Source organism: Streptomyces sp. CNZ301 (assembly GCF_004217425.1).
Map to the genome: position 1 here is coordinate 170,790 of NZ_SHLG01000001.1, position 115,343 is coordinate 286,132.

Annotated in this window: 85 protein-coding genes, 3 rRNA genes, 5 pseudogenes and 2 riboswitches (2 of these 95 cut by a window edge); of the genes and pseudogenes, 33 read left to right on the top strand and 60 right to left on the bottom strand. The window is 70.8% G+C overall.

Going from position 1 to position 115,343, the window contains the following annotated elements:
• Positions 1-426, bottom strand: the start of a protein-coding gene (locus tag EV375_RS00805; RefSeq protein WP_486588208.1) for an amino acid permease family protein. Its footprint begins 1,101 nt before the window's first position; only the first 426 of its 1,527 coding nucleotides appear in the window; the start codon lies at positions 424-426; its stop codon lies off the left edge, out of view.
• 92 nt (positions 427-518) lie between these two features.
• Positions 519-1,502, bottom strand: a complete 984-nt coding sequence (locus EV375_RS00810; RefSeq protein WP_486588209.1) for a hypothetical protein — start codon at positions 1,500-1,502, stop codon at positions 519-521.
• Between the two features lie 749 nt (positions 1,503-2,251).
• Here EV375_RS00810 and EV375_RS00815 point away from each other — a divergent pair.
• From EV375_RS00815 to EV375_RS00830, 4 genes are all read left to right on the top strand, one after another.
• Positions 2,252-3,850 carry an alkaline phosphatase D family protein gene (locus tag EV375_RS00815; RefSeq protein ID WP_130297714.1) on the top strand — a complete coding sequence of 533 codons (1,599 nt, stop codon included), beginning with the start codon at positions 2,252-2,254 and terminating at the stop codon, positions 3,848-3,850.
• Positions 3,851-3,928: 78 nt separating this feature from the next.
• Positions 3,929-4,531 (top strand): DUF1990 domain-containing protein, encoded by a 603-nt coding sequence (locus EV375_RS00820; protein ID WP_486588210.1) that lies wholly within the window; start codon positions 3,929-3,931, stop codon positions 4,529-4,531.
• Positions 4,532-4,587: 56 nt separating this feature from the next.
• Positions 4,588-6,054, top strand: a complete 1,467-nt coding sequence (locus EV375_RS00825) for a GNAT family N-acetyltransferase (RefSeq protein WP_486588211.1) — start codon at positions 4,588-4,590, stop codon at positions 6,052-6,054.
• Between the two features lie 144 nt (positions 6,055-6,198).
• A complete protein-coding gene (locus EV375_RS00830; protein WP_130297715.1) occupies positions 6,199-7,902 on the top strand; it encodes a DUF885 domain-containing protein in 1,704 nt (567 codons plus the stop codon).
• 632 nt (positions 7,903-8,534) lie between these two features.
• Here EV375_RS00830 and EV375_RS00835 read toward each other — a convergent pair.
• The 8 genes and pseudogenes from EV375_RS00835 to EV375_RS00870 all read right to left on the bottom strand — a co-directional run bounded on the left by EV375_RS00835 (position 8,535) and on the right by EV375_RS00870 (position 18,437).
• A complete protein-coding gene (locus tag EV375_RS00835; RefSeq protein WP_130297716.1) occupies positions 8,535-9,089 on the bottom strand; it encodes a DinB family protein in 555 nt (184 codons plus the stop codon).
• 68 nt (positions 9,090-9,157) lie between these two features.
• Positions 9,158-9,304 (bottom strand): annotated as a pseudogene (locus EV375_RS00840) (site-specific integrase); the annotation flags it as partial.
• A 38-nt stretch (positions 9,305-9,342) separates the two neighbouring features.
• On the bottom strand, positions 9,343-10,164 hold the full coding sequence (locus EV375_RS00845; RefSeq protein WP_130297717.1) for an SDR family oxidoreductase: 822 nt from the start codon (positions 10,162-10,164) through the stop codon (positions 9,343-9,345).
• A gap of 71 nt (positions 10,165-10,235) precedes the next feature.
• The gene (locus EV375_RS00850; protein WP_130297718.1) at positions 10,236-13,358 is read right to left on the bottom strand and encodes an AAA family ATPase; all 3,123 of its coding nucleotides are present in this window, start codon (positions 13,356-13,358) and stop codon (positions 10,236-10,238) included.
• Positions 13,355-14,590, bottom strand: a complete 1,236-nt coding sequence (locus EV375_RS00855; RefSeq protein WP_130297719.1) for an exonuclease SbcCD subunit D — start codon at positions 14,588-14,590, stop codon at positions 13,355-13,357. The genes EV375_RS00850 and EV375_RS00855 overlap by 4 nt, the downstream gene beginning before the upstream one ends.
• 309 nt (positions 14,591-14,899) lie before the next feature.
• Entirely contained in the window at positions 14,900-15,706 is an 807-nt protein-coding gene (locus EV375_RS00860) for an SDR family oxidoreductase (RefSeq protein WP_130297720.1), read from the bottom strand.
• Between the two features lie 390 nt (positions 15,707-16,096).
• On the bottom strand, positions 16,097-17,626 hold the full coding sequence (locus tag EV375_RS00865; protein WP_130297721.1) for an MFS transporter: 1,530 nt from the start codon (positions 17,624-17,626) through the stop codon (positions 16,097-16,099).
• Positions 17,627-17,810: 184 nt separating this feature from the next.
• Positions 17,811-18,437, bottom strand: a complete 627-nt coding sequence (locus EV375_RS00870; RefSeq protein WP_130297722.1) for a YigZ family protein — start codon at positions 18,435-18,437, stop codon at positions 17,811-17,813.
• A 95-nt stretch (positions 18,438-18,532) separates the two neighbouring features.
• Between EV375_RS00870 and EV375_RS00875 the strand changes: the two genes are divergently transcribed.
• Complete coding sequence (locus tag EV375_RS00875; RefSeq protein WP_130297723.1) at positions 18,533-18,940, top strand: CoA-binding protein; 408 nt, start codon at positions 18,533-18,535, stop codon at positions 18,938-18,940.
• 34 nt (positions 18,941-18,974) lie between these two features.
• Positions 18,975-19,466, top strand: a complete 492-nt coding sequence (locus EV375_RS00880; protein WP_130297724.1) for a GNAT family N-acetyltransferase — start codon at positions 18,975-18,977, stop codon at positions 19,464-19,466.
• 43 nt (positions 19,467-19,509) lie between these two features.
• Here EV375_RS00880 and EV375_RS00885 read toward each other — a convergent pair whose 3' ends face one another.
• On the bottom strand, positions 19,510-20,061 hold the full coding sequence (locus tag EV375_RS00885) for a YbaK/EbsC family protein (protein WP_130297725.1): 552 nt from the start codon (positions 20,059-20,061) through the stop codon (positions 19,510-19,512).
• 41 nt (positions 20,062-20,102) lie between these two features.
• Positions 20,103-20,675: an XRE family transcriptional regulator gene (locus tag EV375_RS00890; RefSeq protein WP_130297726.1), complete on the bottom strand. Its 573-nt coding sequence runs from the start codon at positions 20,673-20,675 to the stop codon at positions 20,103-20,105.
• A gap of 102 nt (positions 20,676-20,777) precedes the next feature.
• Between EV375_RS00890 and EV375_RS00895 the strand changes: the two genes are divergently transcribed.
• Positions 20,778-21,647 (top strand): DMT family transporter, encoded by an 870-nt coding sequence (locus EV375_RS00895; protein WP_130297727.1) that lies wholly within the window; start codon positions 20,778-20,780, stop codon positions 21,645-21,647.
• A gap of 47 nt (positions 21,648-21,694) precedes the next feature.
• Here the strand turns inward: EV375_RS00895 and EV375_RS00900 are convergent, their stop codons facing one another.
• The gene (locus EV375_RS00900) at positions 21,695-22,426 is read right to left on the bottom strand and encodes an acyltransferase (RefSeq protein WP_130297728.1); all 732 of its coding nucleotides are present in this window, start codon (positions 22,424-22,426) and stop codon (positions 21,695-21,697) included.
• Positions 22,427-22,551: 125 nt separating this feature from the next.
• Here EV375_RS00900 and EV375_RS00905 point away from each other — a divergent pair, with 125 nt between their 5' ends.
• Complete coding sequence (locus EV375_RS00905; protein WP_130297729.1) at positions 22,552-23,094, top strand: gamma carbonic anhydrase family protein; 543 nt, start codon at positions 22,552-22,554, stop codon at positions 23,092-23,094.
• A 10-nt stretch (positions 23,095-23,104) separates the two neighbouring features.
• Here the strand turns inward: EV375_RS00905 and EV375_RS00910 are convergent, their stop codons facing one another.
• The 5 genes from EV375_RS00910 to EV375_RS28995 form a co-directional block, all read right to left on the bottom strand.
• On the bottom strand, positions 23,105-23,794 hold the full coding sequence (locus EV375_RS00910; protein WP_130297730.1) for a DedA family protein: 690 nt from the start codon (positions 23,792-23,794) through the stop codon (positions 23,105-23,107).
• Positions 23,795-23,990: 196 nt separating this feature from the next.
• Complete coding sequence (locus EV375_RS00915) at positions 23,991-24,449, bottom strand: DUF4442 domain-containing protein (RefSeq protein WP_130297731.1); 459 nt, start codon at positions 24,447-24,449, stop codon at positions 23,991-23,993.
• A 70-nt stretch (positions 24,450-24,519) separates the two neighbouring features.
• Positions 24,520-25,368 carry a fused MFS/spermidine synthase gene (locus EV375_RS00920; protein WP_130297732.1) on the bottom strand — a complete coding sequence of 283 codons (849 nt, stop codon included), beginning with the start codon at positions 25,366-25,368 and terminating at the stop codon, positions 24,520-24,522.
• A gap of 94 nt (positions 25,369-25,462) precedes the next feature.
• Positions 25,463-26,638, bottom strand: coding sequence for an elongation factor Tu (tuf, locus tag EV375_RS00925; protein WP_130297733.1), 1,176 nt, complete (start codon positions 26,636-26,638; stop codon positions 25,463-25,465).
• Between the two features lie 105 nt (positions 26,639-26,743).
• Positions 26,744-26,911: a hypothetical protein gene (locus tag EV375_RS28995; RefSeq protein ID WP_165434662.1), complete on the bottom strand. Its 168-nt coding sequence runs from the start codon at positions 26,909-26,911 to the stop codon at positions 26,744-26,746.
• A gap of 221 nt (positions 26,912-27,132) precedes the next feature.
• Here EV375_RS28995 and EV375_RS00930 point away from each other — a divergent pair, with 221 nt between their 5' ends.
• The 6 genes from EV375_RS00930 to EV375_RS00955 all read left to right on the top strand — a co-directional run bounded on the left by EV375_RS00930 (position 27,133) and on the right by EV375_RS00955 (position 36,572).
• The gene (locus tag EV375_RS00930; RefSeq protein WP_130297734.1) at positions 27,133-27,888 is read left to right on the top strand and encodes a TVP38/TMEM64 family protein; all 756 of its coding nucleotides are present in this window, start codon (positions 27,133-27,135) and stop codon (positions 27,886-27,888) included.
• Positions 27,889-27,976: 88 nt separating this feature from the next.
• Positions 27,977-28,864, top strand: coding sequence for an undecaprenyl-diphosphate phosphatase (locus tag EV375_RS00935; protein ID WP_130297735.1), 888 nt, complete (start codon positions 27,977-27,979; stop codon positions 28,862-28,864).
• A gap of 159 nt (positions 28,865-29,023) precedes the next feature.
• Positions 29,024-30,019 carry a DMT family transporter gene (locus EV375_RS00940; protein ID WP_130297736.1) on the top strand — a complete coding sequence of 332 codons (996 nt, stop codon included), beginning with the start codon at positions 29,024-29,026 and terminating at the stop codon, positions 30,017-30,019.
• A gap of 1,441 nt (positions 30,020-31,460) precedes the next feature.
• Positions 31,461-33,542: a bifunctional polysaccharide deacetylase/glycosyltransferase family 2 protein gene (locus tag EV375_RS00945; RefSeq protein ID WP_486588212.1), complete on the top strand. Its 2,082-nt coding sequence runs from the start codon at positions 31,461-31,463 to the stop codon at positions 33,540-33,542.
• Positions 33,543-33,588: 46 nt separating this feature from the next.
• Entirely contained in the window at positions 33,589-35,043 is a 1,455-nt protein-coding gene (locus EV375_RS00950; protein ID WP_130297737.1) for an LCP family protein, read from the top strand.
• Positions 35,044-35,147: 104 nt separating this feature from the next.
• A complete protein-coding gene (locus EV375_RS00955; RefSeq protein WP_130297738.1) occupies positions 35,148-36,572 on the top strand; it encodes a hypothetical protein in 1,425 nt (474 codons plus the stop codon).
• Positions 36,573-36,626: 54 nt separating this feature from the next.
• Here EV375_RS00955 and EV375_RS00960 read toward each other — a convergent pair whose 3' ends face one another.
• Together EV375_RS00960 and EV375_RS00965 are read right to left on the bottom strand one after the other, a co-directional pair.
• Positions 36,627-38,372 carry an IlvD/Edd family dehydratase gene (locus EV375_RS00960; RefSeq protein ID WP_130297739.1) on the bottom strand — a complete coding sequence of 582 codons (1,746 nt, stop codon included), beginning with the start codon at positions 38,370-38,372 and terminating at the stop codon, positions 36,627-36,629.
• 76 nt (positions 38,373-38,448) lie between these two features.
• Complete coding sequence (locus tag EV375_RS00965) at positions 38,449-40,842, bottom strand: GH92 family glycosyl hydrolase (protein ID WP_486588213.1); 2,394 nt, start codon at positions 40,840-40,842, stop codon at positions 38,449-38,451.
• Positions 40,843-41,018: 176 nt separating this feature from the next.
• Here EV375_RS00965 and lnt point away from each other — a divergent pair, with 176 nt between their 5' ends.
• Positions 41,019-42,623, top strand: a complete 1,605-nt coding sequence (gene lnt / locus EV375_RS00970; protein WP_130297741.1) for an apolipoprotein N-acyltransferase — start codon at positions 41,019-41,021, stop codon at positions 42,621-42,623.
• Here the strand turns inward: lnt and EV375_RS00975 are convergent.
• Positions 42,595-43,815 (bottom strand): annotated as a pseudogene (locus EV375_RS00975) (FAD-dependent monooxygenase). The gene lnt and the pseudogene EV375_RS00975 overlap by 29 nt on opposite strands.
• A gap of 110 nt (positions 43,816-43,925) precedes the next feature.
• Between EV375_RS00975 and EV375_RS00980 the strand changes: the two are divergent.
• Positions 43,926-44,552: a TetR family transcriptional regulator gene (locus EV375_RS00980; protein ID WP_130297742.1), complete on the top strand. Its 627-nt coding sequence runs from the start codon at positions 43,926-43,928 to the stop codon at positions 44,550-44,552.
• A 93-nt stretch (positions 44,553-44,645) separates the two neighbouring features.
• On the opposite strand, the gene EV375_RS00985 is transcribed toward EV375_RS00980, so the two are convergent.
• From EV375_RS00985 to EV375_RS01020, 7 genes are all read right to left on the bottom strand, one after another.
• Positions 44,646-45,119 (bottom strand): hypothetical protein, encoded by a 474-nt coding sequence (locus EV375_RS00985; protein WP_130297743.1) that lies wholly within the window; start codon positions 45,117-45,119, stop codon positions 44,646-44,648.
• Positions 45,120-45,199: 80 nt separating this feature from the next.
• Positions 45,200-45,886: a uracil-DNA glycosylase gene (locus EV375_RS00990; protein ID WP_130301514.1), complete on the bottom strand. Its 687-nt coding sequence runs from the start codon at positions 45,884-45,886 to the stop codon at positions 45,200-45,202.
• 237 nt (positions 45,887-46,123) lie between these two features.
• The gene (locus EV375_RS01000) at positions 46,124-47,716 is read right to left on the bottom strand and encodes an ABC transporter substrate-binding protein (protein WP_130297745.1); all 1,593 of its coding nucleotides are present in this window, start codon (positions 47,714-47,716) and stop codon (positions 46,124-46,126) included.
• A 315-nt stretch (positions 47,717-48,031) separates the two neighbouring features.
• A complete protein-coding gene (locus EV375_RS01005) occupies positions 48,032-48,802 on the bottom strand; it encodes an SDR family oxidoreductase (RefSeq protein ID WP_130297746.1) in 771 nt (256 codons plus the stop codon).
• Positions 48,803-48,819: 17 nt separating this feature from the next.
• Positions 48,820-49,581, bottom strand: a complete 762-nt coding sequence (fabG, locus tag EV375_RS01010) for a 3-oxoacyl-ACP reductase FabG (RefSeq protein ID WP_130297747.1) — start codon at positions 49,579-49,581, stop codon at positions 48,820-48,822.
• Positions 49,582-49,689: 108 nt separating this feature from the next.
• A complete protein-coding gene (locus EV375_RS01015) occupies positions 49,690-50,106 on the bottom strand; it encodes a DUF3037 domain-containing protein (RefSeq protein ID WP_130297748.1) in 417 nt (138 codons plus the stop codon).
• Complete coding sequence (locus tag EV375_RS01020) at positions 50,103-50,972, bottom strand: HipA family kinase (RefSeq protein WP_130297749.1); 870 nt, start codon at positions 50,970-50,972, stop codon at positions 50,103-50,105. The genes EV375_RS01015 and EV375_RS01020 overlap by 4 nt, the downstream gene beginning before the upstream one ends.
• A gap of 83 nt (positions 50,973-51,055) precedes the next feature.
• Between EV375_RS01020 and EV375_RS01025 the strand changes: the two genes are divergently transcribed.
• Positions 51,056-53,206, top strand: coding sequence for a S9 family peptidase (locus EV375_RS01025; protein WP_486588214.1), 2,151 nt, complete (start codon positions 51,056-51,058; stop codon positions 53,204-53,206).
• Between the two features lie 80 nt (positions 53,207-53,286).
• The gene (locus EV375_RS01030; RefSeq protein WP_130297750.1) at positions 53,287-53,739 is read left to right on the top strand and encodes a Rieske (2Fe-2S) protein; all 453 of its coding nucleotides are present in this window, start codon (positions 53,287-53,289) and stop codon (positions 53,737-53,739) included.
• A gap of 184 nt (positions 53,740-53,923) precedes the next feature.
• Here the strand turns inward: EV375_RS01030 and EV375_RS01035 are convergent, their stop codons facing one another.
• On the bottom strand, positions 53,924-55,255 hold the full coding sequence (locus EV375_RS01035; RefSeq protein ID WP_130297751.1) for an aminotransferase class I/II-fold pyridoxal phosphate-dependent enzyme: 1,332 nt from the start codon (positions 55,253-55,255) through the stop codon (positions 53,924-53,926).
• Between the two features lie 47 nt (positions 55,256-55,302).
• On the opposite strand from EV375_RS01035, the gene EV375_RS01040 reads away from it, so the two are divergent.
• Positions 55,303-55,986, top strand: a complete 684-nt coding sequence (locus tag EV375_RS01040; RefSeq protein ID WP_130297752.1) for a pyridoxamine 5'-phosphate oxidase family protein — start codon at positions 55,303-55,305, stop codon at positions 55,984-55,986.
• 46 nt (positions 55,987-56,032) lie between these two features.
• Here EV375_RS01040 and EV375_RS01045 read toward each other — a convergent pair whose 3' ends face one another.
• Together EV375_RS01045 and EV375_RS01050 are read right to left on the bottom strand one after the other, a co-directional pair.
• Positions 56,033-57,055 (bottom strand): EamA family transporter, encoded by a 1,023-nt coding sequence (locus tag EV375_RS01045; RefSeq protein ID WP_130297753.1) that lies wholly within the window; start codon positions 57,053-57,055, stop codon positions 56,033-56,035.
• Between the two features lie 12 nt (positions 57,056-57,067).
• Positions 57,068-57,667, bottom strand: coding sequence for a hypothetical protein (locus tag EV375_RS01050; protein WP_486588215.1), 600 nt, complete (start codon positions 57,665-57,667; stop codon positions 57,068-57,070).
• A gap of 212 nt (positions 57,668-57,879) precedes the next feature.
• Here EV375_RS01050 and EV375_RS29310 point away from each other — a divergent pair, with 212 nt between their 5' ends.
• The gene (locus EV375_RS29310) at positions 57,880-58,563 is read left to right on the top strand and encodes a DUF4232 domain-containing protein (RefSeq protein WP_486588216.1); all 684 of its coding nucleotides are present in this window, start codon (positions 57,880-57,882) and stop codon (positions 58,561-58,563) included.
• Positions 58,564-58,612: 49 nt separating this feature from the next.
• Here the strand turns inward: EV375_RS29310 and EV375_RS01060 are convergent, their stop codons facing one another.
• The gene (locus EV375_RS01060; RefSeq protein ID WP_130297754.1) at positions 58,613-59,230 is read right to left on the bottom strand and encodes a PadR family transcriptional regulator; all 618 of its coding nucleotides are present in this window, start codon (positions 59,228-59,230) and stop codon (positions 58,613-58,615) included.
• A gap of 182 nt (positions 59,231-59,412) precedes the next feature.
• Between EV375_RS01060 and EV375_RS01065 the strand changes: the two genes are divergently transcribed.
• A complete protein-coding gene (locus EV375_RS01065) occupies positions 59,413-60,252 on the top strand; it encodes a PhzF family phenazine biosynthesis protein (RefSeq protein WP_130297755.1) in 840 nt (279 codons plus the stop codon).
• Between the two features lie 25 nt (positions 60,253-60,277).
• Here the strand turns inward: EV375_RS01065 and EV375_RS01070 are convergent, their stop codons facing one another.
• Entirely contained in the window at positions 60,278-61,117 is an 840-nt protein-coding gene (locus EV375_RS01070; RefSeq protein WP_130297756.1) for a CPBP family intramembrane glutamic endopeptidase, read from the bottom strand.
• A 131-nt stretch (positions 61,118-61,248) separates the two neighbouring features.
• A complete protein-coding gene (locus EV375_RS01075; protein ID WP_130297757.1) occupies positions 61,249-62,745 on the bottom strand; it encodes a glutamate-cysteine ligase family protein in 1,497 nt (498 codons plus the stop codon).
• Positions 62,746-63,243: 498 nt separating this feature from the next.
• Here EV375_RS01075 and EV375_RS01080 point away from each other — a divergent pair, with 498 nt between their 5' ends.
• Positions 63,244-63,846 carry a hypothetical protein gene (locus tag EV375_RS01080; RefSeq protein WP_130301518.1) on the top strand — a complete coding sequence of 201 codons (603 nt, stop codon included), beginning with the start codon at positions 63,244-63,246 and terminating at the stop codon, positions 63,844-63,846.
• Between the two features lie 276 nt (positions 63,847-64,122).
• Complete coding sequence (locus EV375_RS01085; protein WP_055488894.1) at positions 64,123-64,329, top strand: DUF5999 family protein; 207 nt, start codon at positions 64,123-64,125, stop codon at positions 64,327-64,329.
• Between the two features lie 100 nt (positions 64,330-64,429).
• On the opposite strand, the gene gcvP is transcribed toward EV375_RS01085, so the two are convergent.
• Positions 64,430-67,318, bottom strand: a complete 2,889-nt coding sequence (gene gcvP / locus EV375_RS01090) for an aminomethyl-transferring glycine dehydrogenase (protein ID WP_130297758.1) — start codon at positions 67,316-67,318, stop codon at positions 64,430-64,432.
• Between the two features lie 60 nt (positions 67,319-67,378).
• Positions 67,379-67,505, bottom strand: a riboswitch (glycine riboswitch).
• Positions 67,506-67,601, bottom strand: a riboswitch (glycine riboswitch).
• 253 nt (positions 67,602-67,854) lie between these two features.
• Here gcvP and EV375_RS29490 point away from each other — a divergent pair.
• Positions 67,855-68,004: pseudogene (locus EV375_RS29490) on the top strand (PRC-barrel domain-containing protein); the annotation flags it as partial.
• Between the two features lie 143 nt (positions 68,005-68,147).
• Here the strand turns inward: EV375_RS29490 and EV375_RS01100 are convergent.
• From EV375_RS01100 to EV375_RS01160, 14 genes and pseudogenes are all read right to left on the bottom strand, one after another.
• Complete coding sequence (locus EV375_RS01100; RefSeq protein ID WP_130297759.1) at positions 68,148-69,704, bottom strand: DNA polymerase IV; 1,557 nt, start codon at positions 69,702-69,704, stop codon at positions 68,148-68,150.
• Positions 69,705-69,738: 34 nt separating this feature from the next.
• A complete protein-coding gene (locus tag EV375_RS01105; protein ID WP_130297760.1) occupies positions 69,739-70,350 on the bottom strand; it encodes a MerR family transcriptional regulator in 612 nt (203 codons plus the stop codon).
• Between the two features lie 184 nt (positions 70,351-70,534).
• Positions 70,535-71,008 (bottom strand): bifunctional nuclease family protein, encoded by a 474-nt coding sequence (locus tag EV375_RS01110; protein WP_028437364.1) that lies wholly within the window; start codon positions 71,006-71,008, stop codon positions 70,535-70,537.
• Positions 71,009-71,075: 67 nt separating this feature from the next.
• Positions 71,076-71,846 carry a transcriptional regulator FtsR gene (gene ftsR / locus EV375_RS01115; protein ID WP_130297761.1) on the bottom strand — a complete coding sequence of 257 codons (771 nt, stop codon included), beginning with the start codon at positions 71,844-71,846 and terminating at the stop codon, positions 71,076-71,078.
• Between the two features lie 15 nt (positions 71,847-71,861).
• A complete protein-coding gene (locus EV375_RS29495; RefSeq protein WP_486588681.1) occupies positions 71,862-72,308 on the bottom strand; it encodes an FHA domain-containing protein in 447 nt (148 codons plus the stop codon).
• A gap of 21 nt (positions 72,309-72,329) precedes the next feature.
• Positions 72,330-72,677 (bottom strand): annotated as a pseudogene (locus tag EV375_RS29500) (zinc ribbon domain-containing protein); the annotation flags it as partial.
• Between the two features lie 151 nt (positions 72,678-72,828).
• Complete coding sequence (locus EV375_RS29505) at positions 72,829-73,917, bottom strand: DUF881 domain-containing protein (protein WP_486588217.1); 1,089 nt, start codon at positions 73,915-73,917, stop codon at positions 72,829-72,831.
• 5 nt (positions 73,918-73,922) lie between these two features.
• Positions 73,923-74,255: a small basic family protein gene (locus tag EV375_RS01130; RefSeq protein WP_028437366.1), complete on the bottom strand. Its 333-nt coding sequence runs from the start codon at positions 74,253-74,255 to the stop codon at positions 73,923-73,925.
• On the bottom strand, positions 74,255-75,151 hold the full coding sequence (locus EV375_RS01135; protein WP_165434663.1) for a DUF881 domain-containing protein: 897 nt from the start codon (positions 75,149-75,151) through the stop codon (positions 74,255-74,257). The genes EV375_RS01130 and EV375_RS01135 overlap by 1 nt, the downstream gene beginning before the upstream one ends.
• 58 nt (positions 75,152-75,209) lie before the next feature.
• A complete protein-coding gene (locus tag EV375_RS01140; RefSeq protein WP_130297764.1) occupies positions 75,210-77,705 on the bottom strand; it encodes a mannose-1-phosphate guanyltransferase in 2,496 nt (831 codons plus the stop codon).
• Positions 77,706-77,813: 108 nt separating this feature from the next.
• Positions 77,814-78,422: a cardiolipin synthase ClsA gene (gene clsA / locus EV375_RS01145; protein WP_130297765.1), complete on the bottom strand. Its 609-nt coding sequence runs from the start codon at positions 78,420-78,422 to the stop codon at positions 77,814-77,816.
• Between the two features lie 147 nt (positions 78,423-78,569).
• Positions 78,570-78,686: ribosomal RNA gene (gene rrf / locus EV375_RS01150) — 5S ribosomal RNA — on the bottom strand.
• Positions 78,687-78,808: 122 nt separating this feature from the next.
• Positions 78,809-81,935: ribosomal RNA gene (locus tag EV375_RS01155) — 23S ribosomal RNA — on the bottom strand.
• Between the two features lie 383 nt (positions 81,936-82,318).
• Positions 82,319-83,848 (bottom strand): 16S ribosomal RNA (locus EV375_RS01160).
• The 16S, 23S and 5S rRNA genes sit together here, the layout of an rRNA operon.
• Before the next feature lie 491 nt (positions 83,849-84,339).
• Here EV375_RS01160 and EV375_RS01165 point away from each other — a divergent pair.
• Together EV375_RS01165 and ptsP are read left to right on the top strand one after the other, a co-directional pair.
• Positions 84,340-84,789: a PTS glucose transporter subunit IIA gene (locus tag EV375_RS01165; protein WP_130297766.1), complete on the top strand. Its 450-nt coding sequence runs from the start codon at positions 84,340-84,342 to the stop codon at positions 84,787-84,789.
• A gap of 79 nt (positions 84,790-84,868) precedes the next feature.
• Positions 84,869-86,539: a phosphoenolpyruvate--protein phosphotransferase gene (gene ptsP, locus EV375_RS01170; RefSeq protein ID WP_130297767.1), complete on the top strand. Its 1,671-nt coding sequence runs from the start codon at positions 84,869-84,871 to the stop codon at positions 86,537-86,539.
• 130 nt (positions 86,540-86,669) lie between these two features.
• On the opposite strand, the gene EV375_RS01175 is transcribed toward ptsP, so the two are convergent.
• Complete coding sequence (locus EV375_RS01175) at positions 86,670-87,632, bottom strand: hypothetical protein (RefSeq protein WP_130297768.1); 963 nt, start codon at positions 87,630-87,632, stop codon at positions 86,670-86,672.
• Between the two features lie 81 nt (positions 87,633-87,713).
• Entirely contained in the window at positions 87,714-89,738 is a 2,025-nt protein-coding gene (locus EV375_RS01180; RefSeq protein WP_130297769.1) for an acetoacetate--CoA ligase, read from the bottom strand.
• Between the two features lie 290 nt (positions 89,739-90,028).
• Between EV375_RS01180 and EV375_RS01185 the strand changes: the two genes are divergently transcribed.
• Positions 90,029-92,287, top strand: coding sequence for a TIM-barrel domain-containing protein (locus tag EV375_RS01185; protein WP_130297770.1), 2,259 nt, complete (start codon positions 90,029-90,031; stop codon positions 92,285-92,287).
• A 13-nt stretch (positions 92,288-92,300) separates the two neighbouring features.
• Positions 92,301-93,152 (top strand): M15 family metallopeptidase, encoded by an 852-nt coding sequence (locus EV375_RS01190; protein WP_165434664.1) that lies wholly within the window; start codon positions 92,301-92,303, stop codon positions 93,150-93,152.
• A 222-nt stretch (positions 93,153-93,374) separates the two neighbouring features.
• Here EV375_RS01190 and EV375_RS01195 read toward each other — a convergent pair whose 3' ends face one another.
• Positions 93,375-94,835 carry an aldehyde dehydrogenase family protein gene (locus EV375_RS01195; protein ID WP_130297772.1) on the bottom strand — a complete coding sequence of 487 codons (1,461 nt, stop codon included), beginning with the start codon at positions 94,833-94,835 and terminating at the stop codon, positions 93,375-93,377.
• 730 nt (positions 94,836-95,565) lie between these two features.
• Here EV375_RS01195 and EV375_RS01200 point away from each other — a divergent pair.
• Positions 95,566-96,300 (top strand): MIP/aquaporin family protein, encoded by a 735-nt coding sequence (locus EV375_RS01200; protein WP_130297773.1) that lies wholly within the window; start codon positions 95,566-95,568, stop codon positions 96,298-96,300.
• A 59-nt stretch (positions 96,301-96,359) separates the two neighbouring features.
• Entirely contained in the window at positions 96,360-97,868 is a 1,509-nt protein-coding gene (gene glpK / locus EV375_RS01205; protein ID WP_130297774.1) for a glycerol kinase GlpK, read from the top strand.
• A gap of 83 nt (positions 97,869-97,951) precedes the next feature.
• Here glpK and EV375_RS01210 read toward each other — a convergent pair whose 3' ends face one another.
• The 4 genes and pseudogenes from EV375_RS01210 to EV375_RS01225 form a co-directional block, all read right to left on the bottom strand.
• A complete protein-coding gene (locus EV375_RS01210; RefSeq protein ID WP_130297775.1) occupies positions 97,952-98,581 on the bottom strand; it encodes a GTP-binding protein in 630 nt (209 codons plus the stop codon).
• Positions 98,562-99,041 (bottom strand): DUF742 domain-containing protein, encoded by a 480-nt coding sequence (locus EV375_RS01215; protein ID WP_130297776.1) that lies wholly within the window; start codon positions 99,039-99,041, stop codon positions 98,562-98,564. Before EV375_RS01215 ends, EV375_RS01210 begins: the two co-directional genes overlap by 20 nt.
• A gap of 23 nt (positions 99,042-99,064) precedes the next feature.
• Positions 99,065-99,499 (bottom strand): annotated as a pseudogene (locus tag EV375_RS01220) (roadblock/LC7 domain-containing protein); the annotation flags it as partial.
• 4 nt (positions 99,500-99,503) lie between these two features.
• Positions 99,504-102,215 (bottom strand): nitrate- and nitrite sensing domain-containing protein, encoded by a 2,712-nt coding sequence (locus tag EV375_RS01225; RefSeq protein ID WP_130297778.1) that lies wholly within the window; start codon positions 102,213-102,215, stop codon positions 99,504-99,506.
• A gap of 237 nt (positions 102,216-102,452) precedes the next feature.
• Between EV375_RS01225 and EV375_RS01230 the strand changes: the two genes are divergently transcribed.
• Positions 102,453-102,824, top strand: a complete 372-nt coding sequence (locus tag EV375_RS01230) for a hypothetical protein (protein WP_130297779.1) — start codon at positions 102,453-102,455, stop codon at positions 102,822-102,824.
• Between the two features lie 134 nt (positions 102,825-102,958).
• Here EV375_RS01230 and EV375_RS01235 read toward each other — a convergent pair whose 3' ends face one another.
• The 4 genes from EV375_RS01235 to EV375_RS01250 form a co-directional block, all read right to left on the bottom strand.
• Positions 102,959-107,737 carry a hypothetical protein gene (locus EV375_RS01235; protein ID WP_130297780.1) on the bottom strand — a complete coding sequence of 1,593 codons (4,779 nt, stop codon included), beginning with the start codon at positions 107,735-107,737 and terminating at the stop codon, positions 102,959-102,961.
• A 170-nt stretch (positions 107,738-107,907) separates the two neighbouring features.
• Positions 107,908-108,873 (bottom strand): hypothetical protein, encoded by a 966-nt coding sequence (locus tag EV375_RS01240; protein WP_130297781.1) that lies wholly within the window; start codon positions 108,871-108,873, stop codon positions 107,908-107,910.
• A 239-nt stretch (positions 108,874-109,112) separates the two neighbouring features.
• Positions 109,113-110,642 (bottom strand): hypothetical protein, encoded by a 1,530-nt coding sequence (locus tag EV375_RS01245; RefSeq protein ID WP_130297782.1) that lies wholly within the window; start codon positions 110,640-110,642, stop codon positions 109,113-109,115.
• Between the two features lie 319 nt (positions 110,643-110,961).
• Positions 110,962-112,422 (bottom strand): HEAT repeat domain-containing protein, encoded by a 1,461-nt coding sequence (locus tag EV375_RS01250; RefSeq protein WP_130301520.1) that lies wholly within the window; start codon positions 112,420-112,422, stop codon positions 110,962-110,964.
• Between the two features lie 316 nt (positions 112,423-112,738).
• Between EV375_RS01250 and EV375_RS01255 the strand changes: the two genes are divergently transcribed.
• Both EV375_RS01255 and EV375_RS01260 read left to right on the top strand, forming a co-directional pair.
• Entirely contained in the window at positions 112,739-114,223 is a 1,485-nt protein-coding gene (locus tag EV375_RS01255; RefSeq protein WP_130297783.1) for a SpoIIE family protein phosphatase, read from the top strand.
• Positions 114,224-114,471: 248 nt separating this feature from the next.
• On the top strand, positions 114,472-115,343 hold the 5' portion of the coding sequence (locus EV375_RS01260; RefSeq protein ID WP_207227960.1) for a glycoside hydrolase family 15 protein. 1,348 nt of this gene lie beyond the right edge of the window; 872 of the gene's 2,220 nt are visible here — the first part of the coding sequence; its start codon is at positions 114,472-114,474; its stop codon lies beyond the right edge, outside the window.

Below are 115,343 nucleotides of genomic sequence, written 5' to 3' on the forward strand. Positions count from 1 at the left end.
GTTGAGGAGCGCACCGGTGAACATGGCCGCGCCGTAGTCGATTCCCGCGAGGGTCCCGAGCAGTCCGAGGAGGTTCAGCCAGCCGGTGCACCAGCCCCACCGGCGGCCGCCGAGCTGGTCGGCCATGTAGTACAGGGCACCGGAGGTGGGGTATGCGCTGGTGACCTCTGCCAGTCCGGCACCGACGAACATCACCATCAGACCGACCAGCAGCCAGCCCCACACCATCACCGCCGGCCCGCCGGTTATCAGGCCGAACCCGTAGAGCGTCATGCATCCGGACAGGACGGACACGACGGAGAAACTGATGGCGAAGTTGCCGAACGGGCCCATGCGCCGGATCAGTACGGGCTGGTATCCCAGATCGCGCAGCTTGGCGTCGTCGTCGATCCGGTCGTCACGGCGATGCCTGACCGTGGGTAGCAACGGAACCTCCTGGTGGTGCGGGGGAGTGGTGGCTGAGCAGCGGGGGGCGGCGGGGTGAAAGAGGGACGGACGGCGTGCGGTCGGGAACCGGATCAGCGGTCCGCGGCGAAGGACTCTTCGCGTGCCCGGCAGTACTCCGCCCTGGCGGCTTCGGGACGTTCGGGATCCTCCGCGACCTGAAGCCAGGGCTGCTGGGTGAAGTACGGGCCCAGGGCGGCGAAGACGCGCGCAGCGTCCGCCGCGCGGTTGCCCGCCCACAGCGCGTGCGCCAGGTGATTGAGATCCAGCACGGACTGGCTGGTGGGGTCCGTATGGTCGAACCAGCCGTGCAGGGCGGTGCCGGCATCGAGAGCGACAGGATCGTGGGCCCACTGCTGCCGCAGCAGCGGGTCGGCCCGGCCTTCGGCGACCTGGCGCCGGTACTGCTCGACGTAGGCGTAGAGCGGGAGCGCCAGCAGCGCGGAGCCGGCGGGGGCCCAGGAGGAGACCCAGCGGACGAAGTCCACGGCGGAGGCACGCGACGAGAAGCCTCCGCTTCCCCCGGACCGCGCGTGCAGGAAGTGCAGCATGCGGTGGTGGGCCTCGCGGTTGTATCTGTCGCGTTCGTAGACGCGGTAGAGCAGCCCCCACGGGCCCGGCGGCAGCATGGGCTCCGCGGCGCGTTCGCGGTGCTCACCCCGCTCCTGGCGCTCGTCCAGGCGGGCCAGCGCCAGCAGGCACACCCACGGCACGGGGTCGCCGGGCAGCAACTCGGCGGCCGTGTGGCACTCCTGGCGGGCGGTCTTCTCCAACTCGCCCGCGCTGTGGTGGTTTTCGCGACGGGCGCGGACGGCGCGCTCGACGGCCACCCTCGCCAGCATGGTGCGCGCGTCGGCACTGTGGGGGTCCTCGCGGAGCCAGGCCTCCACCACCTGGGACCCCGCCGCCACGACACCCAGCACCTGCGAACGGGCCGTCCGCAGCCCCCATGAGGTGCCCGTACGGTCGAGGAGCGCGCGCATCGCCATCCAGCGGCCCGCCCTCAACTCCTCGAGTGCGCTGCGCAGTTCGTTGTCGAAGCCTGCCGGGCTGTACACGGGGCGGATCCCGCGGCTCTGCCCTCCGGTGGTCCGCCGCATCAGCTCCGCTCCGTTACCACCCGGCGCGGCTGCGAACGGCGCGGCAGGCTGGGAGGGGGCAGGGGCGGGTGGTGCGGCATCACGGCAGTTCCTCAACGACAGGGGCAGGGAACGCAGCAGCCCGTGCCGGCCACTTGGCAGGCGAGCAGGGACGCGTTGCCGCGTGTCCCGTATTCATCACCGAACCTAACTCCTCCGAGGTCACAGGGCGGCATCGGGGAATGTGACGGTCCTGCGCCGAAAGTCCGCCAGCGGGTGGGGCTTTCGGCATCCGTACCGCTTTCCGGGTCCCTTCCCCGTCGCTTCCCGGCGCCCCTACGCGCTGCTCCCCCACCCGCGGTCCCGTCCTTTCCACTTCGAGCAGCCGCGCGTTGCAGGGAACCGGGCCTTCAGGGAACAGCGAGCACAGTCATGGGCGCGTGCGCGCGGAAGCGCACCGACGCTCCAGGTCAGGACGCATGGAGAGAGCTTGGGGGCAGCCGGGACGGCCGTCAAGCCTCCGGCTGCGATACACACATGAACGCCGCAAGGCACGCAGAGGACAACGGAACCCTTTCTGCCGTCGCGGCGTCGATGTTCACTGAGTCCAGTGTTCACCGCTGCGCTCTGCGAGGTGTCGCGTGCGCCGCCCGTGAGGCGGTGGTACGTATCGCCCGTTCGGTCCGTACAGGCCTGCTCCGTCCATCCGCGATCCAGGAGGCTCGTCCATGGCGCACGAGGACCCCATCTCCCGCAAGACCGGCGGCACGGCACCGGGACGCCGCGCCATGCTGCGCGGCTCGATCGCGGCATCCGCCGCTCTCTCCCTGCCCGCGCTGTCGGGGGCCGCCCCGTCGCAGGCGCTCAGCGGGCGTCCCGAGGCCAAGTGGGGTGTGCAGACGGGGGATGTGACGGCCTCTTCGGGCCTGGTGTGGGTGCGGGCGGACCGCCGTGCCCGGATGCTCGTCGAGACGTCGGCGACGGAGTCCTTCCGTCGCGCGCGCCGCTGGGAGGGCCCCGTCGTGGGGCCCGGGACCGACTTCACCGGCGTCACGCCGGTGCGGGGACTCCCCGCCGGTGAGCAGGTCTTCTACCGCGTCACCCTCTCGGACCCGGACGATCCGCGCCGCACCGGAGAGCCGGTCCGCGGCACCTTCCGCACCGCGCCGGACCGGCGCCGCCAGGGCGTGCGCTTCCTGTGGTCGGGGGACCTGGCGGGACAGGGCTGGGGCATCAATCCCGACCGGGGCGGCTATACGATCTTCGAGGAGATGCGCCGTCTGGACCCCGACTTCTTCCTCAACAGCGGCGACACCATCTACGCCGACGGGCCCATCGTGGAGAGGGTCGAACTGCCGGACGGCGGAGTGTGGCGCAACGTCACCACCGAGGAGAAGTCGAAGGTCGCCGAGACCCTCGCGGAGTTCCGCGGCAACTTCCGCTACAACCTTCTGGACGAGAACCTCCGCCGGTTCCAGGCGCAGGTGCCCTCCGTCGTCCAATGGGACGACCACGAGGTGCTCAACAACTGGTATCCGGGCGAGATCCTCGACGACGACCGCTACCAGGTGAAGGACGTCGACACGCTCGCCGCCAGGTCCCTGCGGGCGTTCGGCGAATACCACCCGCTCAGCACGCTCCCGGCGAAGGACCGGAACGGACGCGTCTACCGTGTCGTCCACCACGGACCGATGCTGGACGTCTTCGTCCTCGACATGCGCACCTACCGCAACGCCAACTCCCCCGGCACGCAGAAGCAGGACCCCCAAGGCATCCTGGGCGAAGCCCAGTTGACGTGGCTGAAGAAGGCGCTGTCGCGCTCGCGGGCAGTGTGGAAGGTCATCGCCGCGGACATGCCGCTCGGTCTCGCCGTGCCCGACGGAAAGACCGACTTCGAGGGTGTCGCACAGACCGACCCCGGCAAGCCCCTCGGCCGGGAGCTCCAGATCGCCGAGCTGCTGCGCCACATCAAGCGTGACCGCATCACCGGAACGGTGTGGTTCACCACCGACGTCCACTACACCTGTGCGCAGCACTACGACCCGTCGCGGGCGGCCTTCAAGGACTTCGAACCCTTCTGGGAGTTCGTCTCGGGGCCGCTCAACGCGGGCGGATTCCCCGCCCTGAAACTCGACGGCACCTTCGGGCCCTCGCAGCCCTTCATCAAGGCGCCTCAGAAGGCCAACACGCCGCCCACCGAAGGCGGTCAGCACTTCGGGCAGGTCGACATCGACGGCGGCAGCGGTGAGTTGACCGTCCGGCTGCGGGAGCAGGGAGGCGAGGTCCTCTTCACGAAGGTGCTGCAGCCGGGCCGGACCGGCCAGTGAGCGGCGGGCCGGGTGGCAGCCGGCCGGTGCGCGGCGGACGGTGCGTACCGGACCGCTGCGCTGGGAGCCGGTGACAGCGTGACCCACCGTCCGGAGCCACTGGGCTATCCCGGCGTGGGGGCCACGGGAAAGAGTCCCGCGCACTGGCCGGAAGGCTTCCGCACGCTGCGGGTCAGCAGCACGGTGGGCCGCGGCGACGCCGGATTCGCCGTCGCCGCGGACGCGGTGATGACCTGGCGGCTGCACCGGGTGGCCGGTGTGCGCTTCGACACCGGCGCGACCCGTGCAGCTGAGGGCGTGAAGGTCGTGGTGGGCCTGGGTGCCGGGCCGCTGCGGCTCCACGCGCCGTGCCGGGTGGTGTGGACAGTGGAGGAGGGGCGGCGCACCGGGTGGGCGTACGGGACGCTCCCCGGTCATCCGGTGCGCGGCGAAGAAGCGTTCGTCGTCGTCCAGGACGAGGACGGCACCGTCCGACTGGAGGTGCTCGCATTCAGCCTGCCCGCCTCCTGGTTCACGGTGGCCGCGGGCCCGCTGCTGCCCGTCTTCCAGAGGTGGTACGCGCGCAGATGCGGGCGTGTCCTGCGCAGGCTCGTACGCGAGGAGACGGGCACCGGCGGTTCCGGTCCCGGCCCTCGCACAGGCGGGGGCGAAAGCGGCATCGACCGGACAGAACATCCTTAACTCATCGGTCACAAGGCGTTCTTGATCAGGCAATGCCGGTGCGTGAGAGTGATGCCATGACTGACATGTCACAGAACGAGCAGCGATCCCGGCAGGACCTCCGCGGCCTCTTCGCAGGCCTCGGGAAGCGCCGTCCGCTGCTTCGCCGACACCGCCCGCAGTCACCGCCGGGAGACGCCACGAGCGCCGCCGCGGCAGGAGTGAAGTCCCAGCCGACCGGGGCGACTTCGCTGTGGCGGATGCGCACCACGGTTCCGGACGAGCCGGGGAAGCTCGCGCAGCTGTGCGGGGCCTTCGCCCGGCAGGGGGTGGACATCGTCTCGTTGCAGACCTTTCCCCTCGGCCTGCGGCCCGGGGAGACCCCAGCCCTCGGTCCGGGGCACGGGGAGACCGCGCCCCCTCCACCCGGCGCACCGTGCGGGGAGACGATGCCCGGCCAGGTGCGTGGGAACGCCGGCGATGGCACCGAGCCCGGGGGCGAGCAGGCCCTGGACGAATTCGTACTGCGCGCTCCCGAGGAGCTGGAGGCGGGCGACCTCACACGGATCGTGAACGGGGCAGGCGGAAGCAGCACCTGGGTCGAGCGCGCCGATTCGCACGACCTCGTCGACACTCCCACCCGCGTGCTGCGCCTGGCCGCCCGCACCGCCCTCGACACGGCCGAACTACCCCTCGCCCTACGTCAGTTGCTGGGCAGGTGCACCGTACGGTACGTGCCGTCGGTATCGCCCTTCTCCGGCGTACCGTCCTCGCTGGAGGTGCCACCGGAGGGAACGTACGAGGAGACCGTGCTGCGGCTGCCCGACCCGGCCGGCGGCGTCCTTGTCGTCGAGCGTCCCCAGCTTCCCTTCACGCCGGCCGAGTTCGCGCGTGCCGCCGCGCTCGTGGAGCTCGATCGCGTGCTGGGCGCCGGCACCCGGGTCCCGCGCACCCAGGACACCCTGACTCTGCCCGAGGGCCTGCCGGTCACCGTCGGGCGCGCGGACACAGCGGACCTGGACGCGGCCGTGAAGATGCACGAGCGGTGCTCGAGGGCGACGCTCGCCCAGCGCTACCACGGTCCGGTCAACGAGGCCGACCGCTATCTGCGCCACCTCCTCTCCCCGCACTTCGGGCGGACGCTGGCCGCTCGGACGGCGTCCGGGAAGCTTGTCGCGCTCGGCCATCTGCTCTGGGACGGCGACGAGGCCGAAGTCGCCCTGATCGTGGAGGACGACTGGCAGCACAGGGGCATCGGTACCGAACTGCTGCGCCGTCTGGCCCGGTTGGCCCTCGATGCGGGGACCTCCGAGATCTACGCCGTCACCCAGGCGTCGAACACGGCGATGGCCGCCGCGATGCGCAAGCTCGCACGGCCCCTCGACCACCAGGTCGAGGACCGGACGCTCGTCATCACCGCACACCTCGCAGGTGACGGTTCCGCCCTCGCGGGCAGCGCTTCAGCTTCCGCACCGACGTCCCACTCCTCAGCACGTGCCGTGGTGCCCGCCGGGGCCCCTTCCGCTCACGAGGGACGCCGCTGAGCGGCCGGGGGCAGCGCGGGCGGACGCATCACGGGCGGTGCCGCCGCCCCGCGACCGCGGCGGGCCGGTGACCCGGCCGAAGCCTCGCGGCCCCCGGCACAGCGGAGGATGACGCCGGGGGCCTGCGCATACCAGGATGGGCACATGTCCGATCCCATGAACCCCACCCCCCTGCCGCGACAGGTCGCCGACGCCTACGTCGACGCTCTCGTGGAACTCGACCCGATCACCGGTACGTACCTCGGAGTGCCGGAGAGCCACAGCCGCTTCCCCGACTTCTCCCCCGCAGGCCAGGAGGGCCTCGCCGAGCTGAGCCGCACAACGCTGCGCCGTCTCGCGGAAGCCGAGCAGCAGCCCGGTGCCGACAGCGACGCGGAACGGCGCTGCGCCCGGCTGCTGCGGGAGCGGCTGACGGCGGAACTCGCCGTGCACGACGCGCAGGAAGGTCTACGGGCCGTCAGCAACCTTCACTCCCCCGTCCACTCGGTGCGTTCGATCTTCACCGTCATGCCGTCCGAGACGCTGGCCGACTGGACGGCCGTCGCCCAGCGGCTGCGTGCCGTGCCCGAAGCCCTCGAGGGCTACCGGGAATCTCTCGAAGCAGGCCTGGCCAAGGGGCTTCACGCGGGGCCCCGCCAGGTGTCGACCGTCATCGGGCAGCTGGACGAGTGGGTCGGCGAAGATGAGGGCGGCGACGGCCCGGGCTGGTTCTCCGCGTTCGCGGCGGAAGGCCCCGACGCGTTGCACGAGGTTCTCGCGTCGGCCGCCGACGACGCCACCGGCGCGGTCAGGGAGCTTCGCGACTGGCTCCGCGAGGTGTACGAGCCGGGCGTCGCCGGGTCGCCCGAGACGGTCGGCCGCGAGAGGTACGCCCGCTGGGCGCGCTACTGGAACGGCGCGGACCTCGACCTGGATGAGGCGTACGCCTACGGCTGGTCCGAATTCCATCGTCTGCTCGGCGAGATGCGCACCGAGGCGGAGAAGATCCTCCCCGGTGCGGCCACTCCGTGGGAGGCTTTGCGTCATCTCGACACCGAGGGTGAGGCCGTCGAGGGCGTCGACGAGGTGCGCGAGTGGCTTCAGGGGCTCATGGACGAGGCCATCGAGAAGCTCGACGGCACGCACTTCGAACTGGCCGAGCGCGTCAAGCGCGTGGAGTCCCGCATCGCTCCCCCCGGCGGCGCGGCGGCACCGTACTACACCCAGCCGTCGCTGGACTTCTCCCGCCCGGGCCGCACCTGGCTGCCCACCATGGGTGAAACCCGCTTTCCCGTCTACGACCTGGTCTCCACCTGGTACCACGAGGGCGTGCCCGGCCACCATCTGCAGCTGGCGCAGTGGGCGCACGTCGCCGATCAGCTCTCCCGCTATCAGACGACGGTCGGGATGGTCAGCGCCAACGCCGAGGGCTGGGCGCTGTACGCGGAGCGGCTCATGGACGAGCTGGGCTTCCTCACCAACGCCGAGCAGCGGCTGGGGTACCTGGACGCGCAGATGATGCGTGCGACGCGCGTCATCGTCGACATCGGCATGCACCTTCAGCTGCGCATCCCGGACGACTCGCCGTTCCGTCCCGGCGAGCAGTGGACGCCGGAACTCGCGCAGGAGTTCTTCGGGATGCACAGCGGCCGTCCCGCGGACTTCGTGGAGAGCGAGATGGTGCGCTACCTGGGAATGCCCGGACAGGCGATCGGCTACAAGCTCGGCGAGCGCGCGTGGCTGACGGGACGTGAGGCGGCGCGCAAGGCGCACGGGGACGAGTTCGACCCGAAGCAGTGGCACATGGCTGCCCTCTCGCAGGGCTCACTGGGTCTCGACGATCTGGTGGCGGAGCTGTCTGCGCTCTGACGTCCCAGCAGGAGCGTCACGCCGCGGCGGACGAACGGGGCGTGTGCGTCCGGCTGTTGAGGCCGGACGCACACGCCCGCGGCGCCGCGGCGATCTCGGCGTTCCGGCACCGCGGCACCTCGAAGCCAACCGGCTCCACCGGGCGGCGGGCTCCCCACAGCGGAGGTCCGGGCGAATCGCCTGAGCCGTGAACTGCCCGCCAGGCCCCTTCCGGCCCTCCCCTGGTCCGCCGAGGGCGAGCGTGGCGGCACACTCGTCGACGCGACGACTTGGCGACAAATCGCCCCGTCGACTGGTCGGTTCATTGACCGTTGGTCTCCGGCTTTCGGGGACCTCAAACAGGTGGACCTGAACAAGGCGCTCATGCACCGGCCGGACCGCGGAGAGCCGGCTGCGCGCGGACGGCTTCGACGTCCGTGACGAGGACGCGGCCCGTCGCTCGCCGTTCGTGCGGCACCACATCAACATGCTGAGCCGCTACTCCTTCCGGCTGCCCGATCTGCCCGGCGGTATGAGGCCCCTGCGTGACCCGGACGCGGCCGATGAGCAGACCGGGAGGAAGGAGACAGCTGACGGCCCCGGCCGCTGTCCGGCGGCACACGGCCGCCGGACAAGGTCGCACACCGCCGAAATCAGACGCCTTCGCGCAGGTACAGGTCGCGCAGCAGGCCGATCTCGCCGCCGTGATGTGTGACCTCTTTCAGAGCGTGCAGCGCGAGCTTCAGATAGGTCTCATCGGCCCAACCGCCGGGGCCCATGCCTATCGGCGCCAACAGGCGCTTGTCGCCGAGGGCAGCGATACGGGAGGTGAAGTGCTCCCAGTCCTCGGCGAGCGTCTGGACGCCCTCTTTCGCGGTGCCCGGCCACTCGTGGCGGTCGCCGAACTCGGGGACGTCCTCGAAGAAGTGGATCACATAACCGCGCAGGCAAAGGCTGCCTATGTGCCAGATGCGCCAGGCGATCGTCGTGAAGGGGTCCGGTGCCTCCGGGCTCGATTCCGGAAACAGCGTGGCGACGCGGAAGACGCCGTCGTCGCCGGGGCGGATGCTGATGCAGTCGCTCACCGGCTCCCAGAGGTACTCGGCGTCGGTCAGGTCCTTCACACGCTCGAACAGCCGGGATCGCACGTTTTCGAAGATCGCGAGAATGTCCCGCGTGACGGGTTCGGGCACGACCATGTCAGCCATGTCAACTCCAGGGCTCGGTGGTTTCGGGTCGGTCGGGGTGATCAGGATCGACGGGTCGGCCGGCTCGGTTACGTACCGCTGTCTCGGCGTGTGCCGCCGGGTGCGAGCGGGCTGGTGAGTTCGGCGATGGCGTCCGGTGACGGCTTGACGTAGCGGCGCAGGTTCTCCGGCTTGCGGTGCCGGGACTCGACCATCAGCATCAGAAGCGACGCGCCAGCGCTCGAACCGGCCCCGTTCCCGGGCGAGCCTTTGCTCAACGCGCAAAGCCATTCTCGGAGTTGATGACCTCGCCGGTGATCCACGCCGACTCGTCGGTGGTCAGCCAGGAGACGAGGCGGGCCGGATCGTCGGGCACGGCCCACCGGCCGCCCGGGAAGAGCGCCGCCACAGCGGCGTGTTCCTCGCCACTGAGGTAACCGGTGTCGACGGGACCGGGGTTGACCGCGTTGATGGTGATGCGGGGTGCCAGCGCGGTCGCGAGAGTGCGCACGGAGGAGGCAAGTGCGCCCTTCGCGAGGCTGTAGCAGATCTCGTCGGGCATGCCGCCGCGCACGTCCTGGCCGGAGGTCATCACCACGATCCGGGCGGCGGGGGCGTCGTCCGGGCGTGGCAGGCGCGCGAAGGCCTGGATCAGCAGGATCACCGAGCGCGTGTTCACCGCCCAGTGCGCGTCGAGCATCTCTGCGTCGACGGCCTCGAGAGGCCCGTCGCCGCCGCTGAGCGCGTGGTTGGCCACGAGGATGTCGAGCCCGTCGCCGCCGAGTGCCTCCGCCGCCTCGCCGACCAGGCGGGCCGGGGCGTCCGGTGCGGTGAGGTCGCCGGGGCCGTGTGCCACTCTCGCGCCGGGCGCGGCGACTTCACGCACGGCGTCGGCCAAGGCGTCGGGGCCTTCGGTGTCGCTGCCCCAGGGCTGAGCGGCGTCGTGCGGCCGGTGGTGGTGCATGTAGACGCTCGCGCCGTAGGCCGCCAGGCGGAGGGCGACGGCGTGACCGATACCGGTACGGCGGCTGGCTCCGGTGACGAGTGCCGTGCATCCGCGAAGGGGCAGGGGGTCGCGGCGAGGTGAGGGAGTCATGACGTACAGCCTGGTGGCCCTCGGCGCACACGTCAGGTGGATTTCCCGCGCCGTCGGAGGCGCTGCTTCCCTCAGGTGCGGGCCGGTGCCGACCGGTGGTGCAGCGCCGAGCCGTGCCGGGACTTGGTGACCTCCAACTGGACGGGAACGCGTTGACGCAGGTCGGCGACGTGACTGACGATGCCGACGCATCTGTCGCGCTCCCGCAGGGAATCGAGGACGTCGAGGATTTCGTCGAGGGTCTGCTCGTCGAGGCTGCCGAATCCCTCGTCGATGAAGAGCGTCTCCAGTCTTGTGCCGCCGGCTTCGTCGGTGACGACGTCGGCGAGGCCGAGGGCCAGGGCGAGGGAGGCGGAGAACGTCTCGCCGCCGGAGAGGGTCGCCGTGTCACGTTCGACCCCGGTCCAGGCGTCGATGACGTGCAGACCGAGGCCGGAGCGTGCCCGCCCGCCGGCACGGGCGTCGGAGTGGACGAGGGTGTAGCGGCCCGCGGACATGCGGGAGAGGCGGGCGCTCGCTGCCGCGGCCACCTGCTCGAGGCGAGCGGCCAGCACATAGGACTCCAGGCGCATGCGGTGCTCGTTCTCGGCCGAGGTGCCGGCCGCAAGACCCGCGAGCCGGGCCACCCGTTCGTGGGTCTCACGCAGCGGCGCGAGCCGCCTTGCGCTGTCGGCCGCCTGCTGCGTGAGCCTGTCGAGTTCGGCACAGCGGGTGCGGGCGGCGTCCTCGGCGGCCGAGGCCGCGCGCAGCCGGAGGGTGGCCTCGTGCGTGGCGTGCTGCGCGGCGTCGGGCTCGGCGGGCGGTAGAGCGGCCGCCGCGATCAGGTCCGGGTCTCTCAGCTCGGTGCCGACCGTGGCTTCGGTTGCCCGCCACTCCTCCAAACGCTCTGCCAGTATCCGCTGTTCCTCGTCTCCGAGGACCGCGGCGCCGGCTGCCTCCGCGCTGCCGAAGCCCGCGCGGTCCGCCGCGGCGGCCAGCTGAGCGGCGGTCTCCTCCAGGTGTCTGAGGCTCTCCTGTGCCCTGCGTGCGGCGTCGGCGGCCTCCTCGAGCAGGGCGGTGCGGCGCTGGAGCAACGCCGCGCGTTCGGAGACGCTTGGGGCATCGCCGCGGGCCTTCTCCAACTGGCCTGTCAGCGCCGTCAGTTCACGCTGGAGGGCGTCCCGGTGCGACGTACGGGCGGCGACGCGGCGCTCGGCGTCCCGCTGCTGGGCGAGACGTTGGGAATGTTCCCGTTCGGCCCGTGCGAGGGCCTCCCGAGCGCCGTGCGCGTCGGACGCCTCTTCGTGCGCGCGTCCGTGTGCCTCCGTCAACTCCTCTACTTCGGCGCTGAGTTCGCCGGTGTCCGCTCCCTGCGACCCGGCGGCGGCCGCGGCCAGCGCTTCCCGCAGGCGGCGCGCCGCGACGTCCGCCTCCTCCCGGACGGCTTCGGCACCGCGGTAGGCGGCGAGCGCTGCGTCCTCGGCGGCCTGGCCGACGGCTCCGGCTCCGGGGCGCGCCGGGTCGGGGTGCGCCGTCGCTCCGCAGACGGTGCAGGGCTCGCCGTCGCGCAACTGGGCGGCGAGTTCGGCGGCGATGCCGCGCAGCCGCTGGTCCTTCAGCCGCAGCCACTCCTCGTGGGCCCGGGCCGCCGACTCGCGCGCTCCCAGGAGCCGTTGCCGGGCTTCCTTCTCCTGCTGCGTGAGGTCGTCGCGTCGCCGGGCCGCGTCGAGGCGCTGCTTCGCCGGCTCCAGCCGCCCCCCGAGCTGTTCGGCGCGCGTGGCGGCTTCCTGCGCGTGATCGACGCGCCGCTGGTGCGCCTGGCGCTCGCTCTCCCAACGGGAGAGCCATTCCGTGGCCTCCCGCAAGGTCTCTTCGTCGGCGTGTGATTCGCGTTCGAGATCGGCGAGTTCGGTCTCGATGGCCGTGCGTCGTTCCTCGGCGCGCCGTGCCGCCTCCAGCGATCCCAGCTCCTGACGGTACTCCCCGGCCAGGCTGGCCAGTTCGGGAGCAGGTGCGTCGGCAAGCTCGGCGGGGAGCCGTGCGCGGCGCTGCGTCTGCTCGGCCAGCGCCGTCCCGTGGGCGGCGACGGCCGAATCGTGGAGCGCCACGACGGGGGCGACGGCGCCGGCGGACCGGGCACGCTCCAGGCGCTGCCGGGTCTCCTCGCGCTCGGCCGCGCGCTCCTCGAGCTCGCGGGCACGCTCCTGGGCGACGCTGTACTGCCTCTGCCGACGGGCGAGTTCACGCGTCTCGGCCAGCTGCGACATCGCCTCGCGGTGTGCCGATTCGGCAGTGCCGGAGGCGATGACCGCGATGTCCAGCCTTTCGCGGGCGCTCGTACGGGCAAGGGCGGCCCATTCCAGAACGGCGGCTGTCAGCCCCGGGGCGCCCGCGGTGAGGGCTTCGTCTCCGCCGGCGGCGTCACGCGGCGCGGACTCACGGTTCGTGGACTCGCGTGCACGCTGGCCGGGAAGCCCGCCGCCCGCCTCTTCCCCGCCCGCGTACCGGCCACCGGGGACCGCCTGGTCCGGGTCGCCGCTGCCGAGTGCCTGCCGCATGCGGTGGAGGAGACCGAGCAGCGTCTCGTCCCCGGCGCGCACCTCGTCCTGGGCGGTGCGCCGCATGCGGGCCAGCTGCTCCTCGGCGGCGGCGAACCGGCCGGTGTCGAAGAGCCGGCCGAGCAGCTTGGCACGGTCCTCCGCGCTCGCCCGCAGGAAGCGCGCGAAGTCGCCCTGCGGGAGCAGCACGACCTGGCAGAACTGTTCGCGGCTCATACCGGTGAGCTGGGCGATCTCTTCACCGATCTCCTGGTGCGAGCGGCTCAGCCCCCTCCACTCTCCGGTGCCCGCGTCGTGTTCACGCAGCCAGGACTGGGCTCGCTCCCGTGTGCTGCCGGTGCCCCGGCGTTTGGGGCGGCTCTGTTCGGGTCGGCGGGTGATCTCCAGGCGGCGCCCGCCGACTGTGAGGTCGAGCACGACCTCGGTCGGCGTGCCGGGGGCGGCATGGTCGCTGCGGAGCGTGCCGCCGGGCTGCTGGCGGGCGCCGGGGACGGTGCCGTAGAGGGCGAAGCACACGGCGTCCAGCACGGAGGTCTTGCCCGCGCCCGTCGGGCCGTGGAGGAGGAAGAGCCCGGCGGCGGACAGCTCGTCGAAGTCGACCTGCTGAGTACCGCCGAAGGGCCCGAAGGCCGTGACCGTGAGCCGGTGCAGTCTCATCCGCGGGCCTCCGCCCGCTGCGGGGTGCCTTCCGCTCCGCCCGGGCCGCATGCCGCCGGCGTCCGGCCGGCGGCTTCCTCCGCCGTGGTCTCCGCACGGGCGGCTTCCAGGGCCTCGCCGAGCATCCTGCGCTCACGGCTGTCGGCGGTCCGGCCCGTACGGACGTGTCCCACGAAGTCTTCGGCGATCTCCTGGTCACTGCGGCCCTTCAGCCGCCGTGCGTAGGAGACCTGGGGTTCCGCCTCGCCGGAGGGTTCCGGGTCGAAGACCAGGCTGACGATGTGCGGGAAGCGCTCGGCCAGGAGGGCCATCGGCCCGTGCGGACGTGCGGCGTCGGTGAGGGTGGCCTCGACCCACGCCTCCTCGTGCGGCGTGTGAGCCGGGTCTTGCAGCAGCTCGTCCAGGCTGCCGCGGAGCCGGGCCAGTGGCCGCGGGACGGGACAGGAGACGCGGCGGGCGGCGACCTCTCCGGCCGCGTCGAGGTCGATGATCCACATGGACTTGCGGTGGGCGGCCTCCGAGAAGGAGTAGGCGAGCGGCGAACCCGAGTACCGCACACGCTCGTTGACGGTCTGGCAGCCGTGGAGGTGGCCGAGCGCCGCGTAGTGGACGCCGTCGAAGACGGAGGCGGGCACGGAGGCCACGCCTCCGACGGTGATGTCCCGCTCGCTGTCGGACGACTCGCCTCCGTGGACGAAGGCGTGCGCGAGCACGACCGCGCGCGTGGAGCCGGGCCTGGCGGCGAGATCGGCACGGACCCGGTCCATCGCTGCGCGGAGCACGGCCGTGTGGCCGCGCTCCTCGGCGCCCAGCGACGCGGACACGAGCGCCGGCTCCAGGTACGGCAGCCCGTAGCAGGCCACGTCACCGTGCTCGTCGGAGAGCAGCACCGGGGTGCCGCAGGCCTCCGGATCCGTACGCAGGTGGACGCCGGCGTGCTCCATCAGCCCGGACCCGACACCCAGGCGCCGGGCGGAGTCGTGGTTTCCGGAGATCATGACCGTGGGCACGCCCAGCCGCGCGAGCCGGTGCAGGGCCTCGTCGAAGAGCGAGACCGCCGCCAGCGGGGGCACGGCCCTGTCGTAGATGTCGCCCGCGACGAGGACGGCGTCGACCCGCTCCTCCTCGACGGTCCTCAGAAGATGGCCGAGGAACTCCCGCTGGGCCTCGAGCAGGCTGACGCGGTGAAAGCTCCGGCCCAGGTGCCAGTCCGATGTGTGCAGCAATCTCACAGCACTGCTCCCGCAAGCACACGCGCTCTCCCCGTCGTAGGTCTTCTCGACACGGACTGGTCTACCAGCCGGGACTGACAATGCGGGAATCGGCTTGCGAGGCGCGGACGTTCGCCTCCCGTGCATCGCCATGGCTCTCCAACAGGCCTGTGGCGCCGCGGACCTGACGCGGCATGGCCCTCGCCTGCGGCAGCCAAGGCGTACGGCGCCGACCGCCGATTGCCGCTGCCGCGGCGCCGGACGCGTTCACCCGCCGGAAGCGATGACACTCGCAGGGGCGGCCGGGCGGCAGTCCCGTGACGGTGATGCTCAGCTTGCGGAGGGGCGCAGCCGCAGGCCCTGCATGCCCCCGTCCACGGCGAGTTCGGTGCCGGTGGTGGCGCCGGCCGACGGACCTGCCAGGTAGCACACGGCGGCGGCGACCTCGTCCGCGGAGACGAGCCGCCCCATGGGCTGCCGCGCCTCGAGGGCGGCCCGTTCGGCGACGGGGTCGGGAGCGGAATCTAGCAGCCGGCCGATCCACGGGGTGTCGGCCGTACCGGGGTTGACGCAGTTGACGCGGATGCCCTCGCGAATGTGGTCGGCGGCCATCGCACGTGTGAGGGCGAGGACCGCGCCCTTGCTGGCGGAGTACAGGGCCCGCTGCGGAAGTCCGGCCGTGGCCGCCACGGAACAGGTGTTGACGATCGCGGCTCCGCCCGGTGCCCCGCCTTCCCCTGCTGCCGCCGCGCGGCGCAGCAGGGGAAGTGCCGCGGCGCTGGCCCGGGCCATGCCGGTCACGTTGACGTCGAGGACGCGGTGCCACTCCTCGTCGTCGTTGTCCTCGACGGTGCCCTGGGCGCCGATGCCGGCGTTGTTCACCAGCACGTGAAGACGTCCGAAGCGTTCGCCGACCTCCGTGAACGCGGCGTTCACGGAGGCGCGGTCGGCGACGTCGCAGGGCAGGCCCTCCAGTCCCGCGGGCAGCGCGTCGCAGGCGGGGTCCAGGACGCACACCTGCGCGCCCCGCCGCGCCAGTTCCGTGGCCACGGCGAGGCCGATGCCGGACGCACCGCCTGTCACGACGGCGGTCCGGCCGCCGAACTCGCCCTCGGGAGTTGCCGCTTGCTGAGCCATGCCTGCCTGCCTCGCCGTCGTTCGTGCGTGCCGGTGTGCGGGCGCGCGCCGGACGAGGCGGGCGGCGACGGACCATTGGCGTGCGGCCCGAGGTCCCCGCCGCGTCCCGGTGAGCGCTTCAGGAGAGGGTAAGGGCGGGTGCGTGCATGTCGATCCGCGGGGCCGGATCGAGAGCGTGCTCGCGACGGTGCCTGGGCGCGGGGCCGGCACGCCGCCTGACGGCTGACGGCTGACGGCTGACGGCTGACGGCTGACGGCTGACGGCTGACAAGATCGAATACGGGTGGGTGTCAAGGGAGGACCAGTACCGGGTGATCCCGATGCCGCTGTGCCCTACGGTGACGACGGTGCGGCCCGGGTTGCGCGGCAGCGACGGGATCGGACGGCTCGTCAGCTCCCGGCACCGCCCTCCTCGCCCGTCGTCCGGCCGGCCACCAGGTCCTGCGGCCGTCCCCGCTGGTAGAGCAGCACCGTCACGATCAGCCCCGCGGCGAAGAATCCCGAGGCCCACCAGTAGCCGATCGCGTAGCTGTAGACATTGGCCCGCGCGACAAGGTCCGGGGCGCGCGGATGGGAGCGCAGGTAGTGGCTCAGTGCCTGGGAGGCCATGGTGTTGAACAGTGCGGTGCCGACCGAACCGCCCACTTGCTGCATCGTGTTGACGGTGGCGGAGGCGACGCCCTGGTCCCGCTTGACGACGCCCAGGGTCGCCAGGCTGATCGCGGACGGCATGACCAGGCCCAGCCCCACGCCCAGCACCAGCAGGGGCGGAAGGACATGCGCCGCGTAACTGCTGTGCAGGCTCAGCGTCGTGAGCCAGGCCAGGGCCGCGGCGGCGAACCCCATTCCCGTGGGCACCACCGGCTTCGGCCCGATGCGCGGGATCAGTACGTTCGTGGAGAGCTGCGCTGTGGCGACCAGCGCCAGGACCATCGGCAAGAAGGCCAGGCCCGTTCTGACGGGTGAGTAGCCGAGCGTCCTCTGCAAGTAGTACGTGAGGAGGAGGAAGACGCCGAACATCCCCGCACCCGCGACGAAGATGCTGATGAAGGACGCTGCCCGGTTGCGGTCGCGCACGACACGCGGTGGCAGCAGAGGGTTCCGGGCCCGCGACTCGTGGACGACGAAGCAGGCCAGGAGCGTGGCACTGACGGTGAGCGACGCCCAGCACCGCCAGGCGCCCCAGCCGTCCGTGGCAGCGCTGGAGAAGCCGTAGATCAGGCAGAAGAGTCCCCCGCCGACCAGTGCGGTCCCCGGCAGATCCAGCCGTGGGCGGCGGGTGGGCCGGTGCGGGGGCAGGATCGCCAGTCCGCAGACCACACCGACAAGGGCGATCGGGACGTTGACGTACAGCGTCCAGCGCCAGCTCAGATGCTCGGTGAGCAGCCCGCCGAGCAGGAGCCCGATCGCCGCCCCGGAGCCCGCGATGGCACCGAAGACACCGAACGCACGGGAGCGTTCGCGCGGCTCGGTGAACGTGGTCGTCAGCAGGGACAGCGCGGACGGGGCGAGCAGCGCCCCGAACACACCCTGCAGTGCACGGGCACCGACAAGCGCCGAGAAGCTGCCCGCGGCGCCGCCCAGAGCGGACGCGGCACCGAATCCGATGAGTCCCGTCACGAAGGTCCTGCGGCGCCCGATCAGGTCGGACAGCCGGCCGCCGAGCAGGAGCAGACTGCCGAAGGCCAGGGTGTAGGCGGTGATGACCCACTGCCGGCCGTCGTCGGAGAAGCCGAGGTCCCGCTGCGCGGAGGGGAGGGCGATGTTCACGATCGTCGCGTCCAGGACGACCATCAGCTGAGCCAGGGCGATCACCGTCAGTGCCCACCAGCGGTGGGGGGTGCGGCTCTGCTCGTCGGCGGCCGAGGCCGGCCCCGCGCCGGAACCGCCTGGAGACGGGCCGGCCGGTCTGGGGGGCATCTGCGGACCTCTCGGCTCCACGGCTGACGGGACGGAGACGCTTCGCATTCGTCACGTTATGTCCGGTGTCCATTGGCCGCAAAAGATCGGTCGCGGGCGTCACGGCCGGGAGATCGGCGCCGCCGCGGCCCGGAGGACGGCCGGAGCGCGCGCACGGTCCGGGAGCCGGAGGTCCGCGGAGGAGTCAGAGGCTCCCGTATGCCTCGCCGCCGACCGTCAGCCGGGCCGTGCCGGCGGTGCTGTCGGCGAGCCAGCCGCGGAAGGCGTCCAGTTCTGCCTCCGGGAGTCCCAGCTCGATGGTCACCTCGGCTCCGTAGGTGACCTCGCGCACCGAACGGCCGCCGGAGCGCAGGTCGTTCTCCAGTCTCCCGGCACGCTGGTGGTCGGTCGTGACGGTCACCAGCCGGCAGCGCTGCCGGACGCGGGTGCCGACGGCGTCCAGCGCCTCCCCGACGGCTCCGCCGTAAGCGCGGATCAGGCCGCCCGCGCCGAGCTTCGTGCCACCGAAGTAGCGGACGACCACCGCGACCGCGCAGCGGATCCCCCGGCGCGTGAGCATCTGGAGCATGGGCAGGCCCGCGGTGCCGCCCGGCTCCCCGTCGTCGTCGGACTTCTGCACTCCGCCGTCCGCACCGATGACGTAGGCCCAGCAGTGGTGACTGGCCCCCGGGTGTTCCGCGCGCACCCGCGCGACGAAGGCCTTCGCCTCCTCCTCGGTGGCCGCGGGAGCCAGCAGGCACACGAAGCGAGAGCGGCTGACCTCGGTCTCGTGCGCGCCCTCACCGGCCACGGTGACGTGCTGCTCCTGCATACGGGCACCCTACGTGCGAGCCCGCCCCGGGAGTGGACGGGCCTTGAATGCACGGACCGGGAATGGACGGACCGGCACTGATCGTTGGAGACGTCATGTACGCAGACGCTGAGACCGTACGCAGAATCCTGACGGAGTCGGGCGACACCTGGGCCGTGGTCGGCCTGTCCACGAACCAGCAGCGCGCGGCGTACGGCGTCGCGGGGGTCCTGCAGCGATTCGGCAAGCGCGTGGTGCCGGTGCACCCGAAGGCGGAGACGGTCCACGGGGAGCAGGGCTACCCGACGCTGGCCGACATCCCCTTCCCCGTCGACGTCGTGGACGTCTTCGTCAACTCCGAACTCGCCGGTGGGGTCGCGGACTCGGCCGTGGACATCGGCGCGAAGGCGGTCTGGTTCCAGCTGGGCGTGATCGACGAGGACGCCTACGAGCGCACGCGCTCGGCCGGCCTGGAGATGGTGATGGACCGCTGTCCGGCGATCGAGATCCCGAAGCTCGCATGACGGGCATAGCTTCGCGCATCCGGAGTGCGCGGTCGTGACCGGGGTCCGGACGGCCCGCCCGGACGACGCCCGCGAACTGGTGCGCCTGCGGCGGCTGATGTTCCTGGGCATGCACGGGCGGGACGAGCCGGGCCCGTGGGAGCAGGACGCGGTGCGAATGGCCTGCCGCCGGCTGGACCGGGATCTGCCGGGCGGTGAACGGCTCGGCGCGTTCGTGGTGGACGGCGATCAGCCGGGACCGCCGCATCTCGCTGCGTGTGCGGTGGGCAGCGTCGAGGAGCGCCTGCCCGCCCCGAAGCATCCCGCGGGAAACTTCGGCTTCATCTTCAACGTCTGCACCGACGAGCGCTACAGGGGCCGCGGTTACGCGCGGGCGACCACCGAAGCGCTCCTGGCGTGGTTCGCCGAGCGGGGCGTGACCCGGGTCGACCTCCACTCGAGCGCCGACGCGGAACACCTGTACCGCTCCATGGGCTTCCGCGAGCACTCCATAGCGCTCTCCATCGACCTGTCGCGGCGCGGCTGAGGGACGGCTGGGCCGGGCGCCGGGCCCACGGCGCGGCGTCTGCTCAGATGCCCAGGCCCTCGAGGACGACGGCGCCCGGCAGTTCGGCCAGCGCCTCGCCCGGCACGATGAGCTTTCCGCGCCGGCGTCCGCTGCCGATCAGCGTCCACGGCAGGCCGGCGACGGCCGCGTCGATCAGCACGGGCCAGCCGTCGGGAAGCCCGATCGGCGTGATGCCGCCGTACTCCATGCCGGTCTCCTCGACGGCGATGTCCATCGGGGCGAACGACGCCTTGCGTGCTTCCAGTTGACGTCGCACCGCGCCGTTGACGTCGACGCGCGTCGCGGAGAGCACCACGCATGCCGCGAGCGTGCGCTCGCCACCGCGCTTCGCGGCGACGACGACGCAGTTGGCGGACGTGCCGTGGAGGTCCTCACCGTAGTTCTCGATGAATACGGCCGTGTCGGCCTTCTCCGGGTCGGTGTCGACGTAGAGCAGCCGGTCGCGCGGTACTCCGCCCTTCCAGTCACGGACGGCGTCCGCCGCGGGTCCGGTGAAGTGCTCGACCGTCCAGGCGGGGGCGGCCGATTCGAAGTTGCCGACGGGTGCGCGCATGCGCGGCACGCTAACACCTGCGCGGACCGCGGAAGTTCCGGTCAGCGCGGTGCGGGGACGGAGATGGCCATGGTCAACTCGACCGGTTCCGCGCCCTCGTTGCGGTAGCCGTGCGGCACGTTCGCCTCGAAGGACGCGGAGGTCCCGGCGGGCACCTCGTAGTCCCTTCCCTCGACGCTCAGGGTGAGCAGCCCCTCGCGTACGTGCACCAGCTCGGTGGTGCCGGCCGGGTGCGGGTCGGAACTGCTTCCGTCACCCCGCATGAGCCGCCAGGACCACAGTTCCAGCGGGCCGGGGGCCTCGGCGCCCGCCAGCAGGGTGCTGTGGCTTCCCGCCTCCGTGGACCACAGGCGCACCGCCTGTTCCGCGGGGACGAGGCGCACCTGAGGCTCCTGGTCGAAGTCGAGCAGGGTGGTGATGCTCACGCCGAGGGCGTCGCCCACCTTGACGACAGTGCCCACGCTGGGGTTCGTGCGGCCCTGCTCGATCTGGATGAGCATCCCCCGGCTCACGCCGGCGCGCGCCGCGAGGGCGTCGAGGGTGTATCCGCGCTCCTGGCGGCGGCGCTTCAGATTGCGGGCCAGGGACTGCGTGAGGTGGTCGAGGTCCGTCACGGGCTCCGTACACCGTCCAATATTCTGGATGCCAGAGTTCAGCCTGTTAAACTACGGTGGGTTGTACTTGCTTGTTCACGCCACTGTACTGCGAGGTGTCTCATGACCGCCGCCCTGGCCCTTGTCACCAGTCTGATGTGGGGGCTCGCCGACTTCGGTGGCGGGCTGCTCACCAGGCGTATGTCCGCGCTGACGGTCGTGGTGGTCTCCCAGTCGCTGGCTGCCGTGGTCCTCGGGGCGGTCGTGATCGCCACTGGAGGCTGGAGCGAGTGGGGAGGGCAGCTGTGGTTCGCGGCGGCCGCGGGCCTGGTGGGCCCGGTGGCCATGCTCGCCTTCTACAAAGCGCTCTCCCAAGGGCCCATGGGCGTGGTCTCGCCGCTGGCCTCACTCGCCGTCGTCGTTCCCGTCGGAGCGGGCCTGGCACTGGGCGAACGGCCCGGCTGGGTCCAGGCCGCGGGAATCGGCGTCGCGATCACCGGCGTCGTCCTGGCGGGCGGTCCGGAACTGCGGGGCGCGCCGGTGCAGCGGCGGACGATCGCGCTCACCCTCGTCTCGGCGCTGGGCTTCGGCGCCGTGATGGCGCTGATCGAGCACGCCGGCACCGGCACCACGGCCGGACTCTTCCTCGCGCTGTTCGTACAGCGCGTGTGCAATGTCGCCGTCGGAGGTGCCGCCCTGTACGTGCAGGTCAGGCGGGGCAGGCCCGCACTGCCCACCGAAGGGGGACGCCGGGCCCTGACCGTGGCCCTGCCCGCGCTCGCCTTCGTCGGCCTCGCGGACGTCGCGGCCAACGGCACCTACATGCTTGCGACTTCGTACGGGCCCGTCACGACGGCTGCGGTGCTGGCGTCGCTCTACCCCGTGGTCACCGCGCTCGCGGCCCGGGGCGTACTGCGGGAGAGGCTCCGGGCGGTGCAGACCGCCGGGGCGGGTCTGGCCCTGGTCGGCACGGTGCTGCTGGCGTCCACCTGACGTCCCGTACCCCGCCCGCCCGGGCACCCGCGCCGAGGTCGCGAAGGCTACTCCTCCTCGCACGCGGCAAGTTCGGCCGCCGCGAGCAGCTGCTGAGGGGTCACGCCCTCCGGCACCGGCGCGGGCGCGGGGGTGCGCAGCGGCGGCTGCCAGCCCCGCTCGCCCTCCCAGCGGCGCACGATCCGCGCGGGAGCGCCCGCGACCACGGCGTGACCGGGGACCTCGCCCCGTACGACCGAGCCCGCCGCGACGACCACGTTCCGGCCCAGCCGCGCTCCCGGCAGAATCACGGCCCCGGCACCCAGCCAGCTGCCGCTGCCGATCTCGACCGCGGCGCTGCGCGGCCACTGCTTGCCGACGGGTTCGTGCGGGTCGTCGTAGGAGTGGTTGGTCGAGGTGACGTAGACGTACGGGCCGCAGTAGACGTCGTCGCCGAAGGTCACGGACCCCTGGACGTCGGCGATGACGTGGCTGCCGCGGCCGAGGACCACACCGTTGCCGATGGTGAGGACCGGGTGCGGGCCGAGCTCCAGTTCCGGCAGCATCCCGGCGGCGAGAGTGACCTCCTGCCCGATCACACAGTGGTCGCCGATCTCTATCCAGGGCGTGCCGAAGACCGTGCCCTGCGGGAAAGCGAGCCTGGTCCCGGTCCCGATGCGGCGGAACGCGTAGGGGCCTGGGCGCTCCGCGGTGATGGCGCCGGCGTACTGCGCCCGGCGCCATATCCCGTGCACCGCCCGGGACGCGAGCGAGGCGAAGGTGTTCCGGATGGATCGCACGCCGTCACGGTAGCCGGGCGGGGCCTGCGCGGGGCCCACAGGCCCCTGTGATCTACCGCCCACCCATCACATACGGTTCAAGCAGGGGCCGGTGTCCGCCGGCCGGGGAGTGAGCGGAGACGACGATGACGGAACAGCGAGCGGTGATCGCGGGTGTGAGCGGCAGGGAACCCAAGCTCGACGAGGACGCCTACACCGCACCGACGTCCGTGGTCGTGGGCGCCGTGACCATGGGCTCGGGATCCAGCCTCTGGTACGGGGCTGTGATGCGAGGGGACTGCGAAGCGATCACGCTCGGCGAGGGCTCCAACATCCAGGACAACTGCACGGTCCACGCCGACCCGGGCTTCCCCACGCACATCGGTGCGGGCGTCTCGGTGGGCCACAACGCGGTGCTGCACGGCTGCACGGTGGAGGACGACGTCCTCGTCGGCATGAGCGCGACCGTCCTCAACGGCGCCGTCATCGGCGCGGGTTCACTCGTCGCCGCACACGCGCTCGTACCGCAGGGCATGCAGGTGCCGCCGGGGTCGCTGGTGGCGGGCGTGCCCGCGAAGATCAAGCGGGAGCTGACGTCCGAGGAGCACGAGGGCATCAAGGCCAACGCCGCCGCCTACCGGCACCTGGCCCGGGGCCACCGGGACGAGTTCTCGCCCGTGCAGGGCTGAACTCCCGGCGTCAGTCGCCGGTGCGGACGGCTCCTGAACCTGCGCGGTCCTCGCCGGCGTCCTGCACTCCGTCCGCGGCCGCGGCGGCATGTTCGGCCTCGGCCCTGCGGGCGCGACGCCGCATGACGATCATCGAACCGATTCCGAACAGCACGGCGATCACCAGGCCCATCCAGGAGAAGCGCTTGAGCCAGGCCTCGGCGACGATGCCGACGTAGTAGACGACGGCCGTCGTACCGCCCGCCCAGACGATGCCGCCGAACACGTTCGCCGCGAGGAACTTCCAGTAGGGCATCCGAAGGACTCCGGCGAGCGGCCCGGCGAAGATGCGCAGTAGCGCGACGAAGCGGCCGAAGAAGACCGCCCACACCCCCCACCGCTCGAAGGCCCGCTCGGCACTGGCGACATGGTGCGGGCCGAAGTGCCGTGGGAACTTCGTGCCGAGCCATGCCAGCAGCGGCTTGCCGCCCTTGCGTCCGATGGCGTAGCCGATGGAGTCGCCGATGATCGCGCCGGTGCTGGCGCAGGCGCCGAGAATGACGGGGTCGATCTCACCGTGCTGGGAGGCGAGGAGCGCGGAGCTGACGAGGACGATCTCGCCCGGGAGCGGAATGCCCAGGCTTTCCAGGCCGATGACCACCCCGACAAGGAGGTAGACGCTCACGGCCGGCACGCTCTCGAGCCACTCCTGGACGTGCAACTGGCTGTCCTCCCGCCGGTGATGGACACGGGAGGCCCGGTTCGGCCGCGTCCCGCGCGCGCACCCGGAACGTCTCGGGCGCGCGTGCGGGAAGCCTACTCGATGCCGGGAGATGCGGGACGGCGCCGCGGGAGGGCGCCGCGGGAGGGCGCCGCAGGTCACGACCTTCGACCGGAGGCGGGCGCTCCGCGGCCGGTCACGCGTGCGGGCGGAGCGTCCAGACGATCGTCATCTCCCCCGTGACGGCGCCGTCCTCGCGGGCGATCGTGACGTCCACGGGGAACTCGGGCCGCTGCCCCGCGTCCAGTTCGGCCACCACGTCCGCGACGGTCCTGCCCAGTTCGGCGGTGGCGGTCACCGGCCCCATGGCCAGCTTCTTGTAGCCGATCTCGGCCCGCACGGCCAGCGGCACCGCCCGTGACAGCTGGTCGCCGAAGGCGGCGAGCACGATCGCACCGCTGGCCGACTCGGCGAGCGTGAACATGGCACCGGCGTGCGGGCCGCCGACGTGGTTGTGCCAGGCGCTCCGGTCGGGCAGCGAGACGACGGCCCGCTCCGCGCTCGTCTCGGAGAACTCGAGGCCGAGGGTGCGGACCATCGGGACGGTGTCCGCCATCATCTGGCCGATGGACGGAAGGGACTCTGTGGAGGACATGACGTACAAGTTACCACCCAGTAACTACTTCTGGCCAGGGTGCGGTCCTCCTGCCTCCTCCCGGCGGTCCTCAGCCGATGGTGAAGGCGCCGTCCGGAGGCTCCGGCGAGGGCGCCGCGTCGCCGTCCTCGACGGGTGCGGCTCCGCCGGTGAGGCGCTCCAGGCCCGCTCCGTGTTCGACCCTTGCGGGAAAGACGTCCGAGGCCGTTCTGCGGGCGAGCTCGTCCACGGGAAAGGGCTCGTGCGAGGCGACCAGCACGATGTTGCCGAAGCGCCGGCCGCGCAGCACGGAGGGCTCGGCGACGAGGCAGATGTGCTCGAAGACCGTGCGGAACGTGGCGGCTTGGGAGCCGGCGAAGCGGAAGGGCGCGGTGTCGGCCACGTTGACGACGCAGATCCCCTCCCCCCGCAGTACGCGGCCTATGGCGCGCGCATAGGAGACGGTGGTCAGATGCGCCGGCACGTGCGCTCCGCCGTAGACGTCGGCTATCACCACGTCCGCCGACGCCGCGGGTGACCCGTCGAGGAAGGCGCGCGCGTCCTGCGCCGCCACGGAGATTCCGGCGTCGGGCGGCAGCGGCAGGTACTCCTCCACGAAGGCGAGCAGCGCCTCGTCGGTGTCGGCGACGCGCTGCCGCGATCCGGGACGGGTCGCGGCCACGTAGCGGGGAAGGGTGAGGGCGCCGCCACCCAAGTGCACGGCGTCGAGGGTGCTTTGGCCAGGTGCGGCCAGATCCAGGACGTGTGCGACGCGGCGCGCGTATTCGAACTCCAGATGCGTCGGGTCCCGGAGATCCACGTAGGACTGGGGCGCACCGTCGACCGTGAGCAGCCAGCCCCCCTCGTGGTCGATGTCGGGCAGCAGCTTCGCGGTGCCGCCCTGAACGGCACGTGTCACGGGTATCGGCTCGTCATCCACCCTGCCATTGTGGCGTCGGCCCGGACCTGCGGGGAGTCTCCCCCCGCAGGTCCGGGCCGCGCTCACGCGGGCCCGGGACGGACCCTCGTCCCCTTCATTCCTCCCCGACGCTCGTGACCGTTCCCGCACCGACGGTGCGTCCGCCCTCGCGTACCGCGAAGCCGAGACCCGGCTCCAGCGGGACCTCATGGCCCAGCTCGACGTCGAGCGTCACGGTCTCACCGGGCAGGACGACACCGTCCGCGCCGAGGGTGACTTCGCCGACCACGTCCGCGGTCCGGAGGTAGAACTGCGGCCGGTAGCCACTGTGCACCGGGGTGCGCCGCCCGCCGTCCCGCGTGGGGAGAAGTCGCACGCGGGCCGTGAAGCGCCGGCGCGGACTGAGACTCCCGGGCACGGCGACGATGTGCCCGCGGCGGACCGCGTCCCGGGGGACGCCGCGCAGCAGGAGCGCGACGCTGTCCCCTGCCTGGGCCTCCTCCATGGGTTTGCCGAAGGTCTCCACGCCGGTCACGACGGTCTCGATGCCAGCTCCGAGCACCTCCACCTTGTCGCCGACGCGCACCGTGCCGCGCTCGACCGCACCGGTGACGACGGTTCCGCGTCCGGTGATCGTCAGCACGTTCTCCACCGGCAGCAGGAACGGCGCTGCCAGGTGGCGCTCCGGGTCGGGGACGTAGGTGTCCACGGCGTCCAGCAGCGCCTCGATCGCCGCCGTCCAGCGCGGGTCACCCTCCAGCGCACGCAGCCCGGAGACCCGCACGACAGGAAGGGTCTCGCCGGCGTAGCCGTGGGCGGTCAGCAGTTCGCGGACCTCCAGCTCGACCAGCTCGGTCAACTCCTCCTCTCCCGCGTCGGCCTTGTTCAGTGCGACGACGATGTGCTCGACGCCGACCTGCCGCGCCAGCAGCACGTGTTCGGCCGTCTGCGGCATCACGCCGTCCACGGCGGAGACGACCAGGATCGCGCCGTCCAGCTGCGCGGCGCCGGTCACCATGTTCTTGATGAAGTCGGCGTGACCGGGCATGTCGACGTGCGCGTAGTGCCTTGTCCCGGTCTCGTACTCGACGTGCGCGATGGTGATGGTGATGCCGCGGGCCGCCTCTTCGGGGGCCTTGTCGATGCGGTCGAACGGCACGAACGCGCCGGTGCCCCGGTCGCTGAGGACCTTGGTGATGGCAGCGGTGAGCGTCGTCTTGCCGTGGTCGACGTGGCCCATGGTGCCGATGTTCAGATGCGGCTTGGTGCGCACGTAAGCCTGCTTGGCCATGTTCTTCCTCGTCTGCTGCGCGCCTGGAGGGGCGCGGTGGGAGCCGGGACCCCTCGGGCCTGCCGACCCTCCCCCTGCGGGGTCCTCGGTGCGATCCGGGAAGGGTCAGCGTCGGGCGCCGCCGGCGGCCGCCGAAGCGGCGGCGGCCAGGGCGGCGTCGGTGGCTGAGGGGACGGCGGCAGTGAGCCGCGACACGAAGGAGAACGGGAGCGCGGCAGCCCTGAGCAAGCCCGCTGCCGCGGGCCGTGCCATGGGGAGGGTCTGCCGGAACATGACCTTGATGGTTGCGCCCCAACGGCCGTACGTCGACTGATTTTTCTCCCGTGCGCACGGGCTCGCGGACCCCTTCCCCCGTGGACCGGTGACGCCCCCGCTGAGAGGGGTGGCGCTGCTCCCCTCACAAGCTTCAGGGCATGGCGGAAGTGACCGTTCCGGGGAGAAGCGATGTTCATCCCGCCCGGCGGGCGGTCACATTCGTCGGTTACGCTCACCGCGTGTCCGTCCCCTCCACGCAGCAGTCAGACGGTCTCCCCAGCCGGCTGGCGCAGGCGCTGCTCTCCCCGAGGTGCCGGCTCGCGGCACTGCTGGTGCTGCTGTGCGCCGCGGGGATATCGATGCTGGTGTACGAGCCGCAGCGGTTCGTCACCCAGGGCCTGCCCGCACATCTCTCGGGCGGCCTCGCGGGCTTCCTCTTCACCGTGGCCTACGGGCTGTGCACCGCCGCCTTCGTCCCCCGTCCCGTCCTCAACGTCGCCGCGGGCGCCCTCTTCGGCACTCAGGCAGGCACGGTCGCCGCCGTGGCCGGCACGGTCGTCGGCTCCGGCCTCGCGTTCGGCCTCGGCCGCGTCCTCGGGCAGGACGCGCTCCGTCCGCTGCTGCGGGCGCGGTGGCTGACCGCAGTCGACCGGCAGCTGAGCCGGCACGGATTCCGTTCGATGCTGGTGATCCGGCTGCTGCCGGGCATTCCCTTCGCGGCCTCCAACTACGGTGCCGCCGTCTCCCGCATGGGATGGGCGGCCTTCCTCACCGCGACGGCGCTGGGCGTGGTCCCCAACACCGTCGCCTATGTGGTCGCCGGGAGTCACGCGGCGGCGCCCACCTCGCCCGTCTTCCTCGCCGCCTTCGGCTTCATTGCGCTCTCCGGTCTCGGGGGCGCCGTGCTGGCCTGGCGCAAGCGTGACGTGCTCGACCGTGAGGCCCCGCGATGTGCGGCGAAGACCCTGGACGGGCAAGGCTCCTCGCGTCCCTGAGAGCTCATCACCCCGCGGTCGCCCGTCATCCGTGTGGCTGTAGTCTGCTCCGCGTGATCATTGCCGCGGCGAGGACGGGTCAGAGCAGATGTCTTGGTTCGAAGCGTTCATTCTCGGACTCGTCCAGGGACTGACCGAGTTCCTTCCGATCTCCTCGAGCGCCCATCTCCGCCTCACGGCGGCCTTCGCCGGCTGGCAGGATCCGGGAGCCGCCTTCACCGCCGTCACTCAGATCGGCACCGAGGCGGCAGTGATCATCTACTTCCGCAAGGACATCTGGCGCATCATCTCCGCCTGGTCCCGTTCGCTGGTCGACCGCAGCATGAGGCGCGACCACGACGCCGAACTGGGCTGGCTGGTGATCATCGGCTCCATCCCGATCGGTGTGCTGGGGCTGCTGTTCAAGGACCAGATCGAGGGCCCCTTCCGGGATCTGCGGCTGATCGCGACAACTCTGATCGTCCTCGGCATCGTCCTCGGCATCGCCGACAGGCTCGCTGCCCACGGCGGGCGCTCAGGCAGGGGCAAGAGGGCCCGTCCGCGCAAGACGATCGAGGAGCTGAACGTCAAGGACGGCCTGCTCTACGGCTGCGCGCAGGCTCTGGCGCTGGTCCCCGGCGTCTCGAGGTCCGGCGCCACCATCAGCGGCGGACTCTTCATGGGCTACACACGCGAGGCCGCCGCCCGCTACTCCTTCCTGCTCGCGATTCCCGCCGTGATGGCGTCCGGCTGCCTGGAGTTGGCGGAGATCGGCGAAGGGCACGTCTCGTGGGGGCCGACCATCTTCGCGACGCTGCTCGCCTTCGCGGTTGCCTACGCGGTGATCGCCTGGTTCATGAGCTACATCTCCACCCGCAGCTTCATGCCGTTCGTCATCTACCGCGTGGTGCTGGGAATCGTCATTCTCGCGCTCGTCGCCACCGGCGTTCTCACGCCGAACGAGGGTGCCTCGTCCGGCGGGGTCTCGTCCGGCTGAGCCCGTGCGGCCGTACGTAAGGCGTGCGGTGCACACGTGAGGGCGGGTGTACTCCTGAAGCCGTACGGCAGGACTCACCCGCCGGACGAGGACAGGGCGCCTGACACGAGGCATCGTTGACGGCATGAACCGGATGTGGTCATTCCGCCTGGATCGTCCGTGAACGCCCTCCTGGCGGCAGTGCTGCTGTCGCTGGTCTCGGCCGTCTGCTATGCCACGGCGGCCATCGTGCAGGAACGCATCGCGGCAACCACACCGCCCAGCCGGTACGGACTGCTCCGCGCCCCCCGGTGGTGGGGAGCGGTCGCACTGAACAGCCTGGGCGCGGTTCTGCACGTGGGTGCGTTGAGCCTGGGCCCTCTCACCGTCGTGCAGCCGCTCGGTGTCCTCACTCTGGTGCTGGCGGCTCCGCTGGCGGCCCTGCTCGTCAGAAGACCGGTGAGCGCCTCGGCGTGGCACGGCATCGTCATCGTCTCGGGCGGACTGGCCGTCCTTCTCGTCCTCACGGGTTCGACACCCGCGCACGGTCTCGGTGGTACGGGACAGATGGCACTCACGGTGGCGGTGACCTGCCTGCTCGGCCTGCTGCTGCTGACCGCGACGACCGCCGGGCGACGGGCACGGATGCTGCGGTCCGTCACGCTCGCAGCCGCGGCGGGCGTGGCGTACGGGGCGGCGTCGGTGTTCATCAAGACGGTCGCGGACAGCTGGAGCCCCTCTCTGCCCGGCCTGTTGTCCACCGCGCCGCTGCTGGTCCTCATCGGCGTTCTCGCCGCGGTCGGTCTGGCCGCCTCGCAGTCCTCCTACAGGGAAGGCGGGCTGGCCACTCCGCTGGCGACGACGACGGTGGTCAATCCTGCCTTCGCGGCCGCGGTGGGCATCGTGATGCTCGACGAGGGGTTCCGGTTCGGAGCCTCCGGGGCTGCCGGCGCGCTCGCGGCCGGAGGCGTCACCACCTGGGGGCTCGCCTTGCTCGCGGCCGACAGCGCCGGAGACCGGACCGGGCCGTCCAGGACGCCGCGCGTCCCGGCCGAGGATCCGGGGCCGGTCGTCATCCGTGGTCCCGGACGGCTGTCCGGAGCGATGTACCGGGCGGTGGCGCGGCGGCCGCCGCCCGTACGGGCGAGCACACGGCCGCGGGTCTCGCGCCGCTGACGGGGCGGCCTCTCCGAACGCCCCGGCGGCGAGGCGGCCGGGCGACCCCACGCCACCGCCCATGTCCCCTCCGGCCCGAGGCAGTTGACGGCCCCGATGCGGATACCGGAGGACTCCTCGGTCCCCCCATGCCGTCAGCAGGCGCTGTACTCATGGCTGTTGACGCCGGATTCGCCTCCGGCCGGGTCCTGACCGTTCAGCCGGAGGTACAGCCGCGGGCAAGCTCGCAGACAGGGCGGCACACACAGGACCTTCACATGGTGTTCAAACTCACCCCGGGCAGCCACGAGCAGGAACGGGCGTGCCGAATGTCGTGTTTCAGAGGTATATGCCTCTTCATGAAGCCACATGCAATTGGTCGGTGAATGAGGGGAAACAATTGCCCATTTACACAAGGGCGGTCAGGCCTTGAATTCACAAGTTCACTGCGGAATTCACCCGGAGCCGCAGCTATATATGGTGAGGGTGACCGGCCGGTAGACAGCGAGCGGATCCAGCCGATCTTCCACTGCTGAGCGGCCGATTCGCGTCGCGGCGGCCACCTGACGAGTCGCCCCGAAAAGGACGGAACGGCAAGGTCTCCGTGTGTGCCTCCGCCGCTGCCATGGCGTCGGTCCGCCTCGTTCGGCGGCCTGTGCAGCGGGTTGCACCGAGCACTCGGACCAGGGCTTTCCGCGTTCCTCACCGCGCTTCGCACGGGGCCGTGCACCCACGCAGGAGCCAGGTCCGGACGGGCGGGCCACCGTGCCGGTGCGGAATTCCGCGCCACCTGTCCTTGCTCGTCCCGTGCGGTGAGGACAAGCCTTCCCCGCAAAGCCCGGACACACGGCCGCCGCAGAGCGGCATGATGACTTCAGGGGGAACCGGGGGTGACCGGCCATCCGATCTGGAGTGGTGACCATGAGATTCCGAAGGCTGCTCGACCGGCCCCTGGCGAGGGCGAGAAAGTTCACAGGTGGATTACTGAATCTTTCCGCGTCGCTCGCGTTCTCGGCTAGCTACACTCACGCCCCATGCGATCCATGAACAACAGTCGACGGAGGCGTGCAGACGCGCATCACCCGATATTCATTGCCAGTTCAAATCGGCGTAGACGACTTGTCAGATACGCGGCAGTGACCGTCGGGACCGCCTGCACCGGGTACATGGCTCTCTTCGTAGCTGTGCTGGGTGGCATGCAGCCTGCCGGGGACCACCCCCCGCGCATGAACGAACCGCTGCCGAGTTCCTCACAGGACGACACCGATGTACCGGCGGGTGCGCAGTTCCCGGCCCGCTCGACCTCCCCCTCCCCCCGCAACCCCTCCTCCCCCGACGCCCCTTCGGCCCCGAGCGGGTCCGGTCAGAAGTCCACACCCCCCACCCCCTACAAGGGCAACAACCCCGCTGAGACCACCCCCACGCCTGACACTTCTCCGGCCCGTCCCGGCGGCGCGACCAGGTGAGCCGGCACGCGCTGCGCCGAGACCCACGCGGGCACTGGCTGCTGCTTCTGCTCTTCCTCCCCGTGGTGTCGGCTGCCCTGCTCTTCGAGGGCTGGACGAACCACGAGGTCGACTCCGCACGCACCAAGGCCCCGTGCACCACGCCGATACCGCGCGCCGCCGACACCGGAGACCCGGTACTGCGGCTGTCCGGGACGAAGGTCGAGACCGCGGCCATGCCTGCCCGCACGGCCGCGCTCACCTTCAACGGCGGGCCGGACCCCCGGTGGACACCGCGCATCCTCGACCTGCTGCGCAGCCACAACGCCAAGGCCACCTTCTTCGTCTACGGATCGCAGGCCACACGCCACCCCGGACTGGTGCGCCGCATCCGCGCCGAGGGGCACGAGATCGGTTCGTACACGTACACGGGCGGCGACCTGGGCGTGGCCTCGCCCCTCCGCTCCCAGATGGAGCTCTCGCTCACGCAGACCGCGCTGGCCGGAAGCGCCGGCGTCAACACGGGCCTGCTGCGCCTCCCGCACACCAAGGCCGCGGACACGATGTGCGGCAAGGAGTGGACGGCAGCACAGCGCAGCGCCGAGCAGGGCTATCTCCTCGTCGCCACGGACAGGCAGTCCCGCAAGCCGTCCCAGGGAGTGATACGGCAGTACAGCCACACCGACCTCGGTTATCACGAGGCTGAGCAACTGCTGCGCAACCGGAACGTCAAGAAGTTCACTACCGTCACAGGGGGGCTGGGACAGCAGTCAGCGATGACGTCGGTGTCCGCGGCCGACCGGCTGCGGGGTGAGGGACTGATATGGGCGCGGACCCTGGGCAGCTTCTTCACGAGCGCCATGGCCTGGGCGCTTGCCATCGCCGGGGGCCTCGGCGTGCTGCGACTGCTGCTGCTCGTGATGTTCGCCCGCGTCCACATGAGGCGCCTGCAGCGTTACCGTCCGGGCTCGCCTTGGCTGCGGGAGGTGAACGAGCCTGTGACGGTCCTGGTCCCCGCGCACAACGAGGAGGCCGGGATCGAGGCCACCGTCCGTTCGATTCTTGCCTCGACCCACCCCTACCTCCAGGTCATCGTCATCGACGACGGGTCGACGGACCGGACCGCGCAGATCGCCGAGGGCATCCGCGACCCACGCGTCACGGTCGTGCGGCAGCCCAACACGGGCAAGCCGGGGGCGCTCAACACCGGCCTCGGCTACGCGCGTCACGGCATCGTCGTGATGGTCGACGCGGACACCGTCTTCGAGCCCGACGCCCTCCATCGCCTCATCCAGCCGCTCGCCCACCCGGCGATCGGCGCGGTGAGCGGCAACACCAAGGTGGGCAACAGGACCAGGCTGCTGGGCAGATGGCAGCACCTGGAGTACGTCTTCGGGTTCAACCTGGACCGCCGGATGTTCGAGGTCCTGGAGTGCATGCCGACCGTTCCGGGCGCCATCGGTGCCTTCCGCCGGGATGCGCTGATGGGAATCGGGGGCGTCAGCGACGACACCCTGGCCGAGGACACCGACCTGACGATGGCTCTGTGGCGGGCCGGATGGCGCGTGGTCTACGAGGAGTCGGCCATCGCCTGGACCGAAGTGCCGGGCAGCCTGCAGCAGTTGTGGCGGCAGCGATACCGCTGGTGCTACGGCACGCTCCAGTCGATGTGGAAGCACCGCCGCGCCGTCCTGGAGGTCGGCCCGGCCGGGCGCTTCGGCCGCAGGGGCCTGTCCTATCTGGCTCTCTTCCAGGTGGCACTGCCACTGTTCGCGCCGGTCGTGGACGTCTTCTTCCTGTACGGCATCTTCTTCCGCGACCCCGCTCAGGCGGTCGGTGTCTGGCTCGGCTTCATGGTCATCCAGATAGTCACGGCCGCCTACGCCCTGCGGCTGGACCACGAGCGGATGCGCGAGCTGTGGACGCTGCCGCTCCAGCTGTTCGTCTACAGGCAGTTGCTGTATCTGGTCATCATCCAGTCGGTGGTGACCGCCATGCTCGGCAACCGCCTCAAGTGGCAGCGCATGTCCAGGTCCGGCACGGCCGACGAGTACCTGCTGGGCGAAACCGTGGAGCGCAAGAGCCTGCTGCGGAAATGAACGACCGCATCTGACCGGATCGACGTGACCGAAGGAGAGTCGGACCATGAGGGACCCACTCGACCAGTGGGCCGAGGGTGGGACGCCGCAAGCGTCCGACGGGGATTCTCCGGGCCACACCGCCGAGTTGGCCGGGGAGTGGAGGCACTACGGCCCCGGCGGCTCGAGCGTCCACGGCTGGGCGGGGACCGGCCAGGGGTGGGCGGTCTCGGACCCGGTGAACGTGCGGGGCCCGTCGCGCCACGACGCGGACCAGCCGCTGCGGCCCTCCTGGGAGTCCAGGGGCACGATCAGGGGCGAAGTGGCCGGATCGCGTACGGAGCCGGTGGGCCGGCCGGCGGCGCCCGGATACACCCGGGTGCCGCACCCCGCGCCGATGCCGCCGGCCGGGAGACCGTCGGGGCCGGGGGGACCGAACGGGCCCGGAGGCCGCGTCGGCACCGGAGGCCCGGGCGGCGGGCCCCCGCGGGAGAACAACTCGCGCTTCGGCCCCACTCCTCCGCGGGCGCCGCGCAGCCCCAAGCCGCGCCGGCCGCTCAGACGCGCGGCGGTCGTACTGCTCGCGACGGTGCTCGTCGGTTCCGGCGGCACGTTCGCCTGGGCCGAGACGAAGCTCCAACGCGACGTGAACCTCGACAAGTTCACCGACCGCCCTCCGTCCGGCAAGGGCACCAACTACCTCATCGTGGGCTCCGACAGCCGTGAGGGCCTCTCCGCGGCGGACCGGAAGCAGCTGAACACCGGTGTCTTCGGGGGCCGCCGCACGGACTCGATGATCCTCATGCACAAAGGCGAGAACGGCACGACCATGATGAGTCTCCCCCGCGACTCATGGGTGACCGTCCCCGGGTACAAGCGCCCGTCGACCGGCAAACGTTCCGAGCCGGCGAAGAACAAGCTCAACGCGGCCTACTCGCTGGGCGGTCCGGAACTGCTGATAGCCACCATCGAGCACAACACGGGGCTGCGCATCGACCACTACGCCGAGATCGGCTTCGCGGGGTTCGTCAACATCGTCGACGCGGTCGGTGGTGTTCCGATGTGCCTCGAGCGGAACATCAAGGACAAGGACTCCGGCGCCGACCTGCGGCGGGGCTGCCAGAACCTCGACGGGGCGGATGCTCTCGCCTTCGTGCGGCAGCGCCACCAGGAGGCGCAGGGAGACCTCGGCCGTACGCAGAACCAGCAGAAGTTCCTCTCCGCCCTGGCGGCCAAGGCGACTTCGCCGGGCACGATGCTCAACCCGTCGGACATGTATCCGGCGCTCGATGCCGGGCTGGACACTCTCGTCGTCGACCAGAACATGAGCATGCGGGCGCTGACCAGCATGTTCCGTTCCGTCCAGGGCGTCAGCAAGGGAGGGGGCAAGCAGGTCAACGTGCCCACGGCGGGCGCCATCACGACGTCGAAGGGCAGCGCGCTGCGCTGGAACCAGGTGGAGGCGAAGAAGCTCTTCTCCCAGCTGAAGTACGACCGTCCGGTGACCGTCACCAACAAGTGACCCGTCAATCGGCTTTGCCACGGGGTTCGTTGACGGATCCCTGACCGCTCGTTGACGGTGGCCCGACGGGAGCAGACGGGCAAGTCAGCGGATACGGTGCTGACATGGGGTACGGGGTACGGCACGAGCACGGTGCGCACAGCGAACAGGCGGAGCGGGGCTACGGGTTGCTGGTGGCGGCCACCCCGCCGGGCAGACATCCGGCGGTCGACGCGACCGAGGCCCTTCCGGCGCTGGCCGCAACTTCCCCGTCCGTTCTGCTGGGCACGGTGACGGGCAGCGTCGTCCAGCTCGCCGACCCCGGCGACCCCAACACCGTGCTGTCACACCTGCGTACGGCCGCCGCGCACGACGGGCCACTGCTGGTCTACCTGGCCGGACAGCTCATGCTCGACTCGCGCGAGCATCTGCCGCATCTGGCCCTGACGCGTTCCACGCCGCGCTCCGTGCGCTACACGGGCCTGCCCTGGCACTGGCTCTCAGCGGAACTGGGGCGCAGGCCTCCGGGGCTCACCGCCGTCATAGCCGACCTGGCCGCCGATGAGACGATGTGGCAGCGGCGTGCGCAGCATCACCTCGCGCACGGACTGGTGCTGTACGGATCGCTCACCGCGCCGCGCGCCAGGCGTCTGACCTCCGCGCCGGAGTACAGCCGCGCGCTTGCCGCGGTCCTGCGCGTGAGCCGGGTGCGGCCGCCCCTCGACGAGCTGCACCAACTCACCCTGCACCACGCCGGGTTCGGCTTCGGTGACCCGGAGCGGATGCTGCTCGCAACCGCTGCATCTGCGGCCGCCCCCGGGGCCGGGTACGTTCCCGCCCCCGGGACCGGGACCGCGACGGCGCCCGCTGCGCCGTCGGCGCCCTCCGCGCCGCCGGGGCCCGCTCCGGCGACGGTCACGCCCCTTCCCGCCCCCGGGGCGCCCGCGGTGCCTCCGCCTCCGTCGTCGCCCCCGCCCGGGCCTCGCGCCGCCACGCCGCCGCCTCAGCCTCCCGGCGGCCCTCCTGCGCGGCCCCCGGCGCCCGCGCCCGGCGAGACGGAGGCGTCTCTGCCGGGCACGGGCACGGAGGTACCGGCAGACGTGCCCGCCGGCGTGCACGAGGCCATCTACCGGGCGGCACTCGAGGGACGCCACGGCGAGGCGGCGACGATGGCGGCCCAGTGGGAGACGGCAGCCCTGCGCGCCTCGGGCCCCCACTCCAGTGAGGCCGTGCACTGGGTGGAGGTGCGTGCCGACCTCGCCCACCGGGCAGGGGACGCGGGACGGGCCTGCACCTTGTGGCTGCAGGCCGCCTCCGTGCGGCTGCAGCGCGGGCAGGCCACGGACGCGGCCGAAGTGTTCGGCGCCGTCGACCGTGCCCACCACTGCTGGCACCAGGTCACCGACCCGGCGCAGGCCTACCCGCTCGGGGTGCAGCTGGCGGAGCTGAGAGAGCTGGTTCCCGGGCGCAGGCCGGGTGCGGTGCGCGACGTACGGGAGCGGCTCGCCTCTCTCACGGCCGCCCCGGGCGAGCAGGCCGCAGCGGGCTGACAACTGCCCCCGGACGAACGGGACTCGGGTCCGGGGGCGTGTCCAGCGCCGGCGTCAGTGCGAGTGGCGCGGAACCTCGCTGCCGCCGGCGCCCGTGAGGAAGTCCAAGTCGGCGCCTCGGTCGGCCTGCAGGACGTGGTCGGTGTACAGCTTCGCCCAGCCGCGCTGCGCCCTGCCGGCGTCCTCGGCCTCCCGGTCCGCCGCGACTTCCTTGGCACGGGCGGCCAGTTCGGCCTCGTCCACGCACACGTCGAGCCTGCGCGCGGGAACGTCGAGTTCGATGGTGTCCCCCGTCCGCACCAGTGCGAGCGGTCCGCCGACGGCCGCCTCGGGAGCGACGTGCAGGACGCACGTGCCGTACCCGGTGCCGCTCATGCGCGCGTCACTGATGCGTACGACGTCCTCCACGCCTGCTTCCAGCAGCTTCTTCGGCACGGGGACGTTGCCCACCTCGGGGAAGCCCGGATAGCCCTTGGGTCCGGCGTTGCGCACGACGATGACGGTGGACCGGTCGACCGGCAGATCCGGGTCGTCGGCGACCGCCGTGTAGTCCTCGACACGGTCGAAGACCAGCGCCTGCCCTCGGTGGCTGAGCAGTTCCGGGTCTGCCGCGGAGACCTTCAGCACCGCCCCGTCGGGGCACAGGCTGCCGTACAGCACGACGGTTCCGGCCCCCGCGGGCATGAACGGCTCGGACACGGTACGGATGACTTCACGGTTGTAGCACTCCGCGCCGGCGATCTCCTCGCCGATGGCCCGTCCCGTGACGGTGACCGGCTCCTGGTGGATGAGATCGCCGAGTTCGCGCATCACGACGGGGAGGCCCCCCGCGTAGTAGAAGTCCTCCATCAGGAAGCGGCCGGAGGGCATCATGTCGGCCAGCACCGGCACTTGGGCCGTGAGCTCGTCGAACTCGCCGAGTTCCAGGGGCACTCCGACGCGACCGGCCAGGGCCAGCAGATGGACCACCGCGTTGGTCGAACCTCCGAGGGCCGCGTTCACGCGGATCGCGTTCTCGAAGGCCTCACGCGTGAGCACCCGGGACGGGCGCAGATCCTGCTCGACGAGCTTCACGGCCTGCCGTCCGGACGCCTGCGCCAGGACGTAGCGCCTGGCGTCGACGGCGGGGATGGCCGCGCCGCCGGACATCTGCATGCCCAGGCTCTCGGCCATGCAGGCCATCGTCGAGGCGGTGCCCATCGTCATGCAGTGGCCCCGGCTGCGCGACATGCAGCCCTCCGCCTCACGCAGGTCCTCCTCGCTGAGCTTGCCGGCGCGCATCTCCTCGCTGAGCTTCCACACCGCCGTGCCGGAACCGATGTCCCTGCCGCGGAACTTGCCGTTGAGCATGGGCCCGCCGGTCACCATGATCGAGGGGATGTCGACGCTGGCGGCACCCATCAGCATGGCCGGGGTCGTCTTGTCGCAGCCGGACAGCAGCACCACCCCGTCGAGGGGGTTGGCCCTGAGTGTCTCCTCGACCTCCATCGCCATCAGATTGCGGTAGAGCATCGTGGTGGGCCGCATCAGCGGTTCGCCGAGCGACATGGTGTTGAACTCCAGCGGCAGTCCGCCGGCTTCCCACACGCCGCGCTTGACCGCTTCCGCAACGTCACGCAAGTGGGCGTTGCAGGGGGTGAGTTCGGACCAGCTGTTGCCGATGCCGATCACAGGCCGCCCGTCGAAGACCTCCGGGCCGAACCCCTGGTTGCGCATCCAGGACCGGTGGATGAAGCCGTTGCGGCCCTCGGCGGCGAACCAGGCCGAACTGCGCCGGCCGGCTCCCTCGTTACTGCTCATGCTCACTCCCTGGTGCTGCTCGTAGCGTCACGGCCCCCGGGTCAACTGCGATCTTGGTCCGGGAGTCGCTGCCGGGTCAACGGTCGCGAGCGTCCGGCTGCCCGAGCGGCGGCGGGGCGTCCTGCTTCCCGGTGCCCCACTCGGACGGCTCGGGGCCGAGACGGAAGTCGAGGGAGCGCCCGCGCCGTATGTCGTCCGTGCTGATCCATGTGCGGGAGATCTGCGAGCCGTCGGCGGACACCGAACGTATGTAGCGGTCGCCCTCCCCCTCCCGCGGCGCGCGGATGGTGAAGTGCCCCTCCGGATACCGGTCACGGTCCAGGGTCAGCTCCACGCGCTCGAACGCGGGGGTGTTCAGGGCCCAGGTGTCCGCGCCGGGAGCCACCGGGTAGATGCCCATGGCCGAGAGCACCATCCAGGACGACATTGTGCCCAGGTCGTCGTTGCCGGTGACCCCCTCCGGGGAGTCGGTGAAGCGGCACAGGGCCGCGTCGACGACGTCGGTGGTCTTCCAGGGGGAGCCGGTGGAGAGGTAGGTGTACGGCGCGAGGAGGTCGTGCTCGTTCTGGGGGTTGTACTTGTCCGAGTCGTAGTACTCGTAGGGGCCGGCGACCCACACCTCGCCCGCCGTCCTCCGCGGGTCCTCGGTGAGTTCGTCGTACGCGAAGAAGGAGTCCAGCCGCTTCTCGGTCGCCTCGCGCCCGCCGGTGCGGGATATCAGCCCAGGGACGTCCTGCGGGACCATCCACATGTACTGCCAGGCCGTTCCCTCGTGGAAACCTTCGCTCCTGGACGGGTCGGCGGGTCCGGCAAAGGTGCCGTCGGCCTTGCGGGCGCGAGGGAACCCGGTGCCGGGGTCGAGGATGTTGCGGTAGTTGCGGGAGCGTTCGGCATAGCGGTCGGCGTCGGCGGTGTGGCCGAGGTCACGGGCCATCCCTGCGAGGGCGGCGTCGGCCGTGGCGTACTCGAGGGTGGCCGAGCCGCTGTGTCTGAAGTCCGGACTGCCTGGCTTCTCCCGTTTCCTGTCGGGCTGGTGCGGAATGTAACCGTCCTCGATGTACTCCCTGTTGGCCATCCGGCCCAGATAGGGAGAGTCCGCGGGCGGCACCCCGTCGGCGTTCTTCTTCAGCGCGCGGTAGGCGCGCTCTCCCTCGCCCCCCTCGAGCAGCCCCTGCTGGTAGGCGTTCGTGAGGAACGGCGTGACCGGGTCACCGGCCATGATGTTCGTCTCCCGCGTCGCATAGCCCCACCGGGGGAGCCAGCCGCCCTGTTCGTCCACGTCCAGCAGCGACAGCGCCATGTCACGGGACTCGCGCGGCGCGACGAGAGCGAGCAGCTGCGCCTGGGTGCGGTAGGTGTCCCACAATGACCAGTTCTGGTAGTAGGTGTGTCCCTTCGCGCGGTGGATCTTCTGGTCCCAGCCCCTGTAGCGCCGGTCGACGTCCTCGCCGATGTTGGGGTGGAGCAGCGCCCGGTAGAGCGAGGAGTAGAAGACCCGCAGACGCGCCTCGCTGCCGCCGCTCACCCTCACGTCGCCCAGCCGCTCCTGCCAGGCCCGGCGGGCGGCGTCTCGGGTCTCGTCGAACGAATGGCCGCCTTCCGCGGCGAGGTTGCGTGCGGCGCCCTCCTCGTCGACGTAGGACAGCGACGTCACCGCCTCCACGTCGCGGTCGCCGTTCCGGGTGTCGAAGCGGGCGTATGCCCCGCGCCGCCCGCCGCCGGCCGAGGATTCGCCGCCGTCCGTGACCTTGTCGCCGTCCCATGTGCCGTGGGAGTCGAAGGGCCTGTCGAAGCGGGTCACGGTCCACACGGTGTAGGGCTCTGTGCCCTGGCAGAAGCCGCTTCCGGTGACCTTGCTGGCGATGGTCCTCTCGTCGAGGACTCGCACCGTGCTGTCGGTGACCTTGTGCAGCGCCTGGCCGGAGTTGAGCAGCACGTTCGCCTTGCCCGTGGCGGGAAAGGTGTAGCGCTGGTGCCCGGTGTGCCTGCCCGCGGTGAGCTCCGCCGTCGTCCCGCCGTAGTCGTCGAGGGCGACCTTGTACGAGCCGGGTGAGGCGCTCTCCTTCGCATGGCGGAACCCGGAGGCGTAGTCGTTGTTGTCGGTGCTGGTGATGTCGCCGGTGGTCGGCATGACGGGCAGGTCACCGCCGATGCGGCATCCCACCCCCGAGAGGTGGACGGAGGAGAAGCCGCGGATGCGGTCCTCGTCCCAGTCGTAGCCGGTGCTGCTGCCGGTGGTGTCGGGTGAGAGCTGCACCTTCCCGAACGGGACGGCGGCACCGGGGAACGTGTTGCCTTCGTTGCGTGTGCCTATGAAAGGGTCGACGTACGCGGCAGGGTCCGTGACGGGGCCCGCGCGCGTCTCGCCTCCCCCGCACGGGGCAGCGGGCGGTGAGGCGCCGACGAGGCCCGCGCAGAGCGTCGCGGTCGCCAGGCCCAGCAGGGTCCGGATCCGTTTCGCTCGCAGCACCTGGGCCTCCGGTCGGGACATCGTTGTCGAGCGGCCCAGCGTCGCCACAGCGTGGCCGGATGTCTATGCCCCAGGTCACAACGGTCCGTACGGTCCCCTCCGGTGCATGGGCCCTCCCCCGCCGGGGAAGCCCTCGCACAGTCGGTGATCCGGCGACCGGACGGTGGAGGCGAGGCATGGCCGCAGAACGTGCAGGCGAGGGCGCCACCGGGCGGCGGCCCTCCCGCTGGCTGCGTGCCGTGGCGGCGGCCGTGGCCGGCGCGCTGCCGGCCTTCGCCTTCCCGGCCCCGTCCCTGTGGTGGCTCGCGTGGGTGGCGCTGGTGCCGTGGCTGCTGCTGCTGCGCGGCGCCCCGACCGGCCGGCAGGCGGCGCTGGCGGGCTGGGCCGGCGGTACGGGTTTCATGATCGCCGTGCACCACTGGCTGCTGCCGAGCCTGCACGTCTTCCTCTTCGTACTGGCGGCGCTGCTGGGCCTGTTGTGGGCGCCGTGGGGCTGGCTCGTGAGACGGCTGCTCGCCGGAAGGCCGGGGCCGGGCAGCGTGGCGGCCGCCGTCGCACTGGTGCCGTCTGGCTGGCTCCTCGCCGAACTCGTCCGGTCCTGGGAGTACCTGGGCGGACCGTGGGGGCTCCTCGGCGCCAGCCAGTGGCAGGTCGCTCCCGCCCTCCGGCTGGCGTCCGTGGGCGGGGTGTGGCTGGTCAGCTTCGTGCTTGTCGCCGCGAACACGGCCCTGGCGGCTGCGGCCGCGCTCCTGCTCGCACGCGGTTCCGGGCGTGCGGTGGTGCCCGCGGCCTCGGCGGGGGCGGCTGCCGCCGCCCTCGCTGTCTGCGGCGGCGCTCTCGCTGCCGCGTGGGCATGGGCGCCGGTACCCCGCACGGACGGGCAGATGCGCGTCGCCCTCGTCCAGCCAGGAGTGGTCAAGGGCCAGCGCGCGAGGCTGGAGCGCAGCGAGGAGCTGACCCGCCGGCTGGCGGGACGGAAGCCGGACCTGATCGTGTGGGGTGAGAGCAGCGTCAGCTTCGATCTGGGGGCCCATCCGGAGCTGCGGCGGCAACTGGCGGACCTTTCCTCACGGGTGGGCGCACGGATCCTGGTCAATGTGGACGCCCGTCGCTCCGACCGGCCCGGCATCTACAAGAGTTCGGTGCTCATCGGCCCGGACGGCCCGATCGGCAGGCGGTACGACAAGACGCGCCTGGTGCCCTTCGGCGAGTACGTCCCGGCCCGCTCCCTGCTCGGCTGGGCCACGTCGGTGGGCCGCGCCGCCGGCGAGGACCGGCTGCGCGGCGACGGGCCGGTGATGATGAAGGCATCGGGCGAGAGGTTCGGCCCCCTGGTGTGCTTCGAGAGCGCCTTCCCCGACATGAGCCGTCAACTGGCTCTGGACGGGGCCAGGCTGATCGTCACGCAGTCCTCCACCTCGACCTTCCAGGACAGTTGGGCACCGGCGCAGCACGCCTCGCTGGGCGCGCTGCGCGCCGCCGAGACGGGGCGGCCGATGGTGCACGCCACCCTCACCGGCATCAGCGCGGTGTACGCGCCGCGGGGTGAGCGCACCGGCCCCTGGCTCGGCACCGACCGCAGCACCAGCGAGATCTACACGGTGCCGCTCGCCACCGGTGAGACGCTCTACCTGCGCACCGGCGACTGGATCGTGCACTCGGCTCTGGCGGCGCTCGCGCTCTACGGGGCGGTGGCGGCCATCCGGGCGCTCAGCAGCCGCCGGCGAGGGGGCGCGAAGGGGCCGGGCCGCTTCAACTCCGTACCTGGCGCGCCCCGTTGACGCCCACGGCGTCCTGATACCCGGGTGGGCTCCAGTCGGCGATCCCGTCGAGCGCGCGCAGCGCCAGGTGTGGTCCCAGCCGGTTGACCGCGGCCACCGCGGCGTCCCGAAGAGCGCAGGCGGGAGCGGAGGTCAGGGTGACGAGGCGGCCGACCCTGATGGCGCGCCGCACCACCTCACCGGTGCGGGGCAGCCGGTCACTCGTGTAGGCGGCGAGGGCAGCGGGAACGTCCGTCCCCGGCTCGGTGTGGTGAGCGAGCACGACGGCGTCCTCGACGGCCTGGTTGCCACCCTGGCCGAGCGTCGGCGGCATGGCGTGAGCGGCGTCGCCGAGCAGGGCGACGCGCCCCCGGTGGAAGGCCGGCAGCGGCGCCGCGGCCTGATAGACATCGCTGCGCAGCACATCTCCCGGCCCCGCGGCCTCAAGAATCGCCGGTACCGGTTCGTGCCAGGTGCCGAACCGGCGTCGCAGCTCGGCGAGTTCACCGTCGGGCGTCCGCTGCCCCGCCGGTACCGCCGCGGCGGCGTAGGCATAGACGTGTCCGTCGTGCAGCGGCTGGGTGCCCCACAGGACGCCGCGGCCCCACGTCTCGTGCGGCGGGTAGGCGACGCCGGGCGCCGGGACGACGAGCCGCCAGGCGGTGAAACCCGCGTACCGGGGTCCGGGCTGCCCGGGGAAGAGGACGGAACGCGCCGGGGAATGGATGCCGTCGGCGGCGACGACCAGGTCCGCCTCCCACTCCTGCGCACCGCTGCGCACCTGTGCGCGCCGGCCCTCGCCGCCGGGGTCAGCGAGGTCGGCGGCCGTGTCCGTGCGTACCGCGCCTTCGGGCAGCAGGGAGTGGAGGAGCGAGATGAGCGTGGCCCTGTGCAGCGGCACGAACGGGCCGCCGAAGCGGGCGGCGGCGGCCTCCTGGTTCGTACGGGAGAGCCACCGCCCGGACGGAGTGCGCAGCCCTCCCTCGTCGCTCCAGGTGCGCATGGATCTGACGGTGTCACCGAGGCCGATCGTGTCCAGCGCCCGCAGCTAGTTGGGCGTCATCCCCATTCCCGCCCCCACGGCCTCGACTGCGTGGGCCCGTTCGAGGACGGTGACCCGCCATCCCCGCTGATGCAGCGCGACGGCGGCGGTGAGGCCGCCGATGCCGGCTCCGATGACGAGTGCGCCGGGCCGGGAGCGGGGCTCGGACATGTGCGGTCTCCTTCTCCGTCGGGAATGACCGTCACACGGTCACTACATCTGTAGTGTACTACGCCTGTAGTGGAGCCGTGCCTCCCCACCCCCGACGTACATTGGCTGCCATGACCGCGCCCCGTTCCTCTCTCCCGGCCACCCGCTCCGAGGTGATCGGCGACGCCGCGATCTCCCTACTGGCAGGGGGCGGGCTCCGCGCGCTGACCCACCGGGCGGTGGACGAGGCGGCCGGCCTTCCGCAGGGATCGACCTCCAACCACGCCCGAACGCGGGCGGCACTGATCGAGGCGGCGGTGCGGCACCTGGCCGTGCGGGAGTCACAGGTGATCTCGCTCGAGGAGATGCCGCAAGGAGAGGACGCCGACGAACTCGCGGACGGGCTGGCGCTCGCGATGCACCGCTACCTCACCCGCGACCCCTCGCTTCTCATCGCGCGCTACGAACTGGCCCTGGAGATCACACGGCGGCCGGAGCTGCGCGAGATGTATGTGCGCACCGGGACGAGCGCCTTCCGGAAGCCGCTCGTGGCGATGCTGAGCCGGGCCGGGTCGCACGAGCCGGAACGGCACACGCTGTCCCTGGTGGCGTGGTGCGACGGCATGCTCTTCTCGTGCACAGCCGGCTCCTACGCCGCGGAGGTTCCCACCCTCGAGGAACTGCGCGCAGGTTTGCGGGAGTTGCTGCACGGGATGCTCAGTCCTCGGCCCGCCTCCCCGGCACGGCGGGGAAGCTGAGCAAGGCGCGGCGGCGGCCGGCCGCACCGGACGGAGCGTCAGCGCACGCCTTGCTCGGGGTGCCCTCCTTGCCGTGCGTCGTCCGGGAACGGGTCAGGCCGGCCCCAGCCGGCTCTCCAGTCTCCCCACGGCGGCCCTGATGCCCGCCCCGTATTCGTCGTCGGCCAGCGATCCCAGCGCGCCCTGCGCCCGGCGGAGTTCACGACGCGCGGCACCGCTGTCCCCGAGCTTGGCGTGGTCCGCGGCGAGGTTGAGGTACAGCGAGGGATACAGGGAGCGCACGGCCAGCGAGTGCTCCCCCCACTCGACCTCCTCCTCGGTCAGCGCGTCCGCGGCCGCCAGGGCGCGGCGGTCCCACTCCAGTTCGGCGGCGGGGTCGTCCTGAGTGTCCGCCATGTAGTGCGCGATGGTGCAGCGGTGGAAGAGGTCACCTTCACCTGTCTCCGACCACAGCAGCGCAAGGCGGTTGCGAGCCTCCTCACGGTCGCCCGCGCGGTGGAGCATGATCGCCTGGCCGATCCGGACCAGGACCCCGTCCGGGGATGTCTCCTGCTGCGACTCCGTCACGGAACTCCTCCTCCACCGGCCCGCCGGGTGCTGCTGTCACCTGCCACGACGACGCTAGCCGCAGCCACTGACAATCGCGCTCAGGCGCGTGCACCGGCCTCGGGGATGCGCCAGTCGACCGGAGGGTGGCCTGCGGCGGCGACCGCTTCGTCGATCCGGCTGAAGGGACGGGAGCCGAAGAACTTCCTGGCGGAGAGCGGAGAGGGGTGCGCGCCCTGCACCACCGTGTGCCGTGCCGTGTCGATGAGCGGGAGTTTCTTCTTGGCGTGGTTGCCCCACAGCACGAACACCGCGGGCGTCTCCCGGGCGGCAACGGCCCGGATGACGGCGTCCGTGAACCTCTCCCAGCCCTTGCCCTTGTGGGAGTTGGCCTCTCCGGCCCTGACCGTCAGCACCGCGTTGAGGAGCAGCACGCCCTGCTCTGCCCACGGCATGAGATACCCGCTGTCCGGGACGGGGTGGCCCAGATCGTCGCGCAACTCCTTGTAGATGTTGCGCAGCGACGGGGGCGTACGGACGCCGGGAAGCACGGAGAAGCACAGGCCGTGACCCTGGCCTTCTCCGTGGTACGGGTCCTGGCCGAGGATCAGGACCTTCACCCGCTCGTACGGAGTCGCGTGCAGCGCCGCGAAGACCTCCTCGCGCGGCGGGTAGACCGGGCCCCGCTCGCGCTCCTGCTCGACGAACTCGGCCAGCTCCTTGAAGTAGGGCTTGCCGGTCTCCTCGCCGAGGGCCTGCTGCCAGGAGTCCGGCAGGGTGCCCAGCATGTCGTTCAACTCTCGTACCTCCGCGGCGGCTTCGCGTGCGTCTTCTGCCGCCACGAAAGTACCGGCTGCCGCCGACAGCCGGTCCCCGGAACCGGCCGCCGCGGTCCTCCTCGCAGCTCCGCGCAGCGCGTCCCGCCGGGCCTGCCAGACCTGCCGGGCCGCCCACCGCCGTGAGGCGGCGCGAGACCGGGAGGTGCGCCGGCCAGGCGGCCGTGCGGCTCCCGGTCCGGCGCCGGTCTACCAGCTGGACTTCTTGTGCAGCTCCCACAGGCGCGGCAGCGTGGAGGGGTCGAGAACCCATTCGACGCCTGCCACATCCTTGAGCGAGGCCACGTACACCCGGCCCTGCCACAGCGGCAGCAGCCTCGCGTCCTTCGCGATGATCTTCTGCGCGCGGGTGAAGTCGCGGCTTGCGGTCGCGCGGTTGCTCTCCTTGCGCGACTTGGGAAGCAGCTCGCCGGTGATCTCCGGGTTGTCGTAGGGCGTGGCGAGCGCGTTGTTCTTGCCGACGAACGGAGCCACGTAGTTGTCGGCGTCCGGGAAGTCGGGGAACCAACCGCGGCCGAAGACGGGGTACTTGCCCTTGCTGTATCCCTCGACGAACTCGGACCAGGGGCGGCCCTGGACGCTCACGTCGAAGAGCCCCGACTTGTTGAGCTGGCGCTTGAGTTCGGCGAACGTCTCGCCCGTCGTCGAACCGTAGCGGTCCGTGGTGTACCAGAGCTTCAACGGCACCTTCTTGGTGATGCCGGCGTCGGTGAGCGTCTGCTTCGCCTTCTCCCGGTCGGGCTCGCCGTAGCGGTCGTAGTAGGCGGCGGTGTGGCCGGTGATACCGCCGGGGACCATGGAGTACAGCGGGTCGGCCGTGCGGTGGTAGACGTTGCGCACCAGCGCCTTGCGGTCGACCAGCTCGGCGACGGCCTTGCGCACGGCGGGGTTTCCGGCCATGCGGTCCTTGGGGTTGAAGACGAGGTAGCTGATCTCGGCGCCCAGGAGCTCGGTCAGCTCCACTTCCTGGTTGCCGTTCGCCTGCGCCTTCCGGAAACCGGTGACCTGATCGGGCGTCAGTCCCCGGTATGCGACATCGATCTTCTCGTCCTTGAGCGCGGTCACCATCTTTTTGGAGTCCTGGAAGTATTCGATGGTGACGACGTCGTTCTTGGGCTTCGCGGGACCGCGGTAACCGTTGTACTTGGTCAGCTCGGCCCTCTTGCCCTTGCTGTAGGACTTCAGCGAGTACGGGCCGGACCCCACGAGCTTGCTGCCCTTGCGCAGCTTCTTCGCCGGGTAGCTCTCCGGGTCGACGATCGCCGTCGCCGGAGTGGCGAGGATGAAGGGGAAAGTGGCGTCGGACTTCTTCAGGTGGAAGACGACGGTGCGCTTGTCCGGTGTTTCCGTTCGCTCCAGGCTCCCCATCAGGCCGAGCGGTCCCGACTTCGCCTTGATCGCCATGACACGGTCCACCGAATGCTTCACCGCGCGGGAGTCGAGCGGATTCCCGTTGGAGAACTTCAGGCCGTCCTTGAGGGTGCACCGGTAGACGCGGCTCGCGGAATCGGTGAATCCGCAGCGCTTGGCGGCGTCGGGCTCCGGGGAGGAGGAGCTGCTGGGGAAGGACAGCAGGGTCTGGAAGACGTTCTTGTAAAGCTCCCACGACCCGTCCCAGGCCGCCGCAGGGTCGAGTGTGCTGGGAGCACTGGTGGTCCCAGCGACGACCTCGCGGCGCTTCTCCTCGCCGCTTCCCCCCGACATCGAACTGCACCCGGCGACCATGGACGTTGATATGACAACGATCGCTGCGATCTTCAGAGGTCCGTTCCGGTCGAACACCTGCGCGCTCCTCAGTCGGCGTGGGCCAATACTGCCGATGCAGTTGCAAAAGGGAATTGCCGCCGGCCGGTCGATGCGTCGCTTGCGCTGTCTCCACGCCTTCGTACGGAGGTACGGGCGCGCCCCACGCGGAGCCGCTGGCCGATAGGCGAAAGCGACCCTACCTCAGCATCCGACTCCGGGAACATGCACTGGTCAACCATTCGTCAATTACCAACGAGACGTGCGTCATTCCGATGACTGCGGGTGCCGGTCCGGCGACGGACCGGCACCCGGATTCTCGCGGCGGGGAGGTGCGCACTCGCCGGAAAGCCGCTACTCGACTCCGGCGTTGAGCGCGAGTCCGCCGTCGAGGACCAGCGTCTGGCCGGTGATCCACGCCGATTCGGCGGAGGTGAGGAAGGCGGCGGCGCCCCCGATGTCCTCCGGCGCTCCCAGCCTGTTCATCGGATAGCGCGCGGCGGCCTCCTCCTCCCGTCCCTCGTAGAGGGCCGCGGCGAACTTCGTCTTCACGACCGCGGGTGCGATGGCGTTGACCCGCACCGTCGGCGCGAACTCGTGTGCCAGCTGCTGTGTGAGATTGATCATCGCCGCCTTGCTCATGCCGTAGGCCCCGATGAACGGCGAGGCCGACATTCCGGCGATGGAGGCGATGTTGACGATCGTCCCGCCGTTGTCCCGCTGCCATGCAGCCCAGGTGGACTGGGCGAAGCCGAGGGCGGAGACCACGTTGGTCTCGAAGACCTTGCGGGCCACACCGAGGTCCAGCTCCGCGATCGGGCCGAAGACCGGATTCGTGCCCGCGTTGTTGACGAGGTGATCCACCCGGCCGTAGGCCTCCATGACCTGCTCGACAGCGGTGCGCCGGTGCTCCTCGTCGTGCGCCTTGCCCGCGACGTACATCGCGCGCTGCGGACCGAGAGCGGCGACGGCCTCCTTGAGGGCGTCCTCGTTGCGGCCCGTGATGCACACGCGGTGCCCCCGGGCGATCAGCGCCTCGGCGACGCCGTAGCCGATGCCCCGGCTGCCGCCGGTGACGATCGCGACCTCGCCGCTGTCCTGCGGTACTGCGTCCTGCTGTGCCATGTTCTGTGACCCTCCGGTCAGTTGAGCGGGCCGCCGGCCACGTACAGCACCTGGCCGGAGACGAAGCCGGCCTGTTCACCGGTGAAGAAGGCGATGGCGTTGGCGATGTCCTCGGGCCGGCCGACGCGCTGCACGGGAATCTGCGACGCGGCGGCGGCCTGGAAGTCCTCGAAGCCCATGCCGACGCGCTCCGCGGTGGCGGCCGTCATGTCGGTGACGATGAAGCCGGGTGCGACGGAGTTGGCGGTGACGCCGAACTTGCCGAGCTCCTTGGCGAGGGTCTTGGTGAAGCCCTGCATGCCGGCCTTGGCCGCGGCGTAGTTGACCTGGCCGCGGTTGCCGAGCGCCGAGGAGGAGGAGAGGTTCACGATCCGCCCGAACCCGGCGTCGACCATGTGCTTCTGGCAGGCCCGGGACATCAGGAACGCTCCGCGCAGGTGCACGTTCATGACCGTGTCCCAGTCGGAGTCGCTCATCTTGAACAACAGGTTGTCCCTCAGCACGCCCGCGTTGTTCACGAGCACGGTGGGCGGCCCGAGTTCGCCGGCGACCCGCGCGACGGCGGCCTCCACCTGCGCGGAGTCGGAGACGTCGCAGCCCACGGCGATCGCCTTGCCGCCGTCGGCTGTGATCTTCTCTACGGTCTCCTTGCAGGCCGACTCGTCGAGGTCGAGCACGGCTACGGCGCGGCCCTCCGCCGCGAGCCGTACCGCGGTGGCCGCGCCGATGCCCCGCGCCGCACCGGTGACGATCGCGACGCGCTGGTCGGTGGTGGACATGCTGTTTTCTCCTCGCCCTGATGAGTGGTGAGCAACCGCTTAGTACCTGTGGCCGTGACGCTATGAGTCCCGCAACCCGCTGTCAACGGGTGCCCGTGGACATGAGATTCAGCGCACCAGCAGCTCCAGCAGCCGCTCGGCCTCCGCCTCCGGATCACTGGTCAGACCCGTGTGCACAGGGCCCGGCTGAACCACCGTGCTGCGGGGAGCCACGAGCCACCGGAAGCGCGCGCCGGGCACCTCGTGTGCGGCCTGCCCGGCGGCGTCCCCTCCGTGGCACACGCCCTCTGCGGCTCGCAGCGCGGCACGCACGCCTTCCAGATCGGCACCGGGATCGAGGGCACGCAGCCGTTCCTCGTCCAGATGGGTGCGGGCCACGACGAGCGATCGGGCGCGGCAGTAGACGACCACACCCGCGTTGATCATCTCCCCGCGCTCCACGCGCGGCACCACACGCAGCAGCGCGTACTCGAACACCTCGCGTCCGGCGCCCTTTCCGGCGCTGCCGCCGCTCCCACCGCTCACCGCCGTGCGCTCCCCTCGCCGCGCCGTCCGGGCGACGTCCTTCCGGTCAGCCAGCCCGGCGCGCGGGAGGGCCCGTCCCTGCTCGGGTGGCCGATCGTGATCCGCTCGTGCAGCAGGGGGACGCGCGCTGAGAGCGTCCTGACGTACGCGTCGCGCAGCTCGTCGGCATCCGCGAACCCCGGCTCGTCGGTGAGCCATTCGTCGGGGACCGCGGCAGCGCACTCGGCGAGGAGCTCACCGGTCACCCGGGGCGCCAGATCCTCCGCGGCCGAGGCCACGTCCGGGCCGAACGGGGCGAGCACGTGGTCGGAGGCGTCGTACGGCCTGGAAACGCCGGAGGAACGGGAGGAGCTGGATGAACCGGCCCGCGCCGAGGGCCAGTTGTGATGCCAGACCAGCGTCGCACCATGGTCGATGAGCCACATCTCGCCGTGCCACACGAGCAGGTTCGGATTGCGCCAGGACCGGTCGACGTTGCCCACCAGCGCGTCGAACCACACCACCCGGCCGGCCTCTGCCGCACTCACGGCGAAGGCCAGCGGGTCCAGGCCCAACGCCCCGGGAAGGAAGTCCATGCCGAGGTTGAGGCCGCCGCTGGCCTTCAGCAGGTCCTGGACCTCCTCGTCGGGCTCGCTCAGGCCGATCACCGGATCCAGCTGGATGCCCACCAGCTCGGGCACCCGCAGTCCGAGCAGCTGCGCGAGCCGCCCCGCGAGTACCTCGGCCACCAGCGTCTTGCGGCCCTGCCCCGCGCCGGTGAACTTCATGACGTACGTGCCGAGATCGTCCGCCTCCACGATCCCCGGCAGCGAACCGCCTTCCCGCAGCGGGGTGACGTAGCGGGTGGCTGTGACTTCACGCAGCATCCGCTCAGGCTAGCCGTCCGCTCCGCCGCGTCGCCGCCGATAATCCGGTGCCTCCGCGGCCCGGGCGGTGGCATCGTGCGCGCATGACTCCTCCCGGCATGTTCGGCACTCCCGGCACAGCGGCCGGCGCGTTTCCGCAGGAGGCCGTGGCGGCCTTCCCTTCCCAGTTCGCCCGCACCCGGCGCTTCTCCCTCGGAACCGTGCGCAATGTGACGCTCTCACCGGACGGAGAGCGCGCGCTGTTCCTGCGCACGCGCAGCGGCAGCGACCCCTCCTGCGGACTGTGGATGCGCGACGCCGGCGGGGAACGCGCGCTCGCCGACCCCGCGACGCTGGAGCAGCCCGGGCCCGGTGCGGCATCTCCCACCCCCGAGGAGGCGTCACGCAGGGAGAGGGAGCGCGATCTGTCCACGGGCATCACGGGCTACGCGGCCGACGACGCCGCGGAGCTGGCCGTCTTCGCCCTCGCGGGCGCGGTGTGGGCGGTGCGCACGCGCCGGGGCGAGCCGTTCGCCCTGCCGGCCGCCGGTCCCGTCACCGACCCCCGCCCCTCCCCGGACGGCCGGTTCCTCGCGTACGTCACGGGCGGCGCGGTGCACGTCATGGCGGCGGACGGCACGGGCAACCGTCGTCTGGCGGGGCCGGAAGCGGGCGAGGAGGCAACGGTCGCCTTCGGACTGACCGACCACGTCTCGGCCGAGTCCATGGGGCGCGGCCGCGGGTACTGGTGGGCTCCCGACAGCAGCGCTCTGCTCGTCGCCCGCGTGGACAACTCACAGGTGCGCCGCCGGTACCTCGGCGACCCTTCCGACCCGGAGCACCCACCGCGCATCCAGTACTACCCGCGGGCCGGGACCGCCAACGCCGATGTCTCGCTCCACCTGGTGCGCCTCGACGGCACGCGCACCGAAGTGGACTGGGACGGCGAGGCGTTCGAGTACGTCGTGGCTGCGGGATGGGACGTCCACGGCCCGCTCGTCACCGTGCAGAGCCGCGACCAGTGCACCCTGCTGACCCTCGGGATCGACGCCGAAAGCGGAGCGACGCGCGTGCTCGCGCGGCAGCACGACGAGCACTGGGTCGAGCTGCTGCCCGGCGCGTACTGCCGAACCGCGTCGGGAGCGCTGGTCCTGCCGTACGAGGACGGGGACACGCGGGGTCTGCGCATCGGTGAGCAGGTGGTGACACCGCCGGGACTGCAGGTCTCCCAGGTGCTGGGTACCGACGGGGAGACGGTGCTCTTCGCCGCGGGCGAGGATCCGCTGGAGACTCATGTGTGGTCCTGGTCCCCCGATGACGGACGTGTCCGGGTCAGCGAGGGTCCGGGCCTGCACTCCGCGGTGCTGCGCGGCGGCACAGTGGTGCTCGAGAGCGCCACTCCCGACGGCCCGCGCGTGACGTTCCTGCGCGAAGGCGTCGCCGCCGGCTCCATCTCCTCCCTCGCCGAGGAACCGCTGATCCGGCCGCAGCCGGAACTGCTGATGCTGGGGCAACGGCGGCTGCGCAGCGCCCTGTTCCTGCCGAGCTGGTACGAGCGCCGGGACCCGGACGCCCCACCGCTTCCAGTGCTGCTCGCCCCCTACGGCGGACCGGGGATGAGACTCGTGGTGCGGGCCCGCATCTGGCCGGCGCCGGTCGCACAGTGGTTCGCGGAACACGGCTACGCGGTCCTGGTGACCGACGGCCGGGGCACACCCGGGCGCGGTCCGTCGTGGGAGAAGGCGATCCGGGGCGACCAGTTCACACCCGTACTCGAGGATCAGGTCGACGCGCTGCACACCGCAGCGGCCCGTCCGTACCTGGACCTGGACCGGGTGGGCATCCAGGGCTGGTCCTTCGGCGGTGCCCTGGCCACGGCGGCGGTGCTGCGACGCCCGGACGTCTTCCACGCGGCGGTCGCGGGCGCCCCCGCCATCGACCCCCGCCTGTACGACACGCACTGGAAGGAGCGCTTCCTCGGGCACCCGGACCAGCACCCGGAGCACTACGACCGCTGCACGCTGCGCAAGGAGGCACATCTGCTGCGGCGTCCGCTGCTGCTGGTGCACGGAACCGCGGACGACAACGTCGCATTCGCACACACCCTGCGCATGTCGGCGGCGCTGCTGGCGGCCGGACGGGAGCACTCGGTGCTGCCGCTGCCGGGGCAGTCGCATATCGTAAGCGACCCGTCGACGGCCGAACGGCTGCTCCGGACGCAATTGGTCTTTCTTGACAAAGCCCTTCGCGGCTGACGAGCGCCTGTGCAGGATTCCCAGGGCAGAGGTAAGCAAAGGCAAATGCGTGCAGCATCCGAGAGAACAGGAAGTTCCCCATGACAGCATCGACCACCCGCAGGTCCGTGCTCGCCGCCGCGGGCGCCGCCTCGGCCGCCGTCACACTCGCCGCCTGCGGCTCGGGCGGCAGCGAGGGTTCGGGCAGCGAGGAGAACGCCGGGGGCGACGGCGGCAGCGAGGAGGGCGGCGGGGCCTCGAACGGCGAACTCGGCAAGGCCGCCGACATCCCGGAGGGCGGCGGAAAGGTCTTCAAGGAGCAGAAGGTCGTGGTGACGCGGCCGAGCGGCTCGGAGTACAAGGCCTTCTCCGCGACATGCACGCACAAGGGCTGCTCTGTCTCCGAGGTGAAGGGCGGAACCATCATCTGCCCCTGCCACGACAGCAGGTTCGACATCTCCGACGGCAGCGTCAAGGGCGGCCCCGCGACGAAGCCGCTTCCTCCTGCGAAGGTCTCCGTGAAGGGCGGGAACATCCACCTCGCCGAGGGCTGAGGTTCCGCCGGCCCCGTCGTCGCGATGCCTGCCGGCCGCGGCCCGTTGCCGCCGTCCGGACCGTCGCGTCTGAGGCCGCGGCGTCCGGTGCGGTCTCCCCGCTGCCGCAGGCCCAGGGGTGGAGCCTGCGGCAGCGGGGAGGCGGCCGCACCGGGGGCCAGGAAAGCCCGGCGGCAGCGGGACGTCAGTCGTAGCGCCGGGCCGCGGCGGGACGGAGGGCGCCGGCGACCGCGTCGGCGAGTCGGCCCGCGTCCTCGGTTCGCAGCGGGGAGACCGTCAGGCGCACGCCCGGCGGGGACGCGAGCCGGAAGCGCGCCCCGGGGGCGACGGCCCAACCCGACTGCAGCAGGCGAGCGACGGCTCCCGTCTCGTCCGGCACCGGCACCCACACGTTCATGCCGCTGCGCCCGTGCGCCTCGACGCCGCGCGCCTCCAGGGCCCGCACGAGCGCGTTCCGGCGCTGCCCGTAGGAGCGGGCCACGGCGGTCACATCGACGGCCCGCGTCTGCCAGAGATGCAGTACGGCGTCCTGGAGCAGACGGCTGACCCAGCCGGGGCCGAGGAGCTGGCGGCCGCGCACGCGGTCGAGGGTGACGGCGTCGCCGGTGACGACTGCCAGGCGCAGGTCGGGCCCGTAGGCCTTCGCCGTGGACCTCACCAGTGCCCAGCAATCGGTGCTGCCCGTCAGGGAGTTGAGCGGTTCCTCGACGATGCCGTGCCCGTGGTCGTCCTCGATGAGGAGCGTCCCGGGGCGGCCGGCGAGCACCTCGCGCAGACGGCGGGCGCGTGCGGCGGTCACCGCCGCGCCCGTCGGGTTCTGCGCACGAGCCGTGACGATGAGGGCGCGGGCGCCCTCTCGCAGCGCGCGTGCGGCCTCCTCGGGCAGCGGGCCTTCGTCGTCGACCGCCACGGGAAGGGTCTTCAGTCCGAGGGCGGGGATGAGGTCGAGCAGACTCCCCCAGCCCGGATCCTCGACGGCGACGGCGTCTCCGGTGCGCAGATGCGCCGCGAGCACCCGCTCGATGGCGTCGAGCGCTCCCGACGTCAGCGCGACCGGCCCGCCTGGCACCCCGTCCTCGTCCAGCAGCCGGCGCGCCTCGACGGCGAGCGGTTCGCTGACGGCGGGCGCGCCGTAGAGAACCGCGCTGCGGGAGGCGTTGTCCGCCGCCGACGCGAGGGCCGCGTGCAGCGGCGGCAGCAACGCGGTGTCGGGGTTGCCGGTGGAGATGTCCACGCATCCCTCGGGCACTTCGGGACGGATGGCCTCCCGCGCTGCTCCTGGCGGCCGTTCGCGTACGCGGCTGCCGCGGCGTCCGGCCGTCTCGATGACTCCGCGTTCCCGCAGGCTCCGGTAGGCGGCCGCCACCGTGTTCGCGTTGACCCCGAGCTGCTGCGCCAACTCCCGCATGGGCGGGAGGGGCCGTCCCGCGGCGAGACCGCCGGTCCGCACCCCGTTCTCCACGCTCGCCGCAATCTCCGCTGCGCGCCGTCCCTCGATCCGGTATTCTCCTAGCACAAATTAGATTTTGCACTAGTGCAAATTGATGTGCAAGGGAGAGCTCCTTGGCGTCCACCGTCCCTTCCCCCGGCCCCTCCCCCGACTCCTACGCAGGTACGGAGCGCACCGTCCCCACGCGGCACCGTGAACGCGCCTCCTACGACCGTGAGTTGGTGCACTCGATCCTCGACGAGGACTACATCTGCCACCTGGGCTTCGTGCGTGACGGCGCACCCGTGGTCCTGCCCACGCTGTACGCCCGGAAGGGCGAGCGCGTCTACGTGCACGGGTCCACCGGCTCGCGGCCGCTGCGAGCGGGCGGCGCCGAGGAGGGACTGCCGGTCTGCCTCACCGTCACCCGCCTCGACGGACTCGTTCTGGCCCGCTCCGCCTTCCACCACTCGCTCAACTACCGCTCGGTGATGGTCCACGGGACCGCGTACCGGGTCCCCGAGGGCGACGAACTCACCGCCGCGCTGGACGCCCTGGTCGACGGCGTGGTCCCCGGGCGCGCGGCCGACTCCCGCCGCCCGGACGCCAGGGAACTGGCCGCCACCGCGGTCCTGCGCCTCGATCTCGCGGAGGTCTCCGCCAAGGTCCGTCAGGGCGGACCGTCCGACGACGCGGAGGACGTCGCGCTGCCCCACTGGAGCGGTGTCGTACCCGTCAGCCGCGTCTACGGCACCCCTGTTCCCGCGGAGGACCTGGCCCCGGGCACGCCACTGCCCGGCTACCTCAGCGGAGGTTGACGGGCGACCGGTTCGCGGTGGGAGCGCGGCGGCGGGCCGGAACGGTTCAGGCGTGGGCGTCGTCCGGCAGGGCACCGTCCACGGCGGTTCCGCCCGCCGCCCCTCCGGAGGCGACCGGCTCGTCCTGCTGCTGCCTGGGCGCCGAACTCTGCGCGATGAAGGCACCGACGAGCACCACCGCACCGCCCACGAGTTGCACGGCGGCGAGGTGTTCGCCGAGGAACACCCAGGCGAGCACGGTCGCGATGACGGCCTCGAGACAGGCCACGACGCCCGCGACCTGCGGGGAGAGCCTGCGGATCGAGACGACTCCCGTCAGATACGCGGCCACCGTCGCCACCAGGACGATCCATCCCAGCAGCACGGGAGCGGGCACCGTCATGCCGTCCATGGAGGCCTGGCCGCCCAGGACGCGCCAGTCCAGCTCCCACGGCCTCGCCAGCACGGTCAGGACGAGAGCGCCGGTGAGCAGCCCGAAGGCGATCACGCCGATCGGATCGGGGGGCGGGCGGCCGTCGGAGCCGTCACTGCCGTGGTCGGAGAGCACGAAGTACCCGACCTGACAGCAGGCCGCGCCCAGCGCGAGCAGCAGCCCGACGAGGTCGAGCGTCAGACCGGACCAGACGCGCACCACGCAGGCCAGGCCGCCGACGGCGAGTACGACGCCCACGCCGGCGGCCCGGCTGACGGGCCGTCGCTGCACGAAGCGCACCCACCCCAGCACCAGTGCGGGTGCGAGATATTCGATGAGCAGTGCGACGCCGACCGGGATGCGGGAGAGCGCGGCGAAGTAGCACGCCTGGACACCGGCGACGGCAAGCAGCCCGAACCCCAGGACGAGCCCGGGGCGTTCACGCACCAGTCCGCGGTGACGCCAGGCGAGGGGCAGCATGACGCAGGCCGCGCCTGCGACCCGGAGCCAGGTCACCTGCAGGGGTTCGAGTCCGGCTTCGATGAGCGGTTTGGCGGCGGGCCCCGAACCGCCGAACGCGAAGGCGGAGACGAGGGCCAGGGTCAGGCCGAGGCTTCCTCCGCGCACGGACGGACCCGGCCGCGTCGTGTCCTGCATGCGCTCATCATGTCAACGATCGACAGGAGTGTCATCCCGGATACCCCTGACACCCGCCGGGGTCTTCCAGCTCCCCGCCCTTCCGGGACCGAGACGCCTGGCAAGTCCGCGCACGTCCACTCCGGCGGTACGCAGCACCTCTGCCGCACGGCACTCGGCGTCGGCCACCAGCCCGGCGAAGAGGTCGACGCCCTCCGCACGACGGGCTTCCCGTGCCCTGACGCGGCCGAGCGCCACCTCCATCGCCGTGGCGGCGGCCGGTGACCACCCCGGCAGCGCAGCCGCACCGGCTCCGGCTCCCGGGCCGGCATCCGCGGCACCGGTCTCCTCGGCCAAGTGCCGCCAGCGCAGGCCGTATCCGATGCTGCGCTGTGCGAGGTAGCCGAGCAGCTTCGCCGTCAGCGGACCCCCACCGCCGAGAAACGCCCGCACGACGGGGTCCGATTCGAGAAGACTGTGCAGAAGGTGTGCGGTGTCCACGTCCCGGTCGCCACCCCTCGAGGCCCGTCGGCGCGCGGTCGCGACGACGGCTGCCAGCTGATCGCTCAGCCGGTCCTCGATCGCCGAGCCCGCCGTCCTGCCGGCAAGCACATGGGTTGCAACGGTGTCCACGAGACCACCACATCACATACACATCCATCGGCACATCCCCCCGTGGGGCATATGCACGTACCCCATCGGGAGGGGCATGCCGCCGCGCACCTCCTCCCTGAGGAGGAGTGCCGCTTTAAGAGCCTCCGGGGAGGGCAGGGGGGAACCGAATGCCCGGAAGGTCGCGTCTTGTACTCCAACAGCCCCCCATACGGCAGCACTTGGAGATTCCCATGGCCGTTCACCATGCACGCGCCGTCCTCGCCGCGCTCGCCCTCGGTGCCGCCGTGACCGTCAGCGGATGCGCAGGGTCCGCCGCCTCCACCTCCAACTCACCGGCCTCCGCGGACGGCACGGACTCCGGCTCCCCCGCGCCGTCCCGTACGCCCAGCTCCTCCACGGACGCGACCGGCGCCCCCGGAGCGCGGAACGCGCCGGAGGGCAACGGGGAGCGCACCGGCGGCTCCGACAGCGGAGCGGACCGGCCGCGCTGGTGCGGGACGGAAGAGCTGTCGGTCTCGCTGCGACCGGGACAGCCCGCGGCGGGCAACCGTTACGCCGCCCTCGTCCTCACCAACTCCTCGTCGGCCGCCTGCCGCACACAGGGCTGGCCGGGTCTCCAGCTGACCGGCGAGAACGGCGGCAAGATCCCCACAGAGGTGGTACGGGACCGCTCCGTACCCTCTCGCCAGATCACCCTCTCCCCCGGCGGGCACGCATCCGCCCGGCTGCACTGGACGGTCGTGCCCGGCGAGGGGGACCCCGGCGACGGCAGGTGTCCCGAGCCGAAGGCGGTGCGCGTGATCCCTCCGGACCAGCGCACCGCGAGGACCGCCGCGTGGAAGCTGGGCGAGGTGTGCGGCGCCGGCGAGCTCGACGTCCGGCCGCTGCTGCCGGGGGCGGAACTCCCGGAGTGACAGGGACGGCGCACGACCTCAGGCCGCGCACCGTCCCCGCCCCTCGCGGTCACTCCTCTTCGGCGAGGATCAGGTAGAGCTTCTTGCGGGCGTCGTTGACGACGCCGATCGCCTTGTCACGCTGCTCGGGCGTGCCGTTCGCCCAGACCTGCTGGAAGGCGCTGACCAGGGCGCCGCCTGCCTTGCGCACCTCGTTCATGGCCTCCCAGTCGATGCCGCGCCCGGCCTCCTCCCAGGGGGCCTCCGGGCCGGCGTCGGCCTCGTCACGGCCGGCACCGGTGAGGGAGAAGAGGTTCTTGCCGCCCTCACTGGCGCTGCTGATGAGCCCCTCGTCCTCCAGCAGCTGAAGCGTCGGGTACACCGAGCCGGGGCTCGGCTTCCACGCACCGCCGCTGCGCTCGGCGATCTCCTGGATCATCTCGTAGCCGTGCATGGGGCGGTCCTTGAGGAGCGCCAGGATCGAGGCCCGCACATCACCACGGCGTGCCCGGCCGCGCGGCCCTCCCCTGCCCCGGCCTCTCGGCCCGAAGGGCGGGCCGTCACCGAAGGGCGGACCGAAGGCACTGAACGCGCGGCGCTCGGACGGGCCGCCGAACCCTGCCGGGCCGCAGTTTCCGGGGCCGCGTCCACGACCCCGGCCGCCGGGCCGCTGTTCATCGTTACGCATGACGACGTCCTTTCCGCGACTTGTCTTCGACAGGCCTTTGACTTGTCGTGATGGCTCAACGATATATCGCCGATGCTCGCAAGGCAATGCTCGTGGCACTGCCCGGCCGGGGACCTGTACCGGTCCACCTCCGCCACATTGGCCGTCGCACACGCCGCGCCGCTCGTCTAACGTCCCGGCTCATGAGGATCCGTACAGTCGACGCCTTCACCGACCGCCCGTACCGCGGGAATCCCGCCGCGGTGGTGCTGCTGGACGAGGAGGCCTTCCCGGCGGAAGAACGCATGCAGGACGTCGCGGGCGAGATGAACCTCTCGGAGACCGCCTTCGCCCACCCTCTCTCCGGCGACGCGGAGGCCGACTGGGCACTCCGCTGGTTCACCCCGGCCGCGGAGGTCGATCTGTGCGGTCACGCCACGCTGGCCACGGCCCACGTCCTGCACAGCGACGGCATCGGCTCCGGCACCGTGCGCTTCCGGACCCGCAGCGGCGTACTCACCGCCGCCACCGCCGCCGGCGGCGTGATCACCCTGGACTTCCCCACGGCCCCGCTGACACCGGCCCAGCCGCCCCCGGGGCTCGCCGCCGCACTCGGCACCGGACCGGTGTCCGTGCACGACACGGGGCCGCTCGATGATCTCCTCGTCGAGGTGGCGGACGAAGCCACACTGCGCGCGCTCACCCCCGACAGCACCGCGCTGGGCCGCCTCCCGCACAGAGGCGTGATCGTCACCGCTGTCGCGGACGGCCGGGGCGGCACCGATCACGGGAGCGGCCACGCGTACGACTACGTCTCACGGATGTTCGCCCCCTCCGTCGGCATCCCCGAGGACCCGGTCACCGGCAGCGCCCACACGGCACTTGCCCCTCTGTGGTCCGCGCGGCTCGGACGGGACTCGCTGACGGGCCTCCAGTGCTCCGCGCGCACCGGCCTGGTCCGTACGACCCTGCGGGGTGATCGCACCGAGCTGACCGGAACCGCGGTCACCGTGCTCGACGCCCGGCTGTGCGCCGGCTGGTGACGGCCCCGCCGGCGCACGGCGGCGGTCAGGGGGTGGGCAGCCAGTCCACCTTGCCCGCGAAGAGCGCGTAACCGGCGAAGGCCACGATGTCGATCAGCGCGTGCGCCACCACGAGCGGGCCCACACGCCCCCAACGCCGGTACAGCAGCACGAAGATGACGCCCATCGCCATGTTGCCGAGCAGCCCGCCGATGCCCTGGTAGAGGTGGTACGCACCGCGCAGCACCGAACTGACCGCGAGGGCGGCCCACGGTGAGAAGTCGAGCTGGCCGAGCCTGCGGAGCAGGTAGCCGACGACGATCACCTCCTCCAGCACGGCGTTCTGCACCGCGGAGGCGATGAGCACCGGGATGCGCCACCACACGTGCGGCAGCGATTCGGGCACCACGGTCAGGTTGAAGCCCGCCTGCACAGCCGCCAGGTAGAGGGCCAGTCCGCTGCCGCCGATGGCTGCGGCGAGAACCGCGCCGCGTCCCAGGTCGAAACCGGGCCTGTTCCGGTCGAACCCGATGGAGCGCAGACCTCCCCCTGGGCCTGGGCGGCCCGGGAGATGCCCCCGACCCTCGCGCGTGAGGAGATGGGCCACCAGCACCACCGGCACGAGCGCCGTGGCGATCCCGAAGAGCTGCCAGGCCAGGTCCAGCCACGGCCGGTCGGGAGCGCGCGAGGTGTTCAGCCGTGCCGCCTGGTCGGCGAGTGCCCCGGAGGCGGTCAGCGAGCCGACGAAACTGATCAGCGCGGAGACGGCGCTCGCACCGAGCGACAGCGCCAGCACGAGCAGCGTCTCCTGCCGGAGTGTGCGCGCCGGGAGCACCTCCCCGGTCTCCGGGAACCGAGCGGGGTCGCTCGCTTGCGACGACTGCACACATGCCTCCAGTTCACCGGTCCGCGACAGCCGGGGACGTCCATAGCTTGCCGGACGGCGCCGGTGCGTGCGAAGCGGGGGCGCAGCTCGTCGTGGGCGGGCCCGGCTCACCCCAGGGCCGGCCGCGGCGGCTACGGCCCGGGGGCCCAGGTGTGCACGGGCTCTCCCGTGCGTGCGAGCTCGCAGTAGCGCCTGGTGACGGCGGCGAGTGCCTTCTCCCGCTCGAGACCGGATTCAATGGCCCGGTGGTAGGCGTCCGCCTGCCACGACGCCCCGTTGACACGACGACGGCAGCGTTCCTCGATCACGCCCAGGCAGCGGTCCCGATCGGCGCTCTCGACGCCCCAGGCCTCCAGCCCGGCGGCGGCCAGCGGAAGCAGTTCCTCCTGCACCAGCCGCACCGCCGGCACGGTGGCCAGCCCGCCGGGACGCCCGTGCCGCGGCCAGGTCAGCTCGGCGTCGATACCGTGCCGGCACGCTGCCTCGAAGTTCGCGGACGCGGCCCCGAAGGGCAGCCGCGACCAGACGGGGCGCGGCTCGTCGGCGAGGCTCCGCACCAGCCCGTAGTAGAGGGCAGCGTTGGCGAGCACGTCCGCCACCGTGGGGCCGGCGGGCAGCACCCGGTTCTCCACACGCAGATGCGGCACGTCCTCGGTGACCGCGTAAACCGGCCTGTTCCAGCGGTAGACGGTGCCGTTGTGCAGCACCAGCTCGGGCAGGCCCGGAGTGCCGCCGGCCTTGAGTACCCCGTGCGGATCCTCGTCGTCGCAAATCGGCAGCAGCGACGGGAAGTAGCGCAGGTTCTCCTCGAAGAGGTCGAGCGCGGAACCGATCCACCGCTCCCCGAACCAGGTGCGCGGCCGTACGCCCTGCGACTTCAGCTCGTCCGGACGTGTGTCGGTCGCCTGCAGGAAGACCGGGATGCGCGACTCGCGCCACAGCTCCCTGCCGAAGACGAAGGGCGAGTTGGCCCCCATCGCGATCTGCACGGCGGAGACGGCCTGCGAGGCGTTCCACACGTCGGCGAAACGCTGGGGCGTCACCTGCAGATGGAGCTGCACCGAGGTGCAGGCCGCCTCGGGGGCGATCGACGCGGAGGTCCGGGCCAGCCGTTCGACGCCTTCGATGTCGAGGACGACCTCCTCGCCCCGTGCGGCCATGATCTGGTTGTTGAGCAGGGTGTAGCGGTCCACGGCGGTGAGGTTCGAGGAGACCAGGTCCTGGTCCGTGAGCGTGGGCAGGATGCCGATCATCACGATCCCGGCGCCTGCTTCCTTGGCCTGCCGGTCCGCGTATGCCAGACCGGTGCGAAGCTCCTCCGCGAGCTGGTCGAAGACCCGCCCGGACAGGCGGTGGGGCACGATGTTGACCTCGAGGTTGAACTGCCCGAGCTCCGTCTGGAAGTCCTGGCTTCCGATGCGCTGGAGCACCTCGGCGTTCATCATGCGGGGCATGCCGTCGGCGTCCGCGAGATTGAGCTCGATCTCCAGGCCCATGAGGTTCCGGGGACGCTCGAACCGCTTCTCGTCCAGGAGGACCCCGAACGCCTCGAGGCATTCCTTCAGCTTCTGCCTGTACCGATGCCGAGCGGACAGGTCGAACCCGTCGGAGACGACCTTCTCACCCATCGGGGTGTCCCTCCTCGATACGGCCGCGTGGTGTCAGCCATGATGCCCGTCGAGCCGGTCGATCACGCCTTGACGATCTCCACGTACCCGCCTGCCGGTGACCTCTCACCTGCGGAGAACGGCATGTTCCGGAGGCATGCGGCAGTGGTCCCAGACCACGCGCACAGTCCTTGTGGGAAACACAGACGGGATCCGGCCGACCACGGCGGCCGGAACGCCGCAGGCGGCGGGGCCGGAGGCTGCGGCCCACACGGTGAAGTGCCGCGCAAGGCCGTCCGGATACCGCCTTGCAACAGAAATAGCGGTGGGTTAGGCGAAATGGTGATGTAACACCTTTCGTATAAACTCCGGTACGGATCGAGACGCGGTATCACCGGGCCGTCCGGTGCCCGCAGTCGACGGTCCCGCCGCCTCTTCGCGGCCCCTCCCCACGCCGACAGTGCCGTCCGCGCCATGCCGAGCACCACGTGTCTCTCCAGTGAGAGGTGGCGATCCACCATGCCGCTGCACTTCCCCTCCGCCCCGGCCGCCGCAGCCCGCAGTGTTCTAGCGGCCCTGCGGGCCCCCGCCGCCGCACCCCGGGGACGCACACCTGCCGCCCATTCCGCAGGTCCTTCGCTGGAGATCGAACTCCCACTGCCCGTACACGAGTTGCCCGACTTCGGCCCACGGAACGCCGCCCCGTTCACGCGCCTGACCGGCTGGCGCTTCCTGCTGCGGGAGAAGGACGCCCCTGCCGGGTCCCAGGCGGCCGGAGCGGCCGAGACACTCCTCACCTCCGACGGCTGGGCCTTCGCCTACTTCTGCGGAGGCCCGTACGTCGCCTCGTCCCAACGGGCCCTGCGCCAGGCCGAGTCGCTGCCGGGACTCCACCAGCCCAGGCTGCTGTCCGTTCCGCGGCGCTACATGCTCACCCTCTGGCTGCACGCGAACGCCGCAGCGGACATCGACAAGGGAGCCCCGGAACCCTCGGACCTGCTCATCCCTCTCGCACCCGCTCCCCCCGGAATCGCGGCCCACGTCCCGCACCGTGCCGATGCCCTTCTGCCGCTGCTCACAGGCCGTTCCACGCCGTCGAATTCCCTGCTGAGGAGCGGCTGATGACCGTGGTGGGATACCGTACGCGGTGCCTGTTGCGGTGATCCAGGGGCGGCGTCACGGTTGCGTTAATACGGCAAACCGGCCCTGAGTGCGGCTCAGTTGACGGCAACCACCCGCACGAGTGATGCGTCTGTCCTGGTCGAAGAGCGGTGACACGAAATCCCTGCGGAATCTCCTCCGCAGGGGAACACTGGGACCACACCGGAACGGGAAACGGTCACGGACATCGTGACCGGCCGCACGGACATCACGACACAACGGAAGACGACAGCGACAATGTGCCAGCACCAGCCACCTTGCCCGACAGCCGAGTCCGCCGACCGGGAGGCCGCACACCCATTGGCCCACTTCCCGGAGCAGGGCTGGAGTCTGCTGTGCAACGGTGTCCTCCTCTTCGAGGACACCGGGGAGCTTCTGCCGGACGGCAAGATCATCGATCCGCACCGTCCGCTCGACAGCCGCAACATCGCCACCGCTGCCTGATCCCGCAGCGGCAACCGACCAGGGCCGGCCCGGTATCGCACCGAACCGGCCCTGACACACGCGGCGCCGTCCGTTCCGCGCCGCTGACGTTCTTGCGGCCTCAGCCGTCGTACTCCTCCACCGGCGGGCAGGCGCACACCAGATTCCGGTCGCCGAAGGCGCCGTCGATACGCCGCACCGGCGGCCAGTACTTGTCTGAGGCACTCACCCCGGCAGGGTAGACCGCTGTCTCCCGTCCGTACGGGTGCTCCCATTCCCGGCTCAACTGCCCCGCGGTGTGCGGCGCGTTGCGCAGCGGGTTGTCCTCGGCGGGCCACTCTCCGGATCCGACCTTGTCGATCTCACCGCGGATCTCGATCATCGCCTCGCAGAACCGGTCCAGCTCCGCCAGATCCTCGCTCTCCGTGGGTTCCGTCATCAGCGTGCCCGGCACCGGGAACGACATCGTCGGCGCGTGGAAGCCGTAGTCGATCAGCCGCTTGGCCACGTCGTCGATGCTCACGCCGGTCTGCTTCGTCAGCGGCCGCACGTCGATGATGCACTCGTGCGCCACAAGGCCGTGCGGCCCGGTGTAGAGCACCGGGTAGTGCGGCTCCAGGCGCTTGGCGATGTAGTTGGCGCCGAGCACGGCAGCCTGCGTGGCCCGGCGCAGCCCTTCGGCTCCCATCAGCCTCACGTACGCCCAGGAAATGGGGAGGATCCCGGCCGAGCCCCAGGGGGAGCCGGAGACCGGACCGATGCCGCTCGCCGGCCCCGCGGCGGGCTGGAGGGGATGGTTGGGCAGGTGCGGGGCCAGGTGCTCGCGCACACCGATCGGTCCGACACCGGGCCCGCCGCCACCGTGCGGGATGCAGAAGGTCTTGTGCAGGTTCAGATGGGACACGTCGGCCCCGAACCTGCCGGGCCGTGCGAGCCCCATCAGCGCGTTGAGGTTGGCGCCGTCCACGTAGACCTGGCCGCCGGCGTCGTGCACGGCAGCACAGATGTCGGTGATGTGCTCCTCGAAGACACCGTGCGTGGAGGGGTAGGTGACCATCAGCACGGACAGCTCGTCGCCGTACTGCTCGATCTTCGCGCGCAGGTCGGCGGTGTCCACGTCGCCGTCCTCGCTGGTCTTCACCACCACGACGCGCATGCCGGCCATGACAGCGCTCGCCGCGTTCGTGCCGTGCGCCGAGGAGGGGATCAGGCAGACAGTGCGCTGGTCGTCACCGCGTGAGCGGTGGTACGCCCGTACGGCCAGCAGTCCGGCGAGCTCGCCCTGGGAGCCGGCGTTGGGCTGCAGGGAGATCCTGTCGTAACCGGTGATCTCCGCGAGCTGGTCCTCCAGCTGACGGATCAGCGCGAGGTAGCCCTCCGCCTGGTCGGCCGGAGCGAAGGGATGCAGCCCGGCGAACTCGGGCCAGGTGACGGCCTCCATCTCGGTGGTGGCGTTGAGTTTCATGGTGCACGAGCCGAGCGGGATCATCCCGCGGTCCAGCGCGTAGTCGCGGTCGGCGAGCCTGCGCAGGTATCGCAGCATCGCCGTCTCCGAGCGGTACTCGTGGAAGACGGGGTGGGTCAGGTAGTCGTCGGTGCGCAGCAGCGCCCCGGGGAGCGCGTCCTCCTGAACGCGGCCGTCCAGTTCCTCCACGTCCGCCTCGACGCCGAACGCGGACCAGACGGCCCTCAGCTGGACCCGGTCCGTGGTCTCGTCGCACGCCATGCCGACGTGGTCCGCGTCCGTCTCGCGCAGGTTCACGCCCGCCTCCCGCGCACGGGCGACGATCTCCGCCGCGCGTCCGGGAACACGCGCCGTGACCGTGTCGAAGTAGCTGCCGTGCACGATCTCGACTCCGCCCCCACGCAGCCCCTCGGCGAGCAGCGTGGCGTACCGGTGCGTGCGGCGGGCGATGCCGGCCAGACCCTCCGGCCCGTGGTGCACCGCATACATCCCGGACATCACGGCGAGCAGCACCTGGGCGGTGCAGATGTTGCTGGTGGCCTTCTCCCTGCGGATGTGCTGCTCACGGGTCTGGAGGGCGAGGCGAAAGGCCTGGTGTCCGTCCGCGTCTTTGGAGACGCCGACGAGGCGGCCGGGCAGACTGCGCGCGTACTTGTCGCGCACCGACATGTAGCCGGCGTGCGGTCCTCCGAAGCCCATGGGAACGCCGAAGCGCTGGCTGGAGCCGACTGCGATGTCGGCGCCGAGCGACCCCGGCGAGCTCAGCAGCGTGAGAGCGAGCAGGTCGGCGGCGACGGTCACCACCGCACCGACTTCGTGCGCCTGGTCGATGACGGCACGGTGGTCACGAACCGCGCCGGAGGCTCCCGGGTATTGCAGCAGCAGCCCGAAGACGCCCTTCTCCGACACTTCCGCCGGGATTCCGTCGCTCAGATCCGCGACGACGACCTCGACTCCGGTCGGTTCGGCGCGGGTGCGGATCACGGCGATGGTCTGCGGCAGGCAGTCGGCGTCCACGAGGAAGACGCCCTGCTTGACCTTGCCGACCCGACGGGAGAGCGCCATGGCCTCCGCCGCCGCCGTGGGCTCGTCGAGGAGGGACGCTCCGGAGGTCGGCAGACCGGTCAGGTCGGCCACCATGGTCTGGAAGTTGAGCAGGGCTTCGAGGCGGCCCTGCGAGATCTCCGGCTGATACGGCGTGTACGCGGTGTACCAGGCGGGGTTCTCCATGACGTTGCGCAAGACGACCGACGGCGTGAATGTCCCGTAGTAGCCGAGGCCGATCATGGAGGGGAGCACCTGGTTGCGCGCGGCGAACTCCCGCAGCTCCGCGATCACTTCGGCCTCGGTGCGGCCCGCCGGCAGGTCCAGGGCCTCTTCGCTCTTGATCACGTCGGGGACGGCGGCGGCGGTCAGCTCGTCGAGGGAGCCGTAGCCGACCTGGGCGAGCATCTTGGCCTGGGCACCGGCGTCGGGGCCGATGTGGCGTCGTTCGAAAGGAGTTCCGCGTTCCAGATCGGCGAGCGGGATGCGGTTGGCGGTCATCTGCGGGGGCCTCCTGGTCACTGTGACCTACGGGGACACCACGGCGCTGGTGCCCGGACGGCCTCCCCCTCTGTCATCTCAACCTGAGAGTTTCACCGGCCCGCTCCGGCTGAGCGGGGACCCGGCTTTCACCGTCGGTGAGGAGGAGCCCAGGCACTGCTCGGCCCGCCCTGCTTTCCAGAGTGACCTCGCCCGCGCGGTACGTGAGCCTGAGAGATTCCGGGGAGGAGTTGCTCCTTCGGCGCCCCCGGCTGACGCCGGGGGACTCTCCCGCTCGGGGTCCACAGCCGCTTACGAGACTACCAGCGGTTCCTCCTCCAGGACCCGGAGGTGCACTCGGGTGGCCAACCACTGAAATGTGCCTTTGGGTGGTAATACGGCTTGTACGACCGGCTCCCGGCGTCCTCGGCGCCCCCGCAGCACGCCGTTGCACGGCAGTACGGCAGGGCCGAGGAGGGGTTCGCCAGACCACCCGACCCAGGACCGGCCTCGTCCCGTGACGCACCCGGTGCCCCTGACGACGACTTGGAGGGACCGTGCAGAACGACATCGATCCACGGAGCCTTATCGGGCGCAGAGCGCTCGACAGCAGCGGCTGCAAGATCGGAACGGTCGGGGAGGTCTACCTCGACGACGCGACGGGCGAGCCGGAGTGGGCCGCCGTGCGCACGGGCTTCTTCCGGCGCGAGGCTCTTGTGCCGCTGGAACCGAGTGAGCTGGTCGGCGGCGTCCTCCACGTCCCGTTCGAGAAGGCCCTGGTGCGCAGCACGCCCGTGCTCGGCGTGGGCAGGCACCTCTCGCCCCGCCAGGAGCTCCAGCTCTACCTCCACTACGGACTGGACGTGCCGCCCTCGGCCGAGTCCGCAGGACCCGCGCCGTCCTCACCGGCGTCGTCGGGCCCGCCGACGATGCCGTCCTCGCCGCCGCCCGACAGGGACTTCGGGTGGATAGCGGGGACCGAAAGCTGAGTCGGTTCCCCCGTACGGCCCAATCCCCCCGCCTGTATCCGCCGCGCCATCGCCGCGAGCGGCGGCGGTTCGGCCGGCTCCAGAGCCGGATCGTCGACGAGGTACGTGCACACCCGGCCGGGCGCGGAGCCCGGTTCCTCGAACCTCACGGTGACCCGGCCCAGACCGCTGCCCTGAACCCAGCCGTGACCGCGTTCCGCGTGCCTCACATCCCGGCCAGGAATCCAGCGCCGGCGGGAAGGCTCCTCCGGCGCCTCGGGCGCGGCCACCTCCCCGTGTCCCTCCCCCGTGCGGCCGCCCGTCGCCTCCTCCGCCACCGCTGCGGCGTCCGCATCGGACTGTGCCTGCGCGAACAGATCCTCCTGCGTGAAGTCGGCCAGTCCGCTGACGCCGACGCCGAGCAGACGCACGCCGGAGGTCGTGTCGACCGTGTCGAGCAGCCTGGCCGCGGCCTCGCGCACCACACCCGTGTCGTCCGTGGGGCCACGCAGCGTCTCCGAGCGCGTCAGGGTCGAGAAGTCGTAGCTGCGGACCTTGATCACTACTGTGCGACCGGACCTTCCGGCCGCTCGCAGCCGCTCGGCGCAGCGTTCGGCGAGACGTGCGAGGTGGGCCTGTACGAGCGCCCTGTCGGTGAGGTCGACGTCGAACGTGTCCTCCACGGACACGGATTTCGCGTCACGTTCCGCGATCACCGGCCGGTCGTCCCAGCCGTTCGCCATCGCATAGAGCGAAGTGCCGTGGGCCCTGCCCAGAAGTCTCAGCAGCTCCGCCTCGCCGGCCTCCGTGGTGTCGCCGACAGTGGTGATCCCCGCCCGCCGCAGGACCCCCGCGGTGGCCGGCCCCACGCCCGGGAGGGTGCGCACGGGCATCGGAGCCAGCAGTTCACGTTCGGTCCCCGGCTCGATGGCGACGAGCCCATCGGGCTTGGCCAGCTCCGACCCGATCTTGGCGAGCATCTTCGAGCCCGCCAGCCCGACCGAGCCGCTGAGGCCTGTCGTCTCGGTGATCTTCTGCCGCAGCCGCCGGCCGACTGCCCGCACGTCCGAGGATTCCGGGCTCTCGCCGAGCGCGTCCCCGGCCTCCAGATCCACGAATGCCTCATCGAGGCTGAGGGGCTCCACCAGCGGCGACAGCCCGCCGAGGATCTCCATGACGGCCTCGCTGACATCCCTGTAGAGGCTGAAGCGGGGCGCGAGATAGGCGGCGTTCGGGCACAGACGACGGGCCTGGCCCATGGGCATGGCCGAATGGACACCGAAGATCCGCGCTTCGTACGAGGCCGTGGCGACGACGCCGCGCGGCCCGAGCCCCCCGACGATGACGGGTTTCCCGCGGAGGCTGGGCTTGGAGGCCTGCTCGACGGCAGCGTAGAAGGCGTCCATGTCCAGATGAAGGATCGTCGGCGCGCTTCTCACATTGGTCGATGGTGCCGCATGGCACCGACATTCCTCAGCCCGCGCGGTTGCGCCGCCGTGCCAGTTCGTCCCCCGGGTGGTCGCCGACGATGGTCTCGCCCGTATCGACATGCTCGCCGTGCAGCTGCGCCAGGGCTCCTTCGACGTCCTTCCACACCACGCCGACGGCGATTCCGAACACGCCCTGTCCGCCCTGCAGCAGGTCGACCACTTCGTCGGGCGAGGAGCATTCGTAGACGGTGGCGCCGTCGCTCATGAGCGTCATCTGGGCCAGGTCGGCACGCCCGCGAGTACGGAGGTGCTGAACGGCGGTGCGGATGTTCTGCAGCGAGACGCCGGTGTCAAGCAGCCGCTTGACGATCTTGAGGACCACGATGTCGCGGAAGCTGTAGAGCCGCTGGCTGCCTGAGCCGTAGGCGGCACGGATGCTCGGCTCCACCAGGCCCGTGCGCGCCCAGTAGTCGAGCTGGCGGTATGTGATCCCCGCGGCCGAGCACGCGGTGGGCCCGCGGTATCCGATGAGTTCCGGCGATTCGTCCGTGGAGCTCTCCCCCTGCAGCGGACCTGTCGAGCCTCCGCGAGGAGGGGGGTCGCCCGCCGTCATACCGCCGCCGGTATCTCTCACGCCGACCTCCGTCCTCCACATCCCGGGGAACGACCCGGAACCTGCCTCACCGAAGGTAGGCAGTCACCCTTGGTGCGTCAACGATCGCCGCACTCGGCACGCCGGGTGAAAATCCCCCAGGGAGTGGTTTCCCGTAACCCCGGGCAGGGAACGCGTCACGGTTCGCGGTCGCGGAGCCCGTCAAGACATACCGGTGCCGACAGGATCACTGACTGCTGGTGCCGAAGTCCTCGGGCGAGATCTGGTCGAGGAACTCGCGGAACTTCTCCACCTCGTCCTCTTGCTCGTCAGGGATGGCGATGCCCGCGTCGTCCAGCACACCTTCACTGCCGTAGATCGGCGTTCCGGTGCGCAGCGCCAGCGCTATGGCGTCGGACGGCCGCGCGCTGACCTCGACCCCGCTGGCGAAGACCAGCTCGGCGTAGAACACGCCTTCCCGCAGGTCCGTGATGCGGACAGCGGTGAGCTCCTGGCCCACAGCCTCCAGGACATCCTTGAAAAGATCATGGGTGAGCGGGCGCGCAGGCGTCATGCCCTGCTGCGCGAAGGCGATCGCGGTCGCCTCCCCCGGGCCGATCCAAATGGGGAGGTACCGGTCGCCACCCACTTCACGCAGCAGCACGATCGGTTGGTTGGAGGGCATTTCGACCCGGACACCGACAACGTCGAGCTCGTTCACACAGCAACCCTAGGCGGTGCCCCGCCTGTTTGGGTAGTCGGGACCCGCCTTCAGCTGTGCTGTGAACCTACTCACCCGGGCAGCTGCCGCAGCCGGGGCCCTCAGCAGGGCTTACCTCCATCGCCGTCTGCACAAAGACCTCGTAAAGCCGCACGGACAGGGCCGCCAGCCTGGCGGGCGACGGTCCGGGGCCTCCGCCGCCACGGGGGCCATGCCGGAGTTCCGGCGGCGCAACAGCGCTCGCGAGCATCTCTGCCTGCTGTTCGGCGGCGGCCTTCACGGCGCGCAACTGCCGCGGCGGGATCCCGTGGCCGCCGAGGTCCGAGACGATGCGGGCGACGGAAACGGCGCCGGCGTCGTAGGAGCCGTCCGGGTGCGGGGAGAGAAGGCCCTGCGCCTCCCACTCCGCGAGGTCGGCCTCCTTGGCGCCGGTGATGGCCAGCAGTCGCCGGCGGCTGACTCCGGCCCCGGGAGCGGCCACCGCGCCAGCCCCTGCATGAGGGCTGCTCCGCTGGGATGGCTGCACAGACGGCAATGAGCCCTCACCCGTTGCGACGGGTCTCAGACGCTCCTTGATCACTTTCAGAGGCAGATAGTGATCGCGCTGCATCCGCAGGACGTCCCGCAACCGTTCCACGTCCGCGCTGCCGAACCGGCGGTGACCTGACGGCGAGCGGCCCGGCTTCACCAGGCCCTCCGTCTCCAGGAAGCGGATCTTCGAGACCGTGACCCCGGGGAACTCGCCCCGGAGCGCATGCAGCACGCCTCCGATGCCCAGCGGACCGTCCGCCCTCGCCGCGGCACCGTCGCCGCTGCCGCCGGGCGGTGTGTGTTCCATGGCCTCCCCGGCGGGTCAGACCGTGCGCTTGCTCGCGAAGAAGACCAGGCGGAACTTGCCGATCTGCACCTCGTCACCGTTCGCCAGCGGCACGCCGGCTTCGATGCGTTCCCGGTTCACGTACGTGCCGTTGAGACTTCCGACATCGGAGACGGTGAAGACACCGTCCGGGCCGCGCCGGAACTCCACGTGCCTCCGCGAGACGGTCACGTCATCCAAAAAGATGTCGCTCTCAGGGTGGCGGCCCGCGGTGGTCAGCTCGCCGTCGAGCAGGAAGCGGCTGCCGGAGTTGGGGCCTCGGCGGACCACCATGAGGGCGGAACCCAGCGGAAGCGCGTCGACCGCAGCCTGCGCCTCGGGAGACAGCGGCGGGGTCTGCTGCTGACCGGTGACCTCCGCCTCGTACGCCTCCAAGCCGGAGATCGAGATCGTCGAGGTCGTCTCCGAGGAACCCTCGGCCACGGGAGCACCGCCCCGGAGCGGTGCCCCGCAGTTGGAACAGAACCGGCTCGCCTCGGCGACCTGGGTCCCGCACCTGCTACACACCGGCACGGCAGATCCTCCACCTGTACTCGAGGTTGATGGTGCACCGGAACCTATGCGGCCCGACGCTGCGGGGTCAACCGAATCCCCGCCCTGACCACCCGCATGGCCACCGCCGGGAGGAGCGACCTCGTCGCGGAACAAGGGACGTTCGGCGGCCTCACCGTCAGGAACCGCCCCGGGATCGTGGTGCCGGGTGGTCCGACGCCGCGCGGCACCGGCTTCGTGCTCCTGGCGGCCCTTGCCGAACAGCCTTGCAAAAAAACTCACGGGCGATTCCCCTCGCACGAAACAGACCCGCCCGTGGGGCAGGACAGACCCTCGATGCTCTCACTCCGCCGATACGACGCCCAGACAACGTCCCTGGCCTTCGGACAGTTTCCCTCACGCGATGGTCACCGGGTCCGCCGACCCCCCGCAAGACTCCGCCGCGACCTCACTACCCGGATGACCGAGCGTAATCAGGCCGCTTCGCAGAGCGCAAGGCGTTCACGACGATCTTCTCGGAGGGCTTGACGGAGGCGTCCGCCTGCTCTTTGCGCAGCGTCTGTACGACGCCGCCGGGGATGTTCAGCGCGGGTTCCAGGTCCTTGGGCTTGCCGATCACCTGAAAGCGGTACGGCGGGCTGATCTTGTGACCGTCCACGCTCACGCCTCCCGAACTGTCCGAGAAGTACGTATTCGCAACCACCCGTACGTTGTTGACCTCGATCGCCTCGGCCCCCGCGGCACGGAGCTCCTGCACGGCGTCCAGCAGCATGTCCGCCTCGACGGACCCTCCGGGGTCGGTCACGGTCAGCTCGATGCCGGGGCCCTGGGCGCCCACCGTACCTGCGAGCACGCCGAGTTGACGCGCCTTCTGACGCGTCTGCTTCCGTGCCTCCTCGGCCTGGTCCGAGCTGTTCTCCAACTCGGTTCGCTGGCGCTCGAGGCTCTGCTTCTCACCCTCGAGCCGCTTGCTGCGGTCGTCCAGTTCGTCGAGGATGCGCACCAGGTCCTCCTGGCGGGCCCCGCGCAGCGAACTGTTCTCACTCGTGGAACGGACCTGGATCGCCAGCCCGAGGCCGAGCACGAACAGCAGCAGCGCGACGATGAGTTGGGCCCGCGTCACGCGCGGCGGCCAGACCGCCTGGGCCAGCCGCTGCCTGCCCGTACGCCCGCTGCCCGACCCGGCGCCCGGCTCCTGTCCGGCGGCCCCGGAGGACGCCTCCCGCTTCTCGCGTGCCGGCCCTGCGTCCTTGTCGCCGGAGCTTTCCGGGGTGCCCTTCGCGGTGCGCGCGTCGTCCTGCGAACTGCCCTGCCTCGCAAGCGGCTCGGCGGCATCCCGTGCGTACGGCCGGCGGGCTTCGACACCGGCACCGCCGGCGGGCTGCTCCGGGCCGGTGCGGCTGGAACCCTGCACATCGTCCGGCGCACCGCTGCCTTCCGGCCGCTCGGACCGTGCCGGACCGTTGTTCCTTCCGCGGTCGTCCGCCCGTTTCTCGGGAGGCAGTTCGCCCGGGTGCCTGTTTCCTTCTTCGTCACTCATCCGCTTCACGCCCTGAAGACGTGCCGGCGGATCGCGGCCGCGTTGGAGAAGATGCGGATTCCGAGCACCACCACGACGCCGGTGGAGAGTTGGGCCCCGACGCCGAGCTTGTCGCCGAGGAACACGATCAGCGCCGCGACCACGACGTTCGACAGGAACGACACGACGAACACCTTGTCGTCGAAGATCCCGTCGAGCATGGCCCTCAGCCCACCGAAGACCGCGTCCAGCGCCGCAACAACGGCGATCGGGAGATAGGGCTCGACGATCGTCGGGACGACCGGCCGGACCACGAGTCCGGCCACGACCCCGACGATGAGGCCCAGTACGGCGATCACTATCTGCTGCCCTCTCCTGTCTGCACCGGCTTTGCCGTTCGGACGATCAGGCTCGGCGCGGCCGGAAGCCGCACCTCGTCCTGGGTGCTGATGCTGGTGCGCACACCGTAGTTCTCCTGCAGCACCCGCAAGTACTGCCCGTCGGCACTGTCCTGGAACGTCGTGTTGAGCTGCTTCCCCGGCCCGATTGCGAGCAGGGTGTAGGGCGGCACGAGCGGCTTGTTGTCCACGAGGATCGCGTCGCCCGCGGCCCTGATGGCGGAAAGCGACGTCAGGCGCTGGCCGTTGACGGACACGGCCTCCGCTCCCGATTCCCAGAGCCCGTTGACCACACGCTGCAGATCCCGGTCGCGCACCCGCCCGTTGTCGGAGAACCCGCTGCCCTGCCGGGGACCTCCGCCGTCGCTGTCCTCGGTGTCCTTGGCGTCGTCGACGACCAGCCTGATGCCTGGTCCGTGCACGGGGAGCGCGCCCGAAAGCAGCCCGGCCGCCTCCGCCTCGTTGCCGCCGTGCTTCTCCAGCGCTCGGCGCTGCCGGGCCTCGACGTCCTTGCGCAGCCGGTCGACGCTCTTCTGAAGGGAGTCGGCGCGGCGGTCGCCGTCGTCGATGCGGGAGATCAGCTCCTGCCGCTCCTTGGCGAGCTCGGGTGCGGACACCCGCGCCTGCGCCGCGCCGACGGTGACGACCAGCGCGACGAGGACCAGCCCGGCAGCGAGACCGATCTTTGCCCTCACGGTCGCCGGCATGCCGGACCGGCCCTCCACCCCACGGCGGGCAGCGGCTTGGGCATACCCGTCGTCGAGGCTGTTGTGCATCGCGTTGTTCAGCAGCGACATGGAGGCATCGGGCCGCGCGGGCCGCGATGCGGTACTCCGTTCAGGCGGCTGCTGCGACATGACGCACATCGTCGCACGGCAAGGTCACTGCCGCCGAACGGACCCATCTCTTTCAGGCTCAGCGGCCGGCGCTGTCGACCACCGCGGACCATTCGTCCAGCAATGCCTGTGCGGAGGCGTCATCGGGGCCTTCGGCCCACAGGTGGGTCACGGCCTCCGCCGGGTCCGGCAGCACCATCACCCACCGGCCGTCGGGCTCCACGATGCGGATGCCGTCGGTGGTGTCCACGGACCGGTCGCCCGCCGCCTCGACGACGGTTCGCATGACCAGTCCCTTCACGGCCCACGGAGTGGCGAGATCACGCTTGAGTACGTGCGCCCGCGGGATCCGTGCGTCGATCTGGCTGAGCGTGAGCTGAGCGCGCGCGACGAGACCGATGAGGCGTACGAAGGCGGCGGAGCCGTCGAAGACGGAACTGAACTCCGGGATGATGTAGCCACCCCGCCCGTCGCCTCCGAAGACCGTCGTGTCGTCGCGGCCGACGCGGGTCAGGTCGTCGGGTGACGTCGTCGTCCACTCCACCTGCGTGCCGTGATAGGCAGCGACCTGTTCGGCGATGCGGGTCGTGGTCACCGGCAGTGCCACCTTGCCGGTGCGCCTCTCGGCCGCGATCAGGTCGAGCATCACCAGCAGGGCCCTGTCGTCCTCGATGATCCGGCCCTGCTCGTCGACGAGGGAGAGACGGTCGCCGACCGGGTCGAAGCGGATTCCGAATGCGGCGCGGGCGGATGCGACGATCTCCCCGAGCCGGACGAGGCCCGAGCGGCGCTCGTCGGCGGTCTCCGTGGGGCGTGACTCGTCCAGGCCGGGGTTGATGGTCAGCGAGTCCACGCCGAGGCGCCCGAGCAGGCTCGGCAGGACCAGGCCCGCACTGCCGTTGGAGGCGTCCACGACCACCTTGAGTCCGGACTCCTCCACGCCCGTGGTGTCGACGGACCGCAGCATCGCGCCCGTGTAGGAGTCGTACACGCTCGACGGGAAGCGCAGATCGCCGATCTCGCCGGGGAACGCCCGCCTGTACTCCTGCCGCGCGAAGACTCTGTCGAGTTTGCGCTGGGCCGCCTGGGAGAGGTCGGCTCCGCGCTCGTCGAAGAACATGATGTCGACGTTGTCGGGCACGCCAGGAGTCGTACGGATCATGATGCCGCCGGCGCTGCCGCGTGCCGTCTGCTGACGGGCTACGGGCAGCGGCACGTTCTCCAGATCCCGCACGTCGATCGCGCTGGTCTGCAGCGCGGAGATCATGGCCCGCTTCAGCGCGCGCGCACCGCGCGAGTGGTCCCGGGCGGTGGTGACGGTGGAGCCCTTCTTCAACGTGGTCGCGTAGGCACCGGCCAGCCGTACGGCGAGTTCCGGAGTGATCTCGACGTTCACGATGCCCGACACACCACGGGCCCCGAAGAGATGAGCCTGTCCTCGCGACTCCCAGATGACGGACGTGTTGACGAACGCGCCCGCCTCCACCGTCTTGAACGGGTAGACCCGCACATTGCCCTGGACGATGGACTCCTCGCCGATGAGGCACTCGTCCCCGATCACGGCGCCGTCCTCGATGCGGGCCGCTCGCATGATGTCGGTGTTCTTGCCGACCACGCAGCCCCGCAGGTTGGCCTGCGGCCCGATGTAGACGTTCTGGTCGACGACGGCGCGGTGCAGGAAGGCGCCGCTCTTGACGACGACGTTGGAGCCGACGACCGAGTGCTCGCGGAGTTCCGCCCCCGCCTCGACCTTCGCGTAGTCCCCGATGTAGAGGGGACCTCGAAGAACCGCGTCAGGGTGTACTTCTGCTCCCTCGGCCACCCACACACCGGGGGAGATCTCGAAGCCGTCGATGTCGACCTCGACCTTGCCCTCAAGCACGTCGGCCTGGGCCTTGACGTAGCTCTCGTGCGTTCCCACGTCCTCCCAGTACCCCTCGGCGACGAAGCCGTAGATCGGCTTGCCTTCCTTCATCAGCTGCGGGAAGACGTCGCCGGACCAGTCGACCGGCACATCCGGCTCCACGTAGTCGAAGACCTCGGGCTCCATCACGTAAATGCCTGTGTTGACGGTGTCCGAGAAGACCTGTCCCCACGTGGGCTTCTCCAGGAAGCGCTCCACCTGTCCGTCGTCGTTCACGATGGTGATGCCGAACTCGAGGGGGTTGTGCACACGCGTGAGGCAGACGGTGACGAGCCCCCCTTGCCGCTTGTGGTAGTCGATGAGTTCGGTCAGGTCGAAGTCGGTGAGCGCGTCGCCGGAGATGACGAGGAACGAGTCGTCCTTGAGGGCCTCTTCCGCATTCTTCACGCTGCCCGCGGTACCGAGGGGCTTCTCCTCGTTGGCGTAACTCAGCTCCATGCCGAGCTCCTCGCCGTCCCCGAAGTAATTCCTGACGAGAGAGGCGAGAAATTGCACGGTCACTACGGTCTCGGTGAGTCCGTGGCGCTTCAGCAACCGCAGTACGTGCTCCATGATGGGGCGATTGGCCACGGGCAGCAGCGGCTTGGGCATGCTCGCGGTCATGGGGCGAAGGCGGGTGCCTTCACCGCCGGCCATAACGACGGCCTTCATATCGGAAGCGTCCTCCTCGGTAAGACGACGGTCATACCGACTTCCCCGATCGGGGAAGGCCCACACATTCGCCCGGCACAATCCAGCCGCCGCAACCTGGGAAAAACCTCAAGCAGCCGCTGCGCCGGCGCTGAGCAGACGACGCACTTGCACCACGTACAGGATCCCGGCCCACCAGTAGAGCGCCGTTCCCCACCCGGCGAAGGCCCATCCGAAAATCGCCGCCAGTGATGCGATCCAACCGCTTCCGTCGCTGAGAAGCAACAGGGGAAAGGCGTACATCAAGTTGAACGTGGCAGCTTTCCCAAGGAAGTTCACCTGGGGAGGCGCGTACCCGTTCCGGTCAAGGAGCCACACCATCACCAGCAGCAGCAGTTCACGCGCCAGGAGTGTCGCGGTGAGCCAGAGGGGCAGGATGCCTCGCCACGTGAGCCCCAGCAGGGTGGAGAGGATGTACAGCCTGTCCGCTGCGGGGTCCAGGATCCTGCCCAGGTCGCTCACCTGGTTCCAGCGGCGGGCGAGCTTCCCGTCGAGGTAGTCGCTGATGCCGCTCAGCGCGAGGACCAGCAGCGCCCAGCCGTCACAGTTCGGCCCGCCGAAAACCGGCCACAGGATCAGCCACAGGAAGACCGGCACGCCTAGAAGGCGAGCCATGCTGAGGATGTTCGGGATGGTGAAGACCCGGCCCTCCTCGGACTTCCTGTCCTGGACCTCCACCGGGCCTCCCCTGAACGCGCGCGCCGACGATGCACCCAGACACTACCGGCAGGCCGGCGCCCCGGGTACAGCGCCCCCGTTCAACGCAGAGAAGCCCCGTTGGTGTGGTGGCTGTGCCACCCTCCAACGGGGCTTCTCCTACAAAGAGTTCGGCGGTGTCCTACTCTCCCACACGCTCCCGCATGCAGTACCATCGGCGCAGTAAGGCTTAGCTTCCGGGTTCGGAAAGTAACCGGGCGTTTCCCTCACGCTATGACCACCGAAACACACCCCCCACCACAGCGGGGGAAACCTGTGTACCAGTACACACTGTTCAATTCAGGATTCTCAAACAACTATGGTTGTTGTTTCAGATACCGCACAGTGGACGCGAGCAAAAAGAATCTGTGGTCAAGCCCTCGGCTTATTAGTACCGGTCAACTCCAACCCTCACGGGTCTTCCATATCCGGCCTATCAACCCGGTCATCTCCCGGGAGCCTTAACCCCACACAGGGGGTGGGAGTCCTCATCTCGAAGCAGGCTTCCCGCTTAGATGCTTTCAGCGGTTATCCCTCCCGAACGTAGCCAACCAGCCATGCCCTTGGCAGGACAACTGGCACACCAGAGGTCCGTCCGTCCCGGTCCTCTCGTACTAGGGACAGCCCTTCTCAAGACTCCTACGCGCGCAGCGGATAGGGACCGAACTGTCTCACGACGTTCTAAACCCAGCTCGCGTACCGCTTTAATGGGCGAACAGCCCAACCCTTGGGACCGACTCCAGCCCCAGGATGCGACGAGCCGACATCGAGGTGCCAAACCATCCCGTCGATATGGACTCTTGGGGAAGATCAGCCTGTTATCCCCGGGGTACCTTTTATCCGTTGAGCGACGGCGCTTCCACAAGCCACCGCCGGATCACTAGTCCCGACTTTCGTCCCTGCTCGACCCGTCAGTCTCACAGTCAAGCTCCCTTGTGCACTTACACTCACCACCTGATGACCAACCAGGCTGAGGGAACCTTTGGGCGCCTCCGTTACATTTTAGGAGGCAACCGCCCCAGTTAAACTACCCACCAGACACTGTCCCTGATCCGGATCACGGACCCAGGTTAGACATCCAGCACGATCAGAGTGGTATTTCAACAACGACTCCACCCACACTGGCGTGCGAGTATCACAGTCTCCCACCTATCCTACACAAACCGAACCGAACACCAATATCAAGCTGTAGTAAAGGTCCCGGGGTCTTTCCGTCCTGCTGCGCGAAACGAGCATCTTTACTCGTAGTGCAATTTCACCGGGCCTATGGTTGAGACAGTCAAGAAGTCGTTACGCCATTCGTGCAGGTCGGAACTTACCCGACAAGGAATTTCGCTACCTTAGGATGGTTATAGTTACCACCGCCGTTTACTGGCGCTTAAGTTCTCAGCTTCGCCACACCGAAATGTGACTAACCGGTCCCCTTAACGTTCCAGCACCGGGCAGGCGTCAGTCCGTATACATCGCCTTACGGCTTCGCACGGACCTGTGTTTTTAGTAAACAGTCGCTTCTCGCTGGTCTCTGCGGCCACCACCAGCTCCCCCAGCACGTGGGATCACCAGCCGTGGCCCCCCTTCTCCCGAAGTTACGGGGGCATTTTGCCGAGTTCCTTAACCATAGTTCACCCGAACGCCTCGGTATTCTCTACCAGACCACCTGAGTCGGTTTAGGGTACGGGCCGCAACAGCACTCGCTAGAGGCTTTTCTCGACAGCATAGGATCATCCACTTCACCACAATCGGCTCGGCATCAGGTCTCAGGCACATGCCGTGCGGATTTACCTGCACGACGCCCTACACCCTTACCCCGGGACAACCACCGCCCGGGCTGGACTACCTTCCTGCGTCACCCCATCACTCACCTACTACAGGATCGGACCGCCGGCTCCACCACACCCACGGCATCCCGAAGGACACACACGGGGGGCTTCACGGGCTTAGCATCACCTGATTCAGCGCTGGCGCACTGCCACGGGTACCGGAATATCAACCGGTTATCCATCGACTACGCCTGTCGGCCTCGCCTTAGGACCCGACTTACCCTGGGCAGATCAGCTTGACCCAGGAACCCTTAGTCAATCGGCGCACACGTTTCTCACGTATGTATCGCTACTCATGCCTGCATTCTCACTCGCATACCGTCCACAACTCGTTTCCACGGCTGCTTCACCCGGCACACGACGCTCCCCTACCCACCCACACACCCGTTAAGGCACATATGTGAGTGACACGACGTCGGCGGTGTGCTTGAGCCCCGCTACATTGTCGGCGCGGAATCACTTGACCAGTGAGCTATTACGCACTCTTTCAAGGATGGCTGCTTCTAAGCCAACCTCCTGGTTGTCTCTGCGACTCCACATCCTTTCCCACTTAGCACACGCTTAGGGGCCTTAGTCGATGCTCTGGGCTGTTTCCCTCTCGACCATGGAGCTTATCCCCCACAGTCTCACTGCCGCGCTCTCACTTACCGGCATTCGGAGTTTGGCTAAGGTCAGTAACCCGGTAGGGCCCATCGCCTATCCAGTGCTCTACCTCCGGCAAGAAACACACGACGCTGCACCTAAATGCATTTCGGGGAGAACCAGCTATCACGGAGTTTGATTGGCCTTTCACCCCTAACCACAGGTCATCCCCCAGGTTTTCAACCCTGGTGGGTTCGGGCCTCCACGAAGTCTTACCTCCGCTTCACCCTGCCCATGGCTAGATCACTCCGCTTCGGGTCTTGAACACGCTACTCAAACGCCCTCTTCGGACTCGCTTTCGCTACGGCTCCCCCACACGGGTTAACCTCGCAACATGCCGCAAACTCGCAGGCTCATTCTTCAAAAGGCACGCAGTCACGACACGCCAAGCAAGCTTGACGTGCGACGCTCCCACGGCTTGTAGGCACACGGTTTCAGGTACTCTTTCACTCCGCTCCCGCGGTACTTTTCACCATTCCCTCACGGTACTATCCGCTATCGGTCACCAGGGAATATTTAGGCTTGACGGGTGGTCCCGCCAGATTCACACAGGATTTCTCGGGCCCCATGCTACTCGGGAAAAAGACAAGTGAGCCATCACAATTTCAGCTACGGGGGTCTTACCCTCTACGCCGGGCCTTTCGCATGCCCTTCGCCTACCGCAATGGTTTCTAACTCACCCAGCCGCCGGCAGACGACTGAAGTCCCATCCCACAACCCCGTACATGCAACCCCTGCCGGGTCTCACACACATACGGTTTAGCCTCATCCAGTTTCGCTCGCCACTACTCCCGGAATCACGGTTGTTTTCTCTTCCTGCGGGTACTGAGATGTTTCACTTCCCCGCGTTCCCTCCACACACCCTATACATTCAGATGCGGGTGACAGCCCATGACGACTGCCGGGTTTCCCCATTCGGACACCCCCGGATCACAGCTCGGTTGACAACTCCCCGGGGCCTATCGCGGCCTCCCACGTCCTTCATCGGTTCCTGGTGCCAAGGCATCCACCGTGCGCCCTTAAAAACTTGGCCACAGATGCTCGCGTCCACTGTGCAGTTCTCAAACAACAACCAGCCACCCACCACCCCCACCCCACCAACGGGACAGAGTTCACCAGGGCCGGCAACCAAGAGACACACAACCACCACCACAACAGCAGCAGCCGCCCGCACTCTCAGACACCCAACAGCGCGCCCAACCCCCACTGCTCGCCTGCCCGTTCCACACCTCGCCCCCACCTCCAAAAAGGAGGAGAGACAAGGCAGTACTAGAAAGCAGACCCACAACAGCAGGCTGAATAGTCAACGTTCCACCCATGAGCAACCAGCACCGGACATCCGCCGGTGTACTGGCCTCTGCAGCCGCCCTCCCGCACCACCAACGGTGGAGAGTGACAACTGAAGATGCTCCTTAGAAAGGAGGTGATCCAGCCGCACCTTCCGGTACGGCTACCTTGTTACGACTTCGTCCCAATCGCCAGTCCCACCTTCGACGGCTCCCTCCCCGCAAGGGGGTTGGGCCACCGGCTTCGGGTGTTACCGACTTTCGTGACGTGACGGGCGGTGTGTACAAGGCCCGGGAACGTATTCACCGCAGCAATGCTGATCTGCGATTACTAGCGACTCCGACTTCATGGGGTCGAGTTGCAGACCCCAATCCGAACTGAGACCGGCTTTTTGAGATTCGCTCCACCTCACGGCATCGCAACTCATTGTACCGGCCATTGTAGCACGTGTGCAGCCCAAGACATAAGGGGCATGATGACTTGACGTCGTCCCCACCTTCCTCCGAGTTGACCCCGGCAGTCTCCCGTGAGTCCCCAGCACCACAAGGGCCTGCTGGCAACACGAGACAAGGGTTGCGCTCGTTGCGGGACTTAACCCAACATCTCACGACACGAGCTGACGACAGCCATGCACCACCTGTACACCAGCCACAAGGGAGGCTGTGTCTCCACAGCTTTCTGGTGTATGTCAAGCCTTGGTAAGGTTCTTCGCGTTGCGTCGAATTAAGCCACATGCTCCGCCGCTTGTGCGGGCCCCCGTCAATTCCTTTGAGTTTTAGCCTTGCGGCCGTACTCCCCAGGCGGGGCACTTAATGCGTTAGCTGCGGCACGGACAACGTGGAATGTCGCCCACACCTAGTGCCCAACGTTTACGGCATGGACTACCAGGGTATCTAATCCTGTTCGCTCCCCATGCTTTCGCTCCTCAGCGTCAGTATCGGCCCAGAGATCCGCCTTCGCCACCGGTGTTCCTCCTGATATCTGCGCATTTCACCGCTACACCAGGAATTCCGATCTCCCCTACCGAACTCTAGCCTGCCCGTATCGAATGCAGACCCAGGGTTAAGCCCCGGGCTTTCACATCCGACGTGACAGGCCGCCTACGAGCTCTTTACGCCCAATAATTCCGGACAACGCTCGCACCCTACGTATTACCGCGGCTGCTGGCACGTAGTTAGCCGGTGCTTCTTCTGCAGGTACCGTCACAAAAGCTTCTTCCCTGCTGAAAGAGGTTTACAACCCGAAGGCCGTCATCCCTCACGCGGCGTCGCTGCATCAGGCTTCCGCCCATTGTGCAATATTCCCCACTGCTGCCTCCCGTAGGAGTCTGGGCCGTGTCTCAGTCCCAGTGTGGCCGGTCGCCCTCTCAGGCCGGCTACCCGTCGTCGCCTTGGTAGGCCATCACCCCACCAACAAGCTGATAGGCCGCGGGCTCATCCTGCACCGCCGAAGCTTTCCACCCGGTAGAGATGCCTCCCCGAGTCGTATCCGGTATTAGACCCCGTTTCCAGGGCTTGTCCCGAAGTGCAGGGCAGATTGCCCACGTGTTACTCACCCGTTCGCCACTAATCCACCCCCGAAAGGGCTTCATCGTTCGACTTGCATGTGTTAAGCACGCCGCCAGCGTTCGTCCTGAGCCAGGATCAAACTCTCCGTGAATGCACTAGACACCACGAAAGAGCGGCACAACCAGGAGGAATAATCCCGGCGTGCACAGCATCCTCGCTGTCAATCAAAGAAATCCCACGCCTCCACAAAACGTGAAGACACGAGGGTATCAACATATCTGGCGTTGACTTTTGGCACGCTGTTGAGTTCTCAAAGAACGGACGCTTCCATCACGACCCTCACAGGCCGCTCCGGGCGCTTCCCTCTCGGTAAACCCGACACTATCAAAGTCCTTGCCCTGCAATCGAATTGGGGCTGTCCGCCGAGCAGTCGGGCTCTCGGCCGCCCCCGAACAGTACCGGGCAGTAGAGGCGGAGGCAAACTGCTTTCGCGGCAAGGAGCCAGGTGCGGGAGGGAAGGCACACGCCACGCCCTCTCGCTCGCGCTGAGCGGGCGGTTTCCATGACTTACGCTGCTCAACGAGGCGCCGTCCAGGTCAGCTCGGGGACGGCGGACGTTCCGTTCCCTCATCGGGAGGCACCATGACCACCGTTACGTCCCCGCTGGCCGGAGTCGCCGTCGGACTCTCGGCGGTGCCCGACCCCGTTTTCTCCGCAGCGATGGTCGGTCCCGGTACCGCGGTGGACCCGGTGCGGCAGCCCATCGAGGCCGTCTCCCCCGTCGACGGGATCATCGTCTCGCTCCACCCGCACGCGTTCGTCGTCGTCGACGCGGACGGTCACGGTCTGCTCACTCATCTCGGGATCGACACCGTTCAGCTGAATGGAGAGGGCTTCGAACTCCTGGCAGCCAAGGGCGACACGGTCGAGCGCGGTCAGCCGCTGGTGCGATGGGACCCGTCCGTCATCGAGCAGGCGGGGAAGTCGCCCATCTCCCCGGTGATCGCTCTCGAGGCCGCTTCGGACTCACTTGCGGCCGTCCTCGAAGAGGGTGTGGTCGACACCGGCACGACGCTCTTCAAGTGGAAGTGACGCCGCACGAGTTCGCAGAGCGTCTGGTGCCCATGACGTACGGCGCACCGCGCCACCGCAGCAACCGGAGATGAGTGAGATGGACACAACCCTTCGAGGCGTCGGCGTAAGCCACGGAGTGGCGATCGGCGAAGTACGGCACATGGGCACGGCCGTCATGGAGCCGCCCGCCCGGCAGATCTCCGAATCCGAGGCACCGCGGGAACAACAGCGGGCACGGCGTTCCGTCGAGGCTGTGGCCAATGACCTGATCGCCCGCGGGAATCTGGCGGGCGGCGAGGCACAGGCCGTGCTGGAGGCGCAGGCCATGATGGCCCAGGACCCCGAACTGCTGGCCGACGTGGAACGCCGCGTCGCCGTGGGGAGCACGGCGGAACGTGCCGTCTACGACGCCTTCGCCTCCTACCGGGCCCTTCTGGCCGCCGCCGGCGAATACCTGGCCGGGCGCGTGGCGGATCTGGACGACGTGCGGAATCGCATCGTCGCGCGCCTGATGGGTGTACCGATGCCTGGCGTGCCCGACAGCGACCGGCCGTTCGTCCTCGTCGCCCGTGATCTGGCTCCCGCAGACACCGCGCTGCTGGATCCGGCGCTCGTACTCGGCTTCGTCACGGAGGAGGGCGGGCCGACCAGCCACAGTGCCATTCTCGCCCGGGCCCTGGGGGTGCCCGCCGTCGTGGCGCTGGCGGGTGCGTGCGAGGTGGCTGAGGGGACCGTGATCGCGGTCGACGGCAGCTCCGGGACTGTGCGCGTCTCCCCCAGTGAGGCCGAACAGGCCCGGCTGGCCCGGGAAGCCGAGGAGCGGAAGGCTGCGCTGGACGGCGCGAAGGGACCCGGTGTGACATCCGACGGCCACAAGGTGCCGCTGCTGGCGAACATCGGCGGGCCCTCCGACGTGAGCGCCGCGGTCGAGGCCGGGGCGGAGGGAGTCGGGCTGTTCCGTACCGAGTTCCTCTTCCTCGACGACAGTACGAGGGCGCCCTCCGAGGAGAAGCAGGCCACCGTATACAGGCAGGTGTTCGAGGCATTCCCCGAGGGGCGTGTCGTCGTGCGTGTCCTGGATGCCGGGGCCGACAAGCCGCTGGAGTTCCTCAATCCCGGCGAGGAACCCAACCCCGCGCTCGGTGTCCGCGGTCTGCGTACGCTGCTCGACCACCCCGAGGTGCTCCAAGGGCAGCTCGCTGCGCTTGCGAAGGCGGCGGAGGGGTTGCCCCTCTCTCTCGAAGTGATGGCCCCCATGGTGGCCGACCGCGCCGACGCCAGGGCCTTCGCCTCGGCCTGCCGGGAGGCGGGCCTCGCGGCCAAGTGCGGGGTGATGGTGGAGGTGCCCTCGGCGGCGCTGCGTGCCCGGTCGGTGCTGAAGGAGGTGGAGTTCCTCTCGCTGGGTACGAACGATCTCGCGCAGTACACCTTCGCCGCGGACCGTCAGGTGGGCGCGGTCTCCCGGTTGCAGGACCCTTGGCAGCCGGCGCTGCTGGACCTGGTCGCGCTCGCCACCGAGGCCGCGGCCGCGGAGGGGAAGAGCTGCGGCGTGTGCGGCGAGGCGGCCGCGGATCCGCTGCTGGCCTGCGTGCTGACGGGCCTGGGCGTGACCAGCCTGTCGATGGGCGCCGCCTCCATTCCGTATGTGCGGGCCACCCTCGCGAAGCACACGCTGGCGCAGTGCGAACGCGCCGGCGCCGCAGCGCGGGCCGCCGACAGCGCGCACGATTCGCGCATCGCTGCCCAGGCGGTGCTCTCCGGCGAGTGAGCCGAACGCAGGCGTGGCGTGCGGCCAGGCGCCGCCACCGCCCTGAGAGCACTGGCGAACACCTGCTGCGGTGCCGGTGCCGGTGCCACCGGGCGGGCCCGCGCATTCCCGGTTCCGTCAAGAGGTCCGGTCAGCAGTGCAGTTCACCTCCCGGATGCGGAAGGGCATGACCAGGGGCGTACTCGACGCCGGGCTCGGGGGCCACGGGTTCCCGGGTGGCCGGGTCCGTGCAGTACGCGGCGAAGACCTCGGCGGCGCTCAGCGGCCGGAGCCAGCAAGCGGAGCGGTCGAGCCGCCAGCCGCGCACCACGTCTCGCGGCGTCTGCTCGTCACCGCCGGTGTGGGAGACGGCGGCCTGCGCGCTGCCGGCTGCCGTGCGCAGGCCGTCTGATTCCGTACGCAGCACAAGGCCTCCGTCGCTGCCGGTGGCGATGCCCGCGGCGAGGGCGGTGGTCAGCGCGAGCACCGCGGACTCGTGGGCGTCGAGGGCGCCGTCGGCGTTGCGCCGCACATCCAGTGCGGTGACGAGGGGTGAGCCGGCGACCGCGACGCTGGCCACCAGATGGTGAACCCCTGAGCCCCCGGCTTCGAGGACCGCGCCCACTGCCCGCGCGGCCCGGTCGAATGCCGCCCTTCCGATGTCGCTGCCGCACCGGCCGCACGATCCCGCCCGAGCCAGGATCTCCACCCCGGCCTGCCAGGTGAGACGGCAGGCGTGTGCGTCACGGAGCTCGGACAGCAGACGGCCCAGGGCCTGCCCTCCGTACGGGACGGTGGTGCCGGTCGTGGCGACTTCCGCGACGTAGCGGCTGCGGCTCGCCGCGCTGTCCGGGTCGAGCCGCTGCTCCTGGCAGAACAGCTCGTAGTCGACCGCGTCGAACAGCGCGAGACGGGCGTGCACTTGGTCCGCCGTCAGCGAGCGGAGGAGCCCTTCCAGTTGGTGCAGATAGTTCCGGTGATCGTCGAAGGCGAACGTGCGGTAGCTGCGCATGCGGGCGAAGTGCGCCTCGTCGGCCACTACCGGGACGATGTTCGGTGCTTCGCGGCGCAGGATGCGGCGCCGGCCGCGCTTGCGGCTTCTGGTGTGTGCCATGGGCTCCCCCTCGGACCGTACGGATCACTTGGTCACTCACCGTAATCAGGGGGTCTGACAGTGGCGCCCCGGCCGGGCCGGTCAGCCCTCGCGCTCCTGGGCCAGCCGTTCGTAGAAGCGGAGCAGTTCGACGTCGTCGACGGAGCCGGGGTTGACGGCCTTGTCGAGGCTGGCGCCCTGAAGGAGTCGCTTGACGGGGACTTCGAGACGCTTTCCGGTGAGGGTGTGCGGCACGCCGTCGATCTGAATGATCTCGTCGGGCACGTGGCGGGGCGAGAGCCCCTCGCGGATGGTGCGCTTGATGCGGTCACGCAGTGCGGCGTCGAGCACGGCTCCCTCGCTGAGGTGGACGAAGAGCGGCATCCAGTAACCGCCGTCGGGCTTTTCGACTCCGATGACGAGGGATTCACGGATCTCGGGCAGGCGCTCGACGGCCTCGTAGATGTCGGCCGAACCCATGCGGACGCCCTGTCGGTTGAGCGTGGAGTCCGAACGGCCATGGATGACGACGGTGTTGCGTCCGGTGAGCGTGATCCAGTCGCCGTGCCGCCAGACGCCAGGGAACATCTCGAAGTAGCTCTCCCGGTAGCGCGTCCCGTCGGGGTCGTTCCAGAAGCGGATGGGCATGGAGGGCATGGGGCGTGCGACGACGAGCTCGCCGACCTCGTCGGTGAGCGGTTTGCCCTGCGGGTCCCACGACTGCAGGTCCGTTGCGAGCGAAGGGGCCTGCAGTTCACCCGTGTGCACGGGGAGTGTGGGGACGGCGCCGGCGAAGCAGCTGCACACGTCGGTGCCGCCGCTGACCGAGGCGATCCACATGTCGTCGGAGACCTCGTCGTGGATCCAGCGGAAGCCGTCGGGCGGCAGGGGCGAGCCGGTGGTGGCGACACACTTGACGCGGGAGAGGTCCAGGTCGCGGCCGGGATGGATGTCGGCCTTGCGGCATCCCATGATGTACGCCGCCGACGTGCCGAAGAAGGTCGTGCCCGTGCGGGCGGCCACGTTCCACTGGGCGTTCATGTCCGGGTGGCCGGGGCTGCCGTCGTAGGTGACGACGGTGGAGCCGGTCAGCAGCCCGGAGATGAGGAAGTTCCACATCATCCAGCCCGTGGAGGTGTACCAGAAGAAGCGGTCACCGGGGCCGGTGTCGCAGTGCAGTCCGAGCTGCTTGAGGTGTTCCAGGAGGATGCCGCCCTGGGACTGCACGATGGCCTTGGGCAGCCCGGTGGTTCCCGAGGAGTACAGGACCCACAGCGGATGCGCGAAGGGCACCTGCTCGAAGACGGGTTCGATGTCCGCGGAGCCTGTGAGCGCGGACCATTCGAGCGTCCCCTCGGGGGCGGGCGTGCCGAGCAGGGGGACGTGAACGACCGCGCGCAGACTGGGCAGTTCGCCGCGCAGCTCGGCCACGGTCCCGCGGCGGTCGTGTTCCTTGCCGCCGTAGCGGTACCCGTCCACCGCGAACAGTGCGGCCGGCTCGACCTGCTGGAAACGGTCCAGCACGCTGCGGGCTCCGAAGTCGGGCGCGCACGAGGTCCACACCGCGCCGACGGCGGCGGTCGCGAGCAGCGCCACCACCGCCTCGGGGATGTTGGGCAGGTAACCGCTGACCCGGTCGCCGGGGCCTACTCCCAGGCGGCGCAGCTCGGCGGAGAGGGAGCCCACCTGGCGCCGCAGTTCGCGCCAGGTGACGGGACGGGGCTCGTGCTCCTCGTCGACGTGCAGCAGAGCCGGCTCGTCCACGCGTGCCGGGTCCTCCGCGGTACGCAGCGCGTGCTCCGCGTAGTTGAGCTTCGCTCCGGGGAACCATTCGGCTCCGGGCATCGAGGAGTCGGAGAGCACCGTGTCGTACGGGGCCGAGAAGCGGACGTCGAACCACTCGGTGACCGCCTTCCAGAAGGCCGTCAGCTCCTCCACGGACCAGCGGTGCAGCGCGGCGTAGCTCGCCTCCGGGTCGCCGGGGACGACGGCCGGCGCACCGTGGTGCTCGGCGGCCCATGCCTGGAAGCGCGTGATCCTGGCGCCAGCCACGCGGTCCGAGTCCGGCTGCCAGAGGGGTTCCGGCGCGACGGGCTGCGGCTGCGGTGTGCTGTGCGCTGTGGTCATGGCGGCTCCCGGTCCGTTTGGGCTGGCGGCACGCCTGGCGGGCGTACGTGTGGCTGGTCAGGACGATGCCATGCGGTCATCGCTCACGCCAGGGCGCACACCACATGCCAATCTCGCTGCGAATGTGGCGGGACCATGCTTCGACAGTGAGAGGCACGGGCGCACGCACCACATGTCGACGGGGGTGTACGTGAAGGCGCAGGGGCGCACGGCACGAGCGGATGGTCCCTGGGTGAACTCCAGTTGAACGCCGCTGACTGCCGCCCCACCCCGCTGGCACTCTGAACAGCATGGATGGGCGTGGCCTGGTGGGGACGTTGAGGGCGGCGGGCGCGGTCTGGCGGGCGCGGCCGGGGCTCTCCTCGTGGGGGCGCCGGCGTGCGGCGGCCGACCGGCGGCAGTGCAACGGGGCCGAGCGGGCTCGTGTACCCGGTCCGGCGAGCGGGGCGCTGGCACGGCCGGGGGGCGGAGTGGTCCGGTTCGGGCGCTCGTCCCTCTCGGTACAGGTGGCGGTGGGCGGAGCCGTCTTCCTCGGCTGGGACGGTGCACAGCCGAGCCCGTCGCCGGCGCTGGCCGGACCGGCTCCCGGGCCGGACACGCGGGCGGTGCTGGAGCCCGACAAGGACGGCGGGTGGCGGGTGGTCTCCGAACGGCTCCTTGTGACGGTCTCCCGGCACGGCACCGTGGAGGTACGTACTCCGGGCGGTGAACTGCTCCGCAGGGATCTGCCGCCGCGCTGGTGGGAGGCGGCCGCGGAGCCGGCCTTCGGCGCGCGGCAGCAACTCGCCCGGGGCAACGGGGAGTACGGCGAAGCCAGCGAGAACGGGGGCGGAGCGGCTGCGGGTGCGGTGGCTGGTGAGGAGCCGGCCGAGGACGTAGGGCCTGCGGCGCCGCCGGAGCAGGGAGCGATGCCGTCCCCGTCGGACGGCCGCTGGATGCAGCGCTCCCAAGTGGCCGCCGACGCCCGCTTCTTCGGGCTCGGCGGGCATGCGTGCGGGCCGCCGCTGCCGAACGGCTCGTACCGGCTGCGCGCATGGGACGGTGCCCGACCGGACGCGGACCGGGAGAGCGGTGTGCCCCGCATCACCATGCCGGTGCAGCTGGTCGTGGCGGACGCCGGGACACACCTGGTCTTCCACGACAACCCGGGAGAGGGCCGGGTGACGGTCCGGGAAGGCGTGGAAGGCAGAGGATCGGGGCACGACCGGCCCGGGCGCAGCGAGATCCGCATGGACGGCGGACCCTTGCGCTACTGGGTGATCGCGGGCCCGCCGGCCCGCGTGCTGCACAGCTGGGCGCGGCTGACGGGGGCTCCGGCGCTGCCGCCCGGCTGGGCGCTCGGCCATCAGTACTCGGGACACCACTTGGGGTGCCGACGGGCACGGGAGGCGGTCGCGGGCTACCGGGAACGTGAACTGCCTTTGCGCGCCCTGCGCTTGGAGGAGGACGGTCCTTCCGGGCGCCGGCTCCTCTCGGGCGAGGGCGGGAGTCCGGCCGATCTGGAGCGCCTGGCAGCCGAGTTGGGGACCGGCGGCGTGGAACTGGTAGCCCCCGCTTCAAGGGTGACGGCCGAACGGGCCGAACCGGCCGAACCCGCGGTGAGCGAACCCGCCGCCGTGAGCGAGGCACCGGGGAACAGCACCGGCACCTGCACCAGCACCGGCGCAGACGTCCGAGGCGGCGCGCGCACCAGCGGCGGGTTCGCCCTGGTGTCCTCGGGCTGGGCCGGCATGCAGCGCGACGGCGGCACCTGGGGCGGCGAGGTCCCCACCGGGTGGGAAGGGCTGCGCGCGTCGCTGTCCCTGGTCATAGGGCTGGGGCTGTGCGGTGTGCCGTATTCGGGCCCGGGGATCGGCGGATCGACCGGCACCCCGTCCGCTGAGCTGTATCTGCGGTGGTTCCAACTCGCCGCCTGGTACCCGCACTTCCACGCACACGGCGCCAAGGGCAGCGGGCCGCGGCAGCCTTGGGCGTTCGGCCGCGAGGTACTGGAGGGCTGTGCGGCCGCGATGGCCGAACGCGAGCGGCTGCGTCCCTACTTCACCACGCTGGCGCATGTCGCCCACCGCACGGGGGCACCGTACGTGCGCCCCCTGTGGTGGCAGCATCCCCGCGAGCGTCCGCTGCGGGACTGCGGTGACGCCTTCCTGCTGGGTGACGCGCTGCTGGTGGCGCCCGTCATGGAGGAGGGCACGCGACGACGTGCGGTGCGGCTGCCGTACGGACGCTGGTACGAGACGGTCACGGGCGAGGTGCACGAAGGGCCGGGCGAGGTCCTGCTCGACGCCCCGCTCTCGCGCGTCCCCGTTCTCGCGCGGGCCGGCGCGGCGGTGCCGGTGACCGGAGCGGACGGGAACCTGGAACTGGAGGTATGGACGCCCGCACCGGGACGCCGGGGCAAGGGACTTGTCATCCGCGACCGCGGCGCCGGCGGCGCGGACCGCCCGGTGCCCGCCGAGCGGTTCACCGTCGTGCGGCGCGAGGACACCACGGTGGTGACCCGGGAAGACGGGGCTCCCGCGGGCTACCCGGTACGGGTGCGCGGCTGATAGACGAATGGCCATGGCAGCATTCAGAGGATCATTCAGCCGCACGGCTCTCACTGCCGCGCTGCTCTCCCTGGCGACTCTCGTGCCCGCGGCGCCTTCGGCCTCCGCAGCGACCGGCAGCTCTGCCGGTGCTCCCGGTACCGGGAGGCACCAAGGCCCTTCCGCTCCCGAGGAGTTCGTCGCGCTGCGCGACGTCGCTCCCTCCGTCCTGCAGGAGATGCGCTACCGGACGCGGCACAACTTCGTCGGCGACCGGGTGCACGGCTACCGGCAGGGCATGTGCATCGTCACCCGCGACACGGCGGAGGCGCTGAAGGCGGCACAGCGGTCCGTCCTCAAGAGGGGCTATTCCCTGAAGGTGTACGACTGTTACCGCCCGCAGCGGGCCGTCGACCACTTCGTGGAATGGGCCAAGGACCTGGACGACGAGCGGATGAAGGACGAGTTCTATCCGCGCGTGGAGAAGGACCGCCTGTTCGAGGACGGCTACATAGCGGAGAAGTCGGGCCACAGCAGAGGCAGTACGGTCGATCTCACCCTTGTGCGGCTGCCTGCGCAGCCGACGCGTCCCTACCGGCCGGGCGAACCGCTGGTGTCCTGCTTCGCGCCCAGGGATGTGCGTTTCCCGGACAACTCCATCGACATGGGCACCGGTTACGACTGCTTCGACACTCTCTCGCACACCGCCGACCCCCGCATCAAGGGCCAACAGCGTGCCAACCGGATGCTGCTGAAGGACACGATGGACAAGGCCGGGTTTACCAATCTCCCCGAGGAGTGGTGGCACTACACGCTCACCGAGGAGACCTTTCCCGACACCTACTTCGACTTCCCTGTCTGGCGCCGCGCGCTCAACTCTCACTGAGGGCACGGCAGTCGGGCCGCCCAAGCCCCGGCCGCCCGGTTGCGCTGCACCGACGAGACAGGACGGCGGCACGGCACCACCCCCGTGGATCCCCTGCCGCCGTCCTGCCGTCGAGGACGGCACGGGCCCTGCGGCGGTTCTGCCCGGTGCAGGGCGTGCGCGCCTGTGATCGTCCGGTCACGGATCCGTGACCGGACGGGACGGCGGTGAGATCCTCCGTGCTCAGAAGGGGTAGTGAGCGTGCCTGGCCGCCACGGTGACCCAACGGGTGTTGCTGAACGCCTCGATGCCCCAGCGGCCGCCGAACCGCCCGTACCCCGAGGCCTTGAAGCCGCCGAACGGCACCTGAGGCTCGTCCGCCACGGACTGGTCGCCCACGTGCACGATGCCGGTGCGTATGCGGCGCGCGACGGACAGGCCGTGCGTGCCGTTCTCCGTGATGATGCCGCACGTCAGGCCGTGTTCCGTGTCGTTGGCCAGGGCGACGGCCTCGTCGTCGTCGGTGAAGGTGGCGAGTGCACAGACCGGTCCGAACGCTTCGCCGTGGTACAGCTCCATGCCGGGCGTGACGCCGGTGAGCACGGTGGCCGGGTGCACGGCGTTCTCCGGCGCCCCTCCCCCGGTGAGCACTTCGGCACCCTTGCCGACGGCGTCCTGGACGAGTGCCGCCACGCGGTCCGCCGAGGCCGCGCTGACCAACGGGCCTATGACGGTGGTGGGTTCCTCCGGACCGCCGTGCGGCAGGGCTGCGACCTTCGCCGTGAACTTCCGGGTGAACTCCTCCGCCAGCGACTCGTGCACGAGGATCCGGTCACCCGACATGCAGATCTGCCCGGCGTTCATGAACACCGCGAACGTCGCGGCGTCGACCGCGTAGTCCACGTCGGCGTCGTCGAGGACGATGACGGAGTTCTTGCCGCCCAACTCCAGTACGGCGGGCTTGAGATGCTGCGCAGCGAGATTGCCGATGAGACGTCCGACCCCGGTCGAGCCGGTGAAGTTGACAGCGCGGACAGCGGGTTCGGCGATCAGCGCCTCGGCCACCTCGGCGGCGTCCTCGGGTGCGTTGCTGACGACGTTGAGCACACCGTCCGGCAGGCCGGCCTCCCGCAGGACGTCCGCCACGAAGTAGCCGCAGGACAGCGGAGCGTCCTCGCTGGGCTTGACGACGACGGTGTTCCCCGCGGCCAGCGGAGCGGCGACGGCGCGGGTGCCGAGGATCACCGGGGCGTTCCACGGCGCGAACGCGGCCACCACACCCACGGGTTCACGCACCGCGAGGCTCAGCGTCTCGCCGTCCTGCGCCGTGAGGACCTCGCCCCGGGGTGCGCTGACCGCGGCGGCCGCCTCGCGGAGCATGCCGGATGCCAGCTGCACGTTGAACAGCGCCCAGGGCCGGCTGCCTCCGGCTTCCTGCGCCATGTACGTCGCGGCGTCCTCGGCCCGGGAGTCCAGGATGTCCGCGGCCCTGAGGAGAACCGCGCGGCGCTCGGAGGGCCCCGTGGCCGACCAGGCGGGGAACGCGGCGTCGGCGGCCGCGACCGCGCTGCGCACGTCCTCCGGACCGCCCGCGGCGACCGTGGCGTACACCTCGCCGGTGTACGGGTTGTGGTCCTGTGCCGCGCGTCCGGAGACGGCGGGAGTTTCCTGACCGCCGATGAGCAGGTCACGGTGGATGGTCATGGCGGGTCCTCCCGAGGTGAGTGCAGTCCGGGTGCGAGGTCTCACCGCCAGGGCACGGGCAACAGGGCCGCCGGACACAGCGGGCAAGACCATGTTCGCCAGACGAATTTCCGTTCATGGTCGCTGGCGGGAGTCTCCGGCTGACCTGCACCGGTGTCAACGGTGGCGTCCCTCCGCCCCGCACCGCCCGGGCCCTTCGGGGACGCTTCCCGGGCCCTTCGAGGGCATTTTCCCGCGTGCTGCGAGGGCGCTTGCACGACAGGGCCGGGCGCACTCGGGGCAGGACGGGCCCCTCGGCGATCAGCCGGCCCGGCTCGCTCCCGCGCCCTCCCTGCCTGCCGCGTCCGGCACCGGGCGGTCCCCCTGCCGCCGTCGGCCCCACGTCTCGCGCCTCGTCGCGGCAGGGCGGAGGCGCCCACCGGAACATCCGGAACAGCCGCTCAGCGTGGTGGTGAGGGGCCCGGAATCCGGGGGAAATACGGAGCTGATCACTCCGACACGACGGCGATGTCGATGACCTCCACACCCCGCACGTCCATGATGTCAGTGCCCTTGACGGTCCCTCAGCTGCGATGATCACTGCCGACACGCTCGTCACGGAGACCGGGCGGGCTGGCGCGCCGGACCGTGATCAGCGGCCCTCTGCCCTGGCGCCGGCTCCGTGCCAGATCAGCACCATCCCGAAGGATCGTCCGGGGCGTCCGCCCCGCCAAGGGACAAGGGAGCCGTCATGAGCCAGTTCTCCAACACGGACATCTTCGCGGGCGAGGTCAACGGAACGGCGATTCTCATCCTGTTCGGAGCCGGTGTCTGTGCCGCCGTCAATCTCCGCTTCCACAAGGCTGCCGCTTCCGGCCGGGTCGTCATCGCTTTCGGCTGGGGCTTCGGCGTACTCGCCGGTGCCTGCACGGCGCTGCCTCTCTCCGGCGGGCACATCAATCCCGCGGTGACCGCGGGGCTCGCCGTCGAGTCCGGCGACTGGAGCAAGGTGCCGCTCTACATAGGCTCCCAGATACTCGGGGCCATGATCGGCGCCGTCCTGGTGTGGGTGGCCTACTACGCGCAATTCGCCGCCAACGCCGACCCCGAGTTCGCCCAGGGAAGGCTGGGCAACTTCTCGACCATCCCCGAGGTGCGCAACCCGGCCGCCAATCTCGCCACCGAGACAGTCGCGACCATCGCGCTGGTTCTGCCGATCCTCGCCTTCGGTGCGACCACGGCGCTCGCCAGGACGGGCACGCAGGTCCTCATCGTCACGCTGCTCGTCGTCGGCATCGGGCTGTCACTCGGCGGCCCGACGGGGTACGCCGTCAACCCCACCCGTGACCTGGGGCCACGCATAGCCCACGTGTTGCTGCCGATCCCCAACAAGGGCGGGTCGGACCGGGGTTACTCCTGGGTCCCGGTCGCGGGACCGCTCGTCGGGGCCGTCATAGCCGCAGGCATCCTCAAACTCGCCTTCTGACCCCGGGCCCAAGAGCCCGGAGACTCGCCAGCACTCCGGTTCGGACAAGGGACGCGATCATGTCGGACAAGTTCGTCGCAGCGATCGACCAAGGCACCACGTCAAGCCGCTGCATCATCTTCAACCAGGACGGCGCCCCCGTAGCCGTCGACCAGCGCGAGCACCGCCAGATCTTCCCCAAGCCAGGCTGGGTGGAGCACGACGCCACCGAGATCTGGTCCAAGGTGCAGGCCGTGGTGGCCGGGGCCATTGCCAAGGCCGGTCTGCGTGCGGACCAGCTGAGCGCGCTGGGCATCACCAACCAGCGCGAGACCACCGTCCTGTGGGAGCGGAAGACCGGAAAGCCGGTGCACAACGCCGTCGTCTGGCAGGACACCCGCACCGCCACGCTGTGCACCGAGCTGGGTGGCGCCGATGGGCAGGACCGTTTCCGCGACCGTACGGGCCTGCCCCTGGCCAGCTACTTCGCCGGCCCCAAGGTGGCCTGGCTGCTCGACAACGTGCCCGGGCTGCGGCAGCGGGCCGAGGCCGGGGAGATCGCCTTCGGCACCATCGACTCCTGGCTGATCTGGAACCTCACGGGCGGCAAGGACGGCGGTGTGCACGTCACCGACGTCACCAACGCCGGGCGCACGATGCTGATGAACCTGGAGACCCTCCAGTGGGACCAGTCCATCCTGGACGCCATGAACGTGCCCGCGGCCGTCCTGCCCGAGATCAAGTCCTCGGCCGAGGTGTACGGCACCGCACACGGCCAGATCGCCGGGGTACCGGTGGCGTCGGCGCTGGGTGACCAGCACGCGGCGTTGTTCGGGCAGACGTGCTACGACGTCGGCGAGGCCAAGAACACCTACGGAACCGGGTCCTTCCTGCTCCTGAACACCGGGCAGCGGCCGGTGTCCAGCAAGAACGGCCTGCTGACGACGATGGCCTACCAGCTCGGCGGTGACGCCCCGACGTACTGCCTCGAAGGGTCCATCGCGATCACCGGAGCCCTCGTCCAGTGGTTCCGCGACCAGCTCGGAATCATCAGGGAGGCGGCGGAGATCGAGACGCTCGCCGCGAGCGTCGAGGACAACGGCGGTGCGTACATCGTCCCGGCCTTCTCGGGACTCTTCGCTCCGTACTGGCGTTCCGACGCACGCGGAGTCGTGGCGGGGCTGACCCGGTACGTCACCAAGGCACACCTGGCGCGGGCCGTGCTGGAGGCGACCAGCTGGCAGACGCGTGAGGTCGTGGACGCGATGTACCAGGACTCCGGCGTCCACATCACGAGTCTGAAGGTCGACGGCGGGATGACGGCGAACAATCTGCTGATGCGGCACCAGGCGGACGTGCTCGGAGTGCCGGTGATCCGGCCGGTGGTCGCGGAGACGACCTGCCTCGGCGCGGCCTACGCCGCGGGACTGGCGACGGGAGTCTGGTCGGACCTCGACGAGCTGAGCAGCCACTGGAAGCGCGACGCGGAGTGGACCCCGCAGATGGACGAGGAGACGCGGGAGCGCGAGTACCACAACTGGCGCAAGGCGGTGCAGCGCAGCTTCGGCTGGGTGGAGGACGGCGAGTGACCGGCTGAACCCGGCTCACGGCCGCCGCAGCACGCGGCCGGGAGCACCGCGGCGCGCAGGCGCCCCGTTCCGTTCCGGTGGGTTCAGCGCACCGGGGCGGGGCGGGGCGCCGCCTGCTGTGCGGCGATGGCACGGCGCCTGGCGTGCTCGACGACCGAGACGAGAACGTCACGGACGGAGTCGCGGCGCCGGGCGTCGCACACCAGCACCGGCACCTCGGCGTCGAGGTCGAGCGCCTCGCGGATGGCCTCTGGAGGGTAGATCTCCGCGCCGTCGAAGTGGTTGACGGCGACGGTGAAGGGGATTTTGCGGCGCTCGAAGTAGTCGATGCCGGCGAAGCTGTCCTCCAGCCGCCGCGTGTCGACGAGGACGACGGCCCCCAGCGCGCCCTGCGCCAGCTCGTCCCACAGGAACCAGAACCGGTCCTGGCCGGGCGTACCGAACAGGTAGAGCACCAACGCCTCGTTGATGGTGATGCGGCCGAAGTCCATCGCGACGGTGGTGGTGGTCTTCGCCTCCACCCCCGCCGTGTCGTCCACCGGACGTCCCGCCTCGGTGAGTGTCTCCTCCGTACGCAGCGGCTTGATCTCGCTGACGGAGCCGACGAGGGTCGTCTTGCCGACGCCGAAGCCGCCGGCCACAAGCAGCTTCAGTGTCACGGGTTCGGCCGGCGACGCCGCGGCGGCGCCTCGCTTAGAGCGCCCGAAGGCCATCGATTACCTCTCTGAGAATGCTTTCGTCCGGCAGTTCCGCCGGAGGGACGGGCCGGCTGACGCGGACCCAGTCCGCGTCGATGAGGTCCCCGATGAGAACGCGTACGACGCCGACGGGAAGGTCGAGTTCGGCGGAGAGTTCGGCGACGGACTGCGGAGCCCGGCGGCACTGGACGACGATGTCGACGTGTTCCGGGGCAAGTGAGTTGTCCGCGAACACGTCTGCGTTGTCGTGCGAGCCGCCGCCGGTCTCCTCACCGGTCGCGCCCTCGTGATTCTCGTCGCCCTCGCCGCCGTGCTCCGGGGGCTTCGCGTCCCCTTCACCGTCCCGGCTCTGGGCGATCACGAGTGCGATGAGGTCGAGTCGTGCCTCCTCGGAGCTGCTGCGGGTGCGGCCGCGCGTCATGGCGTACGGCCGCACCACAGGCCCTGCGGCGTCGTCGAACCACCGGTCCGTCATCACTGTGTTCCGTTCAGATCCCGTCAACTGCCACCGGCGTGGCTGGGCGGGCTCGACCGGGGTGCGGTGCCCAGGTGCACACCGACCCTCTTGACCAGGAGAGTCATCTCGTAAGCGATCAGTCCGACGTCGGCGTCGGCGTCGGCGACCACGGCGAGGCAGCTGCCGTCGCCTGCTGCGGTGACGAAGAGGAACGCCTCCTCCAGTTCGACGACCGTCTGCCGCACACCGCCGACGTCGAAGTGGCGGCCGACGCCCTTGGCGAGGCTGTGGAAGCCCGAGGCGACAGCGGCCAGGTGCTCGCCGTCCTCCCGCGTCAGGTCCTGGGACGCTCCGCGGGGCAGCCCGTCGCCGGAGAGTACGAGAGCTTTGCTGATGCTGCCGACACGCTGGACCAACTCGTCGAGGAGCCAGTTGAGTTCACCGCTCCCAGAAGCGGTGTTCTCCGTGCCTTTCGGGCGGTCATCGACCGTCCCCCTCCGGTGTCGTTCCCTGTGCTGACTCCGCCGCCTCGTCCCCCGATGCGCCGGCGTTCTGAAGGCGGCCACGCTGCCAGCCGCGCTGGAGCGAGGCCATTCTGCTGCGTACCTCGTCCGCGTCGCGGTCCGCCAGATCCTCGGAGCGGCGGCTCTCGCCGCGCCCCGTCGTGTTCGCGGCCGAATCCTGTTTGAGCTGGGGCGCAAGGTTCGCCTGCCGGACCCTGCGGGGCAGGCCGGCGACCGTGGCCGACGGTGCGGAGGCGCCGGACTGCTCCGTGCCGGCTCCCGCCTCCGCGGGGCGGTCCGCACCGTCGCGGTGCCCGCGTCCCTCCGTGCGCTGCCCGGCCTCGTCCGTGTCCTGCCCGTCCTCCGGCTCCTGACTGCCGACGGTACGCCCGTGGTCCGCGACCAGCACGGGGGTACGGGGGCGGCGCCGGGGCAGCGGAGCGAGTCCTCCCTTGCCGTCGCCCTGGGGGGACTTGGGCCTTGAGGAGCCGTCGGCCCCGTCCTCCGCCTGCTGGTGCTGCTCGAGGCCGGGCTTCGGGCCGCCCCGGTCGGGCGGGCCGGCGCTGTGCAGCGCAGTGGCGACTGCGTCCGCGTCCTCCTTGCGGCTGCCGCGTCCCGGCCCCTCCTCCAACTGGCCGAGCGGAGCCTCCAGTTCGACTGCTCCGTCCAGGGCCGCACGCTGTCGCGGCGTCGGCGAGGGGCCGGCCCCCGAGGGGCCGCGGGTGAGGGCGTCGAGCCGGGTGCCGGAGACACCGTTGCCGGCCGGTGCCCTCTCGAGGCGGTCGTCGTCCTGACCGGTGGTCTCGGTGAGGATCCTGCCGGGGACGAGGACGACGGCGGTGGTGCCGCCGTACGGCGAGGGCTGGAGCGAGACGCGTACGCCCTGGCGCTGTGCGAGCCGGGAGACCACGAACAGACCGAGGCGGTCGGTGTCGGAGAGTTCGAACTCCGGTGTCTCCGCGAGACGCAGGTTCGCCTCGAGGAGCGCGTCGGGGGCCATGCCCAGGCCACGGTCGTGGATCTCCAGGGTGTAGCCGTTGGCCACCCGTTCGCCGAGGACCTGGACCGCTGTGTGGGGCGGTGAGAAGACGGTGGCGTTCTCCAGGAGTTCGGCGATGAGGTGCGTGAGGTCGGCGACGGAGCCGCCGTCCACGGCGAGCCGCGGGAGGCGCCGCACCTCGATCCGTTCGTAGTCCTCGACCTCGGCGACGGCGGCCCGCACGACGTCCATCAGCTGCACCGGCTTGCGCCACTGACGGGACGGTGCGGCGCCGGAGAGGATGACGAGACCCTCCGCGTGACGGCGCATGCGGGTGGTGAGGTGGTCGAGGCGGAAGAGGTCGGCGAGTTCGTCGGAGTCCTCGGTGCGCCGCTCCATGTGGTCCAGCAGGCTCAGCTGACGGTGCAGCAGCACCTGGTTGCGGCGGGCGAGGTTCACGAACACCTCGGAGACGCCGCGGCGCATGTCGGCCTGCTTGACGGCCGCTTCGACGGCCGCACGCTGAAGGGTGTTCACCGCCTGGCCGACCTGACCGGACTCGTCCTGCGAGTACTCCAGCCTCGGCGCCTCCGTCTCGATGTCGATGGTCTCCCCCGCGGCGAGACGGCGCATGACGCTCGGCAGCCGCACGCCCGCGGCCTCCTGGGCCTCCCTGCGCAGGGTGCGCAGATCCCGTACGAGGCCGCGGCCGACCCGGAAGGAGATGACGACCGAGGCGATGACGGCCGCGGCACCGAGGAGACCGGCCGCGCCGGCCTGGATGAGCACCTTCGTCGCGTCGGGCTGCACGCGCCGCTCGTAGCGGTCCCGGGCCTCGAAGTTCATGCGCTCGAGGTCGGTGAGAACGGTGGAGGTCGCCGCCTGCCAGCGCTCCGCGTTGACGACTCCGTCGGTGCCGCGGCTTCCTGCCGCGATGACGGCGTCCTCGTAGCTGCGCAGTGTGAGGCCGTCGGTGCCGTTCCAGTAGGTCTCGAAGTTCTGGCGTTCCTCGGCGGGCAGTTCGGACAGCGTCGTCTGGTAGGTCAGGCCCCGCTCGGCGATCCGGTCGGAGAACGCGCGCCGGTCCCCCTTGGTCATCGTCCCGGAGGCGATTGCCGAGGCCATCAGCGCGTCCTCACGCGCAAGGTACTCCCGGGCCCGGTCCAGACCGACGAGGGCGCGTCCCTGCTTGTCGAGGTCCACGTCGTCGAGGCCGCCGAGTGCGCTGAGGAAGTTGTAGCAGGGGTCGACGAGTTCGTTGTAGGCCTGGAAGGCGCCGCCGCGTGTGAGCGTGTTCTCCCCGGCCTTGCGGACCTTCTTCAGGCTGTCCAGCTTGTCCAGCATCGCGTCGAGGCGCTGGTGCGCGTTGCCCGTGAGGTTCGAACGCATCCCGGGGGAACGGGCGTTGTCGCGCAGCTTCGCGATCTGAGCGTCCGTGTCCTTCCGCTGCTGCTTCAGCTGGGTGAGCGCCTCGGAACCGCGCGGATCGGCGAGATAGACCATGACCTGCCGCCGCTCACGCTGGAGCGCCTGTGCCGCGTCCCGCGCCGGATCGCCCACCTTGTCCACGGTGTTGACCACGTTGAGCAGTTGCTGCGCCTGGCGGCCGGTGACGTACGTGGCGAAGGCCCATATGGACACCAGAGACAGCAGCGGCACCAGCAGCAGCACCACGATCTTCCGGCGGATAGACCTCCCGCGCAAGCGCATGGCCTCCCCTAGTCAACCCCCTCCGCACGGGGGCGAGTTCCGACAGCAAACGGCGTTGAGCCTACTACTGACGCAGGACCGAGTCGTAGGTGTGTCCGAGCGGGAAAACCGGCCGTCCAGGGTTCCTCATCCTGAGATGTCCGGTGATGCCCCACACGTGTCCTTGGATTGTGGCGCAAGCCACTGACGTGGAAACGTGTGACGTGTGGGGGATATTGAGGGGGGAGTGAAAGGATCATGTACGCGAAGCCCAGACTGCCGGATTCCGTACGTTCTGCGGCAGTGCGGGCGCTCGTGATCGTAGCGGTGACGCTTGTCCAGTTGATGGTGGCGGTGCTCTGCTCGCTCGCGCAGGTGTGGCTGGCCTTCCCCATGGTGATCTCCACCGTGGTGAGCACCGTCGTGGCGACGTGGGCGGTCCTGGATGTGTGGGTGACCCGTCAGGTGTGGCGGCAGCGTAACGGCGTGCTCTCGGAACCCAGCAGTGTGGCCCGCCAGCGGGCGGTGGAGAAGGCCAGAGCGCGGACGAAGCAGGGGGCGCACCGCGACGGCCGGGGCCGGGAACCGCGCACGCGGACAGGCGGGAGCATGGACGGCAACCGGCGGTGAATTCCAACAGGCCGCGGCGGAACGGGGATTGATTCCGGACATCGTTGGCCGTTGGCATCGTTGGATGGTCTCCGAGGGTGGCTTCCGCGCGGCGCCGGACCACGGAGGGGGCCGGCGCCGTTCTGCACGGGCGGTCAGGGCTCCCGGCGCGGACCTTCGGCCTGTGCCGGGACCCGGGGCTGCCGGCCGTCGCCGTCGGGCCGGCGGAACACGCGCGTCGCGGTGATCTCCCCCTGGACGGGCTCCTCCTCCGGGTCCTGCTGCGGCAGTCCGGGGCGCAGATGCTCCTCGACGCTGATGTACTTCAGTCCCGCCCGCAGGTCCGCGTCGTTGCGCAGGCGGATGACGAGGGGGAACTCGGCCAGAGCCGTCGTGTCGAACAGCCCCGTCGTGTACAGCAGCTGGACGCCGAGCGCGTCGGCGACGGCCCGCTGCAGCTCCAGGAGATATGTGGCGTTGGCGCGGCCGATGGGGTTGTCGAGGAACAGCGTCCCCGCGTGCCGGTTCCTCTCGTGGCCGCGGTCGTTGCCGCGCAGGGCCGCCATCGTGCAGTAGAGGGCGATGGCGGCCGTCAGCAGCTGACCGCCGGAGAAGACGTCTCCCATCTGTCCGACCGGCACCCGCTCCGCACGCAGCACCGCGTCCGGTTTGAGGATCTCGACGGACACCCCGCGCGGCTCGAGGGCGGCGTGAACTCCCCGCAGGAGCAGTGACATTCCGTCCCGCCGCAGGTCGGAGTTCTTCGCCACGGCGGTACGGGTGGCCTCGTCGATGACGCCGCCCAGCCGCTCGGACAGAACGGCCTGGTCGGGGTCGTCGAAGCGGATGCGCAGGAACTCCTGGCCCGACCACTCCCCCAGCCCCTCCGGCAGCCGGGAGAGGCGCTGGGCGGAGCGCAGCGTCGCAAGTGACGACTCCACGAGGCCGCGCAGCCGGTCGACGATGCTGTCGCGGTTGCGCTCCAGCTGCTCCAGTTCGTCGCTGAGTACGCGCAGCCGCGGGGCGAAGGCCTCGGCCCAGGCGGAGGCGTGGTCGGGGAGCGCGGAGGCGGGCAGTTCGCGGATCTGCTGCCGGGCCGGTGTACGGACCTGCTCGTACCGTGAGGAGTTGGCGTGCCGCACGAGCACGTCGGACGCCTCACGCACCGCCTGCTCGGCGGCCGACAGGTCGGCGGCGCAGCCGCGCAGGGAGCGGCGCGCCTCCGCGGCGGCCTGGCGTGCCTCGGCGGGTGAGCCGGGGTAGGGCTCGGGGGCCTCACCGGTCTCCGCGGCCTGCTGCGGGTCGCGCAGCAGGTCGCGCAGGAGCCCCGCGGTCTCGTCGAATCCGTCCGCGGCCTCCTCGGCGGCACGGTGCGCCCGCACGAGAGCGGCGTGCGCGCTGCGAGCCTCGTCCAACTCGTCGCTGTGCGCGGCCAGTTCGGCGTTTGCGGTGCGCAGAAAACGCTGGGCCTCCTCGACGTCCGCGGGCTCCATGCCCGCGGGGAGATCCGTGTGGCACCCGCCTTGCGCCGGGGCCAGCCGCTCCGCCTCGCCGCGCAGCCTGCCCAGCTGTTCGCTCGCGGCCGCGGCACGGGACTCCAGCATCTGCACCCGCGCCTCGGCGCGTGCCGCCGCGGCCTGGCGGGCGGGGCCGTCCGCACCGTCGGGGCCGTCCAGGAGCTGCGCGGCGCGGGTGCGGACCTTGTTGGTCAGCCGGTCCAGAGCGGCTCGGGCCGCGGATTCGTCGCTCTCCGCGTGAGCCTGCTCGGCGCGCAGGTCGGCGCCCACGCCGACCTTGTCGTACAGGCTGGAGGCCGACCTGTACGCCTCGCGCAGTGCGGGCAGTGACGTGCCGTCGGGCGGCTGGAGGGTCTCGTCGATGTCGTCGGGGACGCCGGCGATCTGGGCCCGCTCGGCCCGCAACGCGCGCGCGGTGCGCCGGGCGTCGTCGGCGGCGCGCTGTGCGGCACGCCTGTCCTCGTCGCCGGCGCGGGCACGTGCCAGGCAGGTCTCCGCGCGCTCCTCCGCCTCCGCCGTCTCGTCGGCCAGGGCGCGCAGCCGGTTCACGCGTCCACCCCGCTCGCGCAGCCGCGAGGCGAGGCCCGCGAGGGCGTCGGCCCGGCGGCGTGCCTGCTGCGCCTGCTCCTGCCGCTCGTCCCGTGCGCGCGCCGCGTCTGCGGCGGCCTCCTCCGCCTCCTCGTGTGCGGCGCGTGCGTGCGCGAGGCGTTCGCGGGCGGCGGCCGCCGCGTTGCGGGTCTCCTCCGCGGCCGCGGCCAGTTCCGCGAGGCGCCCGGGAGGGCATCCGGTGCGCCAGGAGGCGAGGCGGGCGGCGAGCGTACGGTCCTCGGAGAGCCGGGCGGCGACGGCGCGGATCTCCTCGTCGCGGGCGAGTGCCCTGGTGCGCAGCTGGCGGCGCTCCTCGTCGGCGGCTTGCTCGTCGTGCATCGCCGGGTTCGGCGGGACGAGGAAGACGTCGTCGCGGCGCGCGGCGGAGCCCTCGCGGGGAACGGGCGCCAGCAGGGCCGCGGCCGTGCCGACGGCAACCGCGGAGCGCGGCAGCAACGCCGCGCCGGCGAGGACCTCCTGGGCCCGTGCGTGGCTGGCCGGGTCGGTGATGACGACGCCGTCGACGAGCTCCGGACGGGCGGCGAGCACGTCTGCGTGGTCGGCGGGGGCGACCGCCTGGGCGAGGTAGCGCCAGCCCGGCAGGGCCGGGATGCCGTGCTCGCCGAGGAAGTCGACAGTCGCGGTGACATCCGGTGCGGGAGGCAGCAGGCCCCCGTCGCCGAGTGCGCCGAGCATGCGGGAGTCCTCCGCCGCGGCGGTCCGCAGCTCGAACAGCTGCCGTTCGCAGGCCGCGACGGCGTCGTCGAGCAGCTCCGTCAGCGACTCGCCCCCGGCGTCCAGTTCCTCGGCGGTGAGGGCGCTCGCGGTGCCGGACTCGCAGGCCCCCTCGCCGCCCGGGGACGGGCCCGCTGCTGCCGTCTCCTCGCCGCCACTGCGTGCCGAGCGCGGGGAGGGCACGGCGGGAGGTGCGGGATCCCCGTCGGGGCGCGCGCCCGGGGCGACATGTGTGCCGGCGTGCGGCAGGCCGAGGAGCTCGGCGAGGCGTTCCTCCGTGCCCAGAGCCTCGGCCACGCGCCGTTCCGCGGTGTGGGCCGCGGAGGCCGCTTCGGCTGCGTCTTCGGCGCGGGCGGCGGCGAGTTCCGCGCGGGAGAGCTCGGCGCTCGCCTCCTGGGCGCGCTCGGCGGCGCGGCGTGCGGCCTCGCGTGACTCCTCCCAGGCGGCGGTGCGGCTCTGCGCGGCGTCCTCGGCGGTCAGCGCGGCGGCGGCAGGGTCCGCCTCGCCGTCGCCCTCCTCGCCCGCCTCGAGCCAGCCGGCGCGCACGGCCTCCTCGGTCTCCTGCTCCACCTCCGCGAGGCGCTGGCGCAGATGGCCGGTCTCGCTGCGGGCACGCTGGGCCTCGGTCGCGGCCGCCGTCGCGTCGCTGTGCGCGGCCTCCGAGGCGGCCTGGAGCTGTGCCGAGCGTTCCTCCTCCTCGGCGGCGGTGCGCTCCGCCGTCTCCGCGGCTGCGTGAAGAGCCCTGACGAGACCGGCGGCGGCCGTGGCGCGGGCGGCAAGGGCGGGCGCCGCGTCCCGCTCGGCCTCGCGGATTGCGTCGGAGAGGCGGGCGGCACGATCGGCGGCGGTGCGGTGGGCCAGCACCGTCTCGGCAGCCTGCCAGGCCGAGTGCGAGGTGCGGGCCTCGCTGAGTTCGCGGCGCTGTGCCGAGGCGGCCTTCTCCGCGCTCTCCAGCGCCAACGAGGCGTGTCTGTAGGCGAGTTCGGCAGCGACGAGGGACGAGCGGCCGTGCGTGTCACCGGCACGGGTGACGCTCTCCTCCGCCTCGGCGACCTGGCCGGCGAGTCCGGTGCCGCGGCTGCGCTCCGCGCTGCCGCGTGCCGCGAGGCGGTGCACCAGGGTCCGGGCGCGGACTTCGGCGGCGGCGTGGATGTCGCGGGCCCGCCGGCGCTGCTCCGCGGATTCCGCGATGCGGCGCAGCAGGTCCAGGGAGCCGGCGGTGAAGTCCCGTTCGGCGGTGAGTTCGCTGCGGCGGCCGAGCTTGTGCGCGAACCCGTGGACCAGATCCGCGAGTCCGTCGGTGTCGCGGGTGTCGGTGACGGCGCGCAGCAGCAGGTCGGTGAAGTCCGAGTCGTTCTTGACGGCGAAGAGACCGGCGGCTTCTCCTTCGTCTGCGTTCATCTCCCGCTGGTAGCGGAAGAGTTCGGGGTCGAGACCGAGAGAGGTGAGGCGCTCTGTCCAGCGTTCGTGCACCTCTTCCCAGGTGACGTCGAGGTTCGGGTAGGCCTTCCCCGTCTCGGTCAGCACATCGCGGAAGCCCTTCATGGTGCGGCGCCGTCCCCGTGCCGACGACGTGCCCTCGGACGGCGGCCGCAGCGCGGCGGACTCGGCGACGGGCAGCGAGTCCAGGCTCATCCCCGGGCCGGGCCGGAAGGAGTACCACGCCTCGGCGAACTTCCGCGGGTCGCTGGAGACCTGCCGGCCGCGCCATTCGCTGACCTTGCCGACGACGACGGTCTCCCCCGTCCGCGTGTGCTGCCACTCCAGCGCCACATGCCCGCAGTCGTCGGCGAGGAGGAACTTGCGCAGCACGCCTGAACTCGCGCCGCCGAGCGTGTTGCGGTGACCCGGCAGCATCACGGAGAAGATGAGTTTGAGCAGGACGGACTTGCCTCCGCCGTTCTCCAGGAAGAGCACTCCCGCGGGGGCGGGGCGGCGTGGCGGCCCGCCCGGTTCCTCCTCGAAGAAGTCGGCCTGGGCCGGAGCGGGGCTGGGCACCGGGCCGCCCACTCCGCGCAGATCCAGCACGGTGTCGGCATAGCGCGCACCGGCGGGACCGATGGAGTAGAGACGGATCCGGGACAGCTCGTACATGGTGGCGGGCTCTCGTGGTCGTGGTGTTCGGCGGGTCTCGCGTGGCGCTGCACGGCGCCGGCTCGGGCTGAGGGACGGGTACGGGGGCACAGGCACCGGCCCGGGCACTCGGTGCGGCAGGCCGGGAGGCGGGCAGGCAGGGGGAGCACGGGGAAGCCGGGCGGCCCTGGTCAGGTGTGGAAGGGAAGGGCTGCCTCCCCCTCGATCTCCGACTCCTCCCCGTCGGCGGCCGGAAGGAGCGTGGCGCTTCCGTCGCTGACGGGGACGACGCCCAGCTCCAGCAGTTCGGACATGGCGGCGCTGCCCGCCATGTCACGGACCTGGAGCTGATAGCGCGGCGTGGTGCGGAAGGTGCCTCCGGCGTCGTCGCTCGTGCGCTGAAGGAATCCCGAGTCGACGAGGAAGGCGACGGCCTTGCCGATGATGCCGGTCGTCGAACCTGCGAGCCTGCGGGCGTCCTTGGTGGCGCCTGTGGTGCTGCGTCGTGCGTAGACCCGCCAGGCGGCCTCGAGGCCGGGGGCGTCGGCGGCCGGGTCCGGGTTCTCTCCCCTCTCCTCCGCGCGTTCGGCGAGCCGGCGGCAGGCCTGCCGTACGAAGGAGTCCACCCCGTTGACCGAGATGCGGCCGATGTAGGCGTCGTCGGCCAGGTCTTCGGGGCGGGGAAAGGCCATGGCGGCGACGGCCAGATGCGCCAGCCCGTGCAGGAAGCGGTCGGCGGAGTCCGCTGTGGCACGCCGTGAGTAGTCGCCCATGCGGACGGCGAAGGCCGATTCCTCACCGGCGGCGAGGGCCATTCCCGCCCTGCTGGAGACCTCCAGGACGACCAGGCCCAGTCCGGCGGCGACGGCGTCGGCGAGGCGGGCGAAAGCGGGTTCGTCGCGGTAGCGCCGCAGCAGTCCGGCGTATTCGGCGTCACGGGCGGGGAGCAGCTTGGGGTGCAGTCCGAAGGAGACAAGGCGCGCGGCGTCGGCCGTGTCGGCGGGAGTGACGGCTGCGTGTGAGCCGCCGGCCGGCGGGGCCGCGTCGGCTGTCGCGGCCTCCGGGGCCTCCGGGCCCGCGAAAGAGGCGGAGGTGCCGGAGGCCGGACCGGCGCCCTCGTCGTGGTGTTCGGTCACTGGTGCGTCACTCCTGCGCATGGGTCGGATGCGGGGCACGGATGCGGGACACGGATGCCGGCGAAAGGCGGAGGACAAGAGGGGGGAGAGCGGGAAGAGGGGCCGCATCCGCCGGCGGGAGTTGCGACTCCGGGTCAACGGGCGCGCCCCGCGCCGCCGTTCACGGACCGGCGGAGCGGCACCCGGCTGTCCCGGTTTCGCCCGGCCCCTGCCCGTTGCGGGTCTCCGCGGCTGGGGCCCGGGGAGAGGTCCGAGGTGCCTCACGCCGCCCCCTCGCGGCTCTCGCGGACCTCCCGGCCGGACGCCGTCCCGACTGCGTCCAACTCGGCCGTGCCGACGACCAGATCCGCTCCCCCGAACTCCTCGTCGTTCAGCTCCTCACCGTCGTCCACGGCGAAGAGGAGTCTGCGCTCGCCCTGCCGGCAGGCGGTGCCCACGGGCGGACTCGCGGCGTGGACAGCCAGGAGGGCGACCAGATAGGGCAGTTCGGGGTCGAGGCGCCTGGCGTCCGCCAGAAGCCCGGAGAGTCTGCGTGGCGCGTCGGCGGGCAGATCCAGCAGTGCCGTCGCCGACTCCAGCTGCTCCTCGCTGAACCTGCTGTCGTCGGGGGTGGCGATCAGATCGGGCTCCGGCATCTCGGCGCCGAGGTGTTCGCGGGGCGCCGGAGGCGTGAGCAGCATCTCCGTCAGGTCGCCGAGGCGCACTGCGCCGGGGGTGCGCATCCCCACGCCGCGGGCGAAGAAGGCGTCCGTGACGGCACCGGCGCGCTCCACGGCCAACGGCAGCAGCGGCGCGAGCAGTTGGCCGTACAGGTCCAGCCCGGCCCGGGCGGCGGGAGGCGCGAAGGCCTGCCTGTCCTGCTCCGCGCGGAAGAGCGGCCCGGCCGCCAGCAGCCGCGACTGGAGCTGGGTGTGCCTGCGGATGCAGTCCTTGACGATGTCGACGAGTTCGGCGGCACGGCGCTTGTGGTCGGGGCCGCGTTCCGACGCCGCCTCGTCGCGCGCGCGGCGGATGTTGGTGAGGATCGCGTTCTCATGGCGGTAGCGCTCGGCGACGTGCTCCAGGGCCTCGGTGATCATGTCGGGGACGGTGCGCAGCCAGTCGACCGCGCGCACGTTGCGACGGGTGGCCTCCAGTGTGCGGCGCAGCGTCTCGGCGTACTGCACGGTGCGGTAGCGGGCCTGTTCTGCCGCGAGCTGGGCGTCCGCGAGGCGGCCGCGGCTGATGAGGACCTCCAGCTTGACCTCGGCGGCGATCTGGGCGCTGGTGACGTCCGTGTCGAGGGCGCCCACAAGGACGTTGACCGCCTCGTCGGTGGTGCGCAGATACACGCTGCCTCCGGGGCCGGGGACCTCCTCGATGAGCTTGAAGTCGTAGTCACGGCGCACATAGGAGCCCTCCGGCCCGAACGTGCCGTACACGGCGCGGAATCCGCGGTCGACGCTTCCGACGTTCAGCAGGTTCTCCAGCACCCACCGGGCGACGCGCTCGTGCTCCGCCGCGGGACGCCCGGGGGCCTGCGCGGAGATACGGGGCATCAGCCTCGCGACGACGTCCTCGTGGTCGGCACCCGTGTCGAAGTCCATCTGGAGGGTGACGAGGTCGATGGCGCTGAGCGCCACCTCCGCCATCGCGTAAATGCTGTACTCCCCCGCGAGGTTGGCCTTGCGGACGTCGAGGTCGTGCAGCGGCGCCGTGCACGCCAGCGCGCGGAGCCGGCGCGCGAGCCCTTCGTCGGCCGCGGGGCCGGGGGCCGGGGAAGGCAGGATCGGCGGGGCGTGCTCAGTCACGACAGACACACTATGCGGTCACTGTGACAACGCCCGGAACACCCCTTGATGTCGGTTACGTCACCAGCGTGCGGCCCTCTTCTGTGCGCCCCTCGGGGAGTTCACCCGGAGGCGCCCGTACGGACTGTGCGGGAAGGGCGTGTTGGACATCCGGTGGCCGACGGGCAGCTGCCTCACCGTCAGGTGCACGGACCGCCGTTGACCCGAAGCACCTTCACCCGAAGCGCCGTCGCCCGAACCGGCGCGCGGAAACGCCCGTTGCCCGCACCGGCACCGCCCGGCGACCGGCCCGCGCGTGCACGACGCAGTCAACTGCCCGTCAGCGCCCGGACTCCGGACTGAGCCTGCCGCGCACCGCGCTCTGCACACCGGCTTCCTCCGCGGGATCGGAGGCGAGTCTCCGCAGCCTCTCGACGACCCGCTCGTCCCCCGTCGCCGCGTACTCGGCGGCCAGGGCCCTCGTGGTCTCCTCGCAGTCCCACAGGCACTCCACGGCGAAGCCCGCCGGGAACGAGGGGTCGGTCAGGGCGAGCGCCCCGGCCGCGCGGCCCCGCAGCTGGGAGGAGGCCGTCTCCCGGTAGATGTGCCGGAGCACCGGGGCGGCGGAGCTGACGCCGAGCCGGCCGGCGCCGTCCACCAGCGGCCACAGCGCGTCGCTGTCCGGGCCGTCGTTGCGGACGGTTCGGCGCAGGGCTCTCAGCACCGCGCCGGCGTCCTGGGCGCCGCCGCAGCAGGCGAGCATCTCGGCGGCCGCGGTCGTCAGGTGTTCGGGCAGCGACCCTTCGGCCGCGGCGGCCCATTTCCGTGCCCGCACGACGGCCGCCGTGCTGCGCATCCGCGCGAACGCGGACAGCGCGGCCTCGGCGACGCTCTCGCACGGATCGGCGGCGGCCTCCTCGATGAGGTCGAGAGCCTCGGGGTCACCGCGGTCGGCGAGATGCCGGAGCGCGGCGGCGCGGGCGGCATCGCGCTGACCGGCGGCGGCGGCGAGCAGCTCCTCGCGGTCCAGTGGGCCCGCGACGGCAGACAGGCACCGCGCGGCGGCCGCCTCGCGGTGGACCGGGGGATGCTGCTCGCACCCCTCCTGCGCCCAGTCCAGGACCTCGCGCACGCTCCACCCGGGGCGGGGGCCCTGACCGTGCAGCTGACGCTGCCAGCGGTCGAAGCACCCTTGTTCCCTGACCCGCCGCAGCCGCTCCGCCTGTCCGGGACGGGAGGGGTCCTCGGCCCACAGCCGCCAGGGCCTGGGCTCGAAGGCGTCCTTGGCCGCCGCGGCCAGGTCGGCGTCGCCCTGCTTCGTCTCCGGGAAGCGGGCGAGGACGGCGGGGCCCAGCAGACGCAGCCCGGCGTCCTCGTCCCGTACGGCCAGCTCGTCCAGGGCCCACTGCCAGTTGGCGCCCGAGGCGGCGTATCTGCGCAGGAGTTCCGTCGCGGCGTTGTTGTCGTAGGACGCGAGGTGGCCGAGCACGGACAAGGCCAGCCCGGTGCGTGCCTCGCAGTCACCCGCGGGCGGGAGTTCGTCCTCGGGCGCGAAGAGGTGTTCCCCGATGTAGTCCACCGAGGCGTCGAGCTCCATGTGGAGCCGGGCGTAGTAGAGCGAGCGGTGTTCGATCTGCCAGTCCCGCCGGGGATCGTGGAGCACGCACTGCCTCAGCGCGGCGAGCGCTTCGGCGCGGGGCGCAGCCAGAGCGTGCAGCGTGCCGTCGCCGCGCCCCCTCTGGAGGAGGCCGAGCAGCGTACCGCTGGGCGCTATGCCTGAATCGACGGAATCGGCGAACATAAGGGTCAGCATCCGGTGCGGGGTGTTCGACTGGCAACGGGATTTCCGTTGACCAGCATCCTTGCCCTTGCGAGCCGTTCTACTCCTTGCCGGGGGCGGAGGGAGAAGCGGAATGGGCGGACCGCTCCGTCCCGTACGGGCCGTGAGCCTACCGGCACCCTCCGCCCGGCCCGACCGCCGCACGCGCTCCGGGCGGGCTGACCGGCGACATATGTCCGCAGCACCACCGGATCGGGTATCGCGAAACCACTTACGGCCGGTCGCAGCCTGTGCAACAGTCGTAACCGAGCCCTCACTTCCCGTATCGGAGACCTCGATGCCCTCCCACGTCGATGCGGACCGTCCGGCCCAGCCGCCCGAACGCGGAGTGCTGGACGCCCTCATCCGGCAGGCCAGGCATCTGCGCGGTGGCATCGACGCCGTACGGCCCCGCGCGGCGGACGAGGACGCGGAGGGGGCGGAGGACCCGGCACGGCGCTGGCAGCGCGCCCTGTGCGATCTCGCGGCCCACCAGCTGGACGACCTCGGCGAACATCTCGGCCGGCTCCGCGCGGGCGCACCTTCCCCGCCGGAACCGGACGGGGCCGGCACCGGCCGGGCCGCATCCGGTTCCGGCGGGCCCTCCGCGCTGACGAGCCGGGTGGGAAGCGCGGAGTGGAACCTGCTGACCGACGAGGTGTCCTGGTCGGAGGAGCTGTACGGCATCTTCGGCCGCGCACAGGAAGACGGCCCGCTCTCCCTGGACGAACTGCCCTCGTGGGTGCTCCCCGACGACCAGCCTCTGCTGGCTGCCGCCGTGACCGACTGCCTGGTCGACGGAAGGCCGATCGACCGGGAGTTCCGGATCATGCGTCCGGACGGTGCCGTGCGCACCCTCCACCTGCTGGGCGAACCGGTGCTCGACGGCCAGGGCGGCACCGCCGCCATGTGGGCCGTGCTCCGGGACGTCAGCGAGCTGCGCCGCAGCGAACTCGCCGTGCGCGAGATCCATGAGACGGTGCGCCGCGAACGTCACGCCGCCCGTGCCGAGCACAGGCTCGCGGTGGAGCTGCAGGAGACGGTGCTCCCGCCGTGGCGCGGCTCCTGGCGCATCCCGCACAGCGGTCCCGGCCACGTCCGTGACGCCGGTGCCGGGCTCGCACTCGACATCGCCTCGCACTACCTGCCCTCCGCGGCGAGCGCCATGATCGGCGGCGACTGGTACGACGCGCTGGAGCTGCCCGAAGGCGCCACCCTCCTGTCCGCCGGGGAGCTCACGGGTCACGGAGTCGCCGCCGCCTCCGGAATGGCGATGCTGCTGGGCGCGGTCCGCGGCATGGCTTTCGCGGGGGTGGGGCCGGGCCCGCTGATGGGGCATCTGAACCAGCTGCTGGAGACCTCGGCGCAGCCGGCTCTGGGCAGCGCGGTGTGCTGCCGGTACGAGGCCCGCGACCGCACCCTCACCTGGTCGCAGGCCGGCCACCCCTCGCCGGTCGTCTTCCGGGGCGGCACGAGCAGGGTGCTGCGCCCGCCCCAGGGAGTGCTGCTCGGTGCGACCTCGGGCACCGCGTACGGGCAGAGCACCGAAGTGCTGGAGCCCGGCGACGTGTTGGTGCTGCACACGGACGGACTCGCCCCGCGCGAGGGGCTGATGAACGCCACGGACGCGCAACGCGGCGCGCCCGGACGGCTGCTGGACCTCGCGGACCGTTTCGCCTCGGCGGGGTCCGCGCAGGAGTGCCTGCGCACGGTCATCGAGGAGTTCGGCGACCGGGACCGCACGGACGACGCCTGCGTCCTGGTCGCCCGTGTGACCGGCTGACTCAACTGCCTTTGCTCACAGCCTCGTTGTGGCGTGCGGAGCCAGTACCACATGCCGGACGGCACAGAAGAAAACACCCGTGTGCGTTCATTTCTTGGAGTCAGATCACTCTCTCTTGACGTCGCCTTCTTCCGCGACGAAGCTTTCGCTCACCCGAAACGTGGCCGTCCGACCAAGCGGCTTCACGTGGTGAACTCACCGAGGGGCGCCGGTCGATCGCCCCGTTCCTCTCCTCGACTGGAGGATGTGTGCGTACCAATTCCCGTCGGAACTTCCTGCGAGCAGCGCTGGTCGGCGCGTCGGCCATCGCCGCACCCGTCCCGCTGGCCGGCGTTGCCCGGGCCGGGGCCGAGGGCGCAGGAGCCGCCGCCAGCCCCTCGGGGGAGGCACCCGGGGGTCCGGGAACGAGCGCCGCGTTCGCACCCGCGGACAAGACCGGCTTCGGAACCTCCCGTACGAAGGAGAGCCCCGTCTGGTTCACCCTGCAGGGCGGCAGGATGAGCGAGACGTACTACCCGGACCTCAGCACCCCCGCAAGCCGGCAGACGCAGCTGGTGATCACCGACGGGAAGACGTTCGCCGAACGCCTCAGCGACGGCGAGGCCCGCACCGAACTCTGCGGCGACGGCGGGGCACCCGGCTACCGGCTCACCAGCAGGGGCACCGGCTGGCGCGCGGTCACGCGGTACGTCACCGACCCGGAGCGCGCGAGCGTGCTCATCGATGTCGAGGTGCGCTCGGAGACGGGCGCTCCCCTGCAGGTGTTCGTCCTGCACGACCCGTCGCTGTCCGGAGAGGGCAACGACGACAGTGCCTTCCCGCAGGGCGGGGCGCTGGTCGCGGAGGACAAGCACGCGGCGAGCGCGCTGGTCGCCCAGGACGGGTTCGCCGAGTCCACCGTCGGCTACCTCGACGTGAACGACGGCTGGACCCAGCTCTCCGAGAACAACGGACGCCTGAAGCACCGCTACGCCACGGCCGGCCCCGGCAACGTCGTGCAGCTCGGCCGGCTCCGGATGGACGGGCGCGCCCGGACCCGGCAGACGGTCGTGCTCGGCTTCGGCGAGCAGGCCGCGGACGCCGTCCGCACCGCGAAGCGATCGCTGCGGCGGGGCTTCGA

Coding starts and splice junctions, on each gene's coding strand:
- EV375_RS01140 (WP_130297764.1), bottom strand. CDS start 77,705: ATGAAGGCCGTCGTTATGGCCGGCGGTGAAGGCACCCGCCTTCGCCCC.
- EV375_RS01210 (WP_130297775.1), bottom strand. CDS start 98,581: ATGGCCTTCGGGCGCTCTAAGCGAGGCGCCGCCGCGGCGTCGCCGGCC.
- EV375_RS01240 (WP_130297781.1), bottom strand. CDS start 108,873: ATGCGCAGGAGTGACGCACCAGTGACCGAACACCACGACGAGGGCGCC.
- EV375_RS01230 (WP_130297779.1), top strand. CDS start 102,453: ATGTACGCGAAGCCCAGACTGCCGGATTCCGTACGTTCTGCGGCAGTG.
- EV375_RS01065 (WP_130297755.1), top strand. CDS start 59,413: ATGAGGATCCGTACAGTCGACGCCTTCACCGACCGCCCGTACCGCGGG.
- EV375_RS00895 (WP_130297727.1), top strand. CDS start 20,778: ATGACCGCCGCCCTGGCCCTTGTCACCAGTCTGATGTGGGGGCTCGCC.
- EV375_RS01030 (WP_130297750.1), top strand. CDS start 53,287: ATGACAGCATCGACCACCCGCAGGTCCGTGCTCGCCGCCGCGGGCGCC.
- lnt (WP_130297741.1), top strand. CDS start 41,019: ATGGCCGCAGAACGTGCAGGCGAGGGCGCCACCGGGCGGCGGCCCTCC.
- EV375_RS00850 (WP_130297718.1), bottom strand. CDS start 13,358: ATGAGACTGCACCGGCTCACGGTCACGGCCTTCGGGCCCTTCGGCGGT.
- EV375_RS01060 (WP_130297754.1), bottom strand. CDS start 59,230: ATGCGTAACGATGAACAGCGGCCCGGCGGCCGGGGTCGTGGACGCGGC.
- EV375_RS00960 (WP_130297739.1), bottom strand. CDS start 38,372: ATGAGCAGTAACGAGGGAGCCGGCCGGCGCAGTTCGGCCTGGTTCGCC.
- EV375_RS01195 (WP_130297772.1), bottom strand. CDS start 94,835: ATGACCATCCACCGTGACCTGCTCATCGGCGGTCAGGAAACTCCCGCC.
- EV375_RS01165 (WP_130297766.1), top strand. CDS start 84,340: ATGACCACCGTTACGTCCCCGCTGGCCGGAGTCGCCGTCGGACTCTCG.
- EV375_RS29310 (WP_486588216.1), top strand. CDS start 57,880: ATGGCCGTTCACCATGCACGCGCCGTCCTCGCCGCGCTCGCCCTCGGT.
- EV375_RS01025 (WP_486588214.1), top strand. CDS start 51,056: ATGACTCCTCCCGGCATGTTCGGCACTCCCGGCACAGCGGCCGGCGCG.
- EV375_RS29505 (WP_486588217.1), bottom strand. CDS start 73,917: ATGAGTGACGAAGAAGGAAACAGGCACCCGGGCGAACTGCCTCCCGAG.
- EV375_RS00835 (WP_130297716.1), bottom strand. CDS start 9,089: ATGGCTGACATGGTCGTGCCCGAACCCGTCACGCGGGACATTCTCGCG.
- EV375_RS01085 (WP_055488894.1), top strand. CDS start 64,123: ATGTGCCAGCACCAGCCACCTTGCCCGACAGCCGAGTCCGCCGACCGG.
- ptsP (WP_130297767.1), top strand. CDS start 84,869: ATGGACACAACCCTTCGAGGCGTCGGCGTAAGCCACGGAGTGGCGATC.
- EV375_RS00990 (WP_130301514.1), bottom strand. CDS start 45,886: ATGCTGGGCACCCTGCCGGACTCCTGGCAGCAGGCCCTCGGCGAGGAG.
- EV375_RS01005 (WP_130297746.1), bottom strand. CDS start 48,802: ATGGCACAGCAGGACGCAGTACCGCAGGACAGCGGCGAGGTCGCGATC.
- EV375_RS01185 (WP_130297770.1), top strand. CDS start 90,029: ATGGATGGGCGTGGCCTGGTGGGGACGTTGAGGGCGGCGGGCGCGGTC.
- EV375_RS01225 (WP_130297778.1), bottom strand. CDS start 102,215: ATGCGCTTGCGCGGGAGGTCTATCCGCCGGAAGATCGTGGTGCTGCTG.
- EV375_RS01135 (WP_165434663.1), bottom strand. CDS start 75,151: ATGTCGCAGCAGCCGCCTGAACGGAGTACCGCATCGCGGCCCGCGCGG.
- EV375_RS00815 (WP_130297714.1), top strand. CDS start 2,252: ATGGCGCACGAGGACCCCATCTCCCGCAAGACCGGCGGCACGGCACCG.
- EV375_RS01215 (WP_130297776.1), bottom strand. CDS start 99,041: ATGACGGACCGGTGGTTCGACGACGCCGCAGGGCCTGTGGTGCGGCCG.
- EV375_RS00875 (WP_130297723.1), top strand. CDS start 18,533: ATGTACGCAGACGCTGAGACCGTACGCAGAATCCTGACGGAGTCGGGC.
- EV375_RS01235 (WP_130297780.1), bottom strand. CDS start 107,737: ATGTACGAGCTGTCCCGGATCCGTCTCTACTCCATCGGTCCCGCCGGT.
- gcvP (WP_130297758.1), bottom strand. CDS start 67,318: ATGACCGCCAACCGCATCCCGCTCGCCGATCTGGAACGCGGAACTCCT.
- EV375_RS00860 (WP_130297720.1), bottom strand. CDS start 15,706: ATGGCTCAGCAAGCGGCAACTCCCGAGGGCGAGTTCGGCGGCCGGACC.
- EV375_RS01190 (WP_165434664.1), top strand. CDS start 92,301: ATGGCAGCATTCAGAGGATCATTCAGCCGCACGGCTCTCACTGCCGCG.
- EV375_RS00845 (WP_130297717.1), bottom strand. CDS start 10,164: ATGACTCCCTCACCTCGCCGCGACCCCCTGCCCCTTCGCGGATGCACG.
- EV375_RS01080 (WP_130301518.1), top strand. CDS start 63,244: ATGCCGCTGCACTTCCCCTCCGCCCCGGCCGCCGCAGCCCGCAGTGTT.
- EV375_RS01075 (WP_130297757.1), bottom strand. CDS start 62,745: ATGGGTGAGAAGGTCGTCTCCGACGGGTTCGACCTGTCCGCTCGGCAT.
- ftsR (WP_130297761.1), bottom strand. CDS start 71,846: ATGGAACACACACCGCCCGGCGGCAGCGGCGACGGTGCCGCGGCGAGG.
- fabG (WP_130297747.1), bottom strand. CDS start 49,581: ATGTCCACCACCGACCAGCGCGTCGCGATCGTCACCGGTGCGGCGCGG.
- tuf (WP_130297733.1), bottom strand. CDS start 26,638: ATGGCCAAGCAGGCTTACGTGCGCACCAAGCCGCATCTGAACATCGGC.
- EV375_RS01200 (WP_130297773.1), top strand. CDS start 95,566: ATGAGCCAGTTCTCCAACACGGACATCTTCGCGGGCGAGGTCAACGGA.
- EV375_RS00915 (WP_130297731.1), bottom strand. CDS start 24,449: ATGTCCTCCACAGAGTCCCTTCCGTCCATCGGCCAGATGATGGCGGAC.
- EV375_RS01105 (WP_130297760.1), bottom strand. CDS start 70,350: ATGTGGAGGACGGAGGTCGGCGTGAGAGATACCGGCGGCGGTATGACG.
- glpK (WP_130297774.1), top strand. CDS start 96,360: ATGTCGGACAAGTTCGTCGCAGCGATCGACCAAGGCACCACGTCAAGC.
- EV375_RS00950 (WP_130297737.1), top strand. CDS start 33,589: ATGAGGGACCCACTCGACCAGTGGGCCGAGGGTGGGACGCCGCAAGCG.
- EV375_RS00870 (WP_130297722.1), bottom strand. CDS start 18,437: ATGCAGGAGCAGCACGTCACCGTGGCCGGTGAGGGCGCGCACGAGACC.
- EV375_RS00825 (WP_486588211.1), top strand. CDS start 4,588: ATGACTGACATGTCACAGAACGAGCAGCGATCCCGGCAGGACCTCCGC.
- EV375_RS00885 (WP_130297725.1), bottom strand. CDS start 20,061: ATGCGCGCACCCGTCGGCAACTTCGAATCGGCCGCCCCCGCCTGGACG.
- EV375_RS01175 (WP_130297768.1), bottom strand. CDS start 87,632: ATGGCACACACCAGAAGCCGCAAGCGCGGCCGGCGCCGCATCCTGCGC.
- EV375_RS01250 (WP_130301520.1), bottom strand. CDS start 112,422: ATGTTCGCCGATTCCGTCGATTCAGGCATAGCGCCCAGCGGTACGCTG.
- EV375_RS00865 (WP_130297721.1), bottom strand. CDS start 17,626: ATGCCCCCCAGACCGGCCGGCCCGTCTCCAGGCGGTTCCGGCGCGGGG.
- EV375_RS00980 (WP_130297742.1), top strand. CDS start 43,926: ATGACCGCGCCCCGTTCCTCTCTCCCGGCCACCCGCTCCGAGGTGATC.
- EV375_RS00955 (WP_130297738.1), top strand. CDS start 35,148: ATGGGGTACGGGGTACGGCACGAGCACGGTGCGCACAGCGAACAGGCG.
- EV375_RS01180 (WP_130297769.1), bottom strand. CDS start 89,738: ATGACCACAGCGCACAGCACACCGCAGCCGCAGCCCGTCGCGCCGGAA.
- EV375_RS01255 (WP_130297783.1), top strand. CDS start 112,739: ATGCCCTCCCACGTCGATGCGGACCGTCCGGCCCAGCCGCCCGAACGC.
- EV375_RS00935 (WP_130297735.1), top strand. CDS start 27,977: ATGTCTTGGTTCGAAGCGTTCATTCTCGGACTCGTCCAGGGACTGACC.
- EV375_RS01045 (WP_130297753.1), bottom strand. CDS start 57,055: ATGCAGGACACGACGCGGCCGGGTCCGTCCGTGCGCGGAGGAAGCCTC.
- EV375_RS00905 (WP_130297729.1), top strand. CDS start 22,552: ATGACGGAACAGCGAGCGGTGATCGCGGGTGTGAGCGGCAGGGAACCC.
- EV375_RS00830 (WP_130297715.1), top strand. CDS start 6,199: ATGTCCGATCCCATGAACCCCACCCCCCTGCCGCGACAGGTCGCCGAC.
- EV375_RS01020 (WP_130297749.1), bottom strand. CDS start 50,972: ATGCTGCGTGAAGTCACAGCCACCCGCTACGTCACCCCGCTGCGGGAA.
- EV375_RS28995 (WP_165434662.1), bottom strand. CDS start 26,911: ATGTTCCGGCAGACCCTCCCCATGGCACGGCCCGCGGCAGCGGGCTTG.